The organism is Lachnobacterium bovis, from assembly GCF_900111325.1.
Lineage (GTDB): Bacteria > Bacillota > Clostridia > Lachnospirales > Lachnospiraceae > Roseburia > Roseburia bovis_A.
In genome coordinates, this window is sequence record NZ_FOGW01000008.1 from 1 (window position 1) to 115,343 (window position 115,343).

General features: G+C 30.8%; 86 protein-coding genes (1 of these 86 running past the window's edge). 78 read left to right on the plus strand and 8 right to left on the minus strand.

The genetic code is table 11. From position 1 onward, the window contains the following. From BMY79_RS12140 to BMY79_RS04010, 6 genes are all read left to right on the plus strand, one after another. The coding region (locus BMY79_RS12140) for a hypothetical protein (protein WP_207645449.1) at positions 1 to 243 on the plus strand (243 nt) is incomplete at its 5' end. Between the two features lie 177 nt (positions 244 to 420). Continuing rightward, positions 421 to 861, plus strand: a complete 441-nt coding sequence (essA, locus tag BMY79_RS03990; protein ID WP_027422601.1) for a type VII secretion protein EssA — start codon at positions 421 to 423, stop codon at positions 859 to 861. Next, the gene (locus tag BMY79_RS03995; RefSeq protein WP_074730459.1) at positions 846 to 2,078 is read left to right on the plus strand and encodes a type VII secretion protein EssB/YukC; all 1,233 of its coding nucleotides are present in this window, start codon (positions 846 to 848) and stop codon (positions 2,076 to 2,078) included. The genes essA and BMY79_RS03995 overlap by 16 nt, the downstream gene beginning before the upstream one ends. Further along, positions 2,059 to 2,283 (plus strand): hypothetical protein, encoded by a 225-nt coding sequence (locus BMY79_RS04000; protein WP_022747760.1) that lies wholly within the window; start codon positions 2,059 to 2,061, stop codon positions 2,281 to 2,283. The genes BMY79_RS03995 and BMY79_RS04000 overlap by 20 nt, the downstream gene beginning before the upstream one ends. Before the next feature lie 62 nt (positions 2,284 to 2,345). After that, a complete protein-coding gene (essC, locus tag BMY79_RS04005; protein ID WP_074730460.1) occupies positions 2,346 to 6,884 on the plus strand; it encodes a type VII secretion protein EssC in 4,539 nt (1,512 codons plus the stop codon). 100 nt (positions 6,885 to 6,984) lie between these two features. Continuing rightward, positions 6,985 to 8,994 (plus strand): Na/Pi cotransporter family protein, encoded by a 2,010-nt coding sequence (locus BMY79_RS04010; RefSeq protein ID WP_083383463.1) that lies wholly within the window; start codon positions 6,985 to 6,987, stop codon positions 8,992 to 8,994. Positions 8,995 to 9,167: 173 nt separating this feature from the next. Here the strand turns inward: BMY79_RS04010 and trhA are convergent, their stop codons facing one another. Then, positions 9,168 to 9,818: a PAQR family membrane homeostasis protein TrhA gene (trhA, locus tag BMY79_RS04015; RefSeq protein ID WP_022747756.1), complete on the minus strand. Its 651-nt coding sequence runs from the start codon at positions 9,816 to 9,818 to the stop codon at positions 9,168 to 9,170. A 379-nt stretch (positions 9,819 to 10,197) separates the two neighbouring features. Between trhA and ndk the strand changes: the two genes are divergently transcribed. Beyond that, positions 10,198 to 10,623, plus strand: coding sequence for a nucleoside-diphosphate kinase (gene ndk, locus BMY79_RS04020; protein WP_022747755.1), 426 nt, complete (start codon positions 10,198 to 10,200; stop codon positions 10,621 to 10,623). A gap of 158 nt (positions 10,624 to 10,781) precedes the next feature. On the opposite strand, the gene BMY79_RS04025 is transcribed toward ndk, so the two are convergent. After that, positions 10,782 to 11,513: an AraC family transcriptional regulator gene (locus BMY79_RS04025; protein ID WP_022747753.1), complete on the minus strand. Its 732-nt coding sequence runs from the start codon at positions 11,511 to 11,513 to the stop codon at positions 10,782 to 10,784. A gap of 226 nt (positions 11,514 to 11,739) precedes the next feature. Between BMY79_RS04025 and BMY79_RS04030 the strand changes: the two genes are divergently transcribed. The 18 genes from BMY79_RS04030 (at position 11,740) to BMY79_RS04115 (ending at position 38,645) form a co-directional block, all read left to right on the plus strand. Further along, complete coding sequence (locus BMY79_RS04030; protein WP_074730461.1) at positions 11,740 to 12,777, plus strand: glycoside hydrolase family 5 protein; 1,038 nt, start codon at positions 11,740 to 11,742, stop codon at positions 12,775 to 12,777. Next, on the plus strand, positions 12,774 to 15,359 hold the full coding sequence (locus BMY79_RS04035) for a carbohydrate binding domain-containing protein (protein ID WP_074730462.1): 2,586 nt from the start codon (positions 12,774 to 12,776) through the stop codon (positions 15,357 to 15,359). Before BMY79_RS04030 ends, BMY79_RS04035 begins: the two co-directional genes overlap by 4 nt. Positions 15,360 to 15,555: 196 nt before the next feature. Next, a complete protein-coding gene (locus tag BMY79_RS04040) occupies positions 15,556 to 16,023 on the plus strand; it encodes an acyl-CoA thioesterase (protein ID WP_022747750.1) in 468 nt (155 codons plus the stop codon). Then, positions 16,023 to 17,813, plus strand: a complete 1,791-nt coding sequence (locus tag BMY79_RS04045; RefSeq protein ID WP_027422546.1) for an aminopeptidase P family protein — start codon at positions 16,023 to 16,025, stop codon at positions 17,811 to 17,813. The genes BMY79_RS04040 and BMY79_RS04045 overlap by 1 nt, the downstream gene beginning before the upstream one ends. A 35-nt stretch (positions 17,814 to 17,848) precedes the next feature. Further along, entirely contained in the window at positions 17,849 to 20,602 is a 2,754-nt protein-coding gene (gene polA / locus BMY79_RS04050; RefSeq protein ID WP_074730463.1) for a DNA polymerase I, read from the plus strand. Between the two features lie 11 nt (positions 20,603 to 20,613). Beyond that, positions 20,614 to 21,252, plus strand: coding sequence for a dephospho-CoA kinase (coaE, locus tag BMY79_RS04055; protein WP_022747746.1), 639 nt, complete (start codon positions 20,614 to 20,616; stop codon positions 21,250 to 21,252). Continuing rightward, on the plus strand, positions 21,230 to 23,752 hold the full coding sequence (locus BMY79_RS04060; protein WP_242941480.1) for a cell division FtsA domain-containing protein: 2,523 nt from the start codon (positions 21,230 to 21,232) through the stop codon (positions 23,750 to 23,752). Before coaE ends, BMY79_RS04060 begins: the two co-directional genes overlap by 23 nt. Beyond that, positions 23,753 to 24,553 carry an MBL fold metallo-hydrolase gene (locus BMY79_RS04065; protein WP_027422544.1) on the plus strand — a complete coding sequence of 267 codons (801 nt, stop codon included), beginning with the start codon at positions 23,753 to 23,755 and terminating at the stop codon, positions 24,551 to 24,553. It begins immediately after the preceding gene. Between the two features lie 16 nt (positions 24,554 to 24,569). Next, positions 24,570 to 24,842, plus strand: a complete 273-nt coding sequence (locus BMY79_RS04070) for an ACT domain-containing protein (RefSeq protein ID WP_022747742.1) — start codon at positions 24,570 to 24,572, stop codon at positions 24,840 to 24,842. A 44-nt stretch (positions 24,843 to 24,886) separates the two neighbouring features. Continuing rightward, positions 24,887 to 26,251 (plus strand): PFL family protein, encoded by a 1,365-nt coding sequence (locus BMY79_RS04075; RefSeq protein ID WP_074730464.1) that lies wholly within the window; start codon positions 24,887 to 24,889, stop codon positions 26,249 to 26,251. A 65-nt stretch (positions 26,252 to 26,316) separates the two neighbouring features. Beyond that, positions 26,317 to 27,585 (plus strand): glycosyltransferase family protein, encoded by a 1,269-nt coding sequence (locus tag BMY79_RS04080; RefSeq protein ID WP_027422543.1) that lies wholly within the window; start codon positions 26,317 to 26,319, stop codon positions 27,583 to 27,585. 100 nt (positions 27,586 to 27,685) lie between these two features. Beyond that, on the plus strand, positions 27,686 to 28,399 hold the full coding sequence (locus BMY79_RS04085) for an IMP cyclohydrolase (protein ID WP_022747738.1): 714 nt from the start codon (positions 27,686 to 27,688) through the stop codon (positions 28,397 to 28,399). Positions 28,400 to 28,412: 13 nt separating this feature from the next. Beyond that, positions 28,413 to 29,591, plus strand: a complete 1,179-nt coding sequence (locus BMY79_RS04090; RefSeq protein WP_074730465.1) for a phosphoribosylaminoimidazolecarboxamide formyltransferase — start codon at positions 28,413 to 28,415, stop codon at positions 29,589 to 29,591. A 212-nt stretch (positions 29,592 to 29,803) separates the two neighbouring features. Then, entirely contained in the window at positions 29,804 to 33,505 is a 3,702-nt protein-coding gene (locus BMY79_RS04095; RefSeq protein WP_074730466.1) for a PD-(D/E)XK nuclease family protein, read from the plus strand. Continuing rightward, on the plus strand, positions 33,505 to 37,143 hold the full coding sequence (gene addA, locus BMY79_RS04100) for a helicase-exonuclease AddAB subunit AddA (RefSeq protein ID WP_074730467.1): 3,639 nt from the start codon (positions 33,505 to 33,507) through the stop codon (positions 37,141 to 37,143). Before BMY79_RS04095 ends, addA begins: the two co-directional genes overlap by 1 nt. Beyond that, positions 37,140 to 37,766 (plus strand): Maf family protein, encoded by a 627-nt coding sequence (locus BMY79_RS04105; protein ID WP_027422540.1) that lies wholly within the window; start codon positions 37,140 to 37,142, stop codon positions 37,764 to 37,766. The genes addA and BMY79_RS04105 overlap by 4 nt, the downstream gene beginning before the upstream one ends. A 53-nt stretch (positions 37,767 to 37,819) precedes the next feature. Beyond that, the gene (locus tag BMY79_RS04110; RefSeq protein WP_022747732.1) at positions 37,820 to 38,083 is read left to right on the plus strand and encodes a hypothetical protein; all 264 of its coding nucleotides are present in this window, start codon (positions 37,820 to 37,822) and stop codon (positions 38,081 to 38,083) included. Between the two features lie 28 nt (positions 38,084 to 38,111). After that, on the plus strand, positions 38,112 to 38,645 hold the full coding sequence (locus BMY79_RS04115) for a phosphatase PAP2 family protein (RefSeq protein WP_022747731.1): 534 nt from the start codon (positions 38,112 to 38,114) through the stop codon (positions 38,643 to 38,645). 241 nt (positions 38,646 to 38,886) lie between these two features. Here BMY79_RS04115 and htpG read toward each other — a convergent pair whose 3' ends face one another. Next, positions 38,887 to 40,941, minus strand: a complete 2,055-nt coding sequence (gene htpG / locus BMY79_RS04120; RefSeq protein WP_034230078.1) for a molecular chaperone HtpG — start codon at positions 40,939 to 40,941, stop codon at positions 38,887 to 38,889. A gap of 425 nt (positions 40,942 to 41,366) precedes the next feature. Between htpG and BMY79_RS04125 the strand changes: the two genes are divergently transcribed. Genes BMY79_RS04125 through BMY79_RS04140 form a run of 4 tightly spaced genes read left to right on the plus strand, consistent with a single transcriptional unit; the run spans position 41,367 to position 45,080 of the window. Then, a complete protein-coding gene (locus BMY79_RS04125; protein WP_027422098.1) occupies positions 41,367 to 41,750 on the plus strand; it encodes a thioesterase family protein in 384 nt (127 codons plus the stop codon). A 23-nt stretch (positions 41,751 to 41,773) separates the two neighbouring features. Continuing rightward, a complete protein-coding gene (locus BMY79_RS04130; protein ID WP_022747727.1) occupies positions 41,774 to 43,303 on the plus strand; it encodes an ABC transporter substrate-binding protein/permease in 1,530 nt (509 codons plus the stop codon). Beyond that, complete coding sequence (locus BMY79_RS04135; RefSeq protein WP_027422099.1) at positions 43,290 to 44,030, plus strand: amino acid ABC transporter ATP-binding protein; 741 nt, start codon at positions 43,290 to 43,292, stop codon at positions 44,028 to 44,030. Before BMY79_RS04130 ends, BMY79_RS04135 begins: the two co-directional genes overlap by 14 nt. Positions 44,031 to 44,033: 3 nt before the next feature. Then, positions 44,034 to 45,080 carry an alpha/beta hydrolase family protein gene (locus BMY79_RS04140; protein WP_027422100.1) on the plus strand — a complete coding sequence of 349 codons (1,047 nt, stop codon included), beginning with the start codon at positions 44,034 to 44,036 and terminating at the stop codon, positions 45,078 to 45,080. A 142-nt stretch (positions 45,081 to 45,222) separates the two neighbouring features. Here BMY79_RS04140 and eno read toward each other — a convergent pair whose 3' ends face one another. Both eno and BMY79_RS04150 read right to left on the minus strand, forming a co-directional pair. Beyond that, on the minus strand, positions 45,223 to 46,518 hold the full coding sequence (gene eno / locus BMY79_RS04145) for a phosphopyruvate hydratase (RefSeq protein ID WP_074730468.1): 1,296 nt from the start codon (positions 46,516 to 46,518) through the stop codon (positions 45,223 to 45,225). Between the two features lie 158 nt (positions 46,519 to 46,676). Next, the gene (locus tag BMY79_RS04150) at positions 46,677 to 51,035 is read right to left on the minus strand and encodes a 2-hydroxyacyl-CoA dehydratase (protein WP_083383466.1); all 4,359 of its coding nucleotides are present in this window, start codon (positions 51,033 to 51,035) and stop codon (positions 46,677 to 46,679) included. 220 nt (positions 51,036 to 51,255) lie between these two features. Here BMY79_RS04150 and BMY79_RS04155 point away from each other — a divergent pair, with 220 nt between their 5' ends. From BMY79_RS04155 to BMY79_RS04170, 4 genes are all read left to right on the plus strand, one after another. Then, positions 51,256 to 52,131 (plus strand): hypothetical protein, encoded by an 876-nt coding sequence (locus BMY79_RS04155; protein WP_051532822.1) that lies wholly within the window; start codon positions 51,256 to 51,258, stop codon positions 52,129 to 52,131. A 20-nt stretch (positions 52,132 to 52,151) separates the two neighbouring features. After that, positions 52,152 to 53,477, plus strand: coding sequence for a BMP family ABC transporter substrate-binding protein (locus BMY79_RS04160; RefSeq protein WP_022747719.1), 1,326 nt, complete (start codon positions 52,152 to 52,154; stop codon positions 53,475 to 53,477). 243 nt (positions 53,478 to 53,720) lie between these two features. Beyond that, entirely contained in the window at positions 53,721 to 55,394 is a 1,674-nt protein-coding gene (locus BMY79_RS04165; RefSeq protein WP_022747718.1) for a glutamine--tRNA ligase/YqeY domain fusion protein, read from the plus strand. Between the two features lie 29 nt (positions 55,395 to 55,423). Continuing rightward, a complete protein-coding gene (locus BMY79_RS04170; protein WP_022747717.1) occupies positions 55,424 to 56,338 on the plus strand; it encodes a DUF2225 domain-containing protein in 915 nt (304 codons plus the stop codon). A gap of 216 nt (positions 56,339 to 56,554) precedes the next feature. Here BMY79_RS04170 and BMY79_RS04175 read toward each other — a convergent pair whose 3' ends face one another. After that, a complete protein-coding gene (locus BMY79_RS04175) occupies positions 56,555 to 57,781 on the minus strand; it encodes an argininosuccinate synthase (RefSeq protein ID WP_027422102.1) in 1,227 nt (408 codons plus the stop codon). Between the two features lie 379 nt (positions 57,782 to 58,160). Between BMY79_RS04175 and argC the strand changes: the two genes are divergently transcribed. The 22 genes from argC (at position 58,161) to thiI (ending at position 83,718) form a co-directional block, all read left to right on the plus strand. Next, the gene (argC, locus tag BMY79_RS04180) at positions 58,161 to 59,216 is read left to right on the plus strand and encodes an N-acetyl-gamma-glutamyl-phosphate reductase (protein WP_022747714.1); all 1,056 of its coding nucleotides are present in this window, start codon (positions 58,161 to 58,163) and stop codon (positions 59,214 to 59,216) included. Between the two features lie 20 nt (positions 59,217 to 59,236). Next, the gene (locus tag BMY79_RS04185) at positions 59,237 to 59,740 is read left to right on the plus strand and encodes a GNAT family N-acetyltransferase (RefSeq protein WP_022747713.1); all 504 of its coding nucleotides are present in this window, start codon (positions 59,237 to 59,239) and stop codon (positions 59,738 to 59,740) included. Positions 59,741 to 59,781: 41 nt separating this feature from the next. Then, positions 59,782 to 60,675 carry an acetylglutamate kinase gene (gene argB / locus BMY79_RS04190; RefSeq protein ID WP_022747712.1) on the plus strand — a complete coding sequence of 298 codons (894 nt, stop codon included), beginning with the start codon at positions 59,782 to 59,784 and terminating at the stop codon, positions 60,673 to 60,675. 72 nt (positions 60,676 to 60,747) lie between these two features. Continuing rightward, entirely contained in the window at positions 60,748 to 61,944 is a 1,197-nt protein-coding gene (locus tag BMY79_RS04195) for an aspartate aminotransferase family protein (protein ID WP_022747710.1), read from the plus strand. A gap of 94 nt (positions 61,945 to 62,038) precedes the next feature. Then, positions 62,039 to 62,722: a helix-hairpin-helix domain-containing protein gene (locus BMY79_RS04200; RefSeq protein ID WP_022747709.1), complete on the plus strand. Its 684-nt coding sequence runs from the start codon at positions 62,039 to 62,041 to the stop codon at positions 62,720 to 62,722. A gap of 10 nt (positions 62,723 to 62,732) precedes the next feature. Further along, the gene (locus BMY79_RS04205) at positions 62,733 to 63,425 is read left to right on the plus strand and encodes a response regulator transcription factor (RefSeq protein WP_022747707.1); all 693 of its coding nucleotides are present in this window, start codon (positions 62,733 to 62,735) and stop codon (positions 63,423 to 63,425) included. A 14-nt stretch (positions 63,426 to 63,439) separates the two neighbouring features. After that, on the plus strand, positions 63,440 to 64,909 hold the full coding sequence (locus BMY79_RS04210; RefSeq protein ID WP_022747702.1) for a sensor histidine kinase: 1,470 nt from the start codon (positions 63,440 to 63,442) through the stop codon (positions 64,907 to 64,909). 8 nt (positions 64,910 to 64,917) lie between these two features. Next, on the plus strand, positions 64,918 to 65,841 hold the full coding sequence (locus tag BMY79_RS04215; RefSeq protein ID WP_022747699.1) for a GerMN domain-containing protein: 924 nt from the start codon (positions 64,918 to 64,920) through the stop codon (positions 65,839 to 65,841). Then, positions 65,842 to 68,472, plus strand: a complete 2,631-nt coding sequence (locus tag BMY79_RS04220; RefSeq protein WP_029067481.1) for a DNA internalization-related competence protein ComEC/Rec2 — start codon at positions 65,842 to 65,844, stop codon at positions 68,470 to 68,472. 4 nt (positions 68,473 to 68,476) lie between these two features. Further along, positions 68,477 to 69,466, plus strand: a complete 990-nt coding sequence (gene holA / locus BMY79_RS04225; RefSeq protein WP_027422106.1) for a DNA polymerase III subunit delta — start codon at positions 68,477 to 68,479, stop codon at positions 69,464 to 69,466. Positions 69,467 to 69,600: 134 nt separating this feature from the next. Continuing rightward, on the plus strand, positions 69,601 to 69,864 hold the full coding sequence (rpsT, locus tag BMY79_RS04230; protein ID WP_022747693.1) for a 30S ribosomal protein S20: 264 nt from the start codon (positions 69,601 to 69,603) through the stop codon (positions 69,862 to 69,864). A 108-nt stretch (positions 69,865 to 69,972) separates the two neighbouring features. Next, positions 69,973 to 71,784 (plus strand): translation elongation factor 4, encoded by a 1,812-nt coding sequence (gene lepA / locus BMY79_RS04235; RefSeq protein ID WP_022747692.1) that lies wholly within the window; start codon positions 69,973 to 69,975, stop codon positions 71,782 to 71,784. Between the two features lie 3 nt (positions 71,785 to 71,787). Beyond that, entirely contained in the window at positions 71,788 to 73,011 is a 1,224-nt protein-coding gene (gene hemW / locus BMY79_RS04240; RefSeq protein ID WP_029067479.1) for a radical SAM family heme chaperone HemW, read from the plus strand. Between the two features lie 335 nt (positions 73,012 to 73,346). Continuing rightward, on the plus strand, positions 73,347 to 74,453 hold the full coding sequence (hrcA, locus tag BMY79_RS04245) for a heat-inducible transcriptional repressor HrcA (protein ID WP_022747689.1): 1,107 nt from the start codon (positions 73,347 to 73,349) through the stop codon (positions 74,451 to 74,453). Between the two features lie 72 nt (positions 74,454 to 74,525). Continuing rightward, positions 74,526 to 75,143: a nucleotide exchange factor GrpE gene (gene grpE / locus BMY79_RS04250; protein WP_034226239.1), complete on the plus strand. Its 618-nt coding sequence runs from the start codon at positions 74,526 to 74,528 to the stop codon at positions 75,141 to 75,143. A gap of 132 nt (positions 75,144 to 75,275) precedes the next feature. After that, on the plus strand, positions 75,276 to 77,159 hold the full coding sequence (gene dnaK / locus BMY79_RS04255; RefSeq protein ID WP_074730469.1) for a molecular chaperone DnaK: 1,884 nt from the start codon (positions 75,276 to 75,278) through the stop codon (positions 77,157 to 77,159). Positions 77,160 to 77,260: 101 nt separating this feature from the next. After that, positions 77,261 to 78,421: a molecular chaperone DnaJ gene (gene dnaJ / locus BMY79_RS04260; protein WP_022747685.1), complete on the plus strand. Its 1,161-nt coding sequence runs from the start codon at positions 77,261 to 77,263 to the stop codon at positions 78,419 to 78,421. 122 nt (positions 78,422 to 78,543) lie between these two features. Then, positions 78,544 to 79,389, plus strand: a complete 846-nt coding sequence (locus BMY79_RS11870) for a hypothetical protein (protein ID WP_051532824.1) — start codon at positions 78,544 to 78,546, stop codon at positions 79,387 to 79,389. Between the two features lie 211 nt (positions 79,390 to 79,600). After that, positions 79,601 to 80,584: a 50S ribosomal protein L11 methyltransferase gene (gene prmA / locus BMY79_RS04270; RefSeq protein WP_027422109.1), complete on the plus strand. Its 984-nt coding sequence runs from the start codon at positions 79,601 to 79,603 to the stop codon at positions 80,582 to 80,584. Between the two features lie 16 nt (positions 80,585 to 80,600). After that, complete coding sequence (locus BMY79_RS04275; protein ID WP_022747682.1) at positions 80,601 to 81,335, plus strand: 16S rRNA (uracil(1498)-N(3))-methyltransferase; 735 nt, start codon at positions 80,601 to 80,603, stop codon at positions 81,333 to 81,335. A 28-nt stretch (positions 81,336 to 81,363) separates the two neighbouring features. After that, complete coding sequence (locus tag BMY79_RS04280) at positions 81,364 to 82,518, plus strand: cysteine desulfurase family protein (RefSeq protein ID WP_027422110.1); 1,155 nt, start codon at positions 81,364 to 81,366, stop codon at positions 82,516 to 82,518. Positions 82,519 to 82,527: 9 nt separating this feature from the next. Beyond that, positions 82,528 to 83,718 (plus strand): tRNA uracil 4-sulfurtransferase ThiI, encoded by a 1,191-nt coding sequence (gene thiI / locus BMY79_RS04285; protein ID WP_022747679.1) that lies wholly within the window; start codon positions 82,528 to 82,530, stop codon positions 83,716 to 83,718. Positions 83,719 to 84,009: 291 nt separating this feature from the next. On the opposite strand, the gene BMY79_RS04290 is transcribed toward thiI, so the two are convergent. Beyond that, positions 84,010 to 84,243 (minus strand): HPr family phosphocarrier protein, encoded by a 234-nt coding sequence (locus tag BMY79_RS04290; RefSeq protein ID WP_022747678.1) that lies wholly within the window; start codon positions 84,241 to 84,243, stop codon positions 84,010 to 84,012. Positions 84,244 to 84,328: 85 nt separating this feature from the next. Here BMY79_RS04290 and mtaB point away from each other — a divergent pair, with 85 nt between their 5' ends. The 16 genes from mtaB (at position 84,329) to BMY79_RS04370 (ending at position 105,546) form a co-directional block, all read left to right on the plus strand. Further along, entirely contained in the window at positions 84,329 to 85,639 is a 1,311-nt protein-coding gene (mtaB, locus tag BMY79_RS04295; protein WP_022747677.1) for a tRNA (N(6)-L-threonylcarbamoyladenosine(37)-C(2))-methylthiotransferase MtaB, read from the plus strand. An 82-nt stretch (positions 85,640 to 85,721) separates the two neighbouring features. Continuing rightward, the gene (locus BMY79_RS04300) at positions 85,722 to 85,985 is read left to right on the plus strand and encodes an IreB family regulatory phosphoprotein (protein WP_022747675.1); all 264 of its coding nucleotides are present in this window, start codon (positions 85,722 to 85,724) and stop codon (positions 85,983 to 85,985) included. Between the two features lie 18 nt (positions 85,986 to 86,003). Continuing rightward, a complete protein-coding gene (gene ruvX, locus BMY79_RS04305; RefSeq protein ID WP_022747674.1) occupies positions 86,004 to 86,435 on the plus strand; it encodes a Holliday junction resolvase RuvX in 432 nt (143 codons plus the stop codon). 21 nt (positions 86,436 to 86,456) lie between these two features. Further along, positions 86,457 to 86,717: a DUF1292 domain-containing protein gene (locus tag BMY79_RS04310; RefSeq protein ID WP_022747673.1), complete on the plus strand. Its 261-nt coding sequence runs from the start codon at positions 86,457 to 86,459 to the stop codon at positions 86,715 to 86,717. A gap of 116 nt (positions 86,718 to 86,833) precedes the next feature. Beyond that, positions 86,834 to 88,516, plus strand: coding sequence for a ribonuclease J (locus BMY79_RS04315; RefSeq protein WP_033421172.1), 1,683 nt, complete (start codon positions 86,834 to 86,836; stop codon positions 88,514 to 88,516). 9 nt (positions 88,517 to 88,525) lie between these two features. Continuing rightward, the gene (locus BMY79_RS04320; RefSeq protein WP_022747670.1) at positions 88,526 to 88,921 is read left to right on the plus strand and encodes an endolytic transglycosylase MltG; all 396 of its coding nucleotides are present in this window, start codon (positions 88,526 to 88,528) and stop codon (positions 88,919 to 88,921) included. Between the two features lie 11 nt (positions 88,922 to 88,932). Beyond that, positions 88,933 to 89,577 (plus strand): O-methyltransferase, encoded by a 645-nt coding sequence (locus BMY79_RS04325; protein WP_029067477.1) that lies wholly within the window; start codon positions 88,933 to 88,935, stop codon positions 89,575 to 89,577. Positions 89,578 to 89,630: 53 nt separating this feature from the next. Beyond that, positions 89,631 to 90,887, plus strand: a complete 1,257-nt coding sequence (locus tag BMY79_RS04330; protein WP_022747667.1) for a peptidase U32 family protein — start codon at positions 89,631 to 89,633, stop codon at positions 90,885 to 90,887. Positions 90,888 to 91,159: 272 nt separating this feature from the next. Next, positions 91,160 to 93,604, plus strand: coding sequence for an HAD-IC family P-type ATPase (locus tag BMY79_RS04335; RefSeq protein ID WP_022747666.1), 2,445 nt, complete (start codon positions 91,160 to 91,162; stop codon positions 93,602 to 93,604). A 72-nt stretch (positions 93,605 to 93,676) separates the two neighbouring features. Beyond that, positions 93,677 to 97,246, plus strand: coding sequence for a DUF5717 family protein (locus BMY79_RS04340; protein WP_074730470.1), 3,570 nt, complete (start codon positions 93,677 to 93,679; stop codon positions 97,244 to 97,246). A gap of 57 nt (positions 97,247 to 97,303) precedes the next feature. Further along, positions 97,304 to 98,587: a DUF5716 family protein gene (locus tag BMY79_RS04345; RefSeq protein WP_074730471.1), complete on the plus strand. Its 1,284-nt coding sequence runs from the start codon at positions 97,304 to 97,306 to the stop codon at positions 98,585 to 98,587. Positions 98,588 to 98,680: 93 nt separating this feature from the next. Further along, entirely contained in the window at positions 98,681 to 99,487 is an 807-nt protein-coding gene (locus tag BMY79_RS04350) for a tetratricopeptide repeat protein (RefSeq protein WP_074730472.1), read from the plus strand. A 16-nt stretch (positions 99,488 to 99,503) separates the two neighbouring features. Further along, on the plus strand, positions 99,504 to 101,690 hold the full coding sequence (locus tag BMY79_RS04355) for a regulator of G-protein signaling domain-containing protein (RefSeq protein ID WP_074730473.1): 2,187 nt from the start codon (positions 99,504 to 99,506) through the stop codon (positions 101,688 to 101,690). A gap of 131 nt (positions 101,691 to 101,821) precedes the next feature. Then, entirely contained in the window at positions 101,822 to 103,186 is a 1,365-nt protein-coding gene (locus BMY79_RS04360; protein WP_022747657.1) for an MATE family efflux transporter, read from the plus strand. Positions 103,187 to 103,259: 73 nt separating this feature from the next. Beyond that, positions 103,260 to 103,871, plus strand: a complete 612-nt coding sequence (locus BMY79_RS04365) for an HAD family hydrolase (protein WP_022747655.1) — start codon at positions 103,260 to 103,262, stop codon at positions 103,869 to 103,871. 379 nt (positions 103,872 to 104,250) lie between these two features. Next, positions 104,251 to 105,546, plus strand: a complete 1,296-nt coding sequence (locus BMY79_RS04370; protein WP_027422117.1) for a dicarboxylate/amino acid:cation symporter — start codon at positions 104,251 to 104,253, stop codon at positions 105,544 to 105,546. Between the two features lie 179 nt (positions 105,547 to 105,725). Here the strand turns inward: BMY79_RS04370 and aroC are convergent, their stop codons facing one another. Further along, on the minus strand, positions 105,726 to 106,826 hold the full coding sequence (gene aroC, locus BMY79_RS04375) for a chorismate synthase (protein WP_027422118.1): 1,101 nt from the start codon (positions 106,824 to 106,826) through the stop codon (positions 105,726 to 105,728). A gap of 233 nt (positions 106,827 to 107,059) precedes the next feature. Between aroC and tgt the strand changes: the two genes are divergently transcribed. The 7 genes from tgt to BMY79_RS04410 all read left to right on the plus strand — a co-directional run. Next, the gene (gene tgt / locus BMY79_RS04380; RefSeq protein WP_022747651.1) at positions 107,060 to 108,220 is read left to right on the plus strand and encodes a tRNA guanosine(34) transglycosylase Tgt; all 1,161 of its coding nucleotides are present in this window, start codon (positions 107,060 to 107,062) and stop codon (positions 108,218 to 108,220) included. A 105-nt stretch (positions 108,221 to 108,325) separates the two neighbouring features. Beyond that, complete coding sequence (gene yajC, locus BMY79_RS04385; RefSeq protein WP_022747650.1) at positions 108,326 to 108,640, plus strand: preprotein translocase subunit YajC; 315 nt, start codon at positions 108,326 to 108,328, stop codon at positions 108,638 to 108,640. Positions 108,641 to 109,095: 455 nt separating this feature from the next. After that, positions 109,096 to 110,226, plus strand: a complete 1,131-nt coding sequence (gene leuB / locus BMY79_RS04390) for a 3-isopropylmalate dehydrogenase (protein ID WP_074730474.1) — start codon at positions 109,096 to 109,098, stop codon at positions 110,224 to 110,226. Positions 110,227 to 110,303: 77 nt separating this feature from the next. After that, positions 110,304 to 111,977, plus strand: coding sequence for a dihydroxy-acid dehydratase (ilvD, locus tag BMY79_RS04395; protein WP_022747648.1), 1,674 nt, complete (start codon positions 110,304 to 110,306; stop codon positions 111,975 to 111,977). A 22-nt stretch (positions 111,978 to 111,999) separates the two neighbouring features. Then, positions 112,000 to 113,736 (plus strand): biosynthetic-type acetolactate synthase large subunit, encoded by a 1,737-nt coding sequence (ilvB, locus tag BMY79_RS04400; protein ID WP_022747646.1) that lies wholly within the window; start codon positions 112,000 to 112,002, stop codon positions 113,734 to 113,736. 36 nt (positions 113,737 to 113,772) lie between these two features. Continuing rightward, positions 113,773 to 114,855, plus strand: a complete 1,083-nt coding sequence (gene serC / locus BMY79_RS04405) for a 3-phosphoserine/phosphohydroxythreonine transaminase (protein WP_027422122.1) — start codon at positions 113,773 to 113,775, stop codon at positions 114,853 to 114,855. 108 nt (positions 114,856 to 114,963) lie between these two features. Continuing rightward, positions 114,964 to 115,343, plus strand: partial view of a phosphoglycerate dehydrogenase gene (locus tag BMY79_RS04410; protein WP_022747644.1) — the 5' end (the start) only. 784 nt of this gene lie beyond the right edge of the window; 380 of the gene's 1,164 nt are visible here — the first part of the coding sequence; it begins with the start codon at positions 114,964 to 114,966; its stop codon lies beyond the right edge, outside the window.

Here is a 115,343-nt window from a genome sequence, read left to right on the forward strand (position 1 = left end):
CTTGAAGCAACAAACACTTACAAGTTTATCACAAGTCCGGCAAAACTTAGAAAAGATAAAAAATCATTATCAAAAGGAAGCGGAATAATATCAAATATCACAAGAGACACCGTAAATGATAAAAATTCTTACATTAACATGAAAAATATTTTATATATCATTCTAGTACTGTTATGTATTGGCTTTGTAACATATGTTGTAAAAATAGCAATGCATAAAGAGCAGGAAGAAGAGATATTCTAAAAAAGTAACTCAGCGTGGAAGTGACCATGCTGGGTTATATTAGCCTAAAATCCCTAATTTTATAGATAAATTAGTTCCTATTCGAATAGAAAAAATAGTGCTATTCACATAGTAAGGTATAGTTTTATTTATACTGAAAAATATACAAATAAACATAGAAAGCATGAGGAGAAGCAGTTGGAAGAAACAGACGTAAATTCAAAATCAGGTTTAGATTTAGAAGTTACTAATCCGAACAGTCATAATGTAAAGGAATATTCTTCTCTTACTGATATGAACAATCTGCCATTATTTTCTGAGCAGTTTGAAAAAACAAAGAGACAAAAAAATAATGGCGATAGAAAGGCAATTAAAGAATTGAACCAAAAAATTTTTTGTGCCAAAATGCATGGAAATAAGGAAGATGTTAAAGTGGGACAATTATTTCTTTCAGAAAATCAATTATATTCAAAACAAGAAGAAAGTAATACATCAATAAAAACTTCTTATTTTATACCAATAAGTGGAATATGTATAATTGTTTTTTTATATTTGATGATTGTTTATTGCCAAAAGAGAAGAAGAAAATTGAAAGAAAAATTATATAAGATGGGACAAGAAAAATGGAACGAAAAATAGAAACAGAACAAATTAAAAAATCTAAAATGAACGCAAATTCCATCTACGATTATGCACGAATTACAGTAAAAAATTGTAATTTTGTAGATGTAACTATCCAAGAAGATGATGAGGATTTAATTCAAAAGTTTGATTTGACTCGTTTGACTTCTTTAAAAAAGATTCGTTCAGAAAAATATGATATTATTATAAATATTTTAATAAAAGTGGGTAACTTATTAGATGATTATAAAAAACTTTTATTTTATTTAGAGCCTGCTAATTTGTTTTTTAACAATGATGGAACTTTAAAAGTAAAAAATCGTGATGTCAGAGAAACTACAGATATCAAAGAAGAAGTGATTGAAGAAAATTTCTTAAGAGAATATAAGGCGGTAGTTTGTTGTGCCCTTATAGGAAAATATAGTTTCAAAGATTATATCGAAGGTGGAGAAGATTTATTTTCTAAGAATACAATATCTGAAAAAATCTATTCTTTAAAAACTCCTGAAGAAATTCAAGAATATTTAGATCATTTAAAAACAGAATATCTTAATAATGAAAGTAAAACAAAGATTACAGTTAATAAAACAAAGAATACTGTTATGAGAGTTATGACTTGTGTTCTTGCAATTTGTACGCTTGGTTTAGGAATTTATGGAGGAAGAGTTCATTTTGTAGAACAACCATATAAAGATGCAATTATTAAGGCTGATAATGCATATATTCAAAATGATGATGTTAAATTAATTGAGTCTCTTAAGAAAGTGTCAGTTAATAAACTTGATAAAAATCATAAATACGTTCTTGCCTTAGCGTATTTACAAAGTGAAAATTTATCTTCTAAACAAAAGAAAAATATTAAAAAGAATATAACTTTAAATAGCAATAATAAATATTTAGAATATTGGATTCAGATTGGCCGTTTGCAAATAAATGATGCAAAGGACCTTGCAATGCAAATGTCAGATGAGGAATTGCTTTTATATGCTTATTTAAAAGAAAAGGCCAAGGTTGAGGATGATACCAAACTAAGTGGAGATGAAAAGAGCAGTAAACTAAAAGATCTTGATGGAAAAATAAAAGAGATATCTGAAAAATATAAAGCAAATGATAAGAAGGAATTAAATGATTCGGACAAAAAGTCATCTTCAAATCAGAATAATACGGCAAATGATAATAATGCTACAAATCAAAATGGTGGGGAGGTTGTAGAAGATGCTTCGCCTAACAATTAAAATTTTAGAAAAAAAATTCGACATCATGGTTAAAAAAAATCAGAGAATCATCGAGGTCTTAAAAGTTTTAAAAGAAAATCAATTGTTTTTTTATGATATAAATCAGATGATGGTTTATTCTGTTCGTAATCAAGAATATGTAAATAAAAAACTTACATTTAAGCAAGGGGACATTTTCTCGGGAGATATTTTAGAACTAAAATAGACTAGGAATGAATTAACTAAATAAAACTAAAAACATATTAATTTTGGAGAGGATTATTTTTTATGAAATATATATACGTTGACAAGAATAATAGATATGAAGAGTATCCTGTCAATGATGATGAAAAGATAGAAGAAGGTCAACTTTTTTTTACAGAAGAATATAAAGCATATACAAGAAAAGAGAAGGTTTTTATAAGTGGAAACCTTAACTCGGATATTTATATTCCTGAATGTGGATATAAGATTTTGCTTGACGAAGGTAAGTTTTTTGTTGAGCATTGTGACAGTGAGCAGTGTAACAGTGAGCAGTGTAACAGTGAGCAGTGTGACAGTGAGCAAAAAATTTACTTGGATCAGGTTAGAATTAAGCCAGGTGAGTATAAGTTAGAGAATGGAAGTATTATTCTTTTGCCAGAGTCTAAAATAAAGCTCGTAATTGGAAAGGATTATATTAAAGTTTTTGGGCAAAATTATAAATCAGCTTTATTAGAGACTGACATCAATTCGAATAGAACAGCCCAGTTTCCGATTTATAAGAGATCGCCAAGAATTGTAAAAAGGATAAAAGAGGAAACGATTCGTGTTACCACACCGCTTCCTAACAACTATAAAAACAGAAATAGTTTATTACAGATTATTCTTCCACCTTTAGGAATGCTTGCAGTAACAATTGCAATGGGAATAATGATTAATCGTGGTATCTATATGATTGTTTCAGGAATGGCAACGGTTATGACATCTATTTTCTCGGTCGTCAGATTTTTTCAAGATAAGAAGGATAATAAGGAAACTGAAAAGACAAGACAAAAGATTTTCGCAGAGTATCTCCTAAAGAAGAGAAAAGAAATTTATGCTCAGTGGCAAAAGGAAAAAGATGCATACGAGTATAATTATCCAACTTTAGATAAAATCGAGGAAATGGTTAATGATTATAGTAACAGAATTTATGAAAGAACATCTATCGATGATGATTTTTTAACTATTTCTATTGGACATTATTACGGAGATACTACGTTTAAAATCGAAAACAATATTGATGAATTAGCGCTGAATTCTGATGAGTTTGTTGAAGATGGGAAGAAGTTGAAATTTAAATTTTCTAAGATGGATAAGCCACAGATTATAAATATAAGAAATGCGCATCTTGGACTTGTTGGAGAAAAAAGTGTAATTCATGAGCAACTCAAGAATTATGTGACTCAGCTTACTTTTGAACAAAGTTATCATGACGTTGAGTTTATTGCAATTTATGATGAACGCTATGACAAGGATTTTAGTTGGATGCGTTGGTTTAAGCATTTTACTATTCACAGCATAAATAGTACAGGGCTGATTAAGGGTGAAAGACAGCGAGATCAGGTTATGACTAGCATGCAACAAATCCTTAAAGAGCGAAAACAAAAGCTAGAAGAAAGTAAGAAAGAATCTAAATTTTTACCTCATTATATTTTTATAATAGATGAGCCAAGTTTAATTATGGATCATTCTATTATGGAATATTTGGGTGGAGATTTGGGAAAAGAATTAGGATTTACTTTAATTTATACTAGCAATCAGCAGGCAAATTTACCAGAAAATATAGGAACAGTTGTCTTGCTTGAAAATTCAAATGATGCAACTCTTCTTATTGAAGAGAAGGAGTATAAAAATCGTGAGATTCAATTATATGAAACAACAGATATAAATTACGAAATGCTTGCAAGAAATCTTGGCGTGTTAGTTCATGAACAAGGAATTACAAATAATATTCCTGAAAGTATAACTTTTCTTGATATGTATGGAGTAAAAACGCCGGAAGAACTAGGAATTGCAAATCGTTGGGAAAAGAATAATTCCTCAAAAACTTTATCAGTTCCTCTCGGTGTTCGTGGAGAAGATGATATTGTAGAGCTAAATCTTCATGAAAAAGCGCATGGTCCACATGGCCTTGTTGCAGGTACTACAGGTTCAGGTAAGTCTGAAATTGTTCAATCATATATTTTATCATTAGCTATTAATTTTCATCCTTATGAGGTTGGATTCTTATTGATTGACTATAAGGGAGGCGGAATGGCAAATTTATTTAAGAATCTTCCACATCTTATGGGAACAATTACGAATCTTGATGGTAGTGAAAGTATGAGAGCTCTCTATTCTATTAAAAGCGAGTTAAAACGAAGAGAGAGTATTTTTAGAGAACATGAAGTAAATCATATTAATGCTTATAATGATTTATTTAAACAGGGCAAGGCAAAAGAGCCAATTCCACATTTATTTATTATAAGTGATGAGTTTGCGGAGTTAAAAAAAGAACAGCCGGAGTTTATGAAAGAGCTTGTTTCAACGGCGCGTGTAGGCCGAAGCCTTGGAGTTCATCTTATTCTTGCTACCCAAAAACCTAGTGGCGTAGTTGATGAGCAAATTTGGAGTAACAGTAAATTTAAACTTTGCCTTAAAGTACAAAATGAATCAGACAGTAATGAGGTGCTTCATACAGCTGATGCAGCAAACATAACACAAACAGGTCGAGCTATTTTGCAAGTTGGTAATAATGAAATTTATGAGATGTTTCAATCGGCATGGTCTGGAGCAAAATATATGCCAACTGTTGACCAAGAAGTCTCTTTAGATAATAGAGTTTACCTTATTAATGAATTTGGACAAGGACAACTTTTAAATCAAGATCTTAGAGGAAGTATAGAAGAACAAAAAGCAAACAAAACACAGCTAGAAGTAATTGTGGATTGTATTCATGATACTTATGAAAAACAGTTGAATTATATGAGAGAAAAAATTGATATGGCTGCAATAGATGATTTGACTAAGGAAACATTAAAATCAAATCTTATTGTTCGACGTCCATGGTTGCCATCACTAACTGATAAGATTGTAAATCCATTGATATGTGAGTTTGAAGCAGAAGCAGCAGGTATTTCCAAGGAAGCGGAAGAAGCAACAAAAGATCTGTCAGAATTGACAGAGCGAGATGTCGCAAATTTAGAAATATCTTACGGTGTGGTCGATATTCCAGAAAAACAAACACAAGAAGAATACAAACTCGATCTATCCAAAGAGGGCAACGTAGTCAATGTAACATCTAGTGGCTACGGAAAATCAGTGATGCTTACTAATGTTGCTTTACAGCTTGCTATACAAAACAGCGTGGAAAACCTAAATATGTATATTCTTGATTTTGGTAACAACTCACTTATAGCATTAAAAAGATTACCACATGTCGCAGAACACATAATGATTGACGAAACTGAAAAATTCAATAAGTTTAGGGAACTTATGCTTGAAGAAATGAAAATTCGTAAAAAAGCATTGGCCAAGGCTGTAGTTCAAAATTTTGTTGTTTACAATGAAAATGCAAGAGAAAAGGGACAAAAGCAGTTAAAAGCAATTGTTATTTTAATTGATAATTATGATGTTATAAAAGAAATGGGTTTCGAGATGGAGGATTATTTCACGAAACTTACAAGGGACGGTATAGGCCTTGGAATTTATACAATTATTGCTGCAAATAGGGAAAATGCTATCAGATATGCAACTTTAAATAATTTTAAAAATAAGATAGCAGGTTTTAATTTTGATATAAATGAGGCAAAAGCTTTTATAGGCAGAAGCAAATATGTTTTACCAGAAATAAAGGGTAGAGCTATGGTTAAAATCGGCGAGAAAGTAGAAGTAATGCAGATGTATACTCCTGTTGATTTTACAGATGATGTTGATTACGGTAAAAAACTCGTTGCTAAAATTAATGAGATTCGAAAAGCAAATCCAAACATCGAAGCACCTCATATTCCAATTTTACCAGAAGAATTAATGTATGATGAATTTATTTCAGAGTATATTAATCCAATTCTTAAACAAAAAGAAGAGATGCCAAAAGTAACAAAAACAGAAGCAACATCAATACCAGAAGAATCAGAAGGAACACGCAGCCTTAATATGAACAACCGTCTCTTCATCGGTTTAAGAGAAGAAGATGTTCAACCAATTGAAATAACGCACAAAGATAATCCATTTATGGTTATGGGTGATGGTGCATGTGGTAAAACTAATGCCTTGAAAGTTTTGATTAAGCAGCTAATTGGAAAAGTAAATACTGAAAATTTATATATTTTTGACTCAAGGAAAAAAGACTTATATCAATTTGTTAAAGAGACAAATTATATAAAAAATACTGAAGAGTTTGAAGATTTTGCAGATAGAATCAAGCGTATCACAAACGATAGAAGTAAGATAATACAGGAAAAAGTAGATAAAGGAGATTCTTTCGAAGAGGCAATAGATGAATTTGATCCAATTTACGTAATCATTGATGACCTTGATGATTTTGCTGAATTCGTAGGAAGTGATTTAGATATAGTTGCAGGAAGAATGGAAAAATCTATTTCAGTTGGTGTAAAATATATCGTTTCTGTTAATTCTACTAAATTAAAAACTACGGATATCTTTTCACGAGCTGTCAAAGGATCTGGAGCAGGAGTGCTTGTAGGTAGTCAAGGTTACCTCACAATATTCCCAGTTAAAGTATCTGAAAAAATAGATATTTCAGATGGCTTCGTTATGTGCAATTGCACACAAGGACGAGTCAGAATTCCTCAAGTAGATTAATATTTTTTAGTTTTTATAAAATTTTGCTATTCAAATGATATTAGAATGTGTTAATATGAAATTGTATGATTTTGTATTTTAAAATAGAGAGGACAAGAGAGTGGAAATATTATCTACAATATTAACACTACTTAGTGGTGTTGCCTTATTCCTTTTTGGAATGGGTTTGATGGGCGATGGTCTTAAGCAGGTCGCCGGAAATAAACTAGAGATGGTTTTATATAAATTAACCAGCTCACCTATCAAAGGAATTCTTCTTGGTACAGTTGTAACAGCAGTCATTCAGTCTTCATCAGCAACGACTGTAATGATAATTGGTTTTGTTAACTCAGGCATGATGCAGGTGTCTCAGGCGATAGGTACTATCATGGGAGCAAATATTGGTACATCAATTACAGGATGGATTTTATGTCTCTCATATATTGATGGAGGAAGCGGAGTTGCTACGTTAGTATCTTCGGCTACGATATCCGCAGTTGTTGCTGTTTGTGGTATTATTTTTAAGACTTTTGTAAAGAATGAATCATTAAAAAAAGTCGGTGCTATTATGATGGGATTTGCAATCCTTATGACAGGTATGCAGACAATGAGTGGTTCAGTGGCAGGACTTAGATCTAATCCTACGTTCTTGAATATTATTGAGAGTGTAAAAAGTCCATTTCTTGCAATTCTAATAGGTATTATATTTACTGCAATTTTGCAAAGCGCATCAGCTTCAATCGGTATTATGCAGGCACTTTCAACAACAGGTGCTATTTCTTTTGCAGTTGCATTTCCAATAACACTTGGAATTGGCGTTGGTGCGGCATGTCCAGTTCTTCTTTCCGCAGTTGGTGCCAACAAAAATGGAAAAAGAACAGCCCTTGTGTACTTATTAAATGATTTGTTTGGAATGATTATCTGGGGAACAGTATTTTATACTGTAAATGCATTTGTTAATTTTAGTTTTTTAGATTCAGCGATGACACCTGTTAGCATTGCATTATTAAATACAGTATTCCGTATGGCAACAGTGTTGGTTTTATCACCATTTATCAAATTTATTGAAAAGTTTGTATTTTTTATAGTTAAGGAAGATCCTGAAGATCGCGAAGATTATGAAGACTTTGATCTTTTAGAGGATCGTTTACTTATGTATCCATCAATTGCTCTAGAACAGAGTCACAAAGCAATGAATGGAATGGCTCGAAAAGCGAAAAAGAATATTTTGCGAGCAATGACATTGCTTGTTAATTTTGACGATAACCGTTATCAGGTTATACAGGAAAAAGAAAAAGTTATTGATAAATATGAAGATAAAGTGGGCAGCTATTTAATTAAGGTAACAAGCCACAATTTAACTGCAGTGCAGTCTCATAAGGCTTCCGAATTGCTTCACGTAATTAGTGATTATGAGCGTTTGGGAGATCATGCTGTTAATATTTCGAAAGTGGCAAAGGAATTGGCTGATAAAAAAATCAATTTTTCAGGGCAAGCCCTAAAAGAACTTTCATTTCTTGAAGCAGCGGTGCAAGATATCGTAGAAATGACTTGTAAAACTTTCATGGATGATAATCGTGAAGCAGCTAAGAAGGTAGAGCCTCTTCGTGAATGTATAGAGATGCTTTGTGATGAGTTGAAATTTAATCATGTTCAGCGTTTAAGTAATGGCGAATGTGACATGATTAAAGGGCTTCCATTTAACGATTTACTCACTAATTATGAACGTATTTCAGCACATTGCTCTAACATAGCGGTCGCAATTATAGAAATGCAACACGTTGAATTAGATGCACATAGCTACGTAAAGAATATGCGTCAATTAAAAAATGATAATTATCGAGAAACATTAGAAGCTTATCTTTTCCATTATATGACACCAATGAATCAGATGGTCGAAAAAGAGCAACTTCTTGCAATGCAAATTAAAAAAGAAGAAGCCCTAAGACTAGCTGAAGATGAGAAGAAGGACAAAGATAAGAAGAAGGACAAAGATAAGAAGAAAGACAAAGATAAAAAGAAAGACAAGAAGAAGGACAAAGACAAAAAGAAAGACAAGAAGAAGGACAAAGATAAAGACAAGAAGAAGGACAAAGGCAAAAAGAAAGATAAAAAGAAAGATAAAAGCTAAAGCAAATCCGATAAAGGGCAGAGCAAAAAGGCGAAGCCAGGCTAAAGCGGATAAAAACACTAAGTTAATGTTAACAAAAGCACCTTAGAAATATGCAAAAACCAGAAAGCATATTATTCTAAGGTGCTTTTTATTTATATATTTAAAGAGTATTAAAGTGTACTATTCAATTCTTATGCAATATACTGGTACATTAAAATTGCATGACACATACTACCAGCCATTACGAAGAGATGGAAAATTTCGTGCGATCCAAAATATTTATGCTTTTTGTTAAAAAGAGGCAATTTAAGAGCATAAATGACACCACCTATTGTATAAATAATTCCACCGAGAAGTAACCATAAGAAACCGGCAAGTGGTAAGTTTCGAATTATATCTTTCATGTAAGCTATACAAACCCATCCCATCGAAATATACAAACATGATGATAGCCATTTTGGACATGTAACCCAAAATAGTTTAAATATCATTCCAATAAGTGCGATTGACCAAATAAGTGTTAATAACCTAAGACCTCCGGAATGTCTCAACGTTGTTAGACAGATAGGAGTGTAAGAGCCAGCAATCAGTACAAAAATCATTGTATGATCAAGTCGTTTGAATATTTTCAATACTTTTCCCTTTACGTTAACAGAATGATAAAGTGTACTTGCTGAATAAAGCAAAAGCATACTAGCAATAAATACGCACATAGAGAGTAAAACGATACTACTTTTGTGAAGAGCTGCCTTTATAAGTAATGGTGTAGAAAAAAAAGCAGTCAATATTACTGCGATAAAATGTGTAATTGCACTTCCAGGTTCTCTAATTTTAATTGTCATAAAAAACTCCTTTCAAAATATAAAAGTACATATATATAATCAGCAATTATTATAAAATAAATAATTCATAAAACAAATAACTCTGATAAGTAGTTTTTGAAACTACGTCACACAAGATACATTACCACTTGAGAGGGACGTTGTCAATAAGAAAAAATAAAATAATTTAGTAAAGAATATGTTTGCGTGTTAATTTATAAAGACAATTTTCTGATAATAACAAAATAATTATAAATTTATACTAAATAGTGTGAAAAATGTTTTAAAAAAATCATCAATATGGTATAATATTTGTGGAGAAGAAAAGAATACACGACATGTGTATGTAAAAAATCACCAAAAATGTAAAGTTTTGAAAGAGTATGGGGAGGAAATGAAGATGGTAGAAAAAACATTATCATTAGTTAAACCAGATGGAGTAGCGGGGAATCATATAGGCGAGATTTTAAACTTGTATGAAAAAGAGGGGCTTAAGATAGTTGCTCTTAAAATGATTAAAATTAACAAGGAATTTGCTAGACAGCATTATATTGATTTAAAAGATAAGCCTTTTTATCAAGAATTAGTTGATTTTATTTCAAGCGGTCCACTTGTAGCTATGATTCTTGAAGGTGAAGATGCAGTTAATACTGTAAGAAGAGTTAACGGTGCTACAGATCCTAAGGAAGCAGCAGAGGGAACAATTAGAAATAAATATGCAAAAGGTAAAACTGACAATACAGTTCATGGATCAGATTCAGTAGAACATGCTAAGAGAGAAATTTCGATGTGGTTCCCAGAATATCTTGATTCATATTTATCATAAGAACTTTGAAAAAATATAAGAGATAATTTATTTATCGTGAAAATGGGTGTCATTCTCTGAATAGTATTTCACTGTAACATAGTTAAGTTGTTAGGTGTAATATTTGAGGAAATGTCATCCATTTTTTTTAGCAGTTATCTAAATTGGTTATGGAGAATTTAAATAATGTGGTGTTTGGTGAATTCAGTTGGTGTACATCCTACTTGTTTTTTAAATATTTCAGTAAAATAACTTTGGCTTGAAAAAGCAAGTAAAGATGAAATTTCAGATGGTTTATATGATGAATAAATTAGCATATTTTTTGCAGTTTCTATTTTTTTATTTCTAATATATTCATTAATAGAACAATTTATTTCTTTTTTAAAAAGTCGAGATAAGTAACTGCGATTTAAACCAACGTGTTCAGCAATTTCTGCTACTGTGATTCGAGAATGAAGGTTTTCGTAAATATAATCGATGCTCTGAGCAACCTGAATAGAGCAAACATTTTTTTTGCGTAAATTTTGCATTCTTTTTGTGTAATCGAGGCACATTATAGGGTGCAAATCGGATATTTCTTTGGTTGAGTGGCAAGAGTCCATTTTTTGAATATAAAAATCGCTAAGGCCATAGGCAGTTGATAGCTCCATTCCGCCTTGTATGCAGTATCGAGCTGTTAAAGCAGTTGTTATTACGAAGTGATACTTCATGTTTGTTAGGGGATTAGATGACAAAGTTCCAAGGCCTTTTTTGTTTATAAAAGCGTCGGAGCATAATTCTTTGATTTTTTTGATGTCACCAGACTTTATTGTGTTATAAAATTCAATTTCAGGATTAAAAGGTGCCCTGAAAAAATGCTCTTCTCTTTGTATAAATTCTTTATAAAATTGTTCTTTTTTTAAGTTATTCATATTTTCCTCCATAAAAATGTTCCATTTTTGAGTTGTGCATATCTTTCTTCACCTCTCAATGCTTATCTTCCCAACACTTATTCCAATATTTCATATCTATTATGTCACAAAAACGATAAAAATGAAACAAAATTAATATATTTTTTCTAGCCAAATTTTTATAATTTTTATATAAAAAAACAGTTGATACCGTAAGCGGTCACTGGTAGTAGGAAAGGGTAAAGATATGGAGTTAAGAAGTGGTATTAATTTGGGAGGCTTTTTGTCTCAGTGTGAGCACACGAAGGAGCATTATGAAGAGTTTATCACCCAAAAAGATTTGGAAAAAATTGCTAAATGGGGATTTGATCATGTCAGATTACCTATTGATTACGAGGTTTTTGAAACAGAAGATGCGCATGAAAAACCAAGTGGTTATGAACGAGTGAGAAGGGTAGTTAAATGGGCAAAAGAAAATAATCTAGACATTATCTTAGATCTTCATAAGGCATATGGATACGATTTTAACAATGCGGGAGAGGAGGCAAATAGTTTATTTAAAAACACCAAATTGCAAGACAGATTTGTTTCTTTATGGGATAAAATATCGAAGGATTTTTGTGTATATGATAATGTTGCATTTGAATTGTTAAATGAAGTTGTAGAAGAAGAAAATGCAGCAGCTTGGAATGAATTAATTGTGAGAACTGTAAAAACTATTAGAAGAAACGCACCAGATACATATATTATTTATGGTGGAATTCAATGGAATAGTGCGAAAACCTTAAAATATTTAGAAAAACCGGTTGACGATAAAATATTGTTTACATTCCATTTTTATGAACCACTTTTATTTACACATCAGAAGGCATATTGGGTAAAAACAATGAATCGCGAATGGGTTGTATCCTACCCAGGAACTATGGAGGAGTATTATCAAAAATCTAAGATTTTGGGAGATCAAGGAAAAACAGTATATGAATCTGGACTTGATTATATTGGAATCAATTTAATAGAAGATTTAGTTCAAGATGCAATTGATGCGGCGAATAATGCAGGAGTAAGACTGTACTGTGGAGAGTTTGGCGTTATAGATCAAGCGCCTATTGAAGATACATTACGTTGGTTTAGGGATGTAAATGAAGTTTTTGAAAAACATGATATAGGTTTTGCAATTTGGAATTATAAAGAAAAAGATTTTGGAATTAGCGGAACACATTATGAGCCTATAAGGGATGATTTATTACAATTTTGGACAAAAAAATCAAAGGAGTGTAGAGTATGAATAAATTTGGAGTGATAGTTTTATCTACGGTTCTAGCAACAAGTAATGTGATTATGCCAGTGTCAACTTTTGCGGCATCTTCAAAAGAAAATACGCATGAAGCTCGTCAACTCGAAAAACAAAAGAAACAAGAGGAAAAAGTTCAAAGACAGATAAAAGAGCAAAAAGCAAAACAAAAGAAACAAGAGGAAAAAGTTCAAAGACAGATAAAAGAGCAAGAAGCAAAACAAAAGAAACAAGAGGAAAAAGTTCAAAGACAGCAAAAGGAGCAGAAGGCTAAACTTGAAAAACAACTCGAGAAACAGCAGAAACTATCTGAAAAAATGCTTAAACAACAAGGCTATAAAGAGGTTTGGAGAGATGAATTTAATGGAAACAAATTAAATTTATCTGATTGGAATATCGAAACTCATGAACCAGGCTGGGTCAACGAGGAATTACAGTCTTACGTTACTTCTGAAGAAAATATTTATGTTAAAAATGGAAAATTATATTTAAATCCTGTGAAAAAAGGCAATTCAATTACTTCAGGAAGAGTTAACACACAAGGAAAACATGATTTTAAATATGGATACTTTGAAGTTACAGCAAAGGTGCCAAAGGGTAAGGGATATTTACCAGCATTTTGGATGATGCCAACTAATGAAAACTTATATGGTCAATGGCCTAAATGTGGTGAAATCGACATAATGGAGGTGATGGGACATAATCCATCTAAATTATATGGAACTATTCATTATGGCGCACCACATGCACAACAACAAGGAACGTTTTTAACAAATCCATTGATTGATTTTTCTAATTCTTTCCACAAATTTGGCGTTGAGTGGGAAGCTGATCATATTTCTTGGTATGTTGATGGTGTAAAATATTACGAAACTAGAAATTGGTTTTCGGCTGTAGAAGGTGGTGGAGAAGTGACTTATCCCGCACCATTTGACCAGAAATTCTACATGATTTTAAACCTTGCTGTAGGTGGAAGCTGGGTAGGTTATCCTGACGAAAGCACAAGTTTTGATAATAATCCTTTTGTTATTGATTCTGTAAAAGTTTATCAAAAGGATAAGAAATATTATGATGAAGTTGAAAAAAACGCAACAAAACCAGAAAAAGAAATAAAGATAAAAGAAGCTGATAACACAGGAAACTATATTACAAATGGAAACTTTAAAAATGCACTTAATCCTAAAGAAGATTGGGAAATGCATTTAGAAGATGATGCAAATAATACAACATACGAAATTAAAGACGAAGCAATTAAAATTTTACAAAAAAATATAGGAAACCAAAATCATAGCGTACAGTTAAAACAACAAAACATTCCATTATATCGTGGATTAGAATATACATTGACTTTTGACGCTAAAGCAGATGATTCAAGAAGTATTATTGTTGATGTTGAAGGCCCAGAAAAAAACTGGACAAGATACCTTCAGGATACTAAGCTTGAATTATCTAAAGATATGAAAACATATTCATTGACTTTTAAAATGGATCGTTCATCTGATTTAAATAGTAGTGTTGAATTTAATTTAGGTAACCAGGGTTCAACATCACCAGTTACAATAAAAAATGTTAGTTTAAAGGTTACAGGTGGTCAAAAAGTTGATGAAAGTGCAATTAAAGAAGTAAGACCTGATGGTAACTATGTTTATAATGGTTCTTTTCAAGAAGGAAAAAACAGATTAGGATATTGGACAATTGATCCTAAGGACGCTCAACAGATTAGCGTTACAAATAGCGAAAATGATAGACGTTTGAAAGTTGTTGTTGGTAAAGAAAATATTTCAAATCCAATAATAATTAAACAAACTAATTTACCTCTCACAAAAGGCGATTACTATATTTCTTACAAAGCTTATAAAGAAAATGTAGGAAGTCAAGATGTACAAAAGAATGAAGCCGATTTTACAGTTAAGCTAGGGAATACAACTTTTGCTGAAAAACTAGATAGTAATGCAGAAGCTAAATATTCACATGATTTTAAATTTGAGGCAGATCAAAACAATGAGATTGAGTTAATTTTTGATCACCCAGGAGTTTATTATGTTGACGATATAATGGTTGCAGAAAATTCTAAAATAAAAAATGGTTCCTTTAATGCAGGAAAGAGCGGATTTACAGAAGGATTTTATTCAAGTGCAGAAGCTGCAAGTGTTATTGATTCGCAAAAAGAAGACAATGCGTATGATTTAACAATTAAAAATACAGGTGATGCTGATTGGAATATCCAACTTATGCAAGATGGAATTAAGCTTGAAAAAGGAAAAAAATATCGTTTGAAATTAAAAGCAAAAGCAAGTATTGATAGAGATATTTTGGTTACTTTACAGCATAATGGATCTTCAGATAATGATTGGACACCTTATAGTGGTGGCGATGAAGCTAGACTTATGAAACTTTATAAAGCTAAATACGATCAAAATGAATATCAAGAATACGAATGTGTTTTTACAATGAATAGTGAAACAGATAACAATGCAAGACTTAGTGTAACACTTGGAGCAGTTTCAAATAGACAAATTACACAACAGCATAGAATTTGCATTGATGATATTGTTTTAGAAGAAATTCAAGATTAAAAATAGCAAATAAATGACAATAAAAAAAAGAAAAAATAAATAGAAATAATAAATAATATACCCCACAATCTAAAAACTCACAGGTGTTAAAAAAAACATTCATCTGTGAGTTTTTGATATAGTATAGTATTCTTGAATTTATCAGATTAATATGAGATAATGAAGATAAAATATACACGGAATGGAGTGATTTTTAATGGTAAAGAATGAAGTTGAGATTGCAGGCATTCCAGAGGCAATACATATTAAACCTTATGAACGTCGTGCAAAATATTATGAGACTGACCAAATGGGTATAATTCATCATTCTAATTATATAAAATGGATGGAAGAAGCTAGAATGGATATGATGGATCAAATAGGCCTTAATTATAAACAGGTTGAAGATCTTGAAATTATTAGCCCAGTGTTAGATATCGAAGTTAAATATGTAAGCATGGTTCATTTTGATGATGTTGTCGTTATAGAAACTAAAATAACATATTATAACGGAATAAAACTAGAACTTGAATATACAATTACAGATAAGGAGACAGGAGAACTTCGAACAACTGCGAAGAGTTCCCATTGTTTTTTAAATAGAGCAGGTAAGCCAATCTCTTTAAAGAGAAGCTATCCAGAGCTTGATACTAGATTTTTTGAGACGAAAGAAGGACAAGATTAATGATTAAAGAAAGATTAAAACTTTTAAGAGAACAAATGAAACAAAGAGATATTTCTATCTATGTTGTTCCAACTGCTGATTTTCATGAATCAGAATACGTAGGTGAATATTTCAAAGCAAGAAAATTTATCACAGGTTTTACAGGTTCAGCAGGTGTAGCAGTTATTACTAGTGATGAGGCTGGATTATGGACAGATGGAAGATATTTCGTTCAGGCAGAAAAACAATTAAAAGGAACAACCGTTGATTTATATAAAATGGGGGAAGAAAATGTTCCAACAGTTAATGAATTTATTGAACAGAAATTACAAGAAGGACAAACTATCGGTTTTGATGGAAGAGTAGTAAATGGTACTTGGGGTAAAGAATTAGAGTGCATTGCAAATAGAAAAAATGGTAAAATTTATTCAAGTGAAGATTTAATTGATATTATTTGGGAAGATAGACCACAATTATCAAAAGAAAAAGCTTGGATTTTAAAAGAAGAATATTCAGGTGAAAGTACACAAAGCAAATTAGCTCGTTTAAGAGAAAAAATGAGTGAAAAAAAAGCAACAGTTCACTTACTTTCATCATTATATGATATTGCATGGTTATTAAATGTCAGAGGTAATGATATAAGTTATGTTCCTGTAGTTTTATCATATGTAGCAGTTACAGAAGAAGAATGTATTTGGTTTTTACAGGAAGAAATTATCGATGATGAATTAAGAGCATATCTTGATGCAAATAATATTACTACTAAACCATATGAATCATTTTATGAGTACGTAGCTAATATCAAAAAGAAAGAAACAGTTTTAGTTAATTTATCATCTGTTAACTATAGAGTAGCAACAGCGCTAGATAAAGAAATAAAAATTGTTGATGAGATTGAACCAACAACATTATTTAAGGCTGTTAAAAATAAAACAGAAATAGATAATACTAGAAAAGCTCATGTAAAAGATGCGGTAGCAATGTGTAAATTTATGTATTGGTTAAAGACTAATGTTGGTAAAATTCCAATGACAGAGATTTCTGCATCTGATCATCTTGAAAAATTAAGAAGAGAGCAAGAAGGTCTTTTGGATTTGAGTTTTAACACAATTTGTGGATACGATGTACATGGTGCTATAGTTCATTATGCTGCAACTGAAGAAACTGATATTCCTCTAGAACCAAGAAGCTTGTTATTAGTTGATTCAGGCGGACACTACATCGAAGGTACAACAGATATTACCAGAACATTTGCACTTGGTGAAGTTACTCAAGAAATGAAAGAGTGTTTTACAATGATTTGTAGATCAAATATGAATCTTGCAAATATGAAATTCTTATATGGATGTACTGGTCTTAACTTAGATTTGGCCGCAAGAGAACCACTTTGGGAAAAGAATATGGACTTTAAACATGGTACAGGTCACGGCGTAGGATATGTGTTGAATGTACATGAAGGACCAAATGGTTTTAGATGGAGACAAGTAGCAGAAAGAAATGATAGTGGAGTACTTGAAGAAGGTATGATTACAACAGATGAACCAGGTGTTTATCTTGAAGGTAAATTTGGTATTCGTACAGAAAATGAGCTTGTTTGTCGCAAAGGTGTTAAAAATGAATACGGTCAATTTATGTATTTTGAAAATATCACATATGTGCCAATTGATTTAGATGCAATTGACCCAGATTTGATGACAAGTGTTGAAAAGAATAGATTGAATGAATATCATAAGAGAGTTTATGAAGTTGTTTCTCCATATTTAGAGGGAGAAGAGCTTGAGTTCTTAAAGAAATATACAAGAGCTATCTAATTAAAAACGTTATATAAAGAAAGGTTAAACATTTTATGAGTAAGAAATTAGTGTTGATAGATGGACATAGTATTTTGAATAGGGCATATTATGGATTGCCAGATTTAACAAATGCACAGGGATTGCATACTAATGCTGTGTATGGATTTATTAATATTATGTTTAAAATTTTAGAAGAAGAAAAGCCAGATTATATTACAGTAGCTTTTGATGTTCACGCACCAACATTTAGACATAAAATGTTTGAAGAATATAAAGGCAATAGAAAGTCTATGGATGAGGAACTTCGTCAGCAAGTTCCTCTTATGAAAAAAATGCTTACGGCAATGGGTGTTAAAATCATTGAGCTTGCAGGGTATGAGGCGGATGATCTTTTAGGAACAATAGCAAATAGAGCTGAAAAAGAAGGAATGAATGTTTCAATTATTTCAGGAGATAGAGATTTGCTTCAACTTGCGACAGATAAGGTTTTAATTAGAATTCCAAAGACTAAAAGAACAGGAACAGAAATTGAAAATTATTTTGCATCTGATGTTAAAGAAGCATATGGCGTAACACCTAAAGAATTTATTGACGTAAAAGCACTTCAGGGAGATTCGTCTGATAATTTTTCAGGAGTGCCAGGCATAGGTGAAAAAACAGCAAAAACTCTTGTGGCCGAATATGGTAGTATTGAAAAAATTCATGAAAATGCTGCGATTATTAAACCGCCAAGAGCGTCAAAGAATATCGTTGAATATTGGGAAGATGCAGTATTGTGCAAAAAATTGGCTACAATTTTAACAGATGCTCCAATAGAATATAATTTTGAAGATGCAAAAATAGATAGTATTTCTGATTTATATACACAAGATGCATATTTATTGTGTAAGGAATTAGAATTTAAAAATTTATTAAATAGATTTGATGCAAAGGAAGAATCATTTAATATATCTGAATTAATAGAAGTTGTAGAAACAATTGAAAAAGCAGATAAGATTTTTGAAGAAATTAAAGATAAAAATATTGCATTTTACCTTGTAAAGCGAGAAAATAATAGTGTGGGACAATTTAATCAAGATAGTAATGGACAATTAGGTCTTTTTGATTTTTCAACAGATTCAAAAGAAGATTTATTTGGACTTAGTCTTACATATTCAAAAGATAAAGTTTATTTTATTGAAGTTTGTAATGGAATAACTAGCGATTATCTTAGAAACAAAATAAAGGAAACTACAGCAAACAAATTAATAACGAGAGATGTTAAATCACAAGTTAAATTGTTAGAACAGACGGGTGTTTTAAATCCTGCAGAAGATTTTGAAAAATATGTTGCATACAGAAGTAAGTTTGTAGATGCATCGATTGCGTCATATCTTATTAATCCAACAATTGGAGAGTATCCACTTGATGATATTGCTAAATCGTTTGCTGGTATTATGATTCCAACGCAAAAAGAGTTTTTTGGTAAAGAGACAATAGATGATATGTTTTCTAGCAATAAAAATAAAGCAATTGAGTATGTAGCATATGAAAGTTATATACCTTTTATGGCAAATGATAATCTTATTGCTAGATTACAAAATGATAATATGCTTGAGCTTTTTGAAAAAGTAGAAATGCCATTAGCGTTTGTTTTAGCATCTATGGAAAAAGAGGGAATAATTCTTGACGCGCAGGCGTTAAAAGAATATTCTTCTAATCTAGATGAGGGCATTTTAAAACTTCAAAAAAGCATCTATGAGAAAGCAGGGGAAGAATTTAATATAAATTCACCAAAACAGTTAGGTGTTATACTTTTTGAAAAATTAGCTTTACCAAATGCTAAGAAAACTAAAACAGGATATTCAACATCTGCTGACATTTTAGATGGATTAAAAGCGCAATATCCTATAGTAAGTGAAATATTAGAGTATAGACAGTTAACTAAACTTAAATCTACGTATGCTGACGGATTAAGAAATTACATTGAAGAGGATAATAGAGTTCGTACTACTTTCAACCAAACAGTAACAGCTACAGGACGATTAAGTTCGACAGAACCAAATTTACAGAATATACCAATTAGAATAGAACTTGGTAAACAAATTAGAAAAGTTTTCCATGCAAAAGAAGGTTATGTTTTCGTTGATTCAGATTATTCACAGATAGAGCTAAGAGTGTTAGCGCATTTATCTGAAGATGAAAAATTAATAGATGCATACAAACATGGGAAAGATATTCATAGAAGTACAGCTTCGTTAGTTTTTGGAGTCCCATTTGATGAAGTTACATCGCTTCAAAGACGAAATGCTAAGGCAGTAAACTTTGGTATTGTGTACGGTATTAGTTCATTTGGATTGAGTAAAGATTTAGGCATTTCTAGAAAAGATGCATCAGAATACATTAAAAATTATTTTGAACAATATCCAAAGATTAAGAAATATCTTGATAGCTGTATAGAAAGAGCAAAAGAAAAAAAATATGCATTGACTATGTTTAATAGAAGAAGACCAATGGTTGAACTTGAATCTAGTAATTTTATGACAAGACAATTTGGTGAACGTGTTGCGATGAATTCTCCTATTCAGGGAACAGCAGCAGATATTATTAAGATCGCAATGATAAGAGTACATGATCGAATTTTTAAAGAAAAATTAGAATCACGTTTACTTCTTCAAGTACACGATGAATTGTTAATTGAAGCAAAGGAAAGTGAACTAGAAGAGGTTAAAAAAATATTAAAAGAAGAAATGCAAGGAGCAGCTCAATTATCAGTTGACTTAGAAATTGACACACAAGTTGGCAAAAATTGGTATGATGCTCATTAGAAGGAGATAAAATGAAGTTTATAGGTATTACAGGTGGAGTCGGCGCAGGAAAATCAGCAATATTAAATTATTTAAATAATAAACCAAAGTATAGGGTTATGTTAGCAGATGAGATTGCACACGAATTAATGAAATCAGGAACTGAGGTCTTTAAAACCATTTGTAATACCTTTAAAAATATAAATGATTCAGAAATAGGAAATCTTGTTGATGAATCGGGAGAATTTAATAGAAAGAATTTGGCAAAGTTAATTTTTTCTTCAGAGGAAAATAGAAAAAAAATAAATGACATTGTGCATCCAGCGGTAAAAGAGTATGTTAAGGAACAATTTGCACTTGAAAAAGAAAGAGGACAGATAGAAGTTCTAGTACTAGAAGCCGCTTTGCTTATAGAAGAAAATTATGATGCAATTTGTGATGAACTTTGGTATATTTATACTAGTGAGGACAATCGTAGAAAACGTTTAAAGGAATCAAGGGGATATTCAGATGAAAAAATAGATAATATTTTTTCAAGTCAATTACCTGAAGAGGAGTTTATCCAAAAATGCAAGGTCGTAATTGACAATAATAATTCACTTGAGAAAACTTTTCTACAAATTGAAAAAGTTTTGAGGGGTGAACTTAATGATGAATGTTTTAGACGGTAAGAAGGAGAATTTAGTGTTAGGTATCGATATCGGAACAAGAAATGTTGTCGGAACGGTTGGATATCGAACGGATGAAGGAAAGTTTATTGTTGTAGCACAGACGGTTAAAGAACATGTTACAAGAGCTATGTTAGATGGCCAAATTCATGACATTGGTCGTGTGGCACAGGTCGTTTCGTGGGTGAAAGAGGAACTTGAAGTTCAAATTAATCAGCCACTGACAGAAGTGTGTATAGCTGCGGCTGGTCGTGTTTTAAAGACGGTAACGTGTCGTGCAGAATATAATTATCCAGAGGAAACAGTTGTAACAGGAGAAGATATTCATACTTTGGATTTAATTGGTGTTGAAAAGGCACAAGATTTATTAAATGAAAAAAATGATACGAATTATAAATTTTATTGTGTAGGTTATTCAGTAGTCAAATCTTATTTAAATGATGATCTTTTTACTAGTCTAGAGGGGCATAAAGCTAATAAAATAGCAGAAGATATAATAGTTACTTTTTTACCAGAAGATGTTGTAGATGGATTATATTCAGCGGTCGGCCAAGCTGGATTATCTGTTGCTAATTTAACATTAGAGCCTATAGCTGCAATTAATGTTGCAATTCCAGAGAATTTTAGAATGTTAAATATTGCACTTGTAGATGTTGGTGCAGGAACTTCCGATATTTGTATAACTAAGGAAGGCTCAATAACAGCGTATGGCATGATTCCACATGCAGGTGATGAACTTACAGAAGAAATTGTTCAACAGTATTTAGTTGATTTTCAAATGGCAGAGCATATTAAATTATCTTCAACAATTGATGATGAAGTGACATATGAAGATATTATGTCAATTAAACATTCGATTCCTTCAGAAGAAGTTTGGGAATTAACAGATAAAGTTGTAGATAGAATCACGTCAGAAGTAGCAGAAAAAATTATTGAATTAAACGGTGGACAAACAGTAAGTGCAACATTCGTAGTAGGTGGAGGTGGAAAAGTACATAATTTTACCAAAAAACTTGCAGAATACTTAAATCTTCCAGAAGAGCGAGTTGCATTACGAGGAGAAGAGGTTTTAAAGGAAGTTACATTTCTTCAAGAAGATATCAAAAAAGACCCATTATTAGTTACTCCAATAGGAATTTGCTTGAATTATTATGATAAAAAGAATAATTTTATTATGATTCGTTTTAATGGCGAAAGAATGAAATTATACGACAATAATCGTTTGACAATCGTTGATGCTGCATTACAAGCCGGTTTTTCAAATGATAAGCTATTTCCAAGAAGTGGTAAGGCTCTTAATTTCACAGTTAATGGAAATAAGAGGATTGTTAGAGGTGAGGTTGGAGAACCAGCAGTTATCACGTTAAATGGTAAACCGGCGAATATTAATACTCCACTTGAGCCAAATTGTAATGTAGAAATTATTCCATCTACACAAGGTGAGAGAGCTAGGTATACTATAAGTGAACTTGAAGAGTATACTTCTTCAATTATGACATTTATAGTAAATGGTAGATTGATTAATTGTCCTAAATTTTTAGAAGTAAATGGTGTCCTTGAACCAAGTTCATACGCAATTCAAGATGGGGATATTATTGAAAATAGAGGTTTTTATACGGTAGAACAAGTTGCAGAATTTATGGATGTCGATATTGATTTAGATGAAGATATTTATGTAAATAATAGATTAGCTGATATGAATTCATTAGTTTATGAGAATTTTTCAATTGAGTGGACAGTAAAAGAGTGCCATATTGAAAATGCTAGCTATTATGCATCTGACGAACAGATAAAAGAAAGAAAATATCAAGAATCCTTAAGAGGCGCAAGTATTGGTTTAGGAAATTATGAACAAAGTAGTGAGAATGATTTTGATGAAGAAGTTGAAAAAAAAGTTGAGTTAGAATCAAAAGAAATCTCAGAAGTAAACGAAGAAGCAGAAGCAAAAGAAGCAGAAGCAAAAGAAGCAAAAGAAGCAAAAGAAGCAAAAGAAGCAAAAGAAACATCAGACGACGAACTTGAATATTCAGATACTCCAATAGAGGTGGAAGATGAATTAAGTGAAACGGAATTGTATTTTGATGTTGAATACCAAGATTGCGATACGCTAGAAGAAACATTTGACGAAGAATATGAAAAAATGGATGAGTATAACAGTATTTTTGAGAAGAATGATTCTCGAAAAAATGATATTGATTTAGAAATTTCATATGATTTGAAAAAAAATCTAGACGAAGTTAAGGATAGTAGTTATAATGTTAATCATGGTGAGAATGAAGAGTCAGAAGAGGAAAAAGAAATTATTGTAACAGTTAATAATAGTCCAGTTACCTTAACTGATAAGAATTCTTACGTATTTGTTGATATTTTTGATAAAATAAATTTTGATTTAAGCAACAGTCAAGGTCGTGGTATTATCACAACAATAAATGGACGAGATGCTAGATTCACCGAAGAAATTCATACAGGTGATAAGATTGAAGTTTATTGGAAAGAGATGTAAATGTTAGAATTATGTAGTATAGCAAGCGGTAGCAGCGGTAACTGCATATACGTTGGAACCGATAATAATCACATTTTAGTTGATGCTGGAATTAGTGGTAAGAAAATTGAAAATGGTTTAAATGGTTTAGATTTAAAAACAAGTGAAATTAAAGGTGTATTGATTACACATGAACACCTTGATCATATTGGAGGCCTAGGCGTCATATCAAGACGATATGGCCTTCCAATTTATGCTACACAGGGTACTGTTAAGGGTATATTAAATAGCAAGAGTGTAGGAAAGATAGACGAAAGTTTATTTAGAATTATTAAACCGGATACAGATTTTGAGATTGGTGATATTAAGGTTCACGCATTACCGATTTCGCACGATGCAGCTGAACCAGTGGCGTATAGATTTAGTCACGGAGATAAAAAGGTTGCAGTTGTAACTGATCTTGGTACTTATGATGAAAAGCTTGTAGAAGCCTTACAAAATCTTGATGCTTTATTATTAGAAGCCAATCATGATATTAATATGCTTCAGGTTGGTAAATATCCATATGTTTTGAAGCAACGAATCCTTGGAGACAAGGGACATCTATCGAATGAACGAAGTGGTCAATTTCTTGGTCATCTTCTTCATGATAAATTTCAAACAGTTATGCTAGGACATCTTAGTAAAGATAATAATCTAGAGGAGCTAGCATACGAAACAGTTCGTCTTGAGGTTACATTAGGAGATCATAAATATAAAGCTGATGATTTTCCAATTAAAGTGGCAAAAAGAGATGAATTATCAGAAAGAATTTGTGTTTAGTAAAAGGAGAGAAAAAATGGATAAGAGCATTATTACAGTTGTAGGACAAGATACAGTAGGTATCATCGCAAAGGTCTGTACATATTTAGCAGAAAGTGAAATAAATGTATTAGATATTTCACAGACAATAGTATCAGGATATTTTAATATGATGATGATTGTTGATATGCAAAATGCTAAAAAAGAGTTCGCAGTAATTAACGAAGAAATGGAAAAATTAGGCGAAGAAATTGGAGTCTCTGTTAAGTGCCAAAGAGAAGAAATTTTTAATATGATGCACAGAATTTAATTTTCAAAGAAATAAGGCAATTTTTAGATGGAGGACTCTAAATTATGATAAATAGTTTTGAAGTAAAAGAAACAAATGAAATGATTGAAAAAGAAAACCTAGACGTAAGAACAATTACAATGGGTATAAGTCTTTTAGATTGTATAGATTCAGATTTAACTAAGTTAAATGAGAATATTTATAATAAGATTACAACATTAGCAAAAGATCTTGTAAAAGTAGGAAATGACATCGAAAGAAGTTATGGTATTCCAATTGTTAATAAAAGAATTTCAGTTACACCAATTGCTTTAATTGGTGGATCTGCATGTAAAACAATAGAAGATTTTGCATCTATTGCAAAAACATTAGATAGGGCAGCAAAGGACGTTGGTGTAAATTTAATTGGTGGATATTCTGCTATTGTGTCAAAGGGTATGACTGCAGCAGAGGAATTATTGATTAAGTCAATTCCATTAGCATTACACACAACAGAAAGAGTTTGTAGTTCTGTTAATGTTGGTTCTACTAAAGTTGGAATTAACATGGATGCTGTTAAAATGTTAGGTAATATTATACTTGAAGTTGCTAATAATTCTAAAGATAATGATTCAGCAGAATGTATGAAGCTTGTAGTATTTTGTAATGCACCAGATGATAATCCATTCATGGCGGGAGCTTTTCATGGTGTAACAGAAGCAGATGCTATAATTAATGTTGGTGTTAGTGGTCCAGGTGTAGTTAAAAAAGCATTAGAGAGCGTTCGTGGAGAGAGCTTTGAAGTTCTTTGCGAAACTATCAAGAAAACTGCTTTTAAAGTAACTAGAGTTGGTCAGTTAGTTGCTAAAGAAGCTTCAAAAGCATTAGATATTCCATTTGGTATTGTAGACTTATCACTTGCTCCAACTCCAGCTGTTGGTGATAGTGTAGCCGATATATTATGTGAGATTGGTTTAGAGTATGCTGGTGCGCCAGGAACAACAGCAGCACTTGCACTTTTAAATGATCAGGTTAAAAAAGGTGGAATTATGGCTTCATCATATGTTGGTGGATTAAGTGGTGCATTTATTCCTGTTAGTGAAGATCAAGGTATGATTAATGCAGTAGAAGCAGGAGCAATTACAATTGAGAAACTTGAAGCAATGACATGTGTATGTTCGGTTGGTTTAGATATGATTGCCATACCAGGTGATACAAAGGCTTCAACAATTTCTGGAATTATTGCTGATGAAATGGCTATTGGTATGATTAATCAAAAGACAACAGCAGCACGTTTGATTCCAGCAATAGGTAAAAAAGTAGGAGATAAAGTTGAATTTGGTGGCTTATTTGGATATGCTCCAGTAATGCCAGTTAATAATTATTCATGTGAGAATTTTATTAATCGTGGAGGAAGAATTCCTGCTCCAGTTCATAGCTTTAAGAACTAATTTATTGAATGGTAAAGGACTTCTAATTTATTTAGGAGTCCTTTTTTTTATAAGGGGGACAATAAATGAAAAAAATAAAAAAGGCTGTTTTGCTAAAAGGCGATAAGTCAAATTGGGGACATGCATCGGAAGAGATTGCACTTGAATTGGAGAAAAGAAAAATAGATACGTATTTTATTGATTATACAAATATTATTGAAACAATTTCGGGTTTAGATGAGTTTATAGATGATGAGAATGCGATGTTTATAACGTTCAATTTTAGAGGATTAAATGATGAGATTTTTTTTCAAGATGAAGATGGCAGTTCTATTTGGAGTAAATATAGTTTTAAATATATTAATATTTTGACAGATCACCCTAGTTTTTTTCATGATAGATTGATAATTGAAAATAAAAAAATGGTTTTGTATTGCATAGATTATGATTATGTAGAATATATAAAGAATTATTATCCAAAAAGCAAAGTATTTTTCCTAGAAATGGCAGGAAATCTTAGAGTAGATTATAACATGGGCTTTATAGGCGATGATATAAAATATACGGATGTTTCGTATGGAGTCAAGTACAGAGATTATGAGAAAATATTAGATTATGGAGAATTTCTTTTACCAATAAAAGATAGAGAAATGGATGTTACGTTTATTGGAAATTATATACCTGTACAGAATTTGCTCAGTAAAATGGAATGTTTTGAAGAGTTTAAAGTTAATCAAGTAAAACAGATTTTGATTTTGTTAAGCAAGAATAAAAAGGCAACGTTTGAAGAAATTTTAAAACAGTTTTTTGATGATGAAAAAGTTAAATATTCTGATGAAGAGTTTCCACAAAAAGTAGAAGAGTTAAGTACAGTAAATTTGTGCTTAAGAACAATTTATAGAGAAAAATTAATTAGAACGCTTACAAATGAAGATATTAAGATACATGTTTTTGGTGATGATTGGGATTCATTTAAGTGCGATAAACCATGGAATATTATTAGAAGTGCCGAAAGAGTTGATACAAATGAAGCGGTAAAAATCATCCAAAATTCAAAGATTTCGCTTAATTCCATGCCACTTTTAAAGAATGGAGTACACGAAAGAGTATTGACTGCGATGCTTCAAAAAGCGGTTGCCGTAACTGATTCAAATGAATATATAGAGGATAATTTTGAAAAAGGAAAGGATATTGTAACTTATGATTTGAATAGAATTTCAAAGTTACCAAAGAAGATCAAGGGATTATTAGAGAATGAAGAATTGATGCAAAATATAGCGGATAGAGGTTATATAAGGGCACATTCTAACTATATGTGGAAGGATAGAGTCGACGAGCTATTAAAACATATATAAGATTCACTAATAAAACGATTAAAATTAATTATTTTTAATAATCAAAACATCATGGTAAAATAAGTGGCGTAAAAGGATAAATGAATGTGAGGTAAATTATATGAAAATAAACTCTCTAAAAGAAGAATTATCATCAACAACATACCCAGGTAGAGGTATAGTGATTGGTAAAACAAAAGACGGAAAGCATGCAGTTACTGCTTATTTTATTATGGGTAGAAGCGAAAACAGTAGAAATAGAGTTTTCGTTGAAGATGGAGAAGGAATTAGAACTCAGGCGTTTGATCCTTCTAAGTTAACAGATCCAAGCTTAATTATATATGCTCCAGTTCGTGTATTAGGAAATAAAACAATCGTAACTAATGGTGATCAGACTGATACAATTTATGAACTAATGGATAAACAGCTAACATTTGAGCAAGCGCTTCGAACAAGAGAGTTTGAACCAGATGCCCCAAATTATACACCACGTATTTCAGGAATTATGCATATTGAAGGTAATGAATTTAATTATGCAATGTCTATTTTAAAGAGTAATAATGGAAATCCAGAATCTTGTAATAGATACACATTTGCATACAGCAATCCTGTAGCAGGTGAAGGTAGATTTATTCATACTTATATGGGCGATGGTAATCCATTACCAAGTTTTGAAGGTGAACCAACATTAGTAGAAATTGATGGAGATATTGATTCATTTACAAATATGGTATGGGAAAGTCTTAATGATGACAATAAGGTTTCATTGTTTACTAGATTTATAGATATTGAAACAGGAAAATATGAAAGTAGAATAATCAATAAGAATAAATAGGAGATTGGAAGTTATGAAAGAATATGAATTAAAATATGGATGTAATCCAAATCAAAAACCAGCAAAAATTTATATGGAAAACGGCGAACTTCCAATAGAAGTTTTAAGTGGTAGAGCAGGTTATATTAATTTCTTAGATGCATTCAATGGATGGCAGTTAGTAAAAGAAATTAAAAAAGCTACAGGTCTTCCAGCAGCTACATCTTTTAAACATGTTTCACCAGCAGGTGCAGCAGTAGGACTTCCACTTTCAGAAGTTGAAAAAAAGATTTATTGGGTTGATGATATGGATGTTGAATTTACTCCACTTGCAAACGCTTATATCAGAGCAAGAGGTGCAGATAGAATGTCTTCATTTGGTGATTTTATCGCATTGTCTGATGTTTGTGATAAAGAAACAGCATTAGTTATTAAAAGGGAAGTTTCTGACGGAGTAATAGCTCCAGGATATTCAGATGAAGCATTAGAAATTTTAAAATCTAAGAAAAAGGGAAATTATTGTGTGATCAAAATTGATCCAGAATATGAACCAGAAAAACTTGAAAGAAAACAGGTATTTGGCATTACTTTTGAGCAGGGAAGAAATGAATTAGATATTAATGATGAATTTTTCAACAATATAGTTACTGAAAATAAAGAGTTAACTAAACAAGCTAAGATTGATTTAGCTATTGCAATGATTACATTAAAATATACTCAGTCAAATTCTGTATGCTATGTAAAAGGCGGACAGGCAATTGGAATTGGAGCAGGACAGCAATCAAGAATTCATTGTACACGTTTAGCTGGTCAAAAGGCTGATAATTGGTGGTTACGCCAATCACCACAGGTTTTAGGCTTGCAATTTGTAGACAACATAAGAAGAGCGGACAGAGATAATGCAATCGATTTATATATTGGTGAGGATTATATGGATGTTCTTGCTGACGGTGAATGGGAAAAAATCTTTAAGGTTAAACCAGAAGTATTTACTGCTGAACAAAAGAGAATGTGGTTAGATAAAAATACAGGAGTAGCACTCGGTTCAGATGCATTTTTCCCATTTGGTGATAACATTGAAAGAGCACACAAGAGTGGAGTTACATATGTAGCTGAACCAGGTGGCTCAATTAGAGATGATCATGTTATCGATACATGTAATAAATATAATATGGTTATGAGTTTTACGGGAATACGTTTATTCCATCATTAATTTGCTAACATCAGTTATTTGTTATTCTAATATTTTAAGAGGATCTCTTTTATAGAGGTCCTTTTTAAATGCTTTTTAAAAAAATTTTAAATATACATTTTAATAATTTTGAGCTTTTATATTTATAAGTAAAGTGTTCTTTGTGACTTGCAATTTTAGTTATTTATACGTACAATTTATAGTGTTAAAAATAAAAAATGGAGAGAATAAATATGTCTTTACAATTAGTTTTAGGGAATTCAGGTAGTGGCAAGACAACTTTTATGTATAAAAAAATTATCAAAGAAGCCAATGAAAATATAAATAAAAATTATCTTATTATTGTTCCAGAACAATTTACTATGGCTACCCAAAAAGAGATTGTGGAAGCTACTAATAATAAAGCAATTATGAATATAGATGTATTAAGTTTTGATAGATTAGCATATAGAATTTTTGATGAACTTGGTATAAACAATATTAGAATATTAGAAGACACAGGGAAAAGCTTAGTTCTTCGAAAGGTAGCTCAAGAAGAAAAGAAAAACTTAACAGTATTTGCACCAAATATTAATAAAATTGGTTACATAGAAAAAATCAAATCAATTTTATCTGAGTTTATGCAGTATCAAGTTACACCTGATACATTAGAAAATTTAATATCTAGAATGGAAAATGAATCAGTTTTAAAATCAAAGTTATCTGATATATTGGTTTTATATAATGGATTTTATAGATACTTAGAGGGAAAGTATATAACTACAGAAGATGTTTTATCAAAGCTTATGTATAATGCGGATAAATCTGAAATATTAAAAAATTCAGAAATCTTTTTAGATTGCTATACTGGATTTACACCAAGTCAGAATAAATTAATTGGAAAGTTATTAAAAATTGTAGATAAAATTACAGTTTCTTTTACGATTGATTCTAAAGAAGATTATTTGCACACTTCTGGAATTCAAGATTTATTTAATATGCCTAAAAAATCTATTAGTAAGTTACTAAACATGGCACGCGAAAATAATATAAACGTTGAAGAAACTATTCTTTTAGGCATTGAAGATAACAATAAAAATAGATTTATAAATTCGAATGAGCTTAGATTTTTAGAACAAAATTTATTTAGACATCATTCGCATAAATTTTCATCTAGTGACGGTAATTTAGAGCCTAAGCAGGAACAAAATATTGTTATACAAGAAAATGAAGATATATCGCAAGAACAAAAAGAATTAAATTCACAAATTAAAATGTTTGTATGTCAGTCACCACGTTCTGAACTTGCAAATGCTTGCTGCATAATAAATAAATTAGTTAGAAATGAAGGATATAGATATAAAGATTTTGCAATAGTTACAGGTGATGTAGAGGTATATTCTAACTATGTGGAAGAAGTCCTAGGTAAATATGAAATACCATATTTTATTGATCAAACTAAAAAAATCTTATTCCAGCCATTTATTGAGTTGATAAGAGCGGCAATTGAGGTTGTTAAAACAAATTATTCCTATGAAGCGGTATTTAGATTTTTAAGATGCGGATTTAGTGATTTATCTACAAAAGATATAGATGTGTTAGATAATTATGCATTAGCTACTGGGGTTAATAATGCTTCTAAATGGAAAAAAAGATGGGCATATATGCCTAAAAATTCAATAACAGTTGATGAAAATGATGAAAAATTATATTTCAACTATAAATTATCGGAATTAAATGATATTAGAAAGTATATTTATAATCTTTTTCTTCCACTTAAGGAATGCTTTTTGAAAAAAAATAAAAACAACATCAAGGAACAGTTAACAGAATTGTTTAAGTTATGTGATACTCTTAGTGTTGAGGAAAAATTAAAAAATAAGGCTAAAGAGTATGAGGATGCTGGAGATTTAGTCAGAGCCAAAGAATATGGACAAATATATAATATAGTTATTGATTTATTTGAAAAAATAGCAGATTTGTTAGGTGATGAAATCGTTACAACTAAGGAATTTGAAGAGATATTAGATGCAGGTTTTGAATCAGCTAATGTTGCAACTATTCCGGCAAAAGCAGATGGGGTTATTATAGGTGATATTGAAAGAACTAGGTTAAATAACGTAAAATGTTTGATTTTTATCGGTGTAAATGATGGAATTATTCCAGTTTCTGCTTCTTCAGGCGGAATTATTTCTCAATTTGAACGAAGTGTGCTTGAAGATGAATTTGAAATGGAACTTGCACCTAGTACAAGGGATCAGTTTTTTATTCAAAAGTATTATCTATATTTAAATATTACAAAACCAACAGATAAATTATATATTTCTTATCATACAAATGATGCTGAATCAAATCCAGTAAGACCATCTTATTTTGTTGCGACAATTAAAAAGATGTTTCCTGAATTAGAAGAAATAGCAATGTCTGATGAAAAGATTAATAAAGAGTTTTCTACAATGAAAACAGCCATTGAGTTTTTAGTGCATAATCAGGATTATGAAGATACTACATGGTTAACATTATGTAAATCTTTAATGGATGAAAACGATATAATGGATAGCTTTTTCAGAGCTAAATTTTATAGATATTTTAATGAACCAATTAGTAAACTTGTTGCAGAGGCGTTATATGGCAAAAAAATAAGCATGTCAGTGACAAGATTAGAAAAATTTGTGGCATGTGCATATAGCCATTTCTTAAAATATGGTTTGCTTTTAAAGGAGCGTGAAAAAGCAGAATTCCGTTCGCTCGATATAGGAAATATATATCATGATGCGTTAAAACGTTATGGTGATAAGATAGAAGAATCGGATTTTTCGTGGCGATCTATTTCGGATGAAATGCGTAATAAGTGGTCAGATTTATCATTAGAAGAGGCAGTTTTAAACTATGAAGACATTGGAATATTTGATTCGGCTGAAAATAGACATGTTGTAGATAGAATGAAAAGAGTATTGCGTCAAACAATTTGGGCTTTAACTTATCAAATCAAGAGTGGTAAATTTGAACCAAAGGATTTAGAGATTTCTTTTAGTCAAACTGATGATATTGATGCAATCAATTTTGCACTTAGCGAAGAAAAGAGAATTAGATTAAATGGTAAAATTGATAGAATCGATGTAGCTCAAAATGATGACAAGATTTATGTAAAGGTAATAGATTATAAATCTGGTAAACAAAAATTTGATTTGGTTAAGATATATGAAGGTTTACAGTTACAATTGGTTGTATATCTTAGTTCCGCAATGGAAATTAATGCAAAAAAATATGATAATTTCCAAGTTATTCCAGGTGGAATTCTTTACTACAATATAGATGATCCAAGAATAGAAATTAATGAAAGTGAGATTGATCTAAGCAACAAAGAAGAAGCCTCAAAGGCACTTGAAGATGATATTTTAAAAGCTTTAAAACCAAATGGACTTTTAAACGATGATAAAGATGTAATAGAGTCATTTGATCTTAATTGTGAATCAGGTTCAAAAGTCGCGCCATTTTCTTATAAAAAGGATGGTAATCTATCAAGTACTAGTTCTGCAACATCACAAGAAAACCTTGAAGTGTTGTGTGAGTATGTAAAGAATTTTATAAATGTTAATAGTCAAGACATTTTAAATGGTAAGATAGAAGTTAATCCAATAGATGCGGATAGTAAGACCTCTCCTAGTTGTTCATATTGTCCATTTAGTTCTATTTGTGGATATGATAAATCAATTATAGGTTTTAAATCAAGAAATCTTACAAAAATGAAAAATGATGAAATTTATGAGAAAATGAAAGTTGATATTGAGCAGATGAAATATGATTCTAAGAAATTCTTAGAACAGGAAAAAGGTCTTATGTTAGCGGAAGAAAGTAAAGTGTTAGAAAATAAAACATCAGAAAACAAAGAACCAGAAAACAAAGAACCAGAAAACAAAGAACCAGAAAATAAAGAGAAAGAAGGTGACAACTAATGGGCGAGGTAAAATGGACCAAAGATCAGCAAAAAGTTATTGATTATAGGGATAGAGATATTTTAGTTTCTGCAGCAGCTGGTTCAGGAAAAACCGCTGTTTTGGTAGAAAGAATTATTAAAATCATTACGGATAAAGAAAATCCTGTTGATATAGATAAATTATTAGTTGTTACTTTTACAAAAGCAGCAGCAGCTGAAATGCGAGAAAGAATAACAAAAGCTATTGATAAGCAATATGAAAAAGATCCTGAGAATTTGAATTTGGAGAAGCAATTGACATTAGTTCATAATGCAAATATCACAACAATCGATAGTTTTTGTAATAGTATTGTAAGAAATCATTTTGGAGAAATCAATCTTGAACCTAATTTTAGAATTGCAGATCAAGGTGAACTTAAATTAATTCAACAAGATGTAGTTGATAAACTTTTTGAAGAGTATTATGAAGAAAAAAATGAAGATTTTTTAAATCTGATTGATACCTATACAAATGGAAACAAAGATAAAGCGATAAGGGATATTATTTTGCAAATTGCTAATGAAGCAGAGAGTAATCCATGGCCTAAAGAGTGGATTGTTTCCTTAAAAGATGATTATTCACAAGAAAAAATAAAAGAAATCATGACATCTAATTTATTTGATAGTATTTTAAAAAATACAAAAAATACTCTAAGAGACTTTTTAAATAAAACTAAATTATGTGTAGAAGAGTCTAAAGAATATGATGCCTTACAAAAAGTTACAGATGTTTTAGAGCACGATGCGGCGTTTTATGAAAAGGCTATAGAAATAGATGATTTTGAAAAAATGAGAGAAATCATAAAAAGTAACTCTTTTTGCAGGTGGCCAGGTGGAAAAGCATCTGATGAAGTGAAATTCAAAAAAGATGCATTAAATAAAATTAGAAAAAGTATGAAGGACGAGATTGAAGCAATTAAAAAAAACTACTTTGCTTTATCGATAGATGCTGTTGTTACACAAATGCAAACAATAGCACCTTTTGTAAGTACCATTGTTGATATTACTCTTAAATTTGTGGAGGAATATGAAAAAGCAAAACAGGATAAGCATGTTGCGAGTTTTAGTGATGTAGAGCATTTTGCTTTAAAGATTCTTGTAAACGAGGAAACAAAAGAAATTACGGATGTTGCTAGACAGTATCAAGCTAATATTCATGAAATAATGATTGATGAGTACCAAGATAGTAATGACCTTCAAGAAGCTATTTTGACTGCAATTTCTAAAAATGCGGTAGGTGGGCACAACTTATTTATGGTAGGAGATATTAAACAAAGTATCTACAGATTCAGACAGGCTAAGCCTGAATTATTTATGGATAAATATAATCGTTTCAAAGTGGGCGAAGAGGCAAAAGAGCAGAGAATCGATTTGGCAATGAACTTTAGAAGTAGAATAGAAGTTGTTACATTTGTTAATGATATTTTCAAAAAAATTATGAATGCTGATTTAGGAAATGTAACATATGACAAGGCTGCTTCATTGAATTGTGGAGCTAATTATATCGAAAATACAGGAAATGAACCAGAAATATTGCTTTTTGAAGGTGCCAAAGAATCAGAGGATTCTAAAATTGTTGTTGAAGCGAAAATGGTAGCAAATAGGATTAAAAAATTAGTTAAAGAGCACAAAGTAGTTGATAAAGAAACAAATCAGTTAAGAGAAGTAAAATATTCTGATATTGTTATTTTGCTTAGAAGTACAACAGCTGGACAGGATTTTCTTAAAGTACTTTTGGATAATGGAATTCCAACAACAATGCAGACTCGAACTGGTTATTTTTCAGCAAAAGAAGTTCAAACGGTTCTTGCATTTTTGATGATTTTGGATAATCCATATCAGGATATTCCAATGGTAACTGTATTAAAGTCAGAATTTGCAGGTATTTATGATGATGAACTTGCAGAACTTAGAATATCAATGAAAAAACCACAATTTTCTTATGTTGTTGTAGAATATTGTAATGATTTGTTAGAAAAAGCAAAACAAGGCGAAGAATTTGAGCGTGAATCACTTGAGTATAAATTGTATAATTTTTGGAAAAAATATATAAAAATACGAAACCATGTTGTTGATACTTCTACACATGAATTAATTCAGTTGATTTTTGATGAATTTAATTATTTAAATTATGTAGTAGCTATGCCAGCAGGAGATAGAAGAGAAGCAAACCTAAAGATGCTTTTAGAAAAGGCTATTGCCTACGAAAACACAAGTTATAAGGGTGTATTTCATTTCGTGAGATTTATCCAGCAAATGAAAAAATATGAAATAGATTTTGGTGAGGCAGATGTATCAAGCGAGGACTCTAATGAAGTGAAAATTATGACAATTCATAAAAGTAAAGGATTAGAGTTCCCAATTGTATTTGTTTCTAATTTAGATAAACAATTTAATGATCAAGATTCGAAACAGATAGTTGTTTTGGATCAAAAATTAGGTCTTGGAATACAAGAAATGGGAGCTACTCCTCGATATAAGAGAGAGTCATTTAGGAGAAAAATGATTAACGAGAAAATAAAAAAAGATAATCTTGGAGAGGAACTTAGAATTCTTTATGTAGCACTTACAAGAGCTAAAGAAAAGCTGATTTTAACAGGATGTTTATCAAAGTCGTATGAGGATTTTATCAAGGAAGTTAAGGGACAAGCCAAAGAAGGAATGTTTTTAGATTATAATACTCGTTATAAGGCTAAAAATTATTTAAATTGGATTGTACCAGCAGTATTATCGTATAATGGATTGAGTGATCATAATTATAATATCGATATTATTACTCAAGAAGATCTTGTTACAGAGACAATTGAAGAAATTGCAGAAAATAAAATGGACGAGATGACTTTAAAGAATACAATAAACGATTTTGAACCAGATGATATGGCATGTGTTGCTGATAAAATAGAGTATGAATATCCTTTTAAAGAGGATATTGATAAAAAAATAAAATATTCTGTTTCAGAAATAAAAAAACAAGCAATGGTCGAAGCCTTTGAAAATGAAATAGGTGAAGAAACTCCAATTTTAGATATTATAAAAAAAGATGTGGAGGAGAATAAACGAATTCCTAATTTTATTGAACAAAATGAAGCTAGTGAGAATCTTGGAGCCAAACGAGGAACAGCTGTGCATAGATTATTACAATGCATTAATTTTAAGGAATTATTAGTTTTAGAGGATTATTCTTATGGAACGATTAAAAGCTTTTTAGAGGCTCAAATAAAGAGAATTTTAGCTCACAAATTAATGTCTAAAGAGGATATTGATATAATTTATATGCAAGGTATTTGCAAGTTTTTAAGCAGCAAATGTGCATTAAAAATGGCAAAAGCAGATAAAGAGGGTAAATTATATTGTGAAAAACCATTTGTTATGTTGTATAATGATGCTTTAGTGCAAGGTATTATCGATGTTTTCTGGATAGAAGATGGAAAAATTATGCTTCTTGATTATAAAACAGATAAAGTTGCAAATGAACAAGAGCTGATTAAACGATATGCTAAACAGTTAGAACTATACGAAATAGCACTAAATAGAGTATTTAATGTGCAACAAGATACATTGAAAAAGACAGAAAGGTTAATCTATTCATTTTGTTTAGATAAGGTTATAAAAGTATGAGTCAAATTATTTTAGCATCTAATTCACCAAGAAGAAGACAATTATTAGAGCAAATAGGAGTTGAATTTGAAGTTTGCCCTGCTAAAGGAGAAGAAACTATTACTAAAAAAGAGCCAAGTGAGGTTGTTGTCGAATTAGCACAGCAAAAAGCATTAGAAGTGGCTTCAATGCTAAATGAATATAATTTATCTCATTTAGAGTTGACAACTCCACAAGATATTTTAGTCATTGGTGCAGATACAGTTGTGGCATTTGATGGAAAGATTTTAGGGAAACCAAAAGATGAACAAGATGCCAAAAATACCCTTGCAATGCTTCAAGGAAATACCAATGAAGTTTACACGGGAGTGAGTCTTGTTTTTATAGATAAAAAAGGCAGAGCCGGAGTTCATAATTTCTTTGAAAAAACAGATGTTACAATGTGTAAAATGTCCGAAAAAGAAATAGAGAGATATGTTGCAAGCGGAGAACCAATGGATAAGGCTGGAAGTTATGGGATTCAAGGAAAATGCGCTATTTATATTGAAAAAATACATGGAGATTATAACAATGTTGTGGGACTCCCAATAAGTAAATTATATCAAGAATTAAAAAGTGTTGGAATTGATCTTTATTTGTGGTAGAATATCATGGTGCTTCTATGCAACAAATAAAAGCTTACGGAGGAATCTTTAACATGAACGAGTATGATGAAGTAGTATTAGAAACATTTTTAGAAAATCAAGAACAATTATTTTCAGAGAGTGTCGCAGAAACGCCTGAAGAGGCTGAGGCATTTTTAGAAGATTGTATGGCAATCGTTTGTGCTAATTTTAAGGAGGTAAAGCAGTACTTTAATGAGGCTGGAACTGATATTTCAGGCATGACAGATGAAGACATCAGAGAAGCAAGTGAAGTGTTTGAACTCCCAGATGGAAGATTTTTAATAGTAGAAGGGTAGCTTTTGAATAGGTGGTGAATGCAAGACAGTGAATTGGGAGTTTGATATATTATATTTCTTACAAGGTATACATAATACTGTACTAAACAAAATTATGGTTATTGTTTCGACAATGGGTAACGCAGGATTATTTTGGATAATTCTTGCATGTATTTTGTTAATAAGTAAGCAAACGAGAAAGTGCGGAATTCAAATGATAGTTGCTATGTTAATAGCGTTAATAATCGGAAATGGAATAATTAAAAACAGTGTACAAAGAATGAGACCATGTTGGATAGATGAATCTGTTAAATTACTTATTAAGAATCCAAAAGATTTTTCATTTCCTTCAGGACACAGTTTGAATGGTATAGTTGCTGCAGTTACTATTTATTGCAATAATAAGAAATATGGAATTATAGCCATAATATTTGCGCTTATTATAGCTTTTTCGCGACTATACAATTTTGTTCATTTTCCAACAGATGTATTATGTGGATTATTATTAGGAACAATAATTGCTATAATGACTAATGAGTATTTTGAGACAAGTAAGAAAAATCCATTTAAGAAATTATATTAAAAATGTGTAATTTTTAAGAATATTTTTAAAAACATTTTTAAGAAACATTCAAAATAAAAAATTAAAAAGTCATAATGACAAAAATATAAAAAAGCCGTAGGGTAAATGCTTATTATAAATTTAAGCAAGATCCAACGGCTTTTTTTATGTAGCTTTTAATATAGTTTCAAAGTATATTTCAAAGTATATTTCAAAGAATTATATTTATATATTTTAAAACAATTTTATATATTTTAAAGAATTATTTTTGCAAATTTTTAAGCATGATATCATTACTACGTTTGATAAATTTAGTCATATCATCAACACTAAGTGGAGCGTTTGTGATGCGTGCTAAATCATAAAGTTGCTCAACATATAATGAAACATCATCTGCGTCGTTATTCTCAAAAATGTATTTAACAAGAGCATTATTAGCATTAAGTGTTAATGTCTCATCTGCGGCAAACATATTTGGATCCATCGCACCCATACCGTTTGCAGCATACATTTTAAACATATCCTGCATTCTTCGACCTTGCTCAGAAAGAGTAAGGATAGAAGCAATTTCTTCATTTTTTAAGCTTTCAACTTTAACAGTTAATTTATCTTTATTTAATACTTTTTTGAATAATTCGCTTAAAGTTGTTGCTTCATTTGATAAATCTTCATTGTCATTTTTTAATGTATCAGTTAAATCAGCATCGATTCTCATAAATTTGTAATCAGAGTTACGTTGCTCAAGTTGTGTGATAAAAGATGTATCAATTGTGCTATTTAAAATAACAGCATTCATGTTTTGCTCTTTAAACAAGTTGATGTATTGACCTTGTTGATTCAAATCTGTTACATAGTAGATAGTAGTGCGTTTGTCTTCTTCTTTAGTACTATCATTATTATCAGAGTTAGAATCTTTAGTGTCGTCATTTTTTTCTATAGGTTTAAGTAATTCTGGCAATGTCTGATATTTATCATAAATATCTTTGAATAGGATATAATCATTCATTTTATCGCAGAATTTTGTATCTTTTAAGCAACCATATTTAATGAATGGGCTGATGTCATCCCAGTATTTTTCATAATTTTCTTTATCAGTTTTGCATAAACCAGATAATTTGTCAGCAACCTTTTTAGTGATGTAATCAGAAATTTTCTTAACGAATCCATCATTTTGTAGAGCAGAACGTGAAACGTTAAGTGGTAAATCAGGACAATCAATTACACCTTTTAGTAACATTAAGAATTCAGGAATAACTTCTTTAATGTTATCAGCGATGAAAACTTGGTTGTTATATAATTTGATAGTTCCTTCAATTGATTCATATTCTGTATTGATTTTTGGGAAATATAAAATACCTTTTAAGTTAAAAGGATAATCCATATTTAAATGAATCCAAAATAGTGGTTCTTTGTAGTCGTTAAATACTTTACGGTAAAAATCAATATATTCTTCGTCAGTACAATCTTTTGGAGTTTTAGCCCAAAGTGGGTGTATGTCGTTGATTGGTACAGGACGTTTTTTGATTTTTAATTTATCAGTTGCAGGAGATACTTCAACTACTTCTTTTTCTCCATTTTCGTTTGTTTTTTCTTCTGTTTTAGCTTCTTCATGAATTTCTTCAATTACAGTATCTGTATCAAGTTTATCTTCTTTATTGATTACTTCAAATTCATCAGCTGCTGTTACATTTTTAATGTAAATTTCAGTTGGCATAAATGAACAATATTTAGAGATTACTTCACGAGCCTTATATTCGTTAACGAATTCAAGACAGTCTTCGTTCATATATAATGTGATTTCTGTACCAACAGTGTCTTTAGTACCATCAGTCATATCAAATTCAGTACCACCATCACAGCTCCAGTGAACAGGAGTAGCACCTTCAGTGAATGAAAGAGTATCGATTGTTACTTCATCAGCTACCATAAATGCTGAATAAAATCCTAAACCAAAGTGTCCGATAATTTGATCATCACTTGATTTATCTTTATATTTTTCAATAAAGTCTGTAGCACCAGAAAAAGCTACTTTATTAATATATTCCTCAACTTCTTCACCTGTCATACCAAGACCGTTATCGATGAATTTTAAAGTTTTTTCTTCAGGATTAAGTAAAACTTGAATTTGAGGTTTATAATCTGCTGGCAAAGAATACTCGCCCATCATATCTAATTTTTTTAATTTAGTAATAGCGTCACAGCCATTTGAAATTAATTCACGATAGAAAATATCGTGATCAGAATATAACCATTTTTTGATTATAGGGAAAAGATTATCGCTATCAATAGATAAGTTTCCATGTTTGTTGTTACTCATAATTATCGACTCCTTTATCAAAAATATATTAATATGTTTATTATCTTTTTTTATACAATATGATGATAAAACTAAAAAAACAAAAAGTCAATAGAAAATTAGCACTCTTTTGAAATGAGTGCTAACAGAAAAAATATCAGATGAATATAAAATGAATAAATATTAATATTTTTATGCAAAATATGAATATTATACTTGATTTTTGAATATATTATGATATAATATTCATTGTAAACAAATAAATATGCATAATATTCATTTGAATATTCAAAATAATTATTTGTTTATAAATATTAGTTTACAATACAAGCAGAATTAATTAATATGAAAGTAGAGGCCACTCTTTCATATTAATATAGTTTTAGGAAGATGAATTGGAAAAAGAATATGGAAGAGATTTTTTGTTTATATTAGGAGGAGTTATTATGTTAAATATAGAATTAATAGGCGAATCAGAAGTAGTTGTAACAAAAGATAATACAGCTAAAGCACTTAAAAGTGGTGAATTAGAAGTTTTTGCTACACCTGCTATGATTGCTCTTATGGAAGAAGCTGCTTGTAATTGTATTGCTGGACATCTAGAGAATGGACAAAGTAGTGTTGGAACTAAACTCGACATAGTTCATATCTCTCCAAGTCCGGTTGGAATGAAAGTGACTTGCACGGCAAGGCTAGTTGCCATCGATAATCGTTCGCTTGAATTTGAAATCGAAGCGCGTGATGAAAAAGGAGTTATCGGTAAAGGAAGTCATTCACGTTTTATTGTCGATAAAGTTAAATTTCAAAACAAAGCCGACAGTAAAAAATAATTTTTATGATAAAAGGAGAAAACATGAAAAAGAAAACTACGATAAAATCAATTATCATAGCAGTAATTTTAGTAGCTGTTGCTTGTACAGGATTTTTTATGTATAAAAAGAGTCAAGTAAAAGAAACAGTTAAAATTAATTCTGTAAAAGATATTAAAGGAAAGAAAATTGGTGTTCAATTAGGAACAACCGGCGATATTTATGCGTCAGATTATGAAAAAGACAAGTCAGGTACTAAAGTAGAGAGATATAACAAGGGTACAGATGCGACACAGGCTCTTATTCAAAAGAAAATTGATTGCGTAATTATAGATGAGCAGCCAGCAAAAGCATTTGTGGCTGGAAATAGATCACTTTCTATTTTAAAGGAAGAATTTGTAAAAGAAAATTATGCTTTTTGCGTTGGAAAAAATAATAAAGAGTTGACAAAAAAAATTAATGCAGCTCTAAAGAAGTTAAAAGAAAATAAAACAATTGAAAAAATTAATAAAAACTACATTGGTAAAGCCGATGAAATAGGCAAAACACCTTACAAAAAGAAAAATTTACCACGTAAAAATGGAAAATTAATTGTTGCTACTAATGCAGCATTTCCACCATATGAATCATATAAAAATGGTAAGATAGTAGGAATTGATGTAGATATTGTTCAGGCAGTTTGTGATGAATTAGACATGGAATTAGAAATTGAAGATATGGAATTCGACTCAATTATTACTGCTGTACAATCAGGTAAAGCAGATATTGGTGCTTCTGGTATGACAGTAACAGAAGAACGTAAAATGAACATTGATTTTACAAATTCATACACAACATCAAAACAGGTTGTAATCGTTAATAACGGTAAATCTGTAGGAAATGCTACTTCAATTGTTGAAAAATTTAAATCAGATTTTATAACAGATAATAGATATGAATATATTTTAAGCGGTTTAAAGAGTACTTTAATCATTACAATCTTAGCATTGGTAATTGGTATAGTGTTTGGTTCATTACTTGCAATAGTAAGAACAACACATGACAAAAATGGTGGATTGATAATTCTTAACTTTTTTGCTAAAATTTATTTGACAATTATTCGTGGAACACCAACTATGGTACAATTACTTATTATTTATTACGTAGTATTTGCTTCTGCGAATGTTAATAAAATATTTGTAGCAGTTATAGCATTCGGTCTTAACTCATCTGCATATGTTGCAGAAGTTGTTCGTTCTGGTATTATGTCTGTTGATAATGGACAATTTGAAGCAGGTAGAAGTTTAGGTTTATCATATTCAACAACAATGATTAATGTAGTTTTACCACAGGCCTTCAAAAATATTTTACCAGCATTAGGTAATGAGCTTATTACATTACTTAAAGAGACTTCAATCAGTGGATATATCGGATTAATCGATTTGACTAAAGGTAGCGATATTATTCGAAGTGTAACATATGATGCAATTATGCCACTTGGAGTTGTTGCATTAATTTACTTATTTATTGTAATGCTTCTTACAGCAGGTGTTAATAAATTAGAGAGGAGCTTAAGAAAGAATGAAAAACGATAATGTTTTATTAGATATACAAAATTTAAAAAAGAGCTACGGAAAACATGAAGTTTTGAAAGGAATTTCAACTACAATTTCTAAAGGCGAGGTAATTGCGATTATAGGTCCTTCAGGATGTGGTAAATCTACTTTCTTACGCTCTTTAAATTTATTAGAAAAACCTACCGAAGGTATTATTAAGTTCGAAGGACAAAATATTACCGATAAAGATATTGATGTTGATAAAATGAGAGAAAGAATTGGAATGGTTTTTCAACAATTTAATCTTTTTCCAAATATGACAATCAAAAAAAATATTATGCTAGCACCGGTGAAATTAAAGAAAATGACACCAGAACAAGCAGAAGAGAAAGCTATGAAGCTTTTAGATAGAATTGGTCTAAAAGAGAAAGCGGATGCATATCCAGATATGTTATCAGGTGGTCAAAAGCAAAGGGTTGCTATTGCTCGTTCGCTTGCTATGGATCCAGATGTAATGCTATTTGATGAACCTACTTCTGCACTTGATCCTGAAATGGTTGGCGAAGTATTAAATTTGATGCGTGATTTGGCAAAAGATGGAATGACAATGGTTGTTGTTACTCATGAAATGGGATTTGCCAAGGAAGTAGCAAGCAGAGTTTTATTTATAAATGAAGGCGTTATTGGAGAAGATAATGTCCCAGAAGAAGTATTCAACAATCCTAAGTCGTCAAGATTAAAAGACTTTTTAGGAAAGGTGTTATAAAAAATGATACAATTAGTGTATAAATCTTTAGTTTTTATAGGAGTTGCAATTTTAACTTTTATTTGTACTGGAATGGCATGCGTACTTTACATGTATAGTACTAATTATAGATCTTTTAAATATGATCCATATGTCGCTACAGCCAGATATAATGACTATAAAGATCTGAACAGACGAGAGGTTGAGTTTTATTCAGGAAAGAATAAGTTAAGAGGCTATGTGTATGGAGAAGAAAATAAAGATATGATTGTTTTCTCACATGGAATTTGGTCTGGACATGAAGACTATATGGCCTTCTTAAAATGGTTTATTGATAGGGGATATGCTGTTTTTGCTTATGATTATACCGGATATAATAATAGTCAAGGAGATAATGCCAAAGGGTTAACGCAATCTATGATAGACTTAGATAATGCACTAACTTTTATCGAAAAAGATAATACTTTAAAACAACATAATATATATCTAATGGGCCATAGTTGGGGCGGTTACGCAACAGCTAGTGTCCTTAGATATAAGCATAATGTAAAAGCAGCTGTTCCTTTATCTGGTTTTAATGATCCAGAAACAATATCATTAGATGTTACAGATAAATTAATTGGTAAACCAGCATATTTATTGACTCCATTTTTAAGACTTAATCAATATAGATTATTTAAAGATAAGGGAAGTATTAAAGCGGTAGATAGTATAAATTCTACTAATATACCTGTTTTGATAGTTCATGCGAATAAAGATGCGTTTATTAAATTTGATAAGACATCTATTATTGCTCAAAAGGATAAAATCACTAATAAAAATGTACAGTATTACGTTATAACTAAAAAACATATAAATGATCATAGTTCATACGTTAATGATGTTCCATCCGCTATAGAAGTAAAGAGAATAGAAAAAGAACGCAAGAAGATGGAGAGTAAATGTCCAAATGGTAAGGCTACAGATCAACAGTTAAGAAAGTTTTATGCAAAACTAGATAAGTCAAAAGCAAACCAACCAAACGTTGAATTATGTGAAAGAATCGATAAGTTTTTTAAGAGTGTAAAATAAGGCAGAGTAACAATATAAACACAAAAATAAAATACCGCCTCCTAAGGATTATGTTAAAATATAACTTTAGAGGGCGGATTTTTTATTGTGAGTTAAGTTTAGCTATATTTAATGTATGGTGATAATAAATGTATTGCTACAACTATCGTTTTACATTAAATGCATTAATACCTGGATATACAGCACTGTCACCGAGTTCTTCTTCGATTCTTAGAAGTTGATTGTATTTTGCAACACGTTCAGAGCGGCTTGGTGCACCAGTTTTAATTTGGCATGTATTTAAAGCAACAGCAAGATCAGCTATTGTTGTATCAGCAGTTTCTCCAGAACGATGAGAAGATATAGCAGTATAGCCAGCTTTGTGTGCCATCTTTATAGCTTCTAGTGTTTCTGAAACTGATCCGATTTGGTTAAGCTTAATTAAAATAGAGTTACCGCATTTATTGTCGATACCCTTTTTAAGTCGCTGGGTATTTGTAACAAATAAATCATCACCAACTAATTGTACTTTATTACCAAGTCTTTCTGTAAGTTTTTGCCAACCTTCCCAATCTTCTTCATCAAGTGCATCCTCAATAGAAATGATAGGATATGTATCTACTAATTTTTCCCAATGATCAATTAATTCGTCAGTAGTAAATTTTGTCTTTGCTTTAGGGAATAAATATTCACCTTTTTTATCTGTTTTCCATTCAGAAGATGCTGCATCCATAGCAATCATAAAATCGTCTTTTGGTGTATAACCAGCAGCTTTAATCGCATCAAGAATTGTTTCAATTGTTTCTTCGTCAGATGAGAGATTTGGAGCAAAACCACCTTCATCACCAACGGAAGTAGCAAGTCCTCTATCTTTTAAGATTTTAGCTAATGAATGGAATACCTCAGCACACCAACGTAGTGCTTCTTTAAAACTAGGAGCACCAACTGGCATAATCATAAATTCTTGTACATCAACAGTGTTTGCTGCATGAGCACCACCATTTATGATATTCATCATTGGAACAGGAAGTCTGTTACCATTTATTCCACCTAAAAATCTATATAGAGGAATATTAAGTGATATAGATGCAGCTCTTGCTGATGCAATTGAAACAGCTAAGATAGCATTAGCACCTAATTTTGATTTGTCTTTTGTTCCGTCAGCTTCTATCATTGCTTTATCAACTGCATAAATATCAGATGCATCTAAACCAATGATGGCTTTTGATATAATAGTATTAATATTATCTACGGCATTTGTTACACCTTTGCCTAAATATCTTTTTTTATCATTGTCTCTTAATTCAAGTGCTTCGAAAACACCAGTAGAAGCACCACTAGGAGCAGTTCCTCTTCCGACAGTTCCGTCAGCTAAGTAAACTTCTGCCTCAACAGTAGGATTTCCTCTAGAATCAAGAATTTCACGCCCAATTACTTTTTCGATTTGTAAATTATTCATAGATTACCTCCAATATATTTAATAAAACGGTTAGAAGTATCTAACCAAGGTTATATTAACATTACGTGAAAGAAAAATCAATATAAAAATAAAAAAAGCTGTAAAAAAATTTTACAGCTTTTTTCGAGTTATAAGTTATATATATTGTTGTCATATAATTATGCTAAGTCTTTTTTATCAGATGATTTATGATTATCAAATGATGTAATGTTTGCATTATCGCCATTAGATTTAGCGTTAAATGCTTTTGTAACTGAAGAAGTAGCATTTAATTCACGTTTTAGATTCTTTTGTGCTGTTGATAACATTAATTTAATACGGTTAAGTTGGTTAACTTCGGAAGCACCAGGATCATAATCGATTGCAACAATATTTGCAGTAGGGTTATTTGCACGCAATTTTTTGATTACACCTTTACCAACAATATGGTTTGGTAAACAACCAAAAGGTTGTGCACAAATAATATTTTTAGTGCCGGAATCAATTAATTCGAGCATTTCTCCAGTTAAAAACCATCCTTCACCTGTCTGATTACCAATTGAAACAATTTTGCTTGATTTTTCTGCTAATTCTTCGATATGTGATGGTGGAACAAAGCGTGTACTTTTTTCAAATTCTTCGCGCGCAGCTTTTCTTAGCCATTCAAAGAATTTGATTAGGTTATTATTGTTACGTTTTGCTTTTTTTGATTCACCTAACACATCAGTTTTGAAGTTCTGATTGTAGCAGCTATAAAGCAAGAAATCTGTTAAATCAGGAACAACAGCTTCTGCGCCTTCTTTTTCTAATAATTCAACGACATTGTTATTAGCGGCAGGAGAGAATTTAACTAAAATTTCACCTACAACACCAACTCTAGGTTTTTTAATATCTTTTAAAGGCAATGTGTCGAAATCTTTGATAATTGATCGACAAATTTGTTTGTATTTACGGTGCGATAGAATCTTTGTATTACCTATAAAATCAATAACTTTATTTTTCCATTTTTCATGTAAAGCATTAGCAGAACCTTCAACTAATTCGTAAGGACGTGTTCTGTATAAACAACGCATGAAAATATCTCCAAATATTAATGCATATAAACCATGTTGTATTAATTTTGGTGATAATTTAAAGCCTGGATTTTTTTCAAGGCCCACCATATTAAGTGAAATAACAGGAATATCTGGATGTCCAGCTTTAATTAATGCTCGTCTGATAAATCCAATATAGTTTGAAGCACGACATCCACCGCCGGTTTGAGTTACAAGGATTGCAGTTTTAGATAAATCATATTTGTTAGATAAAACTGCTGACATTATTTGCCCTACAACTAATAATGATGGATAACAAGCATCATTATTAACGTATCTAAGTCCCATATTTACACATTCTCTTGATGAAATATCAGGAATTTCAAGTTTGTATCCTGCAGCTCTAAAAGCAGGTAACAATAACTCAAAATGAATAGGTGACATTTGAGGACAGATAATAGTGTAATCTTTTTTCATTTCTTTAGTGAATACGTTTCTATGGTAGGCAGAAGAGTGTATTTCACGTTCTTCATGTTTCTTTGCCTTAACACGTAATGCTGAAAGAAGTGAACGAATTCGTATTCTTGCTGCTCCTAGGTTGTTTACTTCATCAATTTTTAGACAAGTATATATTTTACCAGAGCCAGATAAGATATCATTTACCTGATCTGTTGTAACGGCATCAAGACCGCATCCAAAGGAATTAAGCTGAATTAAATCAAGATCTTCTCTAGTTTTAACATAATTAGCTGCTGCATATAAACGAGAGTGATACATCCATTGATCCATTACAATTAATGGACGATCAACATTAGCTAAATGAGATACACTGTCTTCTGTTAAAACACATACACCATAGGAATTAATTAAGTCAGGTATTCCATGGTTTATTTCAGGGTCAATATGATATGGTCGACCAGCTAAAACAATACCTTTTTTGCCTGTTTCTTCCATATATTTGAGTACTTCTTCACCTTTCTTTTGCATGTCGTGACGTGCATTTGCCAATTCGTTCCATGCTGTAAAGACAGCACTTGCTATTTCTTTTTGCGAAATATCAAATTCCTTAGAAAAGCAATCTACTAAGGCTGAAGTTACAGTATCTAAATTAGTAAAAGCAATAAAAGGATTAATAAAACGCATTTTACCACTTGTGATTTCTTCAACATTATTTTTTATGTTTTCAGAATATGAAGTTACAATTGGACAGTTGTAATGATTGTTTGCATCAGGAAATTCATTACGTTCATAAGGAATAGCTGGTTGGAAAATAAAATCAATTTTTTGTTGTAACAACCATGCAATATGTCCATGTGTTAATTTCGCAGGATAACATTCTGATTCACTTGGAATTGAATCAATACCCATTTCATATAATTTTCTTGTTGAAGTAGGTGATAAAACAGTTTTAAATTTAAGTTCTTTAAAGAATGTCGCCCAAAATGGGTATGTTTCATACATATTTAAAGCTCTTGGAATACCAACTGATCCTCGAATAGCCTCTTCATCAGATAAAGGTTCATAGTCAAAAATTCTATGTAATTTATAATCAAATAGATTTGGTACATTATCTTTATTTTTTTGCTTTCCAAGTCCACGTTCGCATCTATTACCTGTGATATATCTACGATTATCGTTAAAACGATTTATAGTAAGCAAGCAGTGGTTAGTACAGCCTTGACATCTTGCTAATTTAGTATCATAAGTTAAATTAGAAATCTGTTCAATTGAAAGCATTGAAGATGTTTGAGACTCTGCATATCTTTCACGAGCTATTAAAGCAGCACCGAAAGCACCCATAATACCAGAAATATCAGGTCGTGTTACATGAACACCTGCAATTTTTTCAAGGCTTCGAAGAACTGCATCATTATAAAAAGTTCCACCTTGAACAACGATATTTTTTCCTAAATCTTTAGCATCAGTTAATTTTATAACTTTGAATAAAGCGTTTTTCATTACAGAATAAGCTAATCCAGCAGAAATATCGGCTACACTTGCCCCTTCTTTTTGAGCCTGTTTAACTTTAGAATTCATAAAAACAGTACATCTGGTTCCAAGATCTATTGGGTGTTTAGCAAATAAGGCCTCTTTGGCAAAATCTTCAACAGAATAATTAAGAGATTTAGCAAAAGTTTCAATAAATGATCCACAGCCTGAAGAACATGCTTCATTAAGTTGAACGGAATCAACATTTTGATTCTTGATTTTGATGCACTTCATATCTTGGCCACCAATATCTAAGATACAATCAACTTGAGGATCAAAAAAGGCAGCAGCATAATAATGTGCAACGGTTTCAACCTCACCTTCATCAAGCATTAGTGCGGCTTTAAGAAGAGCTTCACCGTAACCAGTTGAACAAGAATGAACAATATTTGCCTCTTCTGGTAAAAGTGAATATATTTCTTTAATTGATTTTATGGCGGTTGCTAAAGGACTACCATTATTGTTGCTATAGAATGAATATAATAGGGAACCATCTTCGCCAACTAAAGCAATTTTAGTTGTTGTAGAACCTGCATCAATTCCTAAATAACAATTTCCCTTATATGATGCAAGGTCACGAGTTTGGACGTGATTACCACTATGTTCAAGCAAGAATTGATCGTATTCTTCTTTGGAATTAAATAAAGGCTCTAGCCTTGCAACTTCAAATTCCATTTTAATATCAGAATTTAATAAATCTAGTAAATCATTAATTGTTGTTGTATTTTCTTCTTTATAGTTTAAAGCTGATCCAATAGCAGCAAATAAATGTGAATTATCAAGCAAAATTGCATGTTCATCATCTAATTTTAAAGTTCTAATAAAGGCGGCTCTAAGTTCAGATAAAAAGTGCAGAGGTCCACCTAAGAAAGCAACATGCCCCTTTATTGGTTTACCACATGCGAGACCACTAATAGTTTGGTTTACTACAGCTTGAAAAATAGAAGCAGATAAATCTTCCTTTGTTGCACCTTCATTTATTAAAGGTTGTATATCTGTTTTGGCAAAAACACCACAACGTGCAGCAATTGGATAAATTGCTTTGTAATTTTTGGCGTAATTATTTAAACCAGTTGCATCTGTTTGAATAAGAGATGCCATTTGATCGATGAATGAACCTGTACCACCAGCACAAATTCCATTCATTCTTTGCTCAACATTTCCACCTTCAAAATAAATTATTTTTGCATCTTCTCCACCAAGTTCTATGGCCACATCAGTTTGTGGAGCAACGTGTTCTAGCGCAGTTGATACTGCAATAACCTCTTGTACAAAAGGAATATTAAGATGTTTAGCTAAAGTTAAGCCGCCAGATCCAGTTATGATAGGAGCAATAACTTTGTTGCCTATTGTTTCTTGAGCCTTTTTAACAAGAGAAGCTAAGGTTTCCTTTATATTAGCAAAATGTCTCTCATAATCAGAAAAAATAATATTATCTTTTTCATCTAAAAGAGCAATCTTTACAGTTGTTGATCCAATGTCAACACCTAATTTGTTTATATATTTTTTTTCCATAGAATCCTCCATACCCTCTTATATTAGTCAAAGAAAGTGTCTTTTAATAAGTATAAAATATTTACGCAATACTAATTATTATACGACATCATTTTTTAAAAAACAACAAAACAGTGAATATTTTGTGTTCAAAAGTTGAAAATAAAGGCTGTTTCTTTACATATAATTTAAATAATGTTAGTATAATAATTGTAAAAATTTGAATAGGAGAAGAAAGAATATGAATTGGTTTGATAAAATATCTCAAAAAATCGAAAAGATTGCAATTTCCAATATTACAGCATATCTTGTTGGAATATGTATTATTTCAAGTCTCTTTTTTAAGGGTAGTATGATAGGTTTTTTAAACTTCAATATTACACTTATTTTAAAAGGTGAAGTATGGAGAATTTTTACATGGTTATTGATGCCAAGTGGAAGCGATTTTTTGACATTATTATTCCTGGTATTTTTGATACCATTTGGCAGAGGTGTTGAAAATATCATTGGAAAAGCCAGAATGAATACTTTTTATTTATGTGGGTTCGTTACCAGTGTATTGTGCGGTTTTATACAATATTTTATTACATATGCAGTAACAGGAGGGGCCCAAATAAGTCCAAATTTAGCATTGTATAATATTTTGACATCGACATTAGTATTAATGGGAATGTTTATGCCTGATACAGTTGTACAACTATATTTTGTAATTCCAATTAAAATGAAGTACATGATTGTATTTTATATTTTTATTAGTTTTATACAAATGTATGAGTATTATAAGATTGGTAATATCGGAGTGTTACTTTTCCAGGGAACACCTATATTTTATGCATTGCTAAATGTATTTATTGTATTTTTTGCAATTAAAAGGAAAAATAGACCTAGAAAAACATATGGAGCATTCTACGGTCAATCTGATTTTTCTCAAAAAAGAAAAGAAGGTTTTTCAGTTGTAAAAAATACTAAGGAGCAGACCCCAAGACATAAATGTGCGGTTTGTGGTAAAACAGATATTGATTCACCAGATATGGTATTTAGATATTGTTCACGTTGTAATGGTAACTATGAATACTGCATGGATCATTTATACACACATCAGCATATTGTGAAATAGTTTAGAAACGGAGATTTTTGATGAAAAAGTTAATAAGTTTAATAGCACTAGTTTTAGTAATAGTATGCTCAGTTGCTTTATTTATTACTATTAAAGACAAGAAAAAGAGTGACGATTCTTTACAGACAATAAAAAAAGTTTCTTTAAAAAAAGGTGAGATTAGATTAGGTGTTATGTTACCTGGAGATGAAACAGATTCATTTTCAAAGAATCAAATTGCAAGTGTTAAAGATGCAGCAAAACAATGTAATATTCCAGAAAATGATATTATTTGGAAGACACAAGTTAAAAATAGTAGCGAATGCAAGGAGGCAATGAGTGTTTTTGCTGAAGCAAATTGTACACATGTATTTGTTACAAACGAAAGAGTAGCAGCATCAGTATATGAAAATGCAGAGGATTATCCTGATATTAAATTTTTTGTATATGGAGGAACAGCTGCTAAGATTTCAAAGGTGAAGAATGTATATGATTATTCATTAAAAGATAGTGAATATCGTTATATTTCAGGCGTTATCAGTGGAATGAAAATTAAGGAATTGCAAGAAAAAAATGCGCTTGTTTCAGAGAATTACGATGATGATAATAAGATAAGACTTGGTTTTATTGGTTCGTATAATAATTCTAAAACAATTTCTGCATATACTGCATTTTTCTTAGGAGTTAAGTCAGTTGTACCCGATGTAACAATGGATGTTGAATATACTGACGGTAAAAATAACGTAAATAATGAAGGTACAGCAGTACAAAGATTAATGAGTAGAGGTGCAGTTGTCATAGGATATGACACTAATTCACTTAGTATTCCATCTGTGGTACAAGCTCAAAAAGATGGCGGAAAGAATGTTTATCTAGTAAGTGCAAATGCTAATATGTTAGACATTGCTCCAACAGCTCAGCTTGCTGCGGAAACAAATAAATTTAATAATGTTTACAAAGATATAATTACAAAGTGTAAAAATAATGAAAAAATTTCACAAGATTTAGCATATGGTTATAAAGAAGATGCATTAGAAATTACATCTTTTGGACCAGAAGCACCTGCTAATGTTAGTGAAACAGTAAATGCTTTACAAGAACAATTTAAACAAAATCAGATTAAAGTTTTTGATACGTCTAAATTTAAAGTAAATGGTTCGATATTAACAAAAGCAACAATTGATTTATCTTTCTATGAAGATAATGAAAAAGAAGCAATATACAAAGGTAAAGAGAAAAACGCAATTGTAAAAGAAGGAGACATTAATTATTTTAGCGAGTCTTCATTAAGAAGTGCGGCATATTTCAATTATATAATCGATGGTATTAAAGAAATGAAAGTTGGAGAATTAGAACCAAAAGAATAGTTTAAGAATCTTAAACGTATTATAATTGACAAAGTTGCATACAGAATTTATAATTTAATCATGGATTTTTATGGGGTTGCTACTTCGTAGCAGCCTCGTTTATGTATATCACCTTTTACTAAGTTATTATTAAATCATTATAAAGTATAAAAAGATATATTCTTTTATTCGATATACTACCTAGAGATATTTATATATAGCTTAATAAAGGTTTAATTTGTATGACTAGGAGGACAGGGACGAATGGAAAATGAAACAGTCTCTAAAAATTTTATTGAGCAAATCATAGAAAAGGATCTAAGTGAAGGACATTGTGAAACAGTACACACACGTTTCCCACCTGAACCTAATGGATATTTGCATATTGGACATGCTAAATCTATTCTTTTGAACTATGGTTTAGCAAAAAAATATGGCGGAAAATTCAACTTACGTTTTGATGATACTAATCCAACAAAAGAAAGAAATGAATTTGTTGAGTCTATCAAAGAAGATGTTAAATGGTTAGGCGTAGATTGGGAAGACCGTTTGTTTTTTGCTTCTAATTATTTTGATCAAATGTATGAAGCAGCAGTTAAGTTAATCAAAAAAGGAAAAGCATATGTTTCTGATTTGAATGCAGAAGAAATTAGACAGTATCGTGGTACGTTAACAGAACCTGGCAAGGAAGATCCTTATAGTAAACGAACAATTGAAGAAAATCTAGAATTATTTGAAGGTATGAAAAATGGTGAGTTTGAAGATGGATCAAAGGTATTAAGAGCTCGTATCGACATGAAATCTTCAAACATTAATATGAGAGATCCTATTATTTATCGTGTAGCTAGAATGAATCATCATAATACAGGAGATAAATGGTGTATTTATCCTATGTATGATTTTGCACATCCAATTGAAGATGCAATCGAAGGAATAACACATTCAATTTGTACACTAGAATTTGAGGATCACAGACCATTATATGACTGGGTTGTAACTGAACTTGGTTATAAAAATGGAGAAAATGATACACCAAAACAGATTGAGTTCGCAAAATTATATTTAACAAATGTTGTAACAGGTAAGAGATACATCAAAAAATTAGTTGAAGACGGTATCGTAGATGGCTGGGATGATCCAAGATTAGTATCAATTGCAGCATTAAGAAGAAGAGGATTTACACCAGAATCAATTCAGAAGTTTGTCGAATTATGTGGTATATCTAAAGCGAATAGTTCTGCTGATTATGCAATGCTTGAGTATTGCATCAGAGAAGATTTAAAAATGAAAAAACCACGTATGATGGCAGTTTTAAATCCTATTAAAGTTGTAATTGATAACTACGAAGAAGGTAAAGTTGAGTATTTACCAGTAGTAAACAATATGGAAAATGAAGAACTTGGTTCTCGTGAAGTTCCATTTACAAGAGAACTTTATATCGATAGAGATGATTTTATGGAAAATCCACCAAAGAAATATTTCCGTATGTATCCTGGAAACGAAGTACGTTTGATGAATGCATATTTTGTTAAATGTGAAAGCATTGAAAAGGATGAAAACGGAGAAATTAAAGTAATTCATTGTACATATGATCCTGAATCAAAAGGTGGAAACAGCCCAGATGGACGTAAAGTAAAAGGTACAATTCAATGGGTTTCAGCAGAATATGGTAAAAAAGTTCAAGTTAGACTTTATGAAAATATTGTAAATGAAGAATTAGGTGTTTATAACGAAGATGGAAGTTTAAATGTTAACCCAAATTCGCTTACTGTATTAGAAAGTATTGTTGAACCTGCACTTATGGAAGCTAAGCCATATGATAGTTTCCAATTTGTAAGACAAGGATATTTCTGCGTAGATTCAAAAGATTCAAAAGAAGGACAGCCTGTATTTAATAGAATAGTTTCATTAAAGAGTTCGTTTAAGTTGCCAAAGTAATTGCAAATTGAGTGAAAGAGGGTTGAAGAATGAATTTATTATCTGGATTAGAAAAATTTGGTTTAAATTCTGAGAATATGAAAGATATTTTCAGTGATGAAAATAAGGAAAAGAAAGAAGAAAAAGTAAAAAAAGAAGAACCAAAGGAGCCTCCAAAACCAAAAAAAGAGGAGCCTAAGGAGACTGATTTTTTACTTCAAAAAGCGATTCGATGTCCTGTTTGTGATAAAGTATTTAAGACTTTATTAGTTAAGAATGGACGAATTAAAAGAAAAGAATCCGACAGAGATTTAAGACCTAGATTTATGTATATTGACACTTTAAAATATGATATTGCATCATGCCCTTATTGTGGATATACAGCGATGAACAGATACTTTGAACATATGTCGACAACCCAAGTTAAACTCATAAAAGAGGGTGTATGTATGAAATTTACACCTGTTAATGAAATAGATGATCAAATTAAAGAAATTGATTATGATACAGCGATTGAACGCTATAAATTAGCGCTTTATAATGCAATGGTAAAAAAAGGAAAGATAAGCGAAAAGGCTTATACCTGTTTGAAAATATCTTGGTTATATAGAGCACAAATTGAAAATCTTGAGGCAGATTTAGAAAAAGAAGATTGCACACCAGAAAAGAAAGCATCTATTGAGCAGCAGTTAGATATTGCAAGAACAGAAGAAATGGCTTTTTATAATCAAGCGTATGAAGGATTTGAAAAAGCTATATCATCTGAAATGTATCCAATTGCGGGAATGGATCAAAATACGCTAGATTTTCTTATTGCTGTTATGGCATTTAATTTAAGAAAATACGAGGTTGCATCAAGAGGTGTATCACGATTGCTTACTTCTACGTCAGCAACATCAAGAATTAAAGATAAAGCATATGATTTGAAAGAAGAAATCATTAGTGCTATAAGAAGTGGAAAATAATATAATTAAACAATAAACCTCTCTACGGTCAATTATGATTTATATAAATCAGTGATTCGTAGAGAGGTTTTTATTTATAGTTTTTAAATTTTATGTATCAGTTTAAACTTTTTTAGTTTAAACAGCTGTTTATTGTTTAAAAGCTGTTTATTGTTTAAAAGCTGTTTATTGTTTAACAGCTTCTTTATAATAGTTACATATTATAATTTTAAATAATTATTTGTCATTATTTTCCTCTAATGCTTGCATTTTCATTGCACGAACTTTTAGAGGAAGACCAAATAATGTAATAAAACCTTCAGCATCGTGATGATCATATAAATCACCAGTTGTAAAACTTGCTAAAGACTCACTGTATAATGAATATTTAGATGTTGTACCAGCTTTAATAATGTTACCTTTGTATAATTTGAATTTGACTTCACCTGTAACATATTGTTGAGTTACGTCAATAAAAGCACATACAGCTTCACGAAGAGGAGTAAACCATTTTCCTTCGTAAACGATTTGAGCAAGTTTATTAGCCATTTCTTTTTTGACTTCCATTGTTGCACGATCTAGTATTAATTCTTCAAGTTGATCATGGGCTTCCATTAAGATAGTTCCACCTGGAGTCTCATATACTCCACGAGATTTCATTCCAACAACGCGGTTTTCAACGATATCAATTATACCGATTCCGTGTTTGCCACCAAGAGCATTTAGTTCACGAATGATATCTGACACTTTCATATTTTTACCATTTAAAGAAACAGGAACGCCAGCTTCAAATGTCATTGTAACATATTCGCCTTCGTCTGGGGCTTTTTCAGGACTGTTACCAAGCATTAAAACGTGATCATAGTTTGGCTCAACTGAAGGATCTTCTAGTTCAAGACCTTCATGGCTAATATGCCATAGATTTCGGTCACGACTATAGCTTGAATCAGCAGAAAATGGTAAATCAATTCCGTGCGCTTTACAGTAATCAATTTCGTCTTGACGAGATTGGAGAGTCCATTTGTCATCACGCCATGGAGCAATGATTTTGATATCTGGAGCAAGGGCCTTTATTCCAAGCTCGAAACGAATTTGGTCATTTCCTTTTCCAGTTGCGCCGTGGCAAATAGCAACAGCTCCTTCTTTACGTGCAATCTCAACTAATTTTTTAGCAATTCCTGGACGTGCCATTGATGTTCCGAGTAAATATTTGTTTTCATATACAGCGCCAGCCTTAACGCAAGGGACTATATAGTTATCACAAAAATCATCAACAATATCTTCAATGTATAATTTAGATGCACCAGATAACTTAGCTCTTTCTTCTAGACCATCTAACTCCTCTTCTTGTCCGCAATCTACGCAACAACAGATAACTTCATAATCATAGTTTTCTTTAAGCCAAGGGATAATGGCTGTGGTATCTAAACCACCAGAGTATGCAAGTACAACTTTTTCTTTCATAATTTTATTCCTCGTTTATTAAATAGTAGTAGTTTTTGATTTCCCTCTCCAAGGAAGTAAATAACTTATGAGAATAATATACAACAACTGAAAATGAATTACAACTGTAAATTTATACAAAATAATTTTATAAAAATACAAATTAACGGTGCAAAACATAAAAAGATAAAGTGTTTACCTTTATTAAAAATAAGTATAGTAATTAGAAATAAAATGTGTTATAACAGAGATTGTAAGAAATTATATAATTAAGAGTTATATTGACAGAAAAAAAGACGAAATTAATATTGCATAATTCGTAAAAAGAATGTATAATTATGCAAAGCAAAATAATAGTAAAATATTACGTTGAGATGTAAAGTAAAAAGGAGATATTATTATGATAAATGTTGGAATAATAGGAGCAACAGGATATGCAGGAGGTGAATTGGTTAGAATACTAGTTAATCATCCTGAAGCAAAAATAAAGTGGTTTGGCTCTAGAAGTTACGTAGAACAAAAATATGCAGACGTTTATAGAAATATGTTTGAAATAGTTGAAGACAAATGCTTTGATGATAATATAGAAAAATTAGTCCAAGAGGTTGATGTTGTTTTTACGGCTACTCCACAGGGCTATTTGGCAGGCATCTTAAATGAAGAATTGCTAAAAAAAGCAAAATTTATTGATTTAAGTGCAGATTATAGACTAAAAGATGTAAGCGTATATGAACAATGGTACCAAATCAAACATAAATCACCTCAACTTATAGATAAGGCAGTGTATGGGTTATGTGAAATTAATAGAGAGCAGATAAAAGGGAAAAATTTAGTCGCTAATCCTGGATGTTATACCACATGTTCAATTTTAACTGCGTATCCTTTAGTTAAGGAAAACATAATTAATCCTAATACACTTATTATAGATGCTAAAAGTGGTACAAGTGGAGCGGGTAGAGGCGCTAAAATACCAAATTTGTACTGTGAAGTTAATGAAAGTATAAAGGCCTATAAAGTGGCAAGTCATAGACATACACCTGAGATTGAAGAACAATTAGGCTATGCTGCGGGAGAAAAAATATGTATAAATTTTACTCCACACTTAGTTCCTATGAATAGAGGTATTTTGGTTACAGAATACGCTAATCTTCGTAAAAAAGAAAATGGAGAATACCCTTCTAACGAGGAAGTTAGAGAAATATATAATAAATATTACAAACAAGAAAAATTTATTAGGGTTTTAAAAGAAAACGAAGTCCCAGAAACAAGATGGGTTGAAGGTAGTAACTATGTTGATGTAAACTTTGTTATAGACGAAAGAACACATAGAATTATTATGATGGGTGCACTCGATAATTTAGTAAAAGGTGCTGCAGGACAAGCTGTTCAAAATATGAATTTGATTTTTGGATTAAAAGAGGATTTAGGATTGAATTTTGTGCCTGTTTTTCCATAAAGTAAAGAGGAGAAAATTGTATGATTGCAAAAAGTGATTTTAAAATTATTCATATAAATTTAAATAATGAGAATATTTTAATAAGACCAATGGAATATGCGGATTATGACAATGTTTATCAATTGTGGAGCACTATTCATGGTTTTAGAATTAGAAGCATAGATGATTCAAGGGATGGAATTTATCGCTTTTTAAACAGAAATCCGAGCACAAGTATTGTAGCTGTAAATAAAAATAAACAAATTATTGGAGCTATTTTGTGTGGTCATGATGGACGTACTGGTTGTCTATACCATGTTTGCGTTAGGAAAGATTACAGAAAAAAAGGAATCGGAGATGCAATGACAAATAGTTGTATAGAGGCCCTAAAACGAGAGCATATTAATAAAATATCGTTGATTGCTTTTAAAGAAAATGAAGTGGGAAATAAGTTTTGGAAAGACGAAAAATGGAGCAAACGTGAGGAAATAAATTATTATGATTTATCGCTAAATGATGAGAATATTTCAAAATATATAGAATAAATAATCTATATGTAAGTAAAGAGATTAAGTGAGGTAGGAAAATGTCAGAAATGAATGTAAATGTTTTATTAGAAAAAGCGGAAGTATTAATTGAGGCACTGCCATATATTCAACGATTCAATGGAAAAATTATTGTTGTAAAATATGGTGGATCAGCTATGCTAGATGAATCCTTAAAAAGACAGGTTATACAAGATGTTGCGTTGTTAAAATTAGTAGGCCTTAAACCTGTTATTGTTCATGGTGGCGGTAAAGAAATTAGTCGTTGGGTTGAAAAAACAGGAATGACCCCTGAATTTATAAAAGGTTTTAGAAAGACTGATACAGAAACTATGGAAATAGTTGAAATGGTTCTTAATAAAGTTAATAAATCTTTAGTTCAATTAGCTCTAGAAATAGGAGTAAATGCGGTTGGTATTAGTGGAAAAGATGCTGGCCTTTTGAATGTTACGAAGAAAACTGCAGATGGTGAAGACATAGGCTTTGTTGGTGATGTAAAAAAGACAAATCCACAAATTATTTATGATTTATTAGAAAAAGATTTCCTTCCAATTATTTGTCCGGTGGGAATGGATGATAATTTTAATAGCTATAATATTAATGCAGATGATGCAGCGTGTGCGATTGCAGAAGCATTAGCGGCAGAAAAATTAGCATTTCTTACAGATATTGAAGGCGTATATAAGGATCCGAGCAATCCGAAGACACTTATCTCTGAATTGAAAATAAATGATGCTAAAAAACTTATTTCTGAAGGATATATAGGTGGCGGAATGTTGCCTAAATTGAATAATTGTATAGAGGCAATTGAGCAAGGTGTATCGAGAGTACATATTTTAGACGGAAGAATTCCACATTGTTTATTACTTGAATTCTTTACTAATAGGGGAATTGGAACAGCAATTTTAGGTGAAAATGAGGAATATTTTAATTAAGCAAAAATGTATTTATATTTTTATGCAAAACTAAAAAAAGAAGAGGATTTAGAATTAAATAGGAGAAATAATATGGATAAATTAAATTATATCAATGAAACAGAAAAAAATTTAGTTCACACTTATAATAGATATGATGTTGTATTAGAAAAGGGAGAGGGAGTTTATTTATATGACACAGAAGGAAAAAAATATTTAGATTTTGCGGCAGGAATTGCTGTAATGGCGTTAGGATATAATAACAGAGAATATAATGATGCATTAAAAAATCAAATTGAAAAATTATTACATACCTCAAATTTGTATTATAATACTCAAATTTGTGAAGCATCAAAGAAACTTTTAAAGGTATCACAAATGGATAGAGTTTTTTTGACCAATAGCGGAACTGAAGCTATAGAAGGAGCAATAAAAGCAGCAAGAAAATATGCCTATAAGAAGCAAAAAAAAGGCTGTTATGAAATTATTGCAATGGAACATTCCTTTCACGGAAGAAGTTTAGGCGCACTTTCGGTTACAGGAAATAATCATTATAGAGAACCATTTGAGCCATTACTTCCAGGTGTTAAGTTTGCTAAATTTAATGATATAGAAAGCGTAAAAGAATTAGTTTCTCCAAAAACTTGCGCTATTATAATGGAAACAGTACAAGGTGAAGGCGGAATTTATCCTGCTGATGAAATGTTTTTAAAAGAAGTAAAACAAATTTGTAAAGAGAATGATATTTTGTTGATTTTAGATGAAATTCAGTGTGGAATGGGCAGAACAGGAGAAATGTTTGCTTGGCAAGGTTATGGAATTAAGCCAGATATTATGACTTGCGCAAAGGCGATAGGATGTGGTGTTCCTGTTGGTGCGTTTTTCGTGACTGAAAAAGTTGCACAAAATTCTTTAGAACCAGGCGACCATGGAACAACATATGGTGGAAATCCTTTTGTATCAGCTGCAATCGTAGAGGTCTTAAGGCAGTTTGAAAAAAAGAATATTTTAGCACATGTACAAGACATTTCCGAATATCTTGAAGATCAGCTAGATTTATTAGTATGCGAGTATGATTTTCTTGTGGAAAGACGAGGAAAAGGTCTAATGCAGGGCGTAGAGAGTAAAGTAAATGTTAGTGAAATATCTAAAAAGGCTTTAGAAAATGGTTTAATTTTAATCACGGCAGGAAAAAATGTTTTAAGATTTGTACCTCCACTAATTATTACAGAGGAAAATGTTGATGAAATGATTAGTAAATTGAAACAGACATTAGATACTTTTGTATAAAATTTAAAAATAACAAAAATTGCTCTTGTAAAGCTTGCCTTTTTTCGTTAAAATAGTTATCAGGTATTGAGCTCCTTTTTATAAGGAGAGAACAATGAGTAAGAAAATATATACTATGATGAAAAAAGGTAGAGCTATTGCAATTACCTGTTTTTTGATTTTTATAACCTTATCTTTAACAGCTTGTCAAAAGGAAGAAGTTTTAATATCTAATAAAAGCTCTGAAGCAAATAATTCAATAGAAAGAAAATATAATTCCAAAAGTGACGAGCACAAACAAAAAAGTGAGAGTATGAATAATAAATATGCACATGGCAATGCTACAAGTAATGTAGTAGTGTATGTTTGTGGACAGGTTAATAAACCAGGCGTTTATCAATTATCAGCAAATAAAAGAATAAATGATGCAGTTGAGCTAGCTGGGGGATTTAAACCTGAGGCTGCTGTAGAGTATCATAATTTGGCTGATAAATTGTTGGATGGACAAAAGATTTATGTTCCATCACGTCTAGAAGTACAAAATCAAGCTATTCCAAATGAGAATACATCAGTAAACGATCAGTCTAAAAATGTACAAGATGACGGAAAGGTAAACTTGAATTCAGCAACAAAGGAACAATTGATGACGATTAAAGGCGTTGGCGAAAAAAAAGCAGATAGCATTATAGATTACAGAACCAAACATGGTAATTTTTCCAAAATTGAAGATTTGAAAAATATAGCCGGAATAAAAGACGGTTTACTAAACAAAATCAAAGATTATATTACGGTGAACTGAGGAGTGTAATATGGCAAAGAAAGTATTGGTAGTCGATGACGAAAAACTAATTGTTAAAGGAATTCGATTTAGCTTAGAGCAAGATGACATGGAAGTTGATTGTGCCTATGATGGCGAGGAAGCATTAGAAAAAATTAAAAATAATAAATATGATATTATTTTATTAGATGTAATGTTACCTAAAATGGAAGGTTTTGAAGTGTGTCAAGCAGTTAGAGAATTCTCAGATGTGCCAATCGTTATGCTTACAGCAAAGGGCGATGACATGGATAAGATTTTAGGACTTGAGTATGGCGCTGATGATTACATTACCAAACCATTTAATATTTTAGAAGTAAAAGCAAGAATTAAAGCAATTATGCGAAGAACATCCGGATTCAATCAACAAAAAGTTGATGAAACATTAATCACAAAGGGTGATTTGAAATTAGATTGTGACAGCAGAAGATTATATATTTTTGATAAAGAAGTTAATCTTACAGCCAAAGAATTTGATTTATTAGAAATTCTTGTTAAAAACGAAAATAAAGTTTACAGTAGGGAAAATCTACTCCATATGGTATGGGGAAACGATTATCCAGGTGACGTAAGAACAGTAGATGTACATGTTCGTCGTCTTAGAGAAAAAATCGAAAAAAGCCCAAGTGAACCTAAGTATGTACACACTAAATGGGGCGTAGGATACTATTATAACCAAAGATAGTAGGAGTACTGTAAATGTTAAAGAACAAAAAATTTTTGGGATTTATAAAAAGTATGAAATTTAGATTGATGCTTATTTTTGTGGTTATGGCCATCGTGCCATGCCACATTTTAAGAATAGGGATAATTTCATCTTATGAGGCTAGAGCAGTTTCTATTAGAGAAAGTGAAATTTTAAGTCAATCTAAAATATTAGCAAACAAAATTGCAAAATCTGATTTTTTGGCAGGAAAAGGAGACAGCGATGTTGATTCGCAGGTAAACACATTGGCCAATTTGTATGATGGACGAGTGATTTTGGTAGATAAAAGTTATAAAATTGTTCGTGATACTTATAATATTGACGAACGTAAGACAATTATTTCAGGTCAAGTAGTTAAAACTTTTGCTGGAAAAGAGTTAATCAATTATGATAAGAAAAATCATTATGTTGAGTTAACTATTCCAGTTTCTAATATCGAGGATGATAATAGAAATATTTTAGGAGTAATGCTTGTTAGTGTTTCAACTAATAATATTGTTTTGAATAAAGTTTATTTGTCTCAGGTTGGATTAATCATAGAGATGACAATTGGAATACTTTTTACATTTTTAGGTGTTCTTGTTGCACTTAGATTAGTTAGACCAATGAAAAAATTAGAGACAGGCATTGATGCTGTAAGTAGTGGATATACTGATACAGTTGAAGCGGTAAAAACATATACGGAAATAGATTTAATAAGCGAAAAACTTGATTTAGTTTTAAATAAATACAAGGTAATAGATGATTCGCGTCAAGAGTTTGTTTCAAATGTGTCGCATGAACTTAAAACTCCGCTTACATCAATGAAGGTTTTGGCAGATTCTTTAATTGCAATGCCAGATGCACCAGTAGGAATGTATAAAGAGTTTATGAATGACATTGCAAGTGAGATTGAAAGAGAAAATAAAATAATAAATGATTTATTATCATTAGTTAAAATGGATAAATCCGAGGGTAGTTTAAATATTACGACTCTTAATATAAATGAACTATTAGAACAAATTTTGAAACGTCTTCAACCGATTGCAGATAAACAAAATGTTGAAGTCGTTCTAGAAAGTTTTAGACCAGTTACGGCAGAGGTAGATGAGGTTAAGATTACGTTAGCAATTACAAATCTTGTTGAAAATGCTATAAAATATAATGTTAGAGATGATGAAAATGAAGAAGGTGCTGAAGAACAAAGATGGGTTCATGTGTCTTTAAATGCGGATCATCAGTACTTCTTTATTAAAGTTGAGGACAATGGAATTGGTATTCCTGAGGAATCATTAGAGCATATTTATGAAAGATTTTATCGTGTTGATAAATCGCATTCTAGAGAAATTGGTGGAACAGGTTTAGGATTAGCAATAACAAGAAATTCTATTTTAATGCATAGAGGTGCAATAAAAGTACACAGTGTATTAAATGAAGGAACTACATTTGATGTGAGAATTCCACTGAATTACATAAAGGCTTAGGAGAAAATATGAATAAAAAAATTATTTTATTAGTTATTTTGATGTTAATAAGTACCTTTAGTGTTGGATGTGATAAAAAAGAGGCATCAGATTATAAGCTTTATTATATAGATATTGATGTGACTAAGCTTATGCCACAAGATTATAAGGCAACATCAACTACTAATAAAGAAGAAATTGTTAAAAAACTTTTGACTTGTTTAAGAGAAAAGCCAAATATTAAAGAGGCAAGACGTACAATTCCGAATGAAGTAAAAATAAATAAGATTTCACTTTCAAGCGGATTGTTAGTTATTGATTTTAATAAAAAATACAGAAAGTTGAGTACAACAGAAGAAGTTCTTTGTAGAGCTGGAATTGTAAGAACGCTATTGCAGGTTAATGGCATTAATAAAGTTAAATTTACGATTAATGGTGATGAATTATTAGACTTGTCAGGAGAAGTTATTGGCTACATGGATGAAGAATCCTTTGTTGATAATCCTGGAGAACAAATTAATTCCATTATGACGGAACAAATTACTCTTTATTTTGCCAACAAGAATGGTAATAGGCTAGAAAAAGAAACTAGAGTTGTACATTATAGTTCGAATATTTCAAAAGAAAAACTTATTATGGAACAGTTGTTAAAGGGGCCAGATAAAAAGGGAGCACTTTCAACGATTCCTAAGGGTACACAATTAATAAATATTTCTATTTCTGACGGAGTATGTTACGTTAATTTAGATGAAACTTTTAAAAATCAAAATTATGAGATAACAGAACCAGTAGTTATTTACTCAATAGTTAACTCGTTGTCACAAATAGATGAAGTAAGTAAAGTTCAGATTTCAATTAATGGTGATACAAGTGGAAATTATAGATATAGCTATGCTTTGTCTAAAATGTATGCGCCAGATTATTCATTAATTGCATCTAAGAAGGAGGATTAATTGAAGAAACATCCATTTTTTAGTATGGCAATTATGTTTTTAATAGGAATTGTGTTGTATGACAATATAGCACTGTTCCTTGGTACTATTCAGATATTAATTTTTAGTATTGTTTTTATTGTAGCAGTATTATTCCTTATTATATCGCATAAGAGAAGAGGCAATATTTTACCATTTGTGGTTATTGTATTGTTTATACCGTTTATTCTTGGAATGTTTAAGATACATGTAGATACAGGATTCAGAAATAGCTATATAAATAAGATTAATAATGAAGATGATGTATTGCTTCAAGGCAAAATATACAAAAAAGAAAAGAAAAATATGGGTTACTGTTATTATTTAAAAGATGTATATCTAAATAATGTTAATTTAAATAATGCAAATCTAAAAAATGATAATAACAGTAACTCTACTGTTAAAAGAGGCAGTAATAATTGGCATAGTAACAATAGGTTTACTCCAAAAGATAGTAGTGATAATTTAAAACATAATTGTTTACAAAAACATGTAAATAATTCTAATGATACAAATATAACGAAAACAAATAATATAGATACAAATGTAATAAAAACCAATAATGTAATCGCATATTTTCAAACAGATGAATGTTTTATGGGAGAAAAAATTTTAATTTCAGGAAAGATTAAACTGTTTGAAGATGCAAGAAATGAAGGAAATTTCGACAGTAAACAATTCTATTTTAGTCAAAAAATTGATTATTCAATTATCAATTCATTTATCCAAAAAAGAACAATAAAATCCAATCAATATTTAGAAAAATTATATAACACGAAAAATAAGATATCGAATATATATTTTTTAAAATTAGATGAAATAAATGCGGGAACGCTTTCTAATATGATTCTAGGGGAAAAATCGAATTTAGATAAAGGAATAAAAGAAAATTACAAAAAATTAGGACTTTCGCATATTTTATCCATTTCCGGAATGCATGTTTCTTTTTTTGGATTAGGGCTGTATTATTGGCTGAGAAAATTAGGGATAACAAATAAAAGCAGTGCTTGTTTATCAATTTTTTCTGTTATATCCTATGGTTATTTGACAGGAATGAGTATTTCATCGATTAGAGCAATAGGAATGATAATTTTGATGATTATAGCAAATCTGATAGGAAGAACTTATGATACAATCAATTCAATAGGTATAATGTTGATTTTTTTAATGTGGAATAATCCATTTCTATATGCAAACAGTGGATTTCAAATGTCATTTATGGCTGTATTTTCAATTGCAACATTAGGAAAAAGTTTGACTTACAAACTTGATAAAAATAAATCAAAAATCATAGAAAAAGCACATTCAAATTCTCAAAAACCAAATGCAAAAAAAATATTTATAATTAATTTAAAGAAAAAGATCTTAGTAAGTTTTTCAATTCAAATAATGATTCTTCCCATAATGTTAAATTCGTATTTTGAAATATCTCCATATAGTTTTTTAGTAAATCTAATATTGTTACCATTAGTTGAGTATATTTTTGTTAGTGGAGTAGCAGGTGGAATTATAGGGTTAGTACTGCTCTCATTTTCAAAAGCATTTCTTATGCCAGCTGATATTATACTTAGTTTATACACATTAGTATGCAACTGCTTTGTTGCGTTTCCATACTCTACGATTATTACAGGTGAAATGAGCAAGATGAAAATAATTGTTTATTATGTCGTTTTACTGATTTTATATATAATTATCAAAAATTATAGCAAAATAGAAGAAGATGTAGAGTTTATCAATCCTAAAATAAAAAGGCTGTATTTAAGAAAAATTGTGATTTTATCAATTATTTTGTTTTCAGTGGCTTTAATTAGGTTGCCATTGGGGTTTGAAGTTGATGTATTAGATGTAGGACAAGGTGATGGTATTTTTATATCAACATCCGATAATTATAAAATATTTGTAGATGGGGGCAGTACGGATGAAAAAGAAGTTGGAAATTATAAAATGCTCCCTTTTCTGAAATCAAAGGGGATAAATAAAATTGATTATTGGTTTATATCGCATGGTGATGCTGATCATATATCTGGATTTTTAGAAATCTTAGAAGAAGGGTATAGAGTGAAAAATCTAATCTTGTCGAAAACTATGCCGAAGGATGAAGCATACAAGAAAATAATAAAATTAGCCAAGGAAAAAAATGTGAATATAATTTATGTTGAGGCTAAAGATGAGCTTCGATTAAAAGAAGCAAAAATTAAATTTTTGTACCCATATTCTAAAAATGAGTATTCAAAAGAAGAACAAGAAGATCGTAATTTATTATCGTTATGTTTTGTTTTAAAGGATAAAGAATTTATAGGCCTTTTCGCCGGTGATTTAAACGGTGAAAAGGAAGGAGATTTAGATGTGCCGAATGATATATTTTTTTATAAGGCTATTCATCATGGTTCTAAATTTTCTAATACATCTGAATTATTAAAGAAAATTAAACCTAGTATTACGTGTGTGTCATGTGGAAGAAATAATCGTTACGGACATCCTAATAAAGAAGCAATTTCAAGGATTAAGGAAGAATGCTCAAATATATTTTATACAACCAAAGGCGGCCAAATTAAGATTAAAAAAAATAAAAGTTCCTTTGTTGTAAAAAGAAAGCTTTCTGTGATAAAATAAAGCTATGAGAAGAATTGATGAAGATATAAAAAATAATAAATTTAAAAAAGTCTATCTATTATATGGAGAAGAGGCGTATTTAAAAAAACAGTATAAAGAAAAGTTAATAAAGGCGTTGGTGCCTGAGGGTGATTCTATGAATTATACCGTATTTAATTCGGATAATTTTGATTACCATGAAATGATACAATTATCTGAAACAATGCCGTTTTTGGCAGAACATAGAGTGATTCTTATTGAAGATAGTGGACTTTTCAAGAAAAGCGAAGATGATGTTGCTGAGTATATAGAACAGATTCCAGATACATCTATTTTGATTTGGGTTGAAAATGAGGTAGATAAAAGAAACCGTTTATATAAAGCTGTAGACAAAAATGGTTTAGCGGTTGAATTTGCTGAACAAAACGATAAAGTTTTAGAAAAATGGATTTCTATTAGATTAAAAAAAGATAATAAACGAATAACAAGAGAAGCGTTTTTACTTTTTATTCAAAGGGTAGGAACGGACATGGAAAATATAGATAAAGAGCTTGAAAAACTCGTTTGTTATACATATGATAAAGATATAATAGAAAAAGCTGATGTTGAGGAAATTACAACTGAACAGGTTTCGAATAAGGTTTTTGAAATGGTTGATGCAATTGCATTAAAAAAACCACAAAAAGCAATAGAGTTATATAATGATTTATTGTTTTTAAAAGAACCATCAATGAGAATTTTGTTTTTAATATCACGACAATTTCATATACTAGAAATAGTAAAAGCAATGACAAATCAAGGCTTTGGAGCAGCTGATATTTCTAAATATGCATCGTGTCCTAGTTGGGCGGTTAAAAAGAATCAAAATCAAGCTAAAAGTTTTACGCTAGATCAGTTAAAAGATGCAGTTAGATACGGAGTTGAACTTGAAGAATTGGTTAAAACAGGCCAGCTTAATGCTCAAATCGCGGTAGAATTATTTATTGTAAAATATAGTAATATAAAAAATAATTAATTTTTACAAAAATACATTGACATTAATGGATTTATAGACTAATATAATGTAGTATGTTTACATTAAAACGTCCGTGTCCGGGTTGATGTAACAATCATGAACAATAACAATTCAATACATTGGAGGTGTACAGATTGGCTAACATTAAATCTGCAAAAAAAAGAATTCTAGTTACAGAAGCAAGAACTGCAAGAAATAAATCTATCAGATCAGCAGTTAAAACATCAATTAAGAAGGTAGAGGCTACTGTAGCTGCTAACGATAAAGCTGCTGCAACAGTTGCTTTACAAGAAGCTATCGCAACAATTGAGAAAGCTGGTTCAAAGGGAATTTACCACAAGAACAACGTAGCTAGAAAAGTATCACGTTTAACTAAAATGGTTAACGGCGTAGCTTAATAGGTTTCGTATAGTGAATATACAAAGGCATCAGTACCGTCATACTGGTGCCTTTTTTTCAATAAAGAATGCTTTATCATTCGTAATAAATGAAAAGAGAGGGTTATTATGTCCATAGATCAAAGTAAAATAAGAAATTTTTGTATTATAGCACATATCGATCATGGTAAATCCACTTTAGCTGATAGAATAATTGAAAGTACAGGAACACTAACAAGTCGTGAGATGCAAGCTCAGGTTCTTGATAACATGGAACTTGAAAGAGAACGTGGAATAACAATTAAATCTCAAGCTGTTCGTATTATTTATACAGCTAAAAACGGTGAAGAATATATTTTTAATTTAATAGATACTCCAGGACATGTTGATTTTAACTATGAGGTTTCAAGAAGTTTAGCCGCATGTGATGGTGCAATTTTAGTTGTAGATGCTGCACAAGGCGTAGAAGCACAGACATTAGCTAATGTTTATTTGGCTATAGATCATGACTTAGACGTCTTGCCAGTAATTAATAAGGTTGATCTTCCATCGGCACGTCCAGATGAAGTCGCTCAAGAAATTGAGGATGTAATTGGAATTGAGGCTATGGATGCACCAAAAATTTCTGCTAAAACAGGTTTAAATATAGATCAAGTATTAGAGCAAATTGTAGAAAAAATACCAGCTCCACAAGGAGATCCTAAGGCACCATTTAAAGCGTTGATTTTTGATGCGTTATATGATTCGTATAAGGGTGTAATTGTATTTTGTCGTGTAATGGAAGGTACAGTTAAAGTAGGAGATACAATAAAGATGATGGCAACAGGCGCATCTGATGTTGTAACAGAAGTTGGATACTTTGGAGCAGGTCAATTTATACCATGCGATGAATTATCTGCAGGTATGGTTGGATATATTGCTGCTAGTATTAAAAATGTTAGAGATACACAAGTTGGTGATACAATTACAACAGTTGATAATCCATGTAAAGAGGCACTTCCAGGATATAAGAAAGTAAATCCAATGGTATATTGCGGATTGTACCCTGCAGATAGCTCAAAATATCCTGATTTAAGAGATGCATTAGAAAAATTACAAGTAAATGACGCGGCTTTACAATTTGAAGCAGAAACTTCTCAAGCGTTAGGTTTTGGATTTAGATGTGGATTTTTAGGATTATTACATTTAGAGATTGTACAAGAACGTTTAGAGAGAGAGTTTAATTTAGATCTTGTAACAACAGCTCCTGGCGTTATTTATAGAGTTCATAAAACAAACGGTGAAATGGTAGAAGTTACAAATCCATCTAATCTTCCAGATCCATCAGAAATTGACTATATGGAAGAGCCATACGTATCTGCAGAAATTATGGTTACAAGCGATTATGTTGGTGCAATAATGAAATTATGTCAAGAGCGAAGAGGTATTTATTTGAGTATGGAATACATTGAAGAAACTCGTGCTCTTATTAAATATGATTTGCCATTAAATGAAATTATTTATGATTTCTTTGATGCATTAAAATCTCGTTCAAGAGGATATGCATCATTTGATTATGAATTTAAAGGCTATGAAAAATCAATATTAGTTAAGCTTGATATGTTAATCAATAAAGAAGTTGTTGATGCGTTATCATTTATTGTATTCAAAGAGAGTGCATATGAACGTGGTAGAAAAATGTGTGAGAAACTTAAAAAGGAGATTCCAAGACATTTATTTGAGATACCAATTCAGGCGGCAGTCGGTGGAAAAGTTATCGCAAGAGAAACTGTTAAAGCTATGAGAAAAGACGTTTTAGCAAAATGTTACGGTGGTGATATTTCTCGTAAGAAGAAACTTCTTGAAAAGCAAAAAGAAGGTAAGAAGAGAATGCGTCAAGTAGGTAACGTTGAAATTCCACAGGAAGCATTTATGAGTGTTCTTAAGCTTGATGAGGAATAAAGCATGAAAGAGTTAGAGTTATATATACATATTCCTTTTTGTATAAGAAAATGTGAATATTGTGATTTCTTGTCGTTTCCTGCAAATGCAAAAACACAAAAAGAATACGTTGATGCATTAATTAAAGAAATATTATATTATGCTCCAAAATTTAAAAATAGAAAGGTAGTTACTATTTTTTTTGGTGGAGGTACTCCTTCATGGCTAGATTATAAATTACTTGTTTCTATTTTGGATACAATTAAGGCAAATTATGATGTTGCAGATGATGCTGAGATTACGTTAGAAGCTAATCCGGGTACTGTAGTAAAAAGCGCGATGGAAAGCTATAAAAAAGCTGGAATTAATAGATTGAGTATTGGTTTGCAGTCAACTAAAGATAATGAATTGAAAATACTTGGACGAGTACACAATTATGAACAGTTTTTGAAAATATATCACTTAGCAAGAAAAGTTGGATTTGACAATATAAATATTGATTTGATGAGTGGATTACCATATCAAAATATTGATGATTTTATGAAATCACTAAATGAGGTGATACGTCTCAAACCAGAACATTTATCGGTGTATACATTAATTATAGAAAAAGGGACACCTTTTTACGATAAATATAAATTTGACGATGTAAAGCAGCATGCAGGAATGGTGACAGAAGCATTGCCAAGTGAAGATGACGTATATACAATGTATAAATTAACACAGCAAACGTTAAAAAATGCAGGTTATATGCAGTACGAAACATCTAATTTTGCAAAAAAAGGATTAGAATGTCGACATAACATAGGTTATTGGCAAAGAAAAGATTATCTTGGGTTAGGCCTAGGTGCAGCTTCTCTTGTGGATAATGTTCGTTATTCTAATAAAAGAGATATATACGATTATGTAACTTCAGCAAATAAAATACAAAAAGTAGAGTTATCAAGCGAAAGTGATAGACAGTTGACGGATAATGAATTGGATTTATACAATAATTTGCACGATACAGTTCAGATTTTATCTAAGCAGGAACAAATGGAAGAGTTTATGTTTTTAGGCTTAAGAATGAATCAAGGTATATCTAGATCTGACTTTGAAGAAAATTTTAATTTACCAATTGAAGGCGTTTATAAAAAGCAGATTGATAAATTAAAGCAAGAAGGCCTACTAGAAGTAAAACATGGACAAGTCTATTTGACAGACAAAGGCTCTGATTTGGCTAATTATTGTATGGCGCAATTTGTATAATTATGGAATAAAGATTTGATTATATCTATAATATCTATCATGTTAGTATAGATACGTTTTCAGATTTAAAAGTAAAAAATTAAGAAGTAATGCTCTAGGGAGATAATCTCTAGAGTATTTTTTTATTTAATAGAATTTTTATAATTTAATTTAATGTTAAAAAGTCTTGAAATTCAAGACTTCCTTAATGAATAAAGATTTTTTGTGCATTAAGATTATAAGAATTTTAAAATAAGTGTTGACAAAAAAAAGTGATGGTATTATATTAAATACATAAGATATTAGCACTCAAAAAGAATGAGTGCTAATAAAAAGGATATAACAGGAGCAAATATATGAAGAAGGACGATGCAGAACTATTAGATGAAAGAAAAATAAAAATCTTAGATGCAATAATCCGTAACTATTTAGCGACTGGAGAGCCTGTAGGATCAAGAACAATATCTAAATATACAGACTTAAATTTGAGTTCGGCGACAATTCGTAATGAAATGTCTGATTTAGAAGATTTAGGTTATATTTTGCAGCCACATACATCTGCAGGAAGGATTCCATCTGATAAAGGTTACAGATTTTACGTAGATCATCTTATCCAGGAGAAGGATAAAGAAGTTACAGATATGAAAGAATTTGTAATAGAGAAGACACAGAAGATGGAACAAGTATTAAAGCAGGTTGCTAAATTACTTGCTAATAATACTAATTATGCTACGATGATTACAGCGGCACCTAAACATAGCAATAAAGTTAAGTTTGTTCAGTTGTCTTGTGTAGAAGAAAAGCAGATTTTAGCAGTAATTGTTATGAATTCTAATGTTGTTAGAAATAGAATAATAGATGTAGATGAACCGGTTGATAATGAATCATTACTAAAGCTTAATATATTGTTGAATACAGCATTGAATGGATTATCAATTGAAGAAATTAATCTAGGAGTTATTTCTAAAATTAAAGAAAAGGCCGGTATTCATGGCACAATTGTAAATGAAGTTTTAGATACATTGTCTAAGGCTTTTGCAGAAGAAGATAATTTAGATATATATACAAGTGGTGCGACTAATATTTTGAAGTACCCAGAGTTATCAGATGCAGAAAAGGTTACACATTTATTAGAAACTTTTGAAGATAAAGAAGAGCTAGTAAATTTTGTGACAGATGTATCGTCAAACGAAGAAGAAACAGGTATTCAGGTTTATATTGGTAATGAATCACCAATACAGACAATGAAGGATTGTAGTGTTGTAACTGCGACATATGATTTAGGTGAAGGAGTAAAAGGTACTGTTGGAATTATAGGTCCAAAGCGAATGGATTACGAAAATGTAATGCATAATTTAAAAAGCCTAAAAAAACAGCTAGAAGGTATGTTCAATAAGAATGCTATCACGGATAAGAAGATGTCACAGTCAATTGATGATATATCAAAAGATGATACAGTATAATACGAATTTAATACATATAGAAAAGGGTAGACCACCTAATAAAAGAAAGGCGGAATAAAAGTGGTAGATCAGATGAATAAGGATATTGATTTAGAAAAAGAAAACGTTGATGTTGAAGTTAACGAAGAAGTTAATGAAAACATTAATGAAGAAGTTAATGAAGAAGTAAATGAAACAGCATCTGAAGAAGTAAATGAAGAAGCTGTAGAAGAAAAAGAAGAGTCTAAAAAAGACAAAAAAGCTAAAAAGAAAAGCAAAAAAGATGAACAAATCGAAGATTTAACAGATAGACTTAAACGTCAAATGGCTGAGTTTGATAATTTCAGAAAAAGAACAGAAAAAGAAAAGTCTCAGATGTTTGATATGGGAGCTAAAACAATATTAGAAAAGGTTCTTCCAATTGTTGATAACTTTGAAAGAGGTTTAAGTGCTATTTCTGAAGAGGAAAAAGAAGGCGCTTTTGCTGATGGAATGGAAAAAGTATATAAACAATTAGTTACTGAATTAGATAAAGTTGGTGTTAAACCGATTGAGTGTGTTGGAGAAGAATTTGATCCAGCAAAACACAATGCTGTAATGCAAGTCGAAAGCGATGAAGTAGAAACTGGATGTGTGGCACAGGAATTATTAAAAGGCTACACATACAAAGACGAAGTTTTAAGACATAGCATGGTTGCAGTAGCACAGTAATTTAACAAGTTAAAATCCACATTAAGTGGTTGATTATATTAGCATCATTTTTATAGATATGAAAATGATAAATAGTAAATTTACAAATAGCAATTTTAGATTGATTAGGATATTAATTAGGAGGTCAAAGATATGGGTAAAATCATAGGTATTGATTTAGGAACAACAAACAGTTGCGTTGCTGTTATGGAAGGTGGACAACCAACAGTTATCGCAAACCAGGAAGGTGCAAGAACTACTCCTTCAATTGTAGCTTTTACAAAAACTGGAGAAAGATTAGTAGGTGAACCAGCTAAACGTCAGGCTGTTACTAACGCTGAAAAAACAATCTCATCTATTAAAAGACATATGGGATCTGATTATAAAGTTTCTATTGATGATAAACAGTATTCACCACAACAGATTTCTGCTATGGTATTACAGAAATTAAAAGCAGATGCTGAAGGATATTTAGGAGAAAAAGTAACAGAGGCAGTTATTACAGTTCCAGCTTACTTCAATGATGCTCAGCGTCAGGCTACAAAAGATGCAGGTAAAATCGCTGGTCTTGATGTTAAGAGAATTATCAACGAGCCAACAGCTGCAGCTTTAGCTTATGGTCTTGATAATGGTACAGAACAAAAAATCATGGTATACGATTTAGGTGGTGGTACATTTGATGTATCTATTATCGAAATTGGTGATGGTGTAATCGAAGTATTATCAACAAACGGTGATACAAGACTTGGTGGAGATGACTTTGATAACGCTATTACAAATTGGATGATCGATGAATTCAAGAAAGCTGAAGGCATTGATTTATCACAAGATAAAATGGCTTTACAGAGATTAAAAGAAGCAGCTGAAAAAGCTAAAAAAGAATTATCATCTGCTACAACAACAAACATTAACTTACCATTTATCTCAGCTTCAGCTGAAGGTCCAAAACACTTTGATATGAACTTAACAAGAGCTAAATTCAATGAGTTAACACATGACCTTGTTGAAAGAACAGCTATCCCAGTTCAAAACGCTATGAAAGATGCTGGACTTACAAACGCTGAATTAAGTCAGGTATTATTAGTTGGTGGTTCAACACGTATCCCAGCTGTTCAAGATAAAGTAAAACAATTAACAGGTAAAGAGCCAAGCAAGAGCTTAAATCCTGATGAGTGTGTAGCACTTGGTGCATCAGTTCAAGGTGGTAAACTTGCTGGAGATGCAGGTGCTGGCGACATCTTATTACTTGATGTAACTCCACTTTCACTTTCAATTGAAACAATGGGTGGTATTGCTACAAAATTAATCGAAAGAAATACTACAATTCCTACAAAGAAGAGCCAAATCTTCTCAACAGCAGCAGATAATCAGACAGCAGTAGATATTAACGTAGTACAAGGTGAGAGACAGTTCGCACGCGATAATAAATCACTTGGACAATTTAGATTAGATGGTATTCCACCAGCACGTCGTGGAGTTCCTCAGATTGAAGTTACATTTGATATCGATGCAAATGGTATCGTTAATGTTTCAGCTAAAGATTTAGGAACAGGAAAAGAACAGCATATCACAATTACATCTGGTTCAAACATGTCAGATGAAGAAATTGATAAGGCTGTAAAAGAAGCTGCTGAATTTGAAGCACAAGATAAGAAGAGAAAAGAAGCTATCGATGCAAGAAATGAAGCTGATTCATTTGTATTCCAGACAGAAGATGCTTTAAAACAGGTTGGAGATAAGATTGATGCAGCAGATAAGAGTGCTGTTGAAGCTGATATCAAAGCTGTAAAAGATATCTTAGATGCTCATCCAGAAGCTGAAAAGATGACAGATTCTGAAATCGCTGACTTAAAAGCAGCTCAAGAAAAATTAACACAAAGCTCACAGAAAGTATTTGCTAAAATGTATGAGCAAGCACAGGCACAAGCAGGACAAGCTTCTCAAGCAGGCCCAGATATGAATGGTGCTAATGCAACAGGTTCTGCTAACGCAGGTTCTGATGATGATGTTATCGATGCTGATTTTAAAGAAGTTTAATTAAAAGCAAACGATATTTTAACTCTATAAACTAAATGTTAATACCCGGTAAGTTTTTACTTATCGGGTATTGATGTAAAATTAGGTGAAAAGGTAAAAATATGGCAGATAAAAGAGATTTTTATGAAGTATTAGGTGTGTCAAAGGACGCATCTCAAGCAGAGATTAAGAAGGCGTTTCGTGCTCAAGCAAAGAAATATCATCCAGATATGCATCCAGGTGATAAGGAATGTGAAGAAAAATTTAAAGAAATTCAAGAAGCATATGCCGTCTTAAGTGATGAAGAAAATAGAAGAAAATATGATCAATTTGGTCATGCTGCATTTGATGGTGGCGCAGGTGCAGGAGCAGGTGGATTCGATTTTTCTGGGATGGATATGGGAGATATTTTTGGAGATATTTTCGGAGACTTTTTTGGTGGAGGATCTCGTCGTGCCAACAATAATGGGCCAAGACAGGGTGCTCACGTAAGAATGCAAGTTAGAATTTCATTCCACGAAGCGATTTTCGGATGCACAAAGGACTTAGATTTCACATATAAAGAAGAATGTAGCGAGTGTCATGGTTCAGGAGCTAAAAAAGGAACAGATAAAGTTACATGTTCTCGATGCGGTGGAAAAGGTAAAATTGTATATTCACAGCAATCACTTTTTGGAATGGTTCAAAATGTTCAAACTTGTCCAGATTGTAATGGAACAGGTAAAATCGTTAAAGAAAAATGTCCAAATTGTAGAGGAACTGGATACAATTCAAAGAGAATTCATAAGCAAGTAGATATTCCAGCTGGTATTAACAATGGACAATCAGTAAGAGTTCGTGGATATGGTGAACCAGGTGTAAATGGTGGGCCAAGAGGAGATCTTCTTGTTGAAGTTATTGTTGCAAGAAGTAACGAATTTGAAAGACATGAAATGGATATTTACTCAACAGTAAGTATTTCATATCCAATTGCTGTACTTGGTGGCGATATCAGAATTAAAACTGTTGATGGAGACATTATTTATACAGTTAGTGCTGGAACACAAACAGGTACAAGAATTCGTTTGAGAGGAAAAGGTGTACCTTCACTCAGAAACAAGGATGTACGTGGTGATCATTACGTAACATTAGTAATTAAGACACCAACTAAGATTTCTAAAGAAGCAGAAGCTGCTTTAAGAGAATTTGATAAAGCAACAGGCGATTCACTTAATAAAGAAAACGACACAATTGATATTCCAAAAGAAAAGAAAAAAGGACCATTTGAAAAATTCTTTGGATAATTATACAAACAATGCGATATATACATGATTTATATGTTATGTCGCATTGTTTTTTAATGCATTTATGTTTTTGTCCGATTAAATAATTATAGTTTGTTGGCAAAAAGAGAGAGGAAATAGATATGAAAAATAGATTTGGACTAAGATTTGAAAAGTATCATGAACCACAAGAGATAAAGTTGTCAGATAATAATAATAAAGATAATAATAAAGTCATTGTTTCTGATAATGAAGTTAATTCAAGAGAAGCAACAAGAGAAAAATTATTAAAGGCTCAATACATAGAGTATCAAAAAAAAGTAGAGTTATTCAGAGAACAGGTACAAATATTGCGTGATGAAAAAGCAAAATTTATAAGCGAAAAAGAAAAATTTGAAGATGAAAAAAGAAGTTTTGAATTATTTAAAAATAAAATTGATAATATAAAAAAACAGGTTGAAACTGAAATTAATTCACTTGAAAAACAAAGAAAAGATATGGTGGAAGTTTTTAAAGAAATTGAAAAAGAAAAAAGAAACTTAAAATTTCAAGTTGAAAAATTAGAAAAAGAAAAGGAAGTATTAAAAAAACAAAAAGAGGATTTTGAAAGAGAAAAAAGAGAACAAAAGACAAATAATAACTTTTTAGAAAAAAAATTAAAGAGTCAGGAATCTCTATTTGAAAATAAATTTAGAATTTTAGAAACAGAATTACAAAATCTAGCAGTTCAAAAAGAAAAATTAGAAAAACAAAAAGCTTTTTATAAGCAAGTGTCTATGTTTGACGAACGCAAGGAACCTGCTAGAATAGAAGAGAATATTATTAATGCTGAAATGTTTTTTATTGGTGTAGGAACCAAGGATTCGGCAAAAAAAAGATATAAAGATTTGATTAAAATATATCATCCGGATAACATAGCAGGAAGTAAAGAAATGTTACAAGAAATTAATAAAGAGTATGAAAATTTAATAAGAAGATTTGGTGAATGATAAAAAAACTCATTTTTCTATGAAAAATTAATACATAGGAAGATGAGTTTCTTTATGCTATAGATAAAAATACTGTTACTTGTTATGCAGAGTTATTTGTGTTATAATTCTATGGATTATGTAAAAATTGAAGTGAAAAGATAATAAATTGGTTTCGTGTGAGAATATCAAATCATATGAGCCTATTAAATATATAGAGAGGTTGATAAAAATGAAATGGAAAAAATATACAATTGATACAACCACACAGGCAGAAGATTTTATAAGTATGATGTTATCTGATCTAGGTATTGAAGGAATTGAAATCGAAGATAAGATTCCTTTAAGCAAAGCTGATCAGACAGAAATGTTTATAGATTTTTTACCAGAACTTCCACCTGATGATGGTAGTAGTGCGGTTAGTTTTTATATCGAAGATGATGGAAGCGATCAATCTGAAATTCTTAAAAAAGTTAAAGTGGCTTTAGAAGATTTAAGAAATACAGTTGATGTGGGAAGTGGTGTAATTACTTCAAGTGAGACAGAAGATTTAGACTGGATTAATAATTGGAAGAAGTTTTTCTCTTCATTTTATATTGATGATATTTTAATCAAACCTACATGGGAAGAATTAAAAGAAGAAGACAAGGATAAATTTTTAATTGAAATTGATCCTGGTATTTCATTTGGAACAGGTAAACATGAGACTACTCAATTATGTATTAGTCAATTGTTGAAATACATAAGAGGCAATAAAGAATATACACCAGAAGTGAAAGAACCAAAGGTATTAGATGTGGGTTGCGGAAGTGGTATTTTATCTATTATTGCATTAAAAATAGGTGCTAAATCAGTAGTCGGAACAGATTTAGATCCAGATTGTATGATTTCTACAAAAGAAAATATGGAAGTAAATAATTTGGATTTAGATTTAGGTAAGTTTTACGTTGGAAATTTAATTGATGATGTAGAACTTCAAAAAACAGTTGGAACTGAGGAATATGATATTGTTGTTGCAAACATTTTAGCAGACGTAATTATTCCTATGGCAAAGGTTATTCCAGATAGACTTAAAAAAGGCGGATACTTTATTACATCAGGTATCATTGATTTTAAAGAAAACGATGTTAAAAAAGCTATTGAAGACGCTGGTTTAGAAGTGGTTGAAATTAACCATAAAGGAGAATGGGTTAATATTACAGCTAGAAAAAATTAATTTATGAGGTACAATTATGCAGCAATTTTTTGTGGAACAATCATCAATAAACGGTAATAAAATTATACTTGACGAAAATGATATTAATCACGTTGTAAATGTTCTTAGAATGAAAGTGGGCGAAAAGATTCGTGTAAGTGATAATAAAAATGTAAGCTATTATTGTCATTTGGTTGAAATTTCAAAAGAAATGGTGGCTGCCGAAATTGATGAAGTAGATGAAGTCGGAACAGAATTGTATAATGAGATTTATTTGTTTCAAGGATTGCCAAAAGGCGACAAAATGGAATTAGTTATTCAAAAAGCTGTAGAGCTTGGAGCTACAAAAGTTATTCCTACTTCCATGAAAAATTGTGTAGTTAAATTAGATGATAAGAAAGCAAAAAATAAGCAAAAAAGATGGCAAACCATTGCAGAAAGTGCTGCTAAACAGGCAAAGAGAACGATTATCCCAGAGGTGACTATGCCTATGAAGTATAAAGATGCAATGAAGTTTGCTAGTACTTTAGATGTAGTGTTATTACCATATGAGAATCAACGTGGTATGGAAGCTACACGAGAGATAATAGGTAAAATAAAACGTGGTGCAAAAATAGGAATTTTTGTTGGTCCAGAGGGCGGATTTGCAGGTGATGAAATTACAAATTTGCCAGGCAATGTATCTTTAATTTCTTTAGGACGAAGAATTCTTAGAACAGAAACTGCGGGACTCGCAACATTATCGATGCTGGTTTTTTGCTTAGATGACTAGAAAACGAAAAGAAAGATAGATGATAAAAATGGAAGCATATTTAGATAATTCGGCAACTACTAAATGTTTAGATAGCGTTGCTGAAAAAATGGTAGATTTACTAACAGTTAATTATGGAAACCCTTCGGCAATGCATTTAAAAGGAGTTGCAGCTGAGTTTCAAATTAGAGAAGCAAAAAAGAAGATTGCTAAAACGTTAAAAGCAAAAGATAAAGAGATTCTTTTTACATCTGGTGGAACGGAGTCTAACAATTTAGCAATAATTGGAACTGCATTAGCTAATGAGAGAAAAGGTAAGCATATTATCACAACATCAATAGAACATCCATCAATTAATAATCCTATGTTATTTTTAAAGGAAAAAGGATTTGAAATTGATCATTTAGAGGTTGATGAGAATGGACAAATTTCTTTAGAAGATTTAAAAAATAAAGTAAGAAAAGATACAATATTAGTTTCAATTATGCACGTTAATAATGAAATTGGTGCATTAGAGCCAATTTATGAGGCTGCTAAAATTGTTAAAGAAATTAATCAACAGTGTGTAATGCATGTTGATGCAATACAGTCATACGGTAAATTTAAGATTGTTCCTGGTAAAAATAATATAGATTTGTTATCGGTTAGTGGCCATAAAATTCATGGTCCTAAGGGTAGTGGATTTTTATATATAAAGGATAAAACTAAAATTAATCCAATAATTTTAGGTGGCGGCCAACAAGATGGAATGAGATCTGGAACAGAGAATGTCCCTGCTTATGTTGGATTAAGTATTGCTGCAGAAGAAGCTTATAATAATTTTCAAGAGAAAATTGAAAAATTATATCAATTGAAAAAATACTTTATTGAAAAAGTAACAGAGATTGAAGATGTAACAGTGAACGGTAAAAAAGATAGAGATTGTGCACCACATATTATAAGTGTGAGTGTAAAGGATGTAAGAGCTGAAGTTTTATTACATTCATTAGAAGAAAGCGGAATATATGTTTCTGCAGGAAGTGCATGCTCATCTAATCATCCGGGCATTAGCTCAACTTTGAAGGAAATTGGGCTAAAGAAAGAATTGCTTGATTCAACAGTAAGATTTAGTATGTCAAGTTTTACAAAGAAAGAAGAGCTTGATTATGCGGTTGATAAAATGAAGGAAATTATTCCACAATTAAGAAAATATACAAGAAGATAAGGAGAAATTATGTATTCAGCATTTTTAATTAAGTATGCAGAAATTGCAATTAAAGGTAAGAATAGATACCTTTTTGAGGATGCACTAGTTAGTAACATTAAGTATAAATTACGTAATGTTGATGGTGAATTTTTAGTTAGAAAAGAACAAGGTCGTGTGTACGTAGAAACAACTGGAGAATATGATTACGAAGATACAGTTGATGCTTTAAAGAAAGTTTTTGGTATTACAGGTATTTGTCCTGTTATTTTAACTGAAGATGAAGGTTTTGATAAATTATGTGAAACAGTTATTAAACATGTTGATAGCACATATAAAGATAAAAATATTACTTTTAAAGTTAATGCAAGAAGAGCAAGAAAAAATTATCCATTAAACTCAATGGAAATTAATGCTCTTGTAGGTGAAAAGGTATTAGAAGCTTTTCCAGAGATGAAAGTAGATGTGCATAAACCAGACATTGTAATTAATATTGAAGTTAGAAAACAAATCAATATTTATTCAGTTGAGATTCCTGGTGCTAAGGGTATGCCTTTAGGAACAGCTGGAAAAGCAATGCTTTTATTATCAGGTGGAATTGATAGCCCTGTTGCCGGTTATATGGTAAGTAAAAGAGGTGTAACAATTGAAGCAACATATTTCCATGCACCACCATATACAAGTGAAAGAGCAAAACAAAAAGTTGTTGACTTAGCAAAAAAAATGGCACGATATACAGGAAAGATTAATTTAAATGTTGTTAATTTTACAGATATACAATTATACATTTATGAAAAATGTCCTCATGAACAGTTAACAATTATCATGAGAAGATATATGATGAAAATCGCTGAACATTTTGCAAAGGAAAGTGGATGTCTAGGACTTGTAACAGGAGAAAGTATTGGTCAAGTTGCAAGCCAGACAATGCAGTCATTAGTTGCTACAAATGAAGTATGTGAATTACCAGTGTATAGACCACTTATTGCATTTGATAAGCAAGATATTATTGAAGTCGCTGATAAAATTGATACATATGAGACATCAATTTTACCATTTGAAGATTGTTGTACAATTTTCGTTGCAAAACACCCTGTTACAAAGCCTAATTTAAGTTATATCAAAAAATCTGAATTGAAGTTAACAGAAAAAATTGATGAACTTGTTAAAGAAGCAATTGATACAGTAGAAGTGATTAAAGTAGAGCCAGAAGAAATTTAAAGACATATAAAGCCTTGTTTTAAGCATAGGTCGATAGAAAAGGCATAAAAGAATTTGAAAGGCTATATGCCATGTATAACACCATATATGGCATATGGTCAAATGATGACTTGGGGTTGTATGTTGAGAAATAGATTTTAATTTAAAATAAAAGTTGTTTTTTATAGGTTACAGTTTAAATATACAGGAAATGAATATAGAATAAGCTAATAAGAATTAGATTTAGGTATAAAAAAAGACTCACAGAGTGAGCCTTTATAAAAATCATTCTTACAACTATGCTATTACAAATTATTTAACGATATATTGGTCAAGTGCCTCTAAAATCTCATCAAGGTTTGTATCTGCATGAATTGCTAAGTCAATTGGTTTTGATAAATCTAATGAAAAAATACCCATGATAGATTTAGCATCGATTACATATCTTCCTGAAATTAAATCAAAATCAAAATCAAATTGAGTAATTGTATTAACAAATGATTTTACTTTTCCAATTGAATTTAATGAAATTTGAACTGTTTTCATATTGAAAACCTCCTTAGTTTGAATCTTTTTCTAATTAAGATAGTAATAGTTTTTGGCAAAAAAGTCAATCAGAAATGGAGAGAAAATGAAAAAAGCAGCATTACATAATTTAGGATGTAAAGTTAATTCATATGAAACAGAAGCAATGCAGCAGATGTTAGAGAATGCTGGTTATGAAATAGTGGCATTTTCTGATAAGGCAGATGTATATATAATAAATACATGTTCAGTTACAAATATGGCAGATAGAAAGTCTCGTCAAATGTTGCACAAAGCAAAACATAAAAATCCTGATTCAGTTGTTGTTGCAACGGGATGTTATGCTCAAACAAAAGAAGATGAGGCATTGCTAGATCCAGCAATTGATATCGTTATTGGTAACAATCAAAAACATGAATTGATTAATAGATTAGATATGTTTTTTGGAGATAGTTCTAATAATGCAGCTGTAGCCGATATAAATAATGAACCACAAGAGTATGAAGAGTTATTCTTATCTAAGACAGCGGAACATGCTAGAGCATTTATTAAAGTTCAAGATGGTTGCAATCAATTTTGTAGTTATTGCATCATTCCATACGCAAGAGGACGAGTTAGAAGTAGAAAATTAAAAAATGTACTTGCAGAAGTTGTCAGATTGGTTGATAATGGATTTAAGGAGATTGTTTTAACAGGAATTCATCTTAGTTCTTATGGCGTTGATTTAGAGAATGGTGAGAATCTTTTAAAACTTATTCAGGAAGTTCACAAAATAGAAGGACTTGAGAGAATTAGATTAGGTTCGCTTGAACCAAAGATTGTAACAGAAGAATTTGTTGAAAATATAGCAAAATTACCAAAGATGTGTCCACATTTTCATTTGTCATTACAAAGTGGTTGTGATGCAACACTTAAGAGAATGAATAGAAAATACACAACAGAAGAGTATATTAAAGGCTGTGAATTATTAAGAAAATATTTCAAGCATCCTGCTATAACAACAGATGTAATTGTCGGTTTTCCAGGAGAAGACGAAAACGAGTTTAGTGTTACAAAACAGTTTTTGAAAGATGTTCATTTTTATAAGATGCACGTTTTTAAATATTCACCTAGAAGAGGAACTAGAGCTGAGTCCATGCCAAATCAAGTAGATGAACAAGTTAAAACAAGAAGAAGTGCAGAGCTTATTGAATTAGATCATCAAATGTCAAAAGAGTATCGTGATTTTTATATAGGTACACAAAAACAGGCATTGATTGAAGAAAAAGTAACTATTGATGGAAAAGATTATTATACGGGTTATACCATGGAGTATGTTAAAATTGCGGTTGAGTCAGAAGAAGATTTGATTAATCAGATTGTTACTGGCAAGATTATTAAAGAAATCGCAGATGATATTTATTTGCTAAAAAGATAGCATTGTTTTTTTTCTGTCAGTAGTATACAATATAAATGATAAGCTATTGTGGTAAAAATACATAAGCAAGGGCGTGAAAAATATGCAAGATATCAATAACACACAATTTTTTAATGTAGGTAAGGAACCTGAAAATCAAGTGAAAGAAGTTCTTAAGGTTGTATATGAAGCTTTAAAAGAAAAAGGATATAATCCGGTTAACCAAATAGTTGGTTATATTATGTCAGGAGATCCAACATATATAACAAGCCATAAGAATGCTAGGGGACTAATTATGAAAGTCGAAAGAGATGAGCTTGTAGAGGAAGTCCTAAAGGATTACATTAAAAATAATCAATGGAATTAATTCGAGAAGTGGAGAATTATGCGAATTTTAGGATTAGATTTTGGATCAAAAACGGTAGGTGTAGCGGTTAGTGATGGTTTGTTATTAACTGCACAGGGCGTAGAGATTGTGAGAAGAAAATCACAATCTAAACTACGTCAAACTTTGGCTAGAATCAAAGAATTAGCTGATGAATACGAAGTTGAGACAATTGTTTTAGGGTATCCAAAGAATATGAATGGTACTGAAGGTGAACGTTGTGAAAAAACAAAAGAATTCAAAAGCATGTTAGAAAATAGAACAGGTTTGCCAGTAGTATTGTGGGACGAGCGTCTTACGACTGTTGCTGCAGACCGTTCTATGATGGAATCTGGTATTAGAAGAGAAAATCGTAAAAATTATGTAGATGAGATTGCTGCAATTTTTATTTTGCAAGGATATTTAGATTATTTACATAATCAAAAAGAATAATAAAAGTTTATTGGAGATGCGATGGAAAAAGTAATATTTACACTAGAAGAAACAAATGAAACAATTGAATTTTTTATTTTAGAAGAAACTCAATTGAACGGTGTTAAGTATCTCTTGGTTTCAGAAAATGAAACAGGAGATAGTGAAGCATATATTTTAAAAGAAATTCAAGAGCAGGACGGAGAGGTCACATACGAAATGGTCGATGATGACAACGAAGTGCAAGCCCTTGGTAAGATTTTTGCTGAGCTATTAGATGAGGATACTAATGTAGAATTTTAGATGACGGGGCATAGAAGCGGAATAGGCTTCTTAATTAGATATTGTTAAAATAAAAAAAGAATATTTACCTAAGGAGCTGTTTTTCTGTTTTACTATTCCTCGTTTATTATGGAGGAATGATTTTGAAGAACGTAAAAGATGAACAGAATAAGAGCAAGCTAAGAATAATACCATTAGGTGGATTAGGACTAATTGGAATGAATATAACTGCATTTGAGTATGATGATAGTATCATTGTTATTGATTGCGGATTATCTTTTCCAGATGATGATATGTACGGAGTCGATTTAGTTATTCCAGATATTACATATCTTAAAGACAACATTGATAGAGTAAAGGGATTTTTCATTACACATGGTCATGAGGATCATATAGGAGCAATTCCATATGTTTTAAGAGAAATTAATGTTCCAATCTACGCAACTAAATTGACAATGGGAATTATTGATCATAAACTTGAAGAACATGAAATGGTTAAGAGAGTTAAACGTAAAGTTTGTCATTATGGACAACACATTAATTTGGGATGTTTTAGAGTTGAATTTATAAAAACAAATCACAGTATTCAAGATGCTGCAGCGCTTGCTATTTATTCACCAGCTGGTATTGTAGTTCATACAGGAGATTTTAAGGTTGACTACACACCAGTTTTTGGAGATGCTATCGATTTACAACGTTTCGGAGAAATAGGAAAGAAGGGTGTTTTAGCGTTATTATGTGATAGTACTAATGCTGAGAGACCTGGTTTTACTATGTCGGAACGTTCAGTTGGAAAAACTTTAGATAATATTTTTGCTGAACATAGACAAAATAGAATAATAATTGCGACTTTTGCATCAAATGTTGATCGTGTACAGCAAATTATCAATTCGGCATATAAATATGGTCGAAAAGTTGCAATTGAGGGAAGAAGTATGGTGACGATTATTTCAATCGCTTCTGAACTCGGATATTTAAAGTTACCAGATAATATTTTGATTGATGCAGAACAGCTTAGAAATTATCCAGATGAGAAGACTGTTATTATTACAACAGGAAGCCAAGGAGAATCAATGGCGGCACTTTCAAGAATGGCTACAGGAATGCATAGAAAGGTTGTTATTAAACCAAAAGATACAATCGTATTTTCTTCTAGTCCTATTCCAGGAAATGAAAAGTCTATTTCAGGTATAATCAATGAGCTAATGTTAAAAGGTGCGGAAGTAATTTTCCAAGATGTACATGTCTCAGGTCATGCGTGTCAAGAGGATATTAAATTGATTTATTCTTTAGTAAATCCTAAATTTGCAATTCCAGTGCACGGTGAATATAGACATTTATATGCACAAGCAAATATTGCGTCTGAACTAGGTTATGATTCAGATCACATCAAAATCTTACAAGCGGGTGATGTTCTAGAAATTGATGATGAGAGAGCAGAAGTAGTTGATAGGGTTCAAACAGGTAATGTTATGGTTGATGGCCTTGGAGTAGGAGATGTAGGTAATATCGTATTAAGAGATAGACAGCATCTTGCAGAAGACGGTATTATTATTGTTGTTATGACTCTTGAAAGTGGATCAGGACAAGTTTTAGCAGGACCAGATATTGTAACAAGAGGTTTTGTATATGTTAGAAATTCAGAGAGCTTAATTGATGAAGCAAAAGCACTCTTAGATAGAACTATGGATTATTGTATGGATAATCATATTCAAGATTGGGGTAAAATTAAAACAGAAGTAAAAGAGGTACTTGGTGATTTTGTTTGGAAGGAAACAAAACGTAGACCAATGATTATGCCAATTATTATGGAAGTGTAGGGGAAGTTTATGAATATCAATAAGGTACTGTTTAATTTTATTAAAATTGCATTTAGTATTATGATAATTCTTTTATTAGTGTATGTTCTTTCTCATTTTGCAGGAAAAGCATACGGATTTGGATACAGTCTTTTTAACGATGAATCAGTTACCAAAGGAGAGGGAAAAGAAGTTAAAATTGTAATTAAATCTGGTATGTCGAATAAAGAAATAGGAGAGTTATTAAAGAAAAAAGGTTTAATAAAAGACAGTAACCTTTTTTGGATTCAAAGTGAAATGGTATCCTTATCGTCTAAAGTAAGACCGGGTACATATGTGCTTAATACTTCTATGAGTGTTGATGAAATTATCAATAAGATGATTAAGCAAAATGAAACTTCAGAGAAACAAATCCAGACACAGTAGGAGAATGTGAAATGATAGTAGATGAACGTTTGACGACCTACATCAATTCTCTTGGATCTAGTAACACAAAAATATTAGACACTATAGAAAAAGAAGCTCTGCAGTCCTTTGTTCCAATTATACGTAAGGAAATGCAGAGTTTTTTAAAGTTATTGTTACAGATAAAAAAGCCTAAGAGAATTTTAGAGGTTGGCACAGCAGTTGGGTTTTCGACTATTTTGATGGCGGAGTATAATCCAGTAGAATGTGAAATTGTCACAATAGAAAACTATGAAAAAAGGATACCAATTGCCAAAAAGAATTTTGAAAGAGCAAAAAAAGAAGAGCAGATTACTTTGCTTGAAGGTGATGCAACCGAGATACTAAAAGAGTTAGATGGTGAATTTGATTTGATTTTTATGGATGCTGCAAAGGGTCAATATATTAATTTTATGCCTGATGTATTACGTTTGTTAAGCAAAGATGGTGTATTAGTGTCTGATAATGTGCTTCAAGATGGAGATATAATCGAATCGCATTATATGATTGATCGTAGAAATCGTACAATTTATAAACGTATGAGAGAATACTTATACGAGCTAACACATAATGAGAAGCTTGTAACTTCGATAATGCCAATAGGCGATGGTATTACTGTTACAACATTTAAGGATTAAAACTATAAGATAGTTAAAATAGATTTTTTAAACATATGAGAGGAAATTTTAAAATGAGAGATATTGAATTATTATGCCCAGCAAGCAGTTTAGAAGTTTTAAAAGTTGCTGTTATATATGGTGCAAATGCAGTATATATTGGTGGTGAAGCATTTGGTTTAAGAGCAAAGGCAAAAAATTTCTCTATGGAAGACATGGCGGAAGGAATTAAATTTGCACATGAGCGTGGTGTAAAAGTATATGTCACAATTAATATTTTAGCGCATAATTATGACTTAGAAGGAGTAAGAAGATATTTAAAAGAAATCAAAGATTTAGCTCCTTATCAACCAGATGCATTGTTAATTGCTGATCCAGGTATCTTTATGATGGCTAAAGAAATATGCCCAGAGATTGAAAGACATATTAGTACACAAGCAAATAATACAAATGTTGAAACATATAAGTTCTGGCATGATTTAGGTGCAACTCGTGTTGTGGCTGCTAGAGAGTTATCTTTAAATGAAATTAAACAGATTAGAGAAGGCATCCCAAGTGAACTTGAAATCGAAGCATTCGTACATGGTGCAATGTGTATTTCATATTCAGGACGTTGTTTATTATCAAATTATTTTACAGGTCGTGATGCTAATCATGGAGCGTGTACACATCCTTGTAGATGGAAATATGCAATTGTTGAAGAAAAACGTCCAGGTGAATATTTACCAGTATATGAAAATGAAAGAGGTACATACATTTTTAATTCAAAAGATTTATGTATGGTAGAACATCTTCCAGATTTGATTAATGCGGGTGTAGATAGCTTAAAGATTGAAGGAAGAATGAAAACAGCTTTATATGTTGCTACAGTTGCTAGAACATATAGAAAAGCTATCGATGATTATTTAGAATCACCTGAAAAATATCAGGAAAATATGCCATGGTATTTAGATCAGATTTCAAATTGTACATATAGACAATTTACAACTGGTTTCTTCTATGGTAAACCAAGTGAAGAAGCTCAAATTTATGATAATAATACATATATTAAGGGTTATACATACCTTGGTTTAATCGAAGGTAAGAACGAACAAGGTTTATATAGAATTGAACAAAAAAATAAATTCTCTGTTGGTGAAACAATTGAAATTATGAAACCAAATGGTGATAACATACCTGTTCAAGTTAGAAGAATCGTTAATGAACAAGGCGTAGATGTTGAATCTGCTCCACATCCAAAAGAAATTCTTTATATTGATTTAGGCGTAGAATTAGAACCATACGATATTATCCGTAGACAAGAAGAAGATGCAAAAATTAATTTAGAGTAATATAAGATTGCAAAATTATAAGATTGCAAAATTACAAAATTACAAGATTATAAAATCACAAAATTATAAAATTGCAAAATTACAAAATTATAAAATTATAAAATTACAAGATTATAATAAAAAATATTAAGATTTTAGAATAAATAACTCTATCTAAGTTACGTAAAATTCAAACGTATTTAGATAGAGTTTTATTTTGTATATGTAATGTGGTAGAATGTAAGAGGCGCATTACGATTATGTACAATTATTCTCAAAAAGGGAGGACATACATGGCAGACATAATGGAAACAGACAAGCAATTTGGAGAAAATAAAAAAGTTATAGATAGAGTTTATGCAGATCCAAGAACGGGTTTGTCAGCTAGTCTTGTTGATAAAAGAATAGTAGCAGGTAAGGTTAACAAGACAGTTGAGCCATATACTAAATCGTTGAATGATATAATAAAATCAAATGTTTATACATACTTTAATTTTATTTTTTTCGTAATGACAATTCTACTTATTTTGGTAAGAGGTTGGTCTGATTTAATCTTTTTACCTATCATTATAGCAAATACATCGATTGGAGTTGCTCAAGAATTATATTCGAAGAAACAATTATCTAAATTAAAGTTTACCAATAAATCAAAATATATAGTCATTCGTGATGCTAAAAAAAATAATATAGAATCAAAGGATTTAGTTTTAGATGATATAGTGTTGTTTAAAAAAGGAGATCTTATTCCAGCTGATGCTATTGTTGTGGAGGGCAAACTTAAAGTTAATGAATCAATTTTAACAGGTGAGTCGTGTCATGTGGACAAAGTTGAAGGTAAGATGTTATTGTCTGGAAGTTGGGTTATAGATGGACAAGCTTTTGCAAAAATAGATAAGGTCGGTAAGGATTCTAATATTTCTAAATTAATAATGGAAGCGTCTAAAGAAAAAAGTTCTAAAAAGTCAGAAATGACAGTAGCATTGGATAAATTGATTCAAACAATAGGTATAATTATAATTCCGGTTGCGATTGCGTTATTTATTCAATCATTCATTTATAATAAAGCACCATTTGACATGGCTATAAAAAGCATGATTGCTGCTTTGATTGGTATGATTCCAGAAGGATTATATTTGCTAGCAAGTGTTACTATGGCGATTGGAAGTTTACGATTAGCTAAAGATAAAGTAATTATTCATGATATGAAAAGTATAGAAGAATTAGCAAGAGCAGATTTTTTATGTGTTGATAAAACGGGTACTATAACAGATAACAAAATTAAAGTTAAAGGTTATACTACATTAGATGACAAAATTAGTAGAGCAACTTTGAGTCATATGTTGGGGCAATTTGTCTACAATAGCGATGAAATTACTGAAATGACATACGCACTAAAGAGCTTTTTTACAGAAAGAGATTATGTAGAGGTTGGTAAAAAAGTTAATTTTACATCTAAAATGAAATATTCTGGCATGAATTTGGGTGGAAAAAATTATGTACTAGGTTCAGCTGAAAATGTGTTAAGAGATAATTATGAAAAATACAGAGAAGAGATTGAAAGATATTCACAAAAAGGACTAATTGTACTAGTTTTTGCAGAATATTTAGGAGAGTTAGTTGAAAATGAGGATTTGACAGAAGAAGCAATTCCGCTAGGAGTAGTATTTTTATCAAATCCTATTAGAAAAAATGCAAAAGAGACATTTGCCTTTTTTAGAGAAAACGGAACAAAAATTAAAGTGATTTCAGGAGATAATCCAATCACAGTTTCAAAAATTGCAAATAAAGTTGGAATTGAAGGAGCAGATAAATTTATTGATGCGAGAAAACTTGTGAACCAAGAAGACTATAAAAAGGCTGTAAAAGAGTATACTGTTTTTGGAAGAACCTCAGAATATCAAAAGAAGGAACTTATAAAAGCCTTAAAAGGAAATAAACATTCAGTTGCAATGGTTGGAGATGGTATTAATGATGTGCTTGCTTTAAGAGAGGCAGATTGTAGTATTGCAATGGTTACAGAAGGGAAAAGTCCTATTGCACAAATTTCTCAACTAGTAATTACAGATGGAGATTTTTCAAAAATTCCTTTAGTCGTAAAAGAAGGAAGACGTGTTGTACACAATATTGAACAAACTGCAATATTGTATGTTGCAAAGAATATTTTCTCGTTATTGTTAGCAATTTTTTCGTTGATATTTGTATATAATTATCCGTTGTTGCCATCACAAGTTACAATAATTAGTTTATTTACAATAGGAATACCTACATTCTTGCTTACTTTAGAAAAAAATAATAAAAAAATACAAAAAAAATTCCTTTCAAAAGTATTTATGAAAGCTGTACCAGCAGCGTTGACGAATTTTTTTGTTGTGAGTGGTTTAGCTGTATTTTGTAGAGAATTTAATGTTGAATATAGAATTTTGTCTACATCTGCGACTATTCTTGTTGCTATAATTGGATTTATAGTGCTTTATAAAGTGATTAATCCATTTAAAAAGAAACATTTGTTGATGATAATTCTGTTAGCAATAGGATTATTATTAATGATGATTTTAATGAATGAAGTTTTTGCGATAAATAAAATTGATAAAAAGGGAGTATTAATAATAGTTTTATTTACTTTTGTTGCAGCTGAGTTATATAGTTGCCTAGAATTATTATTTGATAAAGTGCATAAATTTGTGCGCAATAATACATTTTTAACTAAAATTAGAGATAATATAAAGAGTTTTTTGTAAAAAAAGGACTAATTAGTTGAATAGAGTTTATAAATAGTTTATAATTTTATTTATCGAGGAGAAGTGGGTGATATGATGCAAAAAATGATAAGAAAAATAGCTAGGGGAGAGATTTATAATCCTAATACAAGTATTTCATTTTCTGCGGAAAATATAGCAATAGAAGTTTTCGAAGATGAAGTATACGAGGGAGAATTCTTTATAGAATTTAAAGGTTATAAAACTGAAGAAATAGGTGGAAAGGTATTTTCGACTAATTGCAGAATGAAGTGTATTAATTCGGAAGTTATAGGAAATAAACAGTGTATTAGATACTGTTTTGATGCAAAAGGGCTACGTATAGGAAATAATTCTACGGGAGAATTTTATTTTATAGTTAATCATGTAGAAACAAGCTTGCATTTTCATGTTACAGTTGTTGAAAAATATGTGAATTCTGCAATCGGTAAGTTATATAATTTAGATGAATTTGTGCAACTATCTAAAGCAAATTGGAATGAAGCTTTGCGTATATTTTATTCACCTTTTTTTACAAAGAATATTTTAGAGAAAACCAAGGTGCAATATAAAAATAAATTAATTATGATTTATGATGGCTTAAATATAAAAGAACATAATAGTCATAATATGGAAGAATTTTTAATTGCTTCTGGGAAAAAAGAGAAAATTGATTTTGATGTCGCAAAAAATAAGTATAATTTTTTTGGCGTTACAGATAAAATAAAAGAATATATTGAAATACATAAAACTACCTGGGGATATTTAGAATTTACAATTTCTACAGATAGTGAATTTATTGAATTGTGTAAAACTAAAATTACTACAGATGATTTTATGGGAACAACGTTGCAGTATGCATTTTATTTAAGTGAAGAAAAAATGCATGAGGGAAAAAATTTCGGAAAAATCATACTGCAAAATGTAAATAAGAAAATAGAAGTCGAAGTAATCGCACAAAAAAATGATGACTTTAAAGAAATCGTAGAATCGGTTAAGCATCAAATTAAGGATTACAAAGTTGGTTTGATGGAATTATATGTACAGTATCGATTAAAACGAATCGGTACTGGTGCATGGGCAAATGAAACATTGAATATTTTACATCATTTAATGATGATTGAAAAAAATAATAAATTATTTTACAAGTTAATGATGGCGCAAATTTATATTTATAATCATGAAATTGAGAAAGCCAATGCAATATTAGATCAATTTGACAGAGAAGTTGATAACAAAAATATTCCAGAATATGGTTATTATTTATTTTTGCATACATTATTTGAGAGAGAGCCAGCAAATGTTGATGAATGTGAAGAAAAAATAGAAAAATTATATAAGCAATATCCAGGAAATGTAATTCTTTTCTGGGCATTGTCTTTTTTGAATGCAAAATATATAGAAAATCCAAGCGAAAAATTCAAAGCATTGAAATATTGGGATGGTGTTGGGAAAAATTCTCCTTATATTTTTAGTGAAGCATATTATATTATTTGGCAAGACCCTTTTTTATTAGATAAGATAGATGATTTTGAAACTAAAGTCTTAATTTGGGCACTTAGGAATAAAGCTTTTACAGAAGAGGTAATGGATCAATTCTTTTTAGTTGCAAATACTGTAAAGAAATTTGATTTTAAGATTTTTTCAATAATGGAGGAAGGTTATAAAAATTATCCTAAAGAAAATTATTTGTCAGTAATTTGTAGCTATTTAATTAAAGCACAAAAATATGGAGAAAAATATCATAAATGGTATGAATTAGGTGTAAATTATAATTTGAGAATTACAAAGTTGTATGAGGCATTTTTACTTTCGGCAACAGACAAAGATATGACAGAATTACCAGATATGGTTAAAAGATATTTTCAATATGAGAATAATATTCCAAAGAAAAAGTTAGCTATGTTATATAAAAATATTATTCTTGAAAAGGACAGTGATCCTGCTACATTTGAAAAATATAAAGATATAATTCGTAATTTTGCGTTTGAAGAATTAAAGAAAAAGCATATTAATGAAAATTATGCGATAATATACCAAGAAATTTTTAGACCAGAAATAATCAATTTACAAATTACAAATTTCTTATCTAATTTACTTTTTACAAACAAGATAATAGTAAATAGTAAAGAAATAGTACGAATTTACGTATATGAAAATTGGAAAGATGCCCCTTTAGAGATTGGATTAAATGAAGGCGAGGGCTATTTCTACCATATTTCTGACGAATACGAGATTATTTTTGAAGATAGACAAGGAAAGAGATATGGTAAAAATATTGAGTGTGAAATAAAACCGCTATTTAATCTAGAAAAATATAAAAAGGTGATTATGGATAGTGTTTTCCAAAATCAAAATTATTTCATGTATGTAGCTGAAAAAGGGGAACTTGCGCCTAAAAATGAGTATGAAGAATTAGATTTTTTAGAAAATGGAGACATTTCTGAAAAAGTTTTGAATCAATTGTATTATAAACAAGTTGTTTATTATGATAAGATTGAGGATACAATAAAATGTAGTAGTTATTTGAAAAAAATAAATAATAATTACATAAGTAGAGAAAAAGTTAAACGCTTAGCTGAGTTTTATGTGAAATACAAAGAATATGGTGAGGCTGTCGAACTTTTGAAAAGAAGAGGAATCGATCTTTTAAAACCTAGCGATGAAGTAGGGATTACAAGATACTTAATAAACAATGGTGGAACAGACAATAAGATGATAATTGATTTATCATTAAGAGTCTTCAAATCTGGACACTATAATGAAGAAATAATTGAATTTTTATGCTTGAATTATAATGGACCAACTACAATTATGGCAAATTTATGGAGTATTGCACATGATATTACATCTAAAACAAATAAACTTGAAGAAAATATTTTAAGTAATATCATTTATACGTCTATTGATTTACCGATGAAAAATAAGATTTTTAAGAACTATTGTGAGCATGATGGCAGAAAAATTATAATCGAAGCATATTTAACGAAAATGATGTATGATTTTTTTGCTGATAATAATAAAATTACAGAATATATTGTGAGAATGGTAGAAAATATCATAAAAAAAGGTTTAGTAATAAATGATATTTGTAAGCTAGGCTTGATTAAATACTATTCAATTTATACTAGTTTAGAAGAAAATGAGGAGTTTATTGATAAGATTATAGAAGAATTACTTATAAAGGATTTGAAATTTGAATTCTATAAATCATTACCAAATAAAATTGTAGAAAAATACCATATTAAAGATAAGGTTTATATTGAATTTAAAGGCGAAGAACATGAAAACATTATGATAGAGTACAAAATATCTAATGGATTTGAAACATCAGAATCTCAACATAAACCAAATATCAAGGCAATGCGTGAAATCTATAATGGTATTTACTGTGTGGGAGTGACAGCTTTTTTTGGTGAAACAATAAGTTACAAAATTTTCACAGAAAATAATGAAGGTTATAAGTTATTAAAAAATAATACTATAAATAATTACGACCTTAGAAATACAAACGGTAATAATCGTTATAATCGCTTAAATGATATAGTTATTACATCTAGATTAAAAGAAAAGCAAATTGAGAAGGAACTTAGTGATTATCAGAATTTAGATGAATTGACTACAAAAATTTTTACTGTGATTTAACAGGTATAAATAATTTGAATTCACTTTGAATATATTCGAAGGAGGGAATGTTAAAATATGGAAATATTTAATACAAGAAAAATTGAAGATAATAATATTTTGACTGTAGAAAATGAATATTATATTGGAATAGACCTAAATTCAGAATATGCGATGGTTAGTTATTATTGCAGTGATTTAGATACGCCTGAGACAGTTAGTACGACTTATGGAAGTGATGTGTATCAAATACCACTAATTCTTGCAAAAAACCGAAACGACACAAATTGGTTATATGGAGAAGAGGCAATAAAGTATATTGAACGAGAAGAGGAGATTTTTGCTGTAAAAGATTTTTTTAGAATAGAAAACATGGATAAAACTTATGAATGTTTTGATGAAATATATGAGGGCAAAGATCTTCTTCAGATATTTTTATGCAAAATAATCAATTTGCCAAGTAAAATTTTTGGCTTAAATCAAAAACCTAAAGTTGTAATTTCTATGAAAAAAATAGATAGATATATATATGAAATTTTTGAGAATATTGGTTTTAAATTGGGCTATGATAATAATACTTTTAAAATAATAGACTATAAGGAAAGTTTTTATTATTACATGATTAACCAATCAATTCAACTATTTCAAAACAATGTGATGCTTTTTTTCGCATCAAGGGATACATTAGAAGTATATAAATTATCAAAAAGTAACAAAACCAAACCAATCATTGTGGATATAGATTATAAAAAAGTTGAACAATTTACACCGGGAGAAGATAAAGAATTTTGCGAATTTTTAAAGGAGCAAATGTCGGGACAAAATGTTACCTCGGTATATCTTGTGGGTAATGGATTTGATGGAAATTGGCTTCTAGAATCAATTCAATTTTTGTGTAAAGGAAGACGTGTTTTTATTGGAAAAAATTTATTTTCTAAGGGTGCATGTTATACTGCAATGTTGAAATGTAAAAATTCAGATATCAATTACGTTTATTTTGGTGAAAATGATTTTAAATTCAATTTAAGTATTAAGGTTCAAAATCGTAATCAAATGGAATTTTTGACTCTTATAAGTGCAGGAGAAAATTATTATGAGGCTAAATCTACGTGCGAAGTGATTTTGAGTAAAGGAAATACTGTTGATTTTTGGAAGCAGTTACCAGAATGCAGAGAGGCAAAGATAGAAGCTATTACGTTGAAGGATTTGCCAATTAGAGAAGATAAGGCTACAAGAATCAAAATTGTAGCAACACCTATTTCTAATGATTCCGTAGATGTTTATGTAGAAGATATGGGATTTGGTGATATCTATAAATCATCAAATAAGTCTTGGCATTATATTATGAAAATGCCAGCTTAAAAATATTTATATAAAACCAGCGTAAAGGCAAAAGTAAAAAGCCAATGTAAATTTTAACAAAAAAAGCATAATAGTTAAGAAAAGGAAGTAACCATGGGAGAATTAATTTTATGTACTAGCTTGCTAGCTAAAGTTCCTTATTTTTGGGAAAATGTTTCAGAAAATGTATATAGTTTAGAAGAATTGGTATATTTAATCAAAAAAAATGTTTTTTTGGTTGACAAAACAATGATTTCGGAAGAATTGTGTACGTGGATTGAAATGGAAATAGGGGATAAATTATTAGCAGATGAATTAAGACAAGATTTAAAGAAAAATAATAGAGTATCAAGCTTTGTTAATATTTTATTAGATAGAGTTGGATATTTATCAGCCTCTGAAAATGATAATATAGTAAAGTTATTAATTGAGTTAGAAACAAAATCTGAACTTGAAGTTGAAAAATTAAAAGCAGATCAGCTATTAAAATCGGATAAAATCTTAAGGAGCATAAAAAATTATTATAAATTGCTTTCCTATACCGGAAAGAGACAAATGGATGATCGATTTATTGGGAATATTTGGCATAATTTAGGAAGCGCATATGCAAGATTATTTCAATTTAATGAAGCTATTGATTGTTTTTTAAAGGCATATTCTTTGACTGCAAATTTAAATTCACTAAAAATGAGTTTGTATGCAGCTTTTTGTGAAAAAAATGAAAAGAAATTCTATGAAATAGCCGAAGAATATGATGTAGACACAGTCATTTTGTCTGAAATTAAAAAAAATGTTGAAGATTTTTATTTAAATGATAGTTCAGATTTGGTTTTTACTGAAAAAAATAGTAAGAAAAAGGAAGAAAATGTTAAGAATTTAATTTTGGAGTTAAAAAAGGAATATAAAAAATTATGTAGCTGACAAGGGGTTGAAGAAAATGTTGTTTAAAAAAAGCAAAAGGAACAAAGCGAACATTCAAGTTGATGATAGCACTAGAAGTTCATCTAAAGATGTCAAACAATATGTAGTAGATCAATGTGAGCATATGATAGAAATTGCAAAAGATATAATTGATACAAGAGATGAATTAAAAGTTGTATCGTCATATTTAAAAGACGTAGAGGAGTTTGAAAAATTACCAAAAGAAAAAAAAGAGCCAATAGAAGAAGCAGCTAAATCTATTGTAAAGTTGTATAATACAAAAGATGAAATTTTAAAGAAGAAACATGATTTACCAGAAGAAAGATTTCAGGAATTTAAATCTAACGAAGAAGAGATCCCAAAAGCAATAAAACGTTTGCAGAATAATGAAGCATTTCAAGATTCGGCAAAAAAAGATATGAATTATTTAGAAGGCGAAAAAATAAGATGGCGTGATATAGAAGAATGTAGTATCAAAGAGCAAAGAACACTAAGATATTTATCAGTTTTTTTGACTGTGATATTTGGAGTAATACTTATTGTTCTTGCGGTGTCTTATTTTTCATTGTATATGGATGTGCAAAAATATATGATACTTTCAGGCTTTATTGCAGTTTTATCGGTGGGATATATTATAATTCGTTTTCAAGATACAACTACTAATATTAGAAAATCGAAGGTAAATACGAAGCAAGCCATTATTCTTGAAAATAGAGCTAAATTAAAATATGTTAATGCGACAAATGCTGTTAGATTTTCTAGAGAAAAATATAAAGTTAAAAATTCGTATGAATTTTTATATCTGTGGGAACAATACAATGCAATTTGCAAAGAAAGAAAGCAAATTAAAGAAATAAAAGATGATTTAATATACTATACAGAAAAATTACATGATTTAATAGAAGATTTAGATTTAACAGATCCAGAATTTTGGAATAAATACTTTGAATCTTTTGCAGAAAAAAAAGAGATGATAGAAATTAAGCATAGTTTGGTCAACAGACGTTCTAAATTAAAACAATCTATTGAATACAATAAAAATGCAGTTGATATTATAAAAAAGGACGTTGATTCAAAGGTCGCTCAGATGGGACAAAATTCAATTTTTATTGGTGATATAATTGATCAAATTAATAATATGCTTAATGAAGATAACACTGATGGTGCAATAAAAGTAAGTAAATTAAAACAAGAAAAAAGCAAGTTAATCAGTAAAACTTCTACAAAAGAACAAGAGAATGCTCCTGAAAAAACAGCTGAAAAAGGTGCCCCAAAAGAAGAGTTTAAAGATTTGATAGGTGTTGATTCAGAAGAGTTTATTGATAATTTTAAAAATACGAGAGAACAGGCAAAAGAAAAAACGGCTGAAAGTATAAAAATGGCAAAGAATTCTGCATATAGCCGATATGAAAACAGTGATTTTATGGAGCTAGCAGATGAAATTGACAGAATCAATGAGTTTGATAAAGATCAGTTTGTTTCGAAAACTGCTAGTGAAGGAATTTATGATGCTGTAAATCGAGCAACAAGTGAATTACGTGAAATAAAAGAAATAAAGCAAAAAGAGAAGGATAAGATAAAGGAAGAAAAAAGACAAAAAGAACTTCAAAGAATTGAAAAAGAAAGAAAAGAACGTGAAGCTCGAATTGCTGAAGAGAAGCGTCGTGAAAAAGAAGAAAAACAACGAGAAATCGAAAAAAGATTAAGAGAACAAGAAGAAGCAAGGAAAATAGAAGAGTTACAAAAAGATGCAAAAGAATTACGTGATCATGCTGTTGAAAAATTTTCAAACGATAAAAATAATAAAACAGTAAAATCAGAAACAAATATCATAGAGACTTTTAAAAATGAAAAGAATAAAATGACAAAAAATAAAGATGAACAACAAGAAAATAATAATGATCATGCTAAGAAAGAACAACCAAAGGTTATGACACAAGCTGATATTTTGGCAGCTCGAGTTAGGGCAAATAAAGAAATTGACATGAGAAAGAAATTAAAAGCTCAGGAACAGGCCAAAAAGCATCTTCAGGAAGAACAAGAAAGACAGCGTGAACAAGAAGAACAAGAAAAAATAGAAGAAGCTAAAAATCCAAGGAGACGTGCAGCAATAGAGGAATTAGTTGTGGATGTGCCATGGAATCCTAATATTTCTGGACTTGAGCAAGCAAGAAGAAGAGATAAGCCAAAAACGGTTGTTTAAAAATTTTCATAAATGTAAGATAAATAAATATCGTATTAAATAATATTAAAATACTGTTGCTTCCCTATGAAGACACTTGTAAATATGTTATACTGTTTTTTGCTAAAAAAGTGTTTTTGTTGAGGTGTAAAATGGAAGTTAATAAAAAAAATGATATTACCACAGGAGTTATTTGGAAACAAATTTTAATTTTTTTCTTTCCAATATTAATAGGAGCCTTTTTTCAAACACTATACAATACAGTAGATGCTTCGATAGTTGGTCGATCTGCTGGAGCAAGAGCTCTTGCTAGTGTAGGTGGTTCCTCAGGACAAATATTAAATTTTGTTTTTACTTTTTTCATGGGGTTAGCAACAGGTGCAACAGTAATTATTGCACAATATTTTGGCGCAAAAGAATATGATAGAGTAGATGATGCATTACATACTGCATATACTTTTGCTGTCGTTGGAGGATTAGCCCTTGGAGCAATCGGTTTCTTTGCAGTAAAACCATTTTTGGTTCTGTTAAGAACACCAGATAATCTAATGGCTAATTCTGTTTTATATGTAAGAACGTTATTTGTTGGATTAGTGTTTACATTGATATACAATATTGGTTCTGGTATTTTGCGCGCAATTGGAGATTCTAAACGTCCTTTGTATATTTTAATTGCATGTTGTGGTTTAAATATTGCATTAGATGTACTTTTTGTTGTAAAATTAAAACTAGGTGTTTTTGGTGCAGGACTTGCGACAGATATTTCACAGGCATTTAGTGCATTTCTAATAACATACCTATTAATGAAAAAGACGCCTAATATGAAATTGTCTATGAAAAGAATGCATATTAATTTTAATACTTTAGGTTTGATTTTAAAAATAGGATTACCTACAGCAATAGCCGGAAGTATGTTTTCGGTTTCGAATATGATAGTACAGACATCTCTTAATCAGATGGGAGTAAGCGTAGTTGCAGCTTGGACAGCGTATGGACGAGTAGATGCATTGTGGTGGATGGTCAATCAAGCATTTTCAGTATCAATAACAACATTTGTTGGACAAAATTACGGTGCTGGATTGCCAGATAGAATAAAAAAAGCAACTCGCCAGGTTATTTTTATGGAAGTATGTACAGGCATAGTATTATCCATTGGTTTTATAACTTTAGCTCCGGTATTGTTAAGGATGTTTGCTGATGGTGGAAAAGTTATTGAAGTTGGAGTTTCGATTTCAAAAATTTTAGCACCATTTTATAGCGTGTTTGCTATTGCAGAAATTTTATCTGCAACACTTAGAGCAGAAAATTATGTAATGGTTTCTACGATTGCTAATTTATTAGGAATATGTGCATTTAGAGCAGTTTGGGTAAAATTTATTGTACCAGGTGGTTCATTGCAGGAAATATTAAGTTGTTATCCTATAAGTTGGACTCTTGTTTCAATACTTGTATTGATTTACTTTTTAATTATGCAACCAAGAATTCTTAAAAAAATATACCATAATGATAATAGGTAAAAATACATCTGTTATTTACCATGTTATTATTATCTAAAATGGCATGAATATATATAAATAAAGGAGACTTAAAATGAAATATAAGAATATTGTATTTGATATGGGAAATGTTTTAGTAAAATATGATTCAGATGCAGCAGCAAGACAATTTACTGATGATGAAAAAATTATCAGAGAGGTTAGATTAATCATATTTAACTCAATTGAATGGGAAATGCTTGATGGTGGTCTAATCACAGAGGAGAAAGCTCTTCAAAGAATGTTAGATCGTTTTGAAACTGATGAAGCTAGAGAAGTCGGCAGAAAAAGTTTTGAAACATGGAATAAAGTATGTATGCAACCAAACAATGAAATGGGTGAAGTGGTTAGAGCATTAAAAGATAAGGGACATAATGTATATATCTTGTCAAATGCAAGTGCACGTTTACCTAAAATGTATAAGGAAGTTATACCTAATGCAGATTTATTTGATGGTGTATTCTATTCTGCACCAGAAAAATTATTAAAACCACAAAGAGAAATTTACGTTAGATTTTTTGAAAAATTTAATCTAGATCCATCAACATGTTTATTTATTGACGATTTAGAAGATAATATCACAGCATCAAAAGCAGCTGGAATGGACGGTTATTGCTATGCTGATGGTGATATCAATAAGTTAAAAAAATTCTTAGAATTAAATTAAAAATATAAAACTACAAATCCTGTTTTTACAAGACAAGATATCGCGCTAAAATGCCTCAGTTTTAGCCTTGATATTAAGTAAACTGTAAGAACAGGATTTTTTTCTTGAAAAAATATATAAAATAAATAAAATTGCAAGAAATATAAAATAAACTTGCAAAACACATTTTTTTAATATGAATTACTTATAAAAGATAGACAATATATTAGGACGAAATGTTGATAATTAGGTAAAAACATAAAAAAATAATATGTATAAAAAAGCATCAATGAATATTTGAAAAGATAAAAATTCAAAAACCAATTGACGATAATGTCCTTTTATAGTAAACTAATATAAGAAAAATCACGTAGTCAGAGACTAGGAAGGAAACAAAATAATGAATACTAATACAAGTGTTAATTCATCTAAGAAAAAAGGAAAAAAACTATCGCTTGCAATGCAAATATTTATAGCTTTAGTTTTAGCTATTGTATGTGGTTTAGCATGTGGTAAGAATGCAGGTTTTGCAGAGACATACATTCAACCATTTGGTACTATTTTCTTGAATTTAGTTAAGTTTATTGTAGGACCTATCGTTCTATTTTCTATAATGGCAGGCGTTGTTTCAATGAGAGATATTAAAAAAGTAGGTGCCGTTGGCGGACTAACTCTTTTATATTATTTTTGTACAACAGCTTTTGCAACAGCAATTGGTTTGGGAGTAGCTAATATCTTTTCAGGGGCATTTCCATTAATATCACCCAAAGGTGTTACATATGCAGCTCAAAAAGGTCAGTCTGTAATGGATACAATTGTTAATATTTTTCCATCAAACTTTTTAGCTCCTATTACTGAAGCTAATATGTTACAAGTAATTGTTATGGCATTGATTCTCGGTTTTGCAGTTATTCTTTCAGGAGAAAAAGCACAACCAGCTATAAAAGCAATAGAGATTGCAAATGACATTTTCATGAAAGCTATGGAAATGATTCTAAAATTATCTCCAATTGGTGTATTTTGTTTATTAATGCCTGTAGTTGCTAAAAACGGTCCAACAATTATCGGTTCTTTAGCAATGGTATTATTAGCAGCATATGTTGCTTATATTCTTCATGCAATTATTGTTTATTCAGTAGCAGTTGGTACATTAGGTGGAACAAGCCCAATTAAATTTTTCAAAGGTATGATGCCTGCAATTTTATTCGCATTTTCAAGTGCATCATCAGTAGGTACATTACCACTTAACTTAGAATGTACAAAAGAAATTGGTGTAAAAGAAGAAGTTTCATCATTCGTATTACCACTTGGTGCAACTATTAACATGGACGGAACAGCAATTTATCAAGGTGTTTGTGTAATATTTATTGCTTCATGTTTTGGAATTCACATGACACCAATGCAACTGCTTACAATTGTAGTAACAGCAACACTTGCTTCAATTGGTACAGCTGGAGTTCCAGGAGCAGGTATGATAATGTTAGCTATGGTATTACAGTCAGTTGGTTTACCAATTGCAGGAATTGCTCTTGTGGCAGGTGTGGATCGTATTTTTGATATGGGTAGAACAACAGTTAACATAACAGGTGATGCTTCATGCGCAGTTGTTGTATCAAATATCTTAAAAAATAAATTAGAATCATGGAATTCTACAGAGACACAGATGACAATGCATGAGTGTAATGAAGAAGCATAAGATAATAAGCGTAATGAATTTTAATTAAATTATTATATTATAAGAAACGAAAAAGACCGTACTTCGTAAAAATGTACCGACCTTCAAAAGTTAGACCAAAAATCTAACGATTGGAGGTCGGTATTTTTTGTGGTTTTATTGAGATTTGTATGATGTTTTATAGTACAGTATAATATTTTTTATCTCATATAAAATTCTTCAATAGAATCTAGTCGAGCATGCATATTTTCGAGAAGTAAATCTAAAACAGTAATTGCAGCCATTGATTCAACTACGACAACGGCTCTAGGAACAATAATAGGATCATGACGTCCCGTAATTGAAATTTCTATTTCATCGCCATCACATGTAATTGTCTGTTGCTTTGAGGCGATAGAAGGTGTTGGTTTAATAGCTGTTCTAAATATGATAGGACTTGAATCAGACATTCCACCTAAAATTCCGCCTGCATGATTTGTTTTTTTAGAAATTTCATTATTAATTATACAAAAAGCATCATTATTATACGAACCAGTTGATTGTGCAACTTCAAATCCATCTCCGATTTCAAATCCTTTTACAGCACCAATAGAAAAAATTGCTTTAGCAAGTTGAGCATCTAATTTGTCAAAAACAGGTTCGCCGATACCAGCTGGCATTCCCTCGATTACACATTCAATTATTCCACCAGCAGAATCCTTGTTTTCGATACATTTTGCTAAATAGGTATCTGCCTCTTCGTAAGCATTTCGATCAGGCATATATAATTTATTTTTGTTAATAAAATCTTTATCAAAATTAGCATAATCAATATTTATTCCGCCAATTGATTTGGTATAACAGAGTAGGTTAATACCTAGTTGATTTAAAATTTTGCTCGCAATTGCACCAGCAGCAACTCGACCGATAGTTTCGCGACCAGAAGAACGGCCACCACCTCTGTAATCACGAAAACCGTATTTCATGTCAAAGCCAAAATCAGCATGACCAGGACGATAATAGTTTGCAATTTGTGAATAATCTTTCGATTTTTGATTAGTATTTTCTACAATTAAAGAAATAGGTGTTCCGGTTGTTTGTCCCTTAAAAACACCAGATAAAATAGTTACTTTATCATCTTCTTTTCTTTGTGTTGTGATGTTTGATTGACCAGGTTTGCGTCTATCTAAAAATACCTGAATGTCATCGCTAGAAAGCTCTAAGCCAGCTGGACATCCATCAATAACAACACCTAGACCTTTACCATGAGATTCGCCCCATGTTGTAATAGTGAAATTTTTCCCAAAAATTGACCCTGCCATATTAAAATCTCCTTTTATTAAAACTAACTATAATTATAACAAAAATAGAAATAAAAATGAATAAAAATAAAAAATTATATTATGGTGTGGTAAAAATGGCGCAAAGGGTATATAATTAAACTTCAGTGGTTTCATTTTGGAAGAATATAATTTTATTTTTCTAAAGGTTCGTCTAACTGTGTTTTAGAAATTGAACTTAAGTTATCACAAGTAGAGAAAAAAGGAGATCAATAATGGCAAAATACGAATTATTGAAGCAAGAAGGAAGAGCAAAACGAGGCGTATTTCATACAACTCATGGAGATATTCAGACTCCAGTTTTTATGAATGTTGGTACTGTTGCTGCTATTAAGGGAGCAGTTTCAACAAATGATTTAAAAAATATTAAATGTCAAGTGGAACTTTCTAATACTTATCATTTACATGTTAGAACAGGCGACAAACTTATAAAAGAAGTTGGTGGCTTACATAAATTTATGAATTGGGATAGACCAATTTTAACAGATTCAGGCGGATTCCAGGTGTTTTCATTAGCACAACTTAGAAAAATCAAAGAAGAAGGTGTGTATTTTAATTCACATATAGATGGCCGTAAAATTTTTATGGGACCAGAAGAAAGTATGCAAATTCAGTCTAACCTTGGCTCAACAATTGCCATGGCATTTGATGAATGCCCACCGGCATTAGCTGAAAGAAAGTACGTAATTGATTCAGTAGCAAGAACTACAAGATGGCTTGAAAGATGTAAAAAAGAGATGGCAAGACTTAACTCACTTGAGGATACAGTTAATAAGGAACAATTATTATTTGGTATAAATCAAGGTGCTGTTTATGATGATATTCGTATTGATCACGCTAAAAGAATTTCAGAAATGGATTTAGATGGATATGCGGTTGGTGGACTTGCAGTAGGAGAATCACATGAGCAAATGTATAGTGTGCTAGATGCGGTAGTGCCTCATTTACCAGTTAATAAACCAACATATCTTATGGGAGTTGGTACTCCGGCCAACATTTTAGAAGGTGTAGAACGTGGAATTGATTTCTTTGATTGTGTATATCCAAGTAGAAATGGTCGTCACGGTCATGTTTATACAAATCAAGGCAAAATCAATTTGTTTAATAAGAAATATGAAAAGGATATGAGACCTATCGAAGAGGGATGTTCTTGTCCTGCTTGTCAGTCATATTCAAGAGCATATATTCGTCATTTATTGAAAGCAAAAGAGATGCTTGGAATGAGACTTTGCGTATTACATAATTTATATTTTTATAACACTATGATGGAAGAAATTCGTACATCACTTGAAGAAGGTAGATTTAAAAGTTATAAAGAAGAAAAATTATACAATATGGGACAAATTAATCGTGAAAAAGAGCAAGAAAATAACTAAAAAAACTTGTATCCTTTTTAAAATTTGTGTAAAATGAATATGTATTTGTGTCTAGTCATATTTTATTATGAATAGAATTTAAAGGAAGCTTAGGAGGATAGATATATGAATACAATTTTATTAGCTGCATCTCAAGCAGGGGCTAATTTCCTTTCAATTGGTCTTTTAGTTATTATGTTTGTTATCATGTATTTCTTTATGATCAAACCACAAAAGAAAGAACAACAGCAAAAAGAAATTATGTTAAAAGAACTTGAAGTTGGAGATACAGTTCTTATTACTGCTGGTTTTTATGGAACAGTTATTGACATTCAGGAAGATTTAGTAATTGTAGAATTTGGTAATAATAGAAATTGCCGTATTCCAATGCAGAAACAGGCTATTTCTCAAGTAGAAAAAGCAAAAGATTCTAAAAAATAATTAGAAAATAATTAGAAAATAAATCTATTAGATGCTATTTTTGTGGTTATTGTTAAATTGTGACCATAAGGATAGCATCTTTTTTTATTTTTAAAAGATGTCGTTATAAGGATCTTTTTTATTTTTACAAGATATTACTATAAGGAATAAAAAAGCTAAAATATTATGAAAATAATTTATAAAAAACATAAAAAAATACCATAGTTAGAACTGTTGTAAAAAGCTTTGTTTTGTTATATTATCAGAAGTAGTCTATAAATTTTAGGAATAGTATGAAAATTTGAATAAATATACGATATATACTATAAGTCCTTATAAAAAGGACAGTATCACATGTGTTTCATACATATATATAAAATTTTAATGAAAAACAATAAACAAATAATGATAAACAGCAACAATATGTAAATAATATATAAAAAAATAATTATAAATTATGATGGAGGAATAAGAAGATGGAATATAAAATTGGTTTAATTGAAGGAGATGGAATCGGACCAGAAGTAGTAGGAGAAGCAAAAAAAGTTTTAGATGCTATAGCTAAAAAATATAATCATGTATTTAATTATACTAAAATTCTAATGGGTGGTTGTTCAATAGATGCAACAGGTGTTCCGCTAACAGATGAAGCAATTGAAACAGCAAAAAAACAGGATGCAATTTTGATGGGCTCAATAGGTGGAAATACTTCAACTTCACCATGGTATAAATTAGCACCAGAATTACGACCAGAAGCAGGACTTTTAAAAATTAGAAAAGCACTAAATCTTTTTGCAAATTTACGTCCTGCATATTTATATAAAGAATTAAAAAAAGCATGTCCACTAAGAGAAGATATTGTAGAGAGTGGTTTTGATTTGATGATAATGAGAGAACTTACAGGTGGACTTTATTTTGGAAAAAGATATACAAAAGAAGTTGATGGTGTAAAAACTGCGACAGATACATTGACATATAATGAAAATGAAATCAGAAGAATAGCTATAAGAGCTTTTGATATTGCAATGAAAAGAAACAAAAAGGTAACGTCAGTTGATAAAGCAAATGTATTAGATTCATCTAGATTATGGAGATGTGTTGTTAATGATGTTGCAAAAGATTATCCAGAAGTAGAATATGAGCATATGTTAGTGGATAATGCAGCTATGCAATTAGTAAAGGATCCGAAACAATTTGATGTAATTTTAACTGAAAATATGTTTGGAGATATTTTATCAGATGAAGCAAGTATGATAACAGGATCAATTGGTATGCTTTCATCTGCAAGTTTAAATGACACGAAATTCGGATTATATGAGCCTAGCGGTGGTTCGGCTCCAGATATTGCAGGAAAGGGGATTGCAAATCCAATTGCAACAATTTTAAGTGCAGCGATGATGCTTAGATATTCATTTGATTTAGATAACGAGGCAAAAGAGATTGAGAATGCAGTACAAAAGGTTTTAGAAAAGGGATATAGAACGATTGATATTATGCCTCAGGATGCAGAAAATAATAGTAAGAATAATGTGAAAATTACCCAAGTTGGTACGAAAGAAATTGGAGATTTAATAGTAAAAGAAATTTACTGTCATACATTACAGTAAAAAAGCTTGAAATTTTTCCATTTTTGTTTTACCATAAAATATGATTTGGCGAATAAATCAGGAAGGAAGTTTATATTATGAAAAGTGATAATATGAAAGCTGGAATGCAGCAGGCTCCAGCAAGAAGTTTATTAAATGCATTGGGATTTACTCCAGAAGAAATTAAAAAACCTCTAGTAGGTATTGTGAGTTCATATAATGAGATTGTTCCAGGTCATATGAATATTGATAAAATTGTTAACGCAGTTAAGCTTGGCGTAGCAGAAGCAGGTGGAATGCCAGTTGTATTTCCAGCAATCGCAGTATGTGATGGTATTGCCATGGGTCACGTTGGAATGAAATATTCCTTAGTAACAAGGGATTTAATAGCTGATTCTACAGAATGTATGGCACTTGCACATCAATTTGATGCATTGGTAATGGTTCCAAACTGTGACAAAAATGTACCAGGATTGTTGATGGCGGCAGCTAGAATTAATGTTCCAACTGTTTTTGTTTCAGGTGGACCAATGTTAGCAGGAAGAATTGGTGGAAAAAAACGAAGTTTATCTTCAATGTTTGAAGCAGTTGGTGCTTATGCATCAGGAACAATGACAGAAGATGACGTTAAAGAATATGAAGAAAAAGTTTGTCCTACATGTGGTTCATGTTCAGGAATGTATACCGCAAATTCGATGAATTGTTTGACAGAAGCATTAGGAATGGGATTAAGAGGAAACGGAACTATTCCTGCAGTTTATTCAGAGAGAATTAAACTTGCTAAACGCGCAGGAATGGCTGTTATGGAAATGTATAGAAAAAATATTTGTCCAAGAGATATTATGACTAAAGATGCTATATTAAATGCATTAACAGTAGATATGGCATTAGGTTGTTCAACAAATTCAATGTTACATTTACCAGCTATTGCACATGAGGTTGGTTTCGATTTTGATATTTCATTTGCAAATCCAATTAGCGAAAAAACTCCAAATTTATGTCATCTTGCACCAGCAGGTCCAACTTATATGGAAGACCTAAATGAAGCAGGTGGAGTGTATGCTGTCATGAAAGAATTAGCTGATATTGGTTTAATAAATACAGAATGTATGACAGTTACAGGAAAAACAATAGGTGAAAATATAAAAAATGCCGTTAATTTAAATACAGAAGTAATTAGGACAACACAAAATCCTTATTCAAAAACAGGTGGTCTTGCAGTATTAAAAGGAAACTTAGCTCCAGATGGTTCAGTAGTAAAAAGATCTGCAGTTGTTGAAGAGATGATGGTACATGAAGGACCAGCTAGAGTTTTTGATTGCGAAGAGGATGCAATTTCAGCTATTAAAGGCGGAAAAATTGTGCCAGGAGACGTTGTAGTAATTAGATACGAAGGCCCAAAAGGTGGACCAGGTATGAGAGAAATGCTTAATCCAACATCCGCTATTGCAGGAATGGGATTAGGCAGTTCTGTTGCACTTATTACAGATGGTCGTTTTTCAGGTGCATCAAGAGGAGCATCTATCGGACATGTATCACCAGAAGCTGCACTCGGAGGCCCAATTGCGTTAGTTGAAGAAGGCGATATTATTAAAATTGATATTCCAAATATGAAATTGGACTTAGATGTAGATGATGCAGTTCTTGAAGAAAGACGTAAAAAATGGCAGCCAAGAGAACCAAAGGTTAAAACAGGCTATTTAGCAAGATATGCACAGATGGTTACATCAGGTAACAGAGGAGCTATTTTAGAAAATAATTTTAAAGCTTAATAAAGATTAAGGGGACATGAGAATGAAAATAACAGGAGCAGAAGTAGTATTAGAAAGCTTGAGAGAACAGGGTGTAGACACAGTATTTGGATATCCAGGTGGAGCAATCTTAAATGTTTATGATGCGTTATATAAACAAAATAAAATACATCATGTTTTAACATCTCATGAACAAGGAGCTGCACATGCAGCAGACGGATATGCAAGGGCAACAGGAAAAGTTGGTGTTTGTTTTGCAACATCGGGCCCAGGTGCTACAAATTTAGTAACAGGAATAGCAACTGCATATATGGATTCAGTTCCAGTTGTTGCAATTACATGTAATGTAACAGTTCCTTTATTAGGAAAAGATTCATTTCAAGAAATTGATATAGCTGGAATTACTATGCCTATCACAAAGCATAATTTTATTGTTAAAGATGTAAAAGACTTAGCACCTACTATGAGAAGGGCGTTTTCAATAGCTAAAAGTGGTAGACCAGGTCCGGTTTTAGTAGATATAGCTAAAGATGTTACTGGTGCAACAGTAGAGTATGAATTTGTACCACAGAAAAAAGCAACTAAAAAAGATACAGATTTATTATCAAGAGTTCATAAAGTACTTCAAAATGGTAAAAAAATAGAAATAAAGTTAAATTCAACAGAAATTGATTTAGACGAAATAGATAATGCAGTAAAATTGATTGAAGAAGCAAAAAAACCATTTATTTTTGTTGGAGGAGGAGCTGTAATATCAGAAGCATCAGAAGAATTAGCTCAATTTGTTGATTTAGTTGATGCGCCTGTATGTGATTCTTTAATGGGAAAAGGTGCTTATGATGGTACAAAAGCAAATTATACGGGAATGTTAGGTATGCATGGTACTAAGACTTCGAATATAGGTGTTAGTAAGTGCGATCTATTGATTGCAATAGGTGTTAGATTTTCAGATAGAGTTATTGGTAATCCAAATGAATTTGCTAAAAATGCTAAAATATTACAGTTTGAGATTGATGCAGCTGAAATAAATAAAAATATTAGAGTAGATGCTTCTGTAATTGGAGATGTAAAGGGAATATTAAAATTATTAAATCCAAAATTAACAAAAGCTAACCATAAAGAATGGTTAGATGAAATATATTCTTACAAAGAAAAATATCCTTTAACATATCCTAAAGAAGGTCTAAGTGGTCCATTCCTAGTTGAAAAATTATATGAAAAAACAAAAGGTGATGCAGTAATTGTGACAGAAGTTGGTCAACATCAAATGTGGGCGGCTCAGTTTTATAAATATAAAAAACCACATACATTACTTACATCGGGTGGTTTAGGAACAATGGGATACGGACTTGGAGCTGCTATAGGAGCTCAGGTTGCATTAAAAAATAAACAAGTAGTAAATATTGCAGGTGATGGATGCTTTAGAATGAACTTAAATGAAATTGCAACGGCAGCAAGAGAGCATCTTCCACTTATTCAGATAATAGTAAATAATCATGTTTTAGGAATGGTTCGTCAGTGGCAAAATCTTTTCTATGGCAAACGTTATTCAGCGACAGTATTAGATGATGGTGTTGATTTTGTTAAAGTTGCAACAGGTTTAGGTGCAATAGCAAAAAGAGTAACTACTAGAGAAGAATTTGAGAGTGCACTAGATGAAGCTCTAAAATGCGATGGCCCATATGTTATTGATTGTATAATTGACTCGGATGATAAGGTATGGCCAATGGTGGCACCAGGTGCACCAATTAGTGAATCGTTTGATGAAAATGATTTATAAAAATAATTTTTGTATAGAATTAGGAGGAAGTTTAAAATGAGTAGAGTATATAATTTTTCAGCAGGACCGGCCGTTTTACCAGAGGAAGTTTTAAAAGAAGCAGCAGAGGAAATGCTTGATTATAAAGGATGCGGAATGTCTGTGATGGAGATGAGCCATCGTTCAAAAGTGTATGATAACATTATTAAAGAAGCAGAGGCTGATTTAAGAGAATTAATGAATATACCAGACAATTATTATGTTTTATTTTTACAGGGAGGAGCTTCACAGCAGTTTTCTGCAATCCCAATGAATTTGATGAGAAATAAAAAAGCTGGTTATATTATTACTGGTCAGTGGGCTAAAAAGGCAGCAGCCGAAGCAAAAAAATATGGGGAAGTAATTGAACTTGCTTCATCCGCAGATAAAAATTTTTCTTATATTCCTGATTGTTCAGATTTACCAATTACTGATGATATGGACTACGTTTATATTTGTGAAAATAATACAATTTATGGAACAAAGTATAAAGAATTACCTAATACAAAAGGCGTTGATTTAGTAGCAGATGTTTCATCTTGTTTCTTGTCTGAACCTGTTGATGTAAGTAAGTATGCTCTTATTTATGGTGGGGTCCAAAAAAATGTTGGACCAGCAGGTGTTGTAGTGGTAATTATTAGAAAAGATTTAGTAAAAGATGATGTAATGCCTTTTACACCAACGATGTTAAAATATAAGACACAGGCTGATAATGATTCACTTTATAATACACCACCTTGTTACAATATTTATATTTGTGGCAAAGTATTTAAATGGCTTAAAAAATTAGGTGGACTTGAAAAAATGAAGGAGCTTAATGAAGAAAAGGCTAAAATTTTATACGATTTCCTTGATGAAAGTGAAATGTTTAAGGGAACAGTTGAAAAGGAAGATCGTTCATTGATGAATGTTCCTTTTGTAACTGGTGATAAAGACTTAGATGCAAAATTTGTAAAAGAGGCAGCCGAAGCTGGTTTTGTTAACTTAAAAGGACATAGAACAGTTGGTGGTATGAGAGCTTCTATTTACAATGCAATGCCAAAAGAAGGTGTTGTAAAATTAGTTGAATTTATGAGAGAGTTTGAAAAAAACAATAAATAAAGTATAATACAGCAATAAAAAAGATAAGAACAAACACAAAAAAAGCAATAGAAACAAAAAAATAGTAACATCAAAACAAAAAACACAATAAAAAGTAAGGAGTAGAAAATGTTTAATTATACATGCTTAAATCCTATCGCAGATGTAGGATTAAAATTATTTTCTAAAGAATATAATAAAGTTGATAATTTAAATGAAGCTCAGGCTGCTTTAGTAAGAAGTTGTGCAATGCATGACTTAGAATTGCCTGATTCTTTGTTAGCAATTGCAAGAGCTGGAGCAGGAGTTAATAATATTCCATTAGATAAATGTGCTGAAAAGGGTATTGTTGTATTTAACACACCTGGAGCAAATGCAAATGGAGTAAAAGAATTAGTTTTAGCAGGTATGTTATATGCTTCAAGAGATATTTTCGGTGGAGTAGAGTGGATTATAGATAATCAGGATGATGACTTAATTGCTAAAAGTGCTGAAAAACAAAAAAAGAA

Excerpts from the sequence above, each read along its gene's own strand:
- BMY79_RS03995 (WP_074730459.1), top strand. The coding sequence starts at position 846 with ATGGAACGAAAAATAGAAACAGAACAAATTAAAAAATCTAAAATGAAC.
- BMY79_RS04000 (WP_022747760.1), top strand. The coding sequence starts at position 2,059 with ATGCTTCGCCTAACAATTAAAATTTTAGAAAAAAAATTCGACATCATG.
- essC (WP_074730460.1), top strand. The coding sequence starts at position 2,346 with ATGAAATATATATACGTTGACAAGAATAATAGATATGAAGAGTATCCT.
- trhA (WP_022747756.1), bottom strand. The coding sequence starts at position 9,818 with ATGACAATTAAAATTAGAGAACCTGGAAGTGCAATTACACATTTTATC.
- ndk (WP_022747755.1), top strand. The coding sequence starts at position 10,198 with ATGGTAGAAAAAACATTATCATTAGTTAAACCAGATGGAGTAGCGGGG.
- BMY79_RS04025 (WP_022747753.1), bottom strand. The coding sequence starts at position 11,513 with ATGAATAACTTAAAAAAAGAACAATTTTATAAAGAATTTATACAAAGA.
- BMY79_RS04030 (WP_074730461.1), top strand. The coding sequence starts at position 11,740 with ATGGAGTTAAGAAGTGGTATTAATTTGGGAGGCTTTTTGTCTCAGTGT.
- BMY79_RS04035 (WP_074730462.1), top strand. The coding sequence starts at position 12,774 with ATGAATAAATTTGGAGTGATAGTTTTATCTACGGTTCTAGCAACAAGT.
- BMY79_RS04040 (WP_022747750.1), top strand. The coding sequence starts at position 15,556 with ATGGTAAAGAATGAAGTTGAGATTGCAGGCATTCCAGAGGCAATACAT.
- BMY79_RS04045 (WP_027422546.1), top strand. The coding sequence starts at position 16,023 with ATGATTAAAGAAAGATTAAAACTTTTAAGAGAACAAATGAAACAAAGA.
- polA (WP_074730463.1), top strand. The coding sequence starts at position 17,849 with ATGAGTAAGAAATTAGTGTTGATAGATGGACATAGTATTTTGAATAGG.
- coaE (WP_022747746.1), top strand. The coding sequence starts at position 20,614 with ATGAAGTTTATAGGTATTACAGGTGGAGTCGGCGCAGGAAAATCAGCA.
- BMY79_RS04060 (WP_242941480.1), top strand. The coding sequence starts at position 21,230 with ATGATGAATGTTTTAGACGGTAAGAAGGAGAATTTAGTGTTAGGTATC.
- BMY79_RS04065 (WP_027422544.1), top strand. The coding sequence starts at position 23,753 with ATGTTAGAATTATGTAGTATAGCAAGCGGTAGCAGCGGTAACTGCATA.
- BMY79_RS04070 (WP_022747742.1), top strand. The coding sequence starts at position 24,570 with ATGGATAAGAGCATTATTACAGTTGTAGGACAAGATACAGTAGGTATC.
- BMY79_RS04075 (WP_074730464.1), top strand. The coding sequence starts at position 24,887 with ATGATAAATAGTTTTGAAGTAAAAGAAACAAATGAAATGATTGAAAAA.
- BMY79_RS04080 (WP_027422543.1), top strand. The coding sequence starts at position 26,317 with ATGAAAAAAATAAAAAAGGCTGTTTTGCTAAAAGGCGATAAGTCAAAT.
- BMY79_RS04085 (WP_022747738.1), top strand. The coding sequence starts at position 27,686 with ATGAAAATAAACTCTCTAAAAGAAGAATTATCATCAACAACATACCCA.
- BMY79_RS04090 (WP_074730465.1), top strand. The coding sequence starts at position 28,413 with ATGAAAGAATATGAATTAAAATATGGATGTAATCCAAATCAAAAACCA.
- BMY79_RS04095 (WP_074730466.1), top strand. The coding sequence starts at position 29,804 with ATGTCTTTACAATTAGTTTTAGGGAATTCAGGTAGTGGCAAGACAACT.
- addA (WP_074730467.1), top strand. The coding sequence starts at position 33,505 with ATGGGCGAGGTAAAATGGACCAAAGATCAGCAAAAAGTTATTGATTAT.
- BMY79_RS04105 (WP_027422540.1), top strand. The coding sequence starts at position 37,140 with ATGAGTCAAATTATTTTAGCATCTAATTCACCAAGAAGAAGACAATTA.
- BMY79_RS04110 (WP_022747732.1), top strand. The coding sequence starts at position 37,820 with ATGAACGAGTATGATGAAGTAGTATTAGAAACATTTTTAGAAAATCAA.
- htpG (WP_034230078.1), bottom strand. The coding sequence starts at position 40,941 with ATGAGTAACAACAAACATGGAAACTTATCTATTGATAGCGATAATCTT.
- BMY79_RS04125 (WP_027422098.1), top strand. The coding sequence starts at position 41,367 with ATGTTAAATATAGAATTAATAGGCGAATCAGAAGTAGTTGTAACAAAA.
- BMY79_RS04130 (WP_022747727.1), top strand. The coding sequence starts at position 41,774 with ATGAAAAAGAAAACTACGATAAAATCAATTATCATAGCAGTAATTTTA.
- BMY79_RS04135 (WP_027422099.1), top strand. The coding sequence starts at position 43,290 with ATGAAAAACGATAATGTTTTATTAGATATACAAAATTTAAAAAAGAGC.
- BMY79_RS04140 (WP_027422100.1), top strand. The coding sequence starts at position 44,034 with ATGATACAATTAGTGTATAAATCTTTAGTTTTTATAGGAGTTGCAATT.
- eno (WP_074730468.1), bottom strand. The coding sequence starts at position 46,518 with ATGAATAATTTACAAATCGAAAAAGTAATTGGGCGTGAAATTCTTGAT.
- BMY79_RS04150 (WP_083383466.1), bottom strand. The coding sequence starts at position 51,035 with ATGGAAAAAAAATATATAAACAAATTAGGTGTTGACATTGGATCAACA.
- BMY79_RS04155 (WP_051532822.1), top strand. The coding sequence starts at position 51,256 with ATGAATTGGTTTGATAAAATATCTCAAAAAATCGAAAAGATTGCAATT.
- BMY79_RS04160 (WP_022747719.1), top strand. The coding sequence starts at position 52,152 with ATGAAAAAGTTAATAAGTTTAATAGCACTAGTTTTAGTAATAGTATGC.
- BMY79_RS04165 (WP_022747718.1), top strand. The coding sequence starts at position 53,721 with ATGGAAAATGAAACAGTCTCTAAAAATTTTATTGAGCAAATCATAGAA.
- BMY79_RS04170 (WP_022747717.1), top strand. The coding sequence starts at position 55,424 with ATGAATTTATTATCTGGATTAGAAAAATTTGGTTTAAATTCTGAGAAT.
- BMY79_RS04175 (WP_027422102.1), bottom strand. The coding sequence starts at position 57,781 with ATGAAAGAAAAAGTTGTACTTGCATACTCTGGTGGTTTAGATACCACA.
- argC (WP_022747714.1), top strand. The coding sequence starts at position 58,161 with ATGATAAATGTTGGAATAATAGGAGCAACAGGATATGCAGGAGGTGAA.
- BMY79_RS04185 (WP_022747713.1), top strand. The coding sequence starts at position 59,237 with ATGATTGCAAAAAGTGATTTTAAAATTATTCATATAAATTTAAATAAT.
- argB (WP_022747712.1), top strand. The coding sequence starts at position 59,782 with ATGTCAGAAATGAATGTAAATGTTTTATTAGAAAAAGCGGAAGTATTA.
- BMY79_RS04195 (WP_022747710.1), top strand. The coding sequence starts at position 60,748 with ATGGATAAATTAAATTATATCAATGAAACAGAAAAAAATTTAGTTCAC.
- BMY79_RS04200 (WP_022747709.1), top strand. The coding sequence starts at position 62,039 with ATGAGTAAGAAAATATATACTATGATGAAAAAAGGTAGAGCTATTGCA.
- BMY79_RS04205 (WP_022747707.1), top strand. The coding sequence starts at position 62,733 with ATGGCAAAGAAAGTATTGGTAGTCGATGACGAAAAACTAATTGTTAAA.
- BMY79_RS04210 (WP_022747702.1), top strand. The coding sequence starts at position 63,440 with ATGTTAAAGAACAAAAAATTTTTGGGATTTATAAAAAGTATGAAATTT.
- BMY79_RS04215 (WP_022747699.1), top strand. The coding sequence starts at position 64,918 with ATGAATAAAAAAATTATTTTATTAGTTATTTTGATGTTAATAAGTACC.
- holA (WP_027422106.1), top strand. The coding sequence starts at position 68,477 with ATGAGAAGAATTGATGAAGATATAAAAAATAATAAATTTAAAAAAGTC.
- lepA (WP_022747692.1), top strand. The coding sequence starts at position 69,973 with ATGTCCATAGATCAAAGTAAAATAAGAAATTTTTGTATTATAGCACAT.
- hemW (WP_029067479.1), top strand. The coding sequence starts at position 71,788 with ATGAAAGAGTTAGAGTTATATATACATATTCCTTTTTGTATAAGAAAA.
- hrcA (WP_022747689.1), top strand. The coding sequence starts at position 73,347 with ATGAAGAAGGACGATGCAGAACTATTAGATGAAAGAAAAATAAAAATC.
- grpE (WP_034226239.1), top strand. The coding sequence starts at position 74,526 with ATGAATAAGGATATTGATTTAGAAAAAGAAAACGTTGATGTTGAAGTT.
- dnaK (WP_074730469.1), top strand. The coding sequence starts at position 75,276 with ATGGGTAAAATCATAGGTATTGATTTAGGAACAACAAACAGTTGCGTT.
- dnaJ (WP_022747685.1), top strand. The coding sequence starts at position 77,261 with ATGGCAGATAAAAGAGATTTTTATGAAGTATTAGGTGTGTCAAAGGAC.
- BMY79_RS11870 (WP_051532824.1), top strand. The coding sequence starts at position 78,544 with ATGAAAAATAGATTTGGACTAAGATTTGAAAAGTATCATGAACCACAA.
- prmA (WP_027422109.1), top strand. The coding sequence starts at position 79,601 with ATGAAATGGAAAAAATATACAATTGATACAACCACACAGGCAGAAGAT.
- BMY79_RS04275 (WP_022747682.1), top strand. The coding sequence starts at position 80,601 with ATGCAGCAATTTTTTGTGGAACAATCATCAATAAACGGTAATAAAATT.
- BMY79_RS04280 (WP_027422110.1), top strand. The coding sequence starts at position 81,364 with ATGGAAGCATATTTAGATAATTCGGCAACTACTAAATGTTTAGATAGC.
- thiI (WP_022747679.1), top strand. The coding sequence starts at position 82,528 with ATGTATTCAGCATTTTTAATTAAGTATGCAGAAATTGCAATTAAAGGT.
- BMY79_RS04290 (WP_022747678.1), bottom strand. The coding sequence starts at position 84,243 with ATGAAAACAGTTCAAATTTCATTAAATTCAATTGGAAAAGTAAAATCA.
- mtaB (WP_022747677.1), top strand. The coding sequence starts at position 84,329 with ATGAAAAAAGCAGCATTACATAATTTAGGATGTAAAGTTAATTCATAT.
- BMY79_RS04300 (WP_022747675.1), top strand. The coding sequence starts at position 85,722 with ATGCAAGATATCAATAACACACAATTTTTTAATGTAGGTAAGGAACCT.
- ruvX (WP_022747674.1), top strand. The coding sequence starts at position 86,004 with ATGCGAATTTTAGGATTAGATTTTGGATCAAAAACGGTAGGTGTAGCG.
- BMY79_RS04310 (WP_022747673.1), top strand. The coding sequence starts at position 86,457 with ATGGAAAAAGTAATATTTACACTAGAAGAAACAAATGAAACAATTGAA.
- BMY79_RS04315 (WP_033421172.1), top strand. The coding sequence starts at position 86,834 with ATGATTTTGAAGAACGTAAAAGATGAACAGAATAAGAGCAAGCTAAGA.
- BMY79_RS04320 (WP_022747670.1), top strand. The coding sequence starts at position 88,526 with ATGAATATCAATAAGGTACTGTTTAATTTTATTAAAATTGCATTTAGT.
- BMY79_RS04325 (WP_029067477.1), top strand. The coding sequence starts at position 88,933 with ATGATAGTAGATGAACGTTTGACGACCTACATCAATTCTCTTGGATCT.
- BMY79_RS04330 (WP_022747667.1), top strand. The coding sequence starts at position 89,631 with ATGAGAGATATTGAATTATTATGCCCAGCAAGCAGTTTAGAAGTTTTA.
- BMY79_RS04335 (WP_022747666.1), top strand. The coding sequence starts at position 91,160 with ATGGCAGACATAATGGAAACAGACAAGCAATTTGGAGAAAATAAAAAA.
- BMY79_RS04340 (WP_074730470.1), top strand. The coding sequence starts at position 93,677 with ATGATGCAAAAAATGATAAGAAAAATAGCTAGGGGAGAGATTTATAAT.
- BMY79_RS04345 (WP_074730471.1), top strand. The coding sequence starts at position 97,304 with ATGGAAATATTTAATACAAGAAAAATTGAAGATAATAATATTTTGACT.
- BMY79_RS04350 (WP_074730472.1), top strand. The coding sequence starts at position 98,681 with ATGGGAGAATTAATTTTATGTACTAGCTTGCTAGCTAAAGTTCCTTAT.
- BMY79_RS04355 (WP_074730473.1), top strand. The coding sequence starts at position 99,504 with ATGTTGTTTAAAAAAAGCAAAAGGAACAAAGCGAACATTCAAGTTGAT.
- BMY79_RS04360 (WP_022747657.1), top strand. The coding sequence starts at position 101,822 with ATGGAAGTTAATAAAAAAAATGATATTACCACAGGAGTTATTTGGAAA.
- BMY79_RS04365 (WP_022747655.1), top strand. The coding sequence starts at position 103,260 with ATGAAATATAAGAATATTGTATTTGATATGGGAAATGTTTTAGTAAAA.
- BMY79_RS04370 (WP_027422117.1), top strand. The coding sequence starts at position 104,251 with ATGAATACTAATACAAGTGTTAATTCATCTAAGAAAAAAGGAAAAAAA.
- aroC (WP_027422118.1), bottom strand. The coding sequence starts at position 106,826 with ATGGCAGGGTCAATTTTTGGGAAAAATTTCACTATTACAACATGGGGC.
- tgt (WP_022747651.1), top strand. The coding sequence starts at position 107,060 with ATGGCAAAATACGAATTATTGAAGCAAGAAGGAAGAGCAAAACGAGGC.
- yajC (WP_022747650.1), top strand. The coding sequence starts at position 108,326 with ATGAATACAATTTTATTAGCTGCATCTCAAGCAGGGGCTAATTTCCTT.
- leuB (WP_074730474.1), top strand. The coding sequence starts at position 109,096 with ATGGAATATAAAATTGGTTTAATTGAAGGAGATGGAATCGGACCAGAA.
- ilvD (WP_022747648.1), top strand. The coding sequence starts at position 110,304 with ATGAAAAGTGATAATATGAAAGCTGGAATGCAGCAGGCTCCAGCAAGA.
- ilvB (WP_022747646.1), top strand. The coding sequence starts at position 112,000 with ATGAAAATAACAGGAGCAGAAGTAGTATTAGAAAGCTTGAGAGAACAG.
- serC (WP_027422122.1), top strand. The coding sequence starts at position 113,773 with ATGAGTAGAGTATATAATTTTTCAGCAGGACCGGCCGTTTTACCAGAG.